This is a genomic window from Nocardia sp. NPDC005825 (assembly GCF_040630175.1).
GTDB lineage: Bacteria > Actinomycetota > Actinomycetes > Mycobacteriales > Mycobacteriaceae > Nocardia.
This window is the reverse complement of record NZ_JBEXXC010000003.1, coordinates 113,761-229,103: the sequence shown is the minus strand read 5'-3', so window position 1 is coordinate 229,103 and position 115,343 is coordinate 113,761. Positions and strand designations below refer to the sequence as shown.

95 protein-coding genes and 1 pseudogene (2 of these 96 only partly in view) are annotated in these 115,343 nt (G+C 70.0%); 59 read left to right on the top strand and 37 right to left on the bottom strand.

Annotated features, from left to right (window positions below; all coding sequences use genetic code 11):
* The 3 genes in view from ABZ382_RS09855 to ABZ382_RS09845 are tightly spaced (at most 36 nt apart) and all read left to right on the top strand, a layout consistent with a single transcriptional unit that may run on beyond the window.
* A protein-coding gene (locus ABZ382_RS09855) for a TetR/AcrR family transcriptional regulator (RefSeq protein WP_357086367.1) crosses the window boundary here: on the top strand, positions 1–131 show its end. 484 nt of this gene lie to the left of the window's left edge; the window shows 131 of its 615 coding nt (coding positions 485–615); the start codon falls outside the window, past its left edge; the stop codon is at positions 129–131.
* Between the two features lie 36 nt (positions 132–167).
* Positions 168–491, top strand: coding sequence for a nitroreductase/quinone reductase family protein (locus tag ABZ382_RS09850; RefSeq protein ID WP_357087318.1), 324 nt, complete (start codon positions 168–170; stop codon positions 489–491).
* Positions 492–500: 9 nt separating this feature from the next.
* The gene (locus ABZ382_RS09845; protein ID WP_357086365.1) at positions 501–812 is read left to right on the top strand and encodes a hypothetical protein; all 312 of its coding nucleotides are present in this window, start codon (positions 501–503) and stop codon (positions 810–812) included.
* 20 nt (positions 813–832) lie between these two features.
* Here ABZ382_RS09845 and ABZ382_RS09840 read toward each other — a convergent pair whose 3' ends face one another.
* The gene (locus ABZ382_RS09840) at positions 833–1,516 is read right to left on the bottom strand and encodes a hypothetical protein (RefSeq protein WP_357086363.1); all 684 of its coding nucleotides are present in this window, start codon (positions 1,514–1,516) and stop codon (positions 833–835) included.
* 89 nt (positions 1,517–1,605) lie between these two features.
* On the opposite strand from ABZ382_RS09840, the gene ABZ382_RS09835 reads away from it, so the two are divergent.
* The gene (locus tag ABZ382_RS09835; RefSeq protein ID WP_357086361.1) at positions 1,606–2,385 is read left to right on the top strand and encodes an MBL fold metallo-hydrolase; all 780 of its coding nucleotides are present in this window, start codon (positions 1,606–1,608) and stop codon (positions 2,383–2,385) included.
* Positions 2,386–2,510: 125 nt separating this feature from the next.
* On the top strand, positions 2,511–3,635 hold the full coding sequence (locus ABZ382_RS09830) for an alpha/beta hydrolase family protein (protein WP_357086359.1): 1,125 nt from the start codon (positions 2,511–2,513) through the stop codon (positions 3,633–3,635).
* Positions 3,636–3,699: 64 nt separating this feature from the next.
* On the opposite strand, the gene ABZ382_RS09825 is transcribed toward ABZ382_RS09830, so the two are convergent.
* The 3 genes from ABZ382_RS09825 to ABZ382_RS09815 form a co-directional block, all read right to left on the bottom strand.
* On the bottom strand, positions 3,700–4,815 hold the full coding sequence (locus ABZ382_RS09825; protein WP_357086357.1) for an esterase-like activity of phytase family protein: 1,116 nt from the start codon (positions 4,813–4,815) through the stop codon (positions 3,700–3,702).
* A gap of 114 nt (positions 4,816–4,929) precedes the next feature.
* Complete coding sequence (locus ABZ382_RS09820) at positions 4,930–5,787, bottom strand: aldo/keto reductase (RefSeq protein WP_357086355.1); 858 nt, start codon at positions 5,785–5,787, stop codon at positions 4,930–4,932.
* Positions 5,788–5,819: 32 nt separating this feature from the next.
* On the bottom strand, positions 5,820–9,509 hold the full coding sequence (locus tag ABZ382_RS09815) for an arabinosyltransferase domain-containing protein (protein WP_357086353.1): 3,690 nt from the start codon (positions 9,507–9,509) through the stop codon (positions 5,820–5,822).
* 119 nt (positions 9,510–9,628) lie between these two features.
* Between ABZ382_RS09815 and ABZ382_RS09810 the strand changes: the two genes are divergently transcribed.
* Entirely contained in the window at positions 9,629–10,669 is a 1,041-nt protein-coding gene (locus ABZ382_RS09810) for a hypothetical protein (protein WP_357086351.1), read from the top strand.
* 7 nt (positions 10,670–10,676) lie between these two features.
* Here the strand turns inward: ABZ382_RS09810 and ABZ382_RS09805 are convergent, their stop codons facing one another.
* Both ABZ382_RS09805 and ABZ382_RS09800 read right to left on the bottom strand, forming a co-directional pair.
* Entirely contained in the window at positions 10,677–11,690 is a 1,014-nt protein-coding gene (locus ABZ382_RS09805) for an alpha/beta fold hydrolase (RefSeq protein ID WP_357086349.1), read from the bottom strand.
* 39 nt (positions 11,691–11,729) lie between these two features.
* Positions 11,730–12,521 (bottom strand): SAM-dependent methyltransferase, encoded by a 792-nt coding sequence (locus ABZ382_RS09800; protein ID WP_357086347.1) that lies wholly within the window; start codon positions 12,519–12,521, stop codon positions 11,730–11,732.
* Between the two features lie 95 nt (positions 12,522–12,616).
* Here ABZ382_RS09800 and hutH point away from each other — a divergent pair, with 95 nt between their 5' ends.
* The 4 genes from hutH to hutI are packed head-to-tail and all read left to right on the top strand — an operon-like array spanning position 12,617 to position 18,276.
* Complete coding sequence (hutH, locus tag ABZ382_RS09795; protein WP_357086345.1) at positions 12,617–14,161, top strand: histidine ammonia-lyase; 1,545 nt, start codon at positions 12,617–12,619, stop codon at positions 14,159–14,161.
* Entirely contained in the window at positions 14,158–15,807 is a 1,650-nt protein-coding gene (gene hutU, locus ABZ382_RS09790; RefSeq protein WP_357086343.1) for a urocanate hydratase, read from the top strand. Before hutH ends, hutU begins: the two co-directional genes overlap by 4 nt.
* Position 15,808: 1 nt before the next feature.
* A complete protein-coding gene (locus ABZ382_RS09785; protein WP_357086341.1) occupies positions 15,809–17,104 on the top strand; it encodes a formimidoylglutamate deiminase in 1,296 nt (431 codons plus the stop codon).
* Positions 17,095–18,276 carry an imidazolonepropionase gene (gene hutI / locus ABZ382_RS09780; RefSeq protein WP_357086339.1) on the top strand — a complete coding sequence of 394 codons (1,182 nt, stop codon included), beginning with the start codon at positions 17,095–17,097 and terminating at the stop codon, positions 18,274–18,276. Before ABZ382_RS09785 ends, hutI begins: the two co-directional genes overlap by 10 nt.
* Before the next feature lie 7 nt (positions 18,277–18,283).
* Here the strand turns inward: hutI and ABZ382_RS09775 are convergent, their stop codons facing one another.
* Together ABZ382_RS09775 and ABZ382_RS09770 are read right to left on the bottom strand one after the other, a co-directional pair.
* Positions 18,284–19,441 (bottom strand): lipase family protein, encoded by a 1,158-nt coding sequence (locus tag ABZ382_RS09775; protein WP_357086337.1) that lies wholly within the window; start codon positions 19,439–19,441, stop codon positions 18,284–18,286.
* A 72-nt stretch (positions 19,442–19,513) separates the two neighbouring features.
* Positions 19,514–19,951 (bottom strand): T6SS immunity protein Tdi1 domain-containing protein, encoded by a 438-nt coding sequence (locus ABZ382_RS09770; protein ID WP_357086335.1) that lies wholly within the window; start codon positions 19,949–19,951, stop codon positions 19,514–19,516.
* Positions 19,952–20,045: 94 nt separating this feature from the next.
* Between ABZ382_RS09770 and ABZ382_RS09765 the strand changes: the two genes are divergently transcribed.
* Complete coding sequence (locus ABZ382_RS09765) at positions 20,046–21,029, top strand: cyclase family protein (RefSeq protein WP_357086333.1); 984 nt, start codon at positions 20,046–20,048, stop codon at positions 21,027–21,029.
* Between the two features lie 129 nt (positions 21,030–21,158).
* On the top strand, positions 21,159–21,905 hold the full coding sequence (locus ABZ382_RS09760; RefSeq protein WP_357086331.1) for a helix-turn-helix transcriptional regulator: 747 nt from the start codon (positions 21,159–21,161) through the stop codon (positions 21,903–21,905).
* Positions 21,906–21,929: 24 nt separating this feature from the next.
* On the opposite strand, the gene ABZ382_RS09755 is transcribed toward ABZ382_RS09760, so the two are convergent.
* From ABZ382_RS09755 to ABZ382_RS09745, 3 genes are all read right to left on the bottom strand, one after another.
* Positions 21,930–22,262: a hypothetical protein gene (locus tag ABZ382_RS09755; RefSeq protein ID WP_357086329.1), complete on the bottom strand. Its 333-nt coding sequence runs from the start codon at positions 22,260–22,262 to the stop codon at positions 21,930–21,932.
* Between the two features lie 299 nt (positions 22,263–22,561).
* Positions 22,562–23,350 (bottom strand): hypothetical protein, encoded by a 789-nt coding sequence (locus ABZ382_RS09750; protein ID WP_357086327.1) that lies wholly within the window; start codon positions 23,348–23,350, stop codon positions 22,562–22,564.
* 83 nt (positions 23,351–23,433) lie between these two features.
* Positions 23,434–23,976, bottom strand: a complete 543-nt coding sequence (locus ABZ382_RS09745; RefSeq protein WP_357086325.1) for a lipoprotein LpqH — start codon at positions 23,974–23,976, stop codon at positions 23,434–23,436.
* Positions 23,977–24,124: 148 nt separating this feature from the next.
* Between ABZ382_RS09745 and ABZ382_RS09740 the strand changes: the two genes are divergently transcribed.
* The 5 genes from ABZ382_RS09740 to ABZ382_RS09720 all read left to right on the top strand — a co-directional run bounded on the left by ABZ382_RS09740 (position 24,125) and on the right by ABZ382_RS09720 (position 30,996).
* Positions 24,125–25,549, top strand: coding sequence for a hypothetical protein (locus tag ABZ382_RS09740; RefSeq protein WP_357087316.1), 1,425 nt, complete (start codon positions 24,125–24,127; stop codon positions 25,547–25,549).
* Positions 25,546–26,736, top strand: a complete 1,191-nt coding sequence (locus tag ABZ382_RS09735) for a hypothetical protein (RefSeq protein ID WP_357086323.1) — start codon at positions 25,546–25,548, stop codon at positions 26,734–26,736. Before ABZ382_RS09740 ends, ABZ382_RS09735 begins: the two co-directional genes overlap by 4 nt.
* A 2-nt stretch (positions 26,737–26,738) precedes the next feature.
* Positions 26,739–28,253 (top strand): tetratricopeptide repeat protein, encoded by a 1,515-nt coding sequence (locus ABZ382_RS09730; RefSeq protein WP_357086321.1) that lies wholly within the window; start codon positions 26,739–26,741, stop codon positions 28,251–28,253.
* A complete protein-coding gene (locus ABZ382_RS09725) occupies positions 28,250–29,563 on the top strand; it encodes a hypothetical protein (protein ID WP_357086319.1) in 1,314 nt (437 codons plus the stop codon). Before ABZ382_RS09730 ends, ABZ382_RS09725 begins: the two co-directional genes overlap by 4 nt.
* 110 nt (positions 29,564–29,673) lie before the next feature.
* Entirely contained in the window at positions 29,674–30,996 is a 1,323-nt protein-coding gene (locus ABZ382_RS09720; RefSeq protein WP_357086317.1) for a serine hydrolase, read from the top strand.
* A gap of 18 nt (positions 30,997–31,014) precedes the next feature.
* Here the strand turns inward: ABZ382_RS09720 and ABZ382_RS09715 are convergent, their stop codons facing one another.
* Positions 31,015–31,731 (bottom strand): SDR family oxidoreductase, encoded by a 717-nt coding sequence (locus ABZ382_RS09715; RefSeq protein WP_357086315.1) that lies wholly within the window; start codon positions 31,729–31,731, stop codon positions 31,015–31,017.
* 109 nt (positions 31,732–31,840) lie between these two features.
* On the opposite strand from ABZ382_RS09715, the gene ABZ382_RS09710 reads away from it, so the two are divergent.
* The 4 genes from ABZ382_RS09710 to ABZ382_RS09695 all read left to right on the top strand — a co-directional run bounded on the left by ABZ382_RS09710 (position 31,841) and on the right by ABZ382_RS09695 (position 34,621).
* Positions 31,841–32,482: a helix-turn-helix domain-containing protein gene (locus ABZ382_RS09710; protein WP_357086313.1), complete on the top strand. Its 642-nt coding sequence runs from the start codon at positions 31,841–31,843 to the stop codon at positions 32,480–32,482.
* 92 nt (positions 32,483–32,574) lie between these two features.
* Positions 32,575–32,886 (top strand): hypothetical protein, encoded by a 312-nt coding sequence (locus ABZ382_RS09705; protein WP_357086311.1) that lies wholly within the window; start codon positions 32,575–32,577, stop codon positions 32,884–32,886.
* Positions 32,887–32,968: 82 nt separating this feature from the next.
* Positions 32,969–33,430, top strand: a complete 462-nt coding sequence (locus tag ABZ382_RS09700) for a hypothetical protein (RefSeq protein ID WP_357086309.1) — start codon at positions 32,969–32,971, stop codon at positions 33,428–33,430.
* 36 nt (positions 33,431–33,466) lie between these two features.
* Entirely contained in the window at positions 33,467–34,621 is a 1,155-nt protein-coding gene (locus ABZ382_RS09695) for a nucleotide pyrophosphatase/phosphodiesterase family protein (RefSeq protein ID WP_357086307.1), read from the top strand.
* 1 nt (position 34,622) lies between these two features.
* On the opposite strand, the gene ABZ382_RS09690 is transcribed toward ABZ382_RS09695, so the two are convergent.
* Together ABZ382_RS09690 and ABZ382_RS09685 are read right to left on the bottom strand one after the other, a co-directional pair.
* On the bottom strand, positions 34,623–35,207 hold the full coding sequence (locus ABZ382_RS09690; protein ID WP_357086305.1) for a QsdR family transcriptional regulator: 585 nt from the start codon (positions 35,205–35,207) through the stop codon (positions 34,623–34,625).
* Positions 35,204–36,151, bottom strand: a complete 948-nt coding sequence (locus ABZ382_RS09685) for a patatin family protein (RefSeq protein WP_357086303.1) — start codon at positions 36,149–36,151, stop codon at positions 35,204–35,206. The genes ABZ382_RS09690 and ABZ382_RS09685 overlap by 4 nt, the downstream gene beginning before the upstream one ends.
* Positions 36,152–36,270: 119 nt before the next feature.
* Here ABZ382_RS09685 and ABZ382_RS09680 point away from each other — a divergent pair, with 119 nt between their 5' ends.
* The gene (locus ABZ382_RS09680) at positions 36,271–37,437 is read left to right on the top strand and encodes an acyl-CoA dehydrogenase family protein (protein ID WP_357086301.1); all 1,167 of its coding nucleotides are present in this window, start codon (positions 36,271–36,273) and stop codon (positions 37,435–37,437) included.
* A 9-nt stretch (positions 37,438–37,446) separates the two neighbouring features.
* Positions 37,447–38,526 (top strand): acyl-CoA dehydrogenase family protein, encoded by a 1,080-nt coding sequence (locus ABZ382_RS09675; RefSeq protein ID WP_357086299.1) that lies wholly within the window; start codon positions 37,447–37,449, stop codon positions 38,524–38,526.
* A 379-nt stretch (positions 38,527–38,905) separates the two neighbouring features.
* Here ABZ382_RS09675 and ABZ382_RS09670 read toward each other — a convergent pair whose 3' ends face one another.
* The 5 genes from ABZ382_RS09670 to ABZ382_RS09650 form a co-directional block, all read right to left on the bottom strand.
* Positions 38,906–40,357, bottom strand: coding sequence for a DUF222 domain-containing protein (locus ABZ382_RS09670; RefSeq protein ID WP_357086297.1), 1,452 nt, complete (start codon positions 40,355–40,357; stop codon positions 38,906–38,908).
* A gap of 77 nt (positions 40,358–40,434) precedes the next feature.
* Entirely contained in the window at positions 40,435–42,462 is a 2,028-nt protein-coding gene (locus ABZ382_RS09665; protein ID WP_357087313.1) for an MMPL family transporter, read from the bottom strand.
* A gap of 65 nt (positions 42,463–42,527) precedes the next feature.
* Entirely contained in the window at positions 42,528–42,908 is a 381-nt protein-coding gene (locus tag ABZ382_RS09660) for a nuclear transport factor 2 family protein (RefSeq protein ID WP_357086295.1), read from the bottom strand.
* Positions 42,909–43,002: 94 nt separating this feature from the next.
* Positions 43,003–46,185: a BTAD domain-containing putative transcriptional regulator gene (locus ABZ382_RS09655; protein ID WP_357086293.1), complete on the bottom strand. Its 3,183-nt coding sequence runs from the start codon at positions 46,183–46,185 to the stop codon at positions 43,003–43,005.
* Between the two features lie 88 nt (positions 46,186–46,273).
* Entirely contained in the window at positions 46,274–46,642 is a 369-nt protein-coding gene (locus ABZ382_RS09650) for a hypothetical protein (protein WP_357086291.1), read from the bottom strand.
* A gap of 306 nt (positions 46,643–46,948) precedes the next feature.
* Here ABZ382_RS09650 and ABZ382_RS09645 point away from each other — a divergent pair, with 306 nt between their 5' ends.
* The 4 genes from ABZ382_RS09645 (at position 46,949) to ABZ382_RS09630 (ending at position 51,178) form a co-directional block, all read left to right on the top strand.
* Positions 46,949–48,082 (top strand): LLM class flavin-dependent oxidoreductase, encoded by a 1,134-nt coding sequence (locus tag ABZ382_RS09645; RefSeq protein ID WP_357086289.1) that lies wholly within the window; start codon positions 46,949–46,951, stop codon positions 48,080–48,082.
* A gap of 8 nt (positions 48,083–48,090) precedes the next feature.
* Entirely contained in the window at positions 48,091–48,747 is a 657-nt protein-coding gene (locus ABZ382_RS09640; RefSeq protein ID WP_357086287.1) for a CE1759 family FMN reductase, read from the top strand.
* Between the two features lie 28 nt (positions 48,748–48,775).
* A complete protein-coding gene (locus tag ABZ382_RS09635; RefSeq protein WP_357086285.1) occupies positions 48,776–49,738 on the top strand; it encodes a DUF5996 family protein in 963 nt (320 codons plus the stop codon).
* Positions 49,739–49,804: 66 nt separating this feature from the next.
* Positions 49,805–51,178 (top strand): phosphatidylglycerol lysyltransferase domain-containing protein, encoded by a 1,374-nt coding sequence (locus tag ABZ382_RS09630; RefSeq protein ID WP_357086283.1) that lies wholly within the window; start codon positions 49,805–49,807, stop codon positions 51,176–51,178.
* Between the two features lie 15 nt (positions 51,179–51,193).
* On the opposite strand, the gene ABZ382_RS09625 is transcribed toward ABZ382_RS09630, so the two are convergent.
* From ABZ382_RS09625 to ABZ382_RS09615, 3 genes are all read right to left on the bottom strand, one after another.
* The gene (locus ABZ382_RS09625; protein ID WP_357086281.1) at positions 51,194–51,946 is read right to left on the bottom strand and encodes an alpha/beta hydrolase; all 753 of its coding nucleotides are present in this window, start codon (positions 51,944–51,946) and stop codon (positions 51,194–51,196) included.
* 62 nt (positions 51,947–52,008) lie between these two features.
* Positions 52,009–52,758 carry an SDR family oxidoreductase gene (locus ABZ382_RS09620; RefSeq protein ID WP_357086279.1) on the bottom strand — a complete coding sequence of 250 codons (750 nt, stop codon included), beginning with the start codon at positions 52,756–52,758 and terminating at the stop codon, positions 52,009–52,011.
* Between the two features lie 77 nt (positions 52,759–52,835).
* Positions 52,836–53,216: a hypothetical protein gene (locus ABZ382_RS09615; protein ID WP_357086277.1), complete on the bottom strand. Its 381-nt coding sequence runs from the start codon at positions 53,214–53,216 to the stop codon at positions 52,836–52,838.
* A gap of 180 nt (positions 53,217–53,396) precedes the next feature.
* On the opposite strand from ABZ382_RS09615, the gene ABZ382_RS09610 reads away from it, so the two are divergent.
* The 7 genes from ABZ382_RS09610 (at position 53,397) to ABZ382_RS09580 (ending at position 63,612) form a co-directional block, all read left to right on the top strand.
* Positions 53,397–53,954, top strand: coding sequence for a sigma-70 family RNA polymerase sigma factor (locus ABZ382_RS09610; protein WP_357086275.1), 558 nt, complete (start codon positions 53,397–53,399; stop codon positions 53,952–53,954).
* An 86-nt stretch (positions 53,955–54,040) separates the two neighbouring features.
* A complete protein-coding gene (locus ABZ382_RS09605; protein WP_357086273.1) occupies positions 54,041–54,499 on the top strand; it encodes a Rieske (2Fe-2S) protein in 459 nt (152 codons plus the stop codon).
* 279 nt (positions 54,500–54,778) lie between these two features.
* A complete protein-coding gene (locus tag ABZ382_RS09600) occupies positions 54,779–56,551 on the top strand; it encodes an N-acetylmuramoyl-L-alanine amidase (RefSeq protein ID WP_357086271.1) in 1,773 nt (590 codons plus the stop codon).
* Positions 56,552–56,887: 336 nt separating this feature from the next.
* Positions 56,888–57,910, top strand: a complete 1,023-nt coding sequence (locus ABZ382_RS09595; RefSeq protein ID WP_357086269.1) for an Hsp70 family protein — start codon at positions 56,888–56,890, stop codon at positions 57,908–57,910.
* A gap of 176 nt (positions 57,911–58,086) precedes the next feature.
* Entirely contained in the window at positions 58,087–59,091 is a 1,005-nt protein-coding gene (locus ABZ382_RS09590; protein WP_357086267.1) for a diiron oxygenase, read from the top strand.
* 14 nt (positions 59,092–59,105) lie between these two features.
* Complete coding sequence (locus ABZ382_RS09585) at positions 59,106–60,689, top strand: FAD-dependent oxidoreductase (RefSeq protein ID WP_357086265.1); 1,584 nt, start codon at positions 59,106–59,108, stop codon at positions 60,687–60,689.
* A gap of 742 nt (positions 60,690–61,431) precedes the next feature.
* Positions 61,432–63,612, top strand: a complete 2,181-nt coding sequence (locus tag ABZ382_RS09580) for an Hsp70 family protein (RefSeq protein ID WP_357086263.1) — start codon at positions 61,432–61,434, stop codon at positions 63,610–63,612.
* A gap of 410 nt (positions 63,613–64,022) precedes the next feature.
* On the opposite strand, the gene ABZ382_RS09575 is transcribed toward ABZ382_RS09580, so the two are convergent.
* The 3 genes from ABZ382_RS09575 to ABZ382_RS09565 all read right to left on the bottom strand — a co-directional run bounded on the left by ABZ382_RS09575 (position 64,023) and on the right by ABZ382_RS09565 (position 66,136).
* Positions 64,023–64,781, bottom strand: coding sequence for a glucose 1-dehydrogenase (locus ABZ382_RS09575; RefSeq protein WP_357086261.1), 759 nt, complete (start codon positions 64,779–64,781; stop codon positions 64,023–64,025).
* 116 nt (positions 64,782–64,897) lie between these two features.
* A complete protein-coding gene (locus ABZ382_RS09570) occupies positions 64,898–65,545 on the bottom strand; it encodes an HAD family hydrolase (protein ID WP_357086259.1) in 648 nt (215 codons plus the stop codon).
* Between the two features lie 24 nt (positions 65,546–65,569).
* Positions 65,570–66,136 (bottom strand): hypothetical protein, encoded by a 567-nt coding sequence (locus tag ABZ382_RS09565; RefSeq protein WP_357086257.1) that lies wholly within the window; start codon positions 66,134–66,136, stop codon positions 65,570–65,572.
* A gap of 132 nt (positions 66,137–66,268) precedes the next feature.
* On the opposite strand from ABZ382_RS09565, the gene ABZ382_RS09560 reads away from it, so the two are divergent.
* The gene (locus ABZ382_RS09560; protein ID WP_357086255.1) at positions 66,269–66,976 is read left to right on the top strand and encodes a TIGR00266 family protein; all 708 of its coding nucleotides are present in this window, start codon (positions 66,269–66,271) and stop codon (positions 66,974–66,976) included.
* 17 nt (positions 66,977–66,993) lie between these two features.
* Positions 66,994–68,178 carry a hypothetical protein gene (locus tag ABZ382_RS09555; RefSeq protein ID WP_357086253.1) on the top strand — a complete coding sequence of 395 codons (1,185 nt, stop codon included), beginning with the start codon at positions 66,994–66,996 and terminating at the stop codon, positions 68,176–68,178.
* A gap of 22 nt (positions 68,179–68,200) precedes the next feature.
* Here the strand turns inward: ABZ382_RS09555 and ABZ382_RS09550 are convergent, their stop codons facing one another.
* The 6 genes from ABZ382_RS09550 to ABZ382_RS09525 form a co-directional block, all read right to left on the bottom strand.
* Positions 68,201–68,992 carry a sirohydrochlorin chelatase gene (locus tag ABZ382_RS09550; protein ID WP_357087311.1) on the bottom strand — a complete coding sequence of 264 codons (792 nt, stop codon included), beginning with the start codon at positions 68,990–68,992 and terminating at the stop codon, positions 68,201–68,203.
* Positions 68,993–69,104: 112 nt separating this feature from the next.
* Positions 69,105–70,394 (bottom strand): GTP-binding protein, encoded by a 1,290-nt coding sequence (locus tag ABZ382_RS09545; protein ID WP_357086251.1) that lies wholly within the window; start codon positions 70,392–70,394, stop codon positions 69,105–69,107.
* Complete coding sequence (gene cysD / locus ABZ382_RS09540; RefSeq protein ID WP_357086249.1) at positions 70,394–71,320, bottom strand: sulfate adenylyltransferase subunit CysD; 927 nt, start codon at positions 71,318–71,320, stop codon at positions 70,394–70,396. The genes ABZ382_RS09545 and cysD overlap by 1 nt, the downstream gene beginning before the upstream one ends.
* Positions 71,299–72,009: a phosphoadenylyl-sulfate reductase gene (locus tag ABZ382_RS09535; protein WP_357086247.1), complete on the bottom strand. Its 711-nt coding sequence runs from the start codon at positions 72,007–72,009 to the stop codon at positions 71,299–71,301. Before ABZ382_RS09535 ends, cysD begins: the two co-directional genes overlap by 22 nt.
* Before the next feature lie 15 nt (positions 72,010–72,024).
* Positions 72,025–73,767, bottom strand: coding sequence for a nitrite/sulfite reductase (locus ABZ382_RS09530; RefSeq protein WP_357086245.1), 1,743 nt, complete (start codon positions 73,765–73,767; stop codon positions 72,025–72,027).
* 400 nt (positions 73,768–74,167) lie between these two features.
* Complete coding sequence (locus ABZ382_RS09525; protein WP_357086243.1) at positions 74,168–75,031, bottom strand: immunity 49 family protein; 864 nt, start codon at positions 75,029–75,031, stop codon at positions 74,168–74,170.
* Positions 75,032–75,254: 223 nt separating this feature from the next.
* Between ABZ382_RS09525 and hemW the strand changes: the two genes are divergently transcribed.
* The 10 genes and pseudogenes from hemW (at position 75,255) to era (ending at position 85,112) form a co-directional block, all read left to right on the top strand.
* Positions 75,255–76,415 carry a radical SAM family heme chaperone HemW gene (hemW, locus tag ABZ382_RS09520; protein ID WP_357087310.1) on the top strand — a complete coding sequence of 387 codons (1,161 nt, stop codon included), beginning with the start codon at positions 75,255–75,257 and terminating at the stop codon, positions 76,413–76,415.
* A gap of 111 nt (positions 76,416–76,526) precedes the next feature.
* Positions 76,527–77,375 (top strand): alpha/beta hydrolase, encoded by an 849-nt coding sequence (locus ABZ382_RS09515; RefSeq protein ID WP_357086241.1) that lies wholly within the window; start codon positions 76,527–76,529, stop codon positions 77,373–77,375.
* A gap of 152 nt (positions 77,376–77,527) precedes the next feature.
* Positions 77,528–78,568, top strand: a complete 1,041-nt coding sequence (gene hrcA / locus ABZ382_RS09510; protein WP_357086239.1) for a heat-inducible transcriptional repressor HrcA — start codon at positions 77,528–77,530, stop codon at positions 78,566–78,568.
* Positions 78,569–78,602: 34 nt separating this feature from the next.
* Entirely contained in the window at positions 78,603–79,757 is a 1,155-nt protein-coding gene (gene dnaJ, locus ABZ382_RS09505; RefSeq protein WP_357086237.1) for a molecular chaperone DnaJ, read from the top strand.
* 4 nt (positions 79,758–79,761) lie between these two features.
* Positions 79,762–80,502, top strand: coding sequence for a 16S rRNA (uracil(1498)-N(3))-methyltransferase (locus ABZ382_RS09500; protein ID WP_357086235.1), 741 nt, complete (start codon positions 79,762–79,764; stop codon positions 80,500–80,502).
* Positions 80,503–80,743: 241 nt separating this feature from the next.
* Complete coding sequence (locus ABZ382_RS09495) at positions 80,744–81,802, top strand: PhoH family protein (RefSeq protein ID WP_357087308.1); 1,059 nt, start codon at positions 80,744–80,746, stop codon at positions 81,800–81,802.
* A gap of 22 nt (positions 81,803–81,824) precedes the next feature.
* Positions 81,825–82,382 (top strand): rRNA maturation RNase YbeY, encoded by a 558-nt coding sequence (gene ybeY / locus ABZ382_RS09490; protein WP_357004316.1) that lies wholly within the window; start codon positions 81,825–81,827, stop codon positions 82,380–82,382.
* Positions 82,379–83,716: a hemolysin family protein gene (locus tag ABZ382_RS09485; protein ID WP_357086233.1), complete on the top strand. Its 1,338-nt coding sequence runs from the start codon at positions 82,379–82,381 to the stop codon at positions 83,714–83,716. The genes ybeY and ABZ382_RS09485 overlap by 4 nt, the downstream gene beginning before the upstream one ends.
* Positions 83,713–84,030 (top strand): annotated as a pseudogene (locus tag ABZ382_RS09480) (cytidine deaminase); the annotation flags it as partial. The gene ABZ382_RS09485 and the pseudogene ABZ382_RS09480, both read left to right, overlap by 4 nt.
* A gap of 128 nt (positions 84,031–84,158) precedes the next feature.
* Positions 84,159–85,112 (top strand): GTPase Era, encoded by a 954-nt coding sequence (gene era / locus ABZ382_RS09475; RefSeq protein WP_357086231.1) that lies wholly within the window; start codon positions 84,159–84,161, stop codon positions 85,110–85,112.
* Positions 85,113–85,172: 60 nt separating this feature from the next.
* On the opposite strand, the gene ABZ382_RS09470 is transcribed toward era, so the two are convergent.
* Positions 85,173–86,588: an amidase gene (locus ABZ382_RS09470; protein WP_357086229.1), complete on the bottom strand. Its 1,416-nt coding sequence runs from the start codon at positions 86,586–86,588 to the stop codon at positions 85,173–85,175.
* Positions 86,589–86,989: 401 nt separating this feature from the next.
* Between ABZ382_RS09470 and recO the strand changes: the two genes are divergently transcribed.
* The 3 genes from recO to ABZ382_RS09455 all read left to right on the top strand — a co-directional run bounded on the left by recO (position 86,990) and on the right by ABZ382_RS09455 (position 89,083).
* The gene (gene recO / locus ABZ382_RS09465; protein ID WP_357086227.1) at positions 86,990–87,763 is read left to right on the top strand and encodes a DNA repair protein RecO; all 774 of its coding nucleotides are present in this window, start codon (positions 86,990–86,992) and stop codon (positions 87,761–87,763) included.
* A gap of 121 nt (positions 87,764–87,884) precedes the next feature.
* On the top strand, positions 87,885–88,679 hold the full coding sequence (locus ABZ382_RS09460; RefSeq protein ID WP_357086225.1) for an isoprenyl transferase: 795 nt from the start codon (positions 87,885–87,887) through the stop codon (positions 88,677–88,679).
* A gap of 26 nt (positions 88,680–88,705) precedes the next feature.
* The gene (locus ABZ382_RS09455) at positions 88,706–89,083 is read left to right on the top strand and encodes a hypothetical protein (protein WP_357087305.1); all 378 of its coding nucleotides are present in this window, start codon (positions 88,706–88,708) and stop codon (positions 89,081–89,083) included.
* Positions 89,084–89,107: 24 nt separating this feature from the next.
* Here ABZ382_RS09455 and ABZ382_RS09450 read toward each other — a convergent pair whose 3' ends face one another.
* The 4 genes from ABZ382_RS09450 to ABZ382_RS09435 form a co-directional block, all read right to left on the bottom strand.
* Entirely contained in the window at positions 89,108–89,737 is a 630-nt protein-coding gene (locus ABZ382_RS09450; protein ID WP_357086223.1) for a TetR/AcrR family transcriptional regulator, read from the bottom strand.
* Positions 89,738–89,842: 105 nt separating this feature from the next.
* Entirely contained in the window at positions 89,843–90,256 is a 414-nt protein-coding gene (locus tag ABZ382_RS09445; protein WP_357086221.1) for a Fur family transcriptional regulator, read from the bottom strand.
* Positions 90,257–90,259: 3 nt separating this feature from the next.
* Positions 90,260–90,655 carry a metalloregulator ArsR/SmtB family transcription factor gene (locus ABZ382_RS09440; protein WP_213560109.1) on the bottom strand — a complete coding sequence of 132 codons (396 nt, stop codon included), beginning with the start codon at positions 90,653–90,655 and terminating at the stop codon, positions 90,260–90,262.
* Positions 90,656–90,735: 80 nt separating this feature from the next.
* Positions 90,736–91,572 carry a hypothetical protein gene (locus ABZ382_RS09435; protein WP_357086219.1) on the bottom strand — a complete coding sequence of 279 codons (837 nt, stop codon included), beginning with the start codon at positions 91,570–91,572 and terminating at the stop codon, positions 90,736–90,738.
* 192 nt (positions 91,573–91,764) lie between these two features.
* On the opposite strand from ABZ382_RS09435, the gene ABZ382_RS09430 reads away from it, so the two are divergent.
* The 7 genes from ABZ382_RS09430 (at position 91,765) to ABZ382_RS09400 (ending at position 111,072) form a co-directional block, all read left to right on the top strand.
* Positions 91,765–93,156 (top strand): glycine--tRNA ligase, encoded by a 1,392-nt coding sequence (locus ABZ382_RS09430; protein ID WP_357086217.1) that lies wholly within the window; start codon positions 91,765–91,767, stop codon positions 93,154–93,156.
* A 192-nt stretch (positions 93,157–93,348) separates the two neighbouring features.
* Positions 93,349–94,059 (top strand): DUF6875 domain-containing protein, encoded by a 711-nt coding sequence (locus ABZ382_RS09425; protein ID WP_357086215.1) that lies wholly within the window; start codon positions 93,349–93,351, stop codon positions 94,057–94,059.
* Positions 94,060–94,069: 10 nt separating this feature from the next.
* A complete protein-coding gene (locus ABZ382_RS09420) occupies positions 94,070–107,542 on the top strand; it encodes an amino acid adenylation domain-containing protein (RefSeq protein WP_357086213.1) in 13,473 nt (4,490 codons plus the stop codon).
* A gap of 72 nt (positions 107,543–107,614) precedes the next feature.
* On the top strand, positions 107,615–109,057 hold the full coding sequence (locus tag ABZ382_RS09415; RefSeq protein ID WP_357086211.1) for a molybdopterin-dependent oxidoreductase: 1,443 nt from the start codon (positions 107,615–107,617) through the stop codon (positions 109,055–109,057).
* 86 nt (positions 109,058–109,143) lie between these two features.
* Entirely contained in the window at positions 109,144–109,299 is a 156-nt protein-coding gene (locus tag ABZ382_RS09410; RefSeq protein WP_357086209.1) for a hypothetical protein, read from the top strand.
* Between the two features lie 40 nt (positions 109,300–109,339).
* Positions 109,340–110,470 (top strand): sensor histidine kinase, encoded by a 1,131-nt coding sequence (locus ABZ382_RS09405; RefSeq protein ID WP_357086207.1) that lies wholly within the window; start codon positions 109,340–109,342, stop codon positions 110,468–110,470.
* The gene (locus tag ABZ382_RS09400; RefSeq protein ID WP_357086205.1) at positions 110,467–111,072 is read left to right on the top strand and encodes a response regulator transcription factor; all 606 of its coding nucleotides are present in this window, start codon (positions 110,467–110,469) and stop codon (positions 111,070–111,072) included. The genes ABZ382_RS09405 and ABZ382_RS09400 overlap by 4 nt, the downstream gene beginning before the upstream one ends.
* 277 nt (positions 111,073–111,349) lie before the next feature.
* Here the strand turns inward: ABZ382_RS09400 and ABZ382_RS09395 are convergent, their stop codons facing one another.
* On the bottom strand, positions 111,350–113,368 hold the full coding sequence (locus tag ABZ382_RS09395) for a TPM domain-containing protein (protein WP_357086203.1): 2,019 nt from the start codon (positions 113,366–113,368) through the stop codon (positions 111,350–111,352).
* A gap of 61 nt (positions 113,369–113,429) precedes the next feature.
* Here ABZ382_RS09395 and ABZ382_RS09390 point away from each other — a divergent pair, with 61 nt between their 5' ends.
* The 3 genes in view from ABZ382_RS09390 to ABZ382_RS09380 are tightly spaced (at most 44 nt apart) and all read left to right on the top strand, a layout consistent with a single transcriptional unit that may run on beyond the window.
* The gene (locus ABZ382_RS09390) at positions 113,430–114,125 is read left to right on the top strand and encodes an MBL fold metallo-hydrolase (RefSeq protein WP_357086201.1); all 696 of its coding nucleotides are present in this window, start codon (positions 113,430–113,432) and stop codon (positions 114,123–114,125) included.
* 44 nt (positions 114,126–114,169) lie between these two features.
* Entirely contained in the window at positions 114,170–114,826 is a 657-nt protein-coding gene (locus tag ABZ382_RS09385; RefSeq protein ID WP_357086199.1) for a YdcF family protein, read from the top strand.
* A gap of 3 nt (positions 114,827–114,829) precedes the next feature.
* A protein-coding gene (locus ABZ382_RS09380) for a deoxyguanosinetriphosphate triphosphohydrolase (RefSeq protein ID WP_357086197.1) crosses the window boundary here: on the top strand, positions 114,830–115,343 show its start. Its footprint extends 755 nt past the window's final position; the window shows 514 of its 1,269 coding nt (coding positions 1–514); its start codon is at positions 114,830–114,832; its stop codon lies off the right edge, out of view.

The following is a 115,343-nucleotide window of genomic DNA, read 5'->3' as shown; positions in this document are numbered from 1 at the left end:
TCCTGCTGCGCACCATGCAGTCGTTCTTCATCTCCCCGGGCGACCCGCCGCGCAGCGACGCCGAACTGCGGCGCTACCTGCGCCGCTGGATGGGATCGGCCATCATCGCCCAGTCGACCGTCATGAACTAGAAGGGCACCATCGTGAAAAATCTTGTGGCACAGCTGATGAGCGGCGTCAACGCGGGCATCGCCGCGCTGACCGAGCTACCCGTGATCGGGCCGTTCGTGGGACGCGGGCTCGTGGTCATCACCTACACCGGGCGGAAGTCGGGCAAGACCTTCTCGCTGCCGGTCGGGTACATGCGCTCCGGCAAGGACATCGTCATCGGTGTCGCCATGCCGGAGAAGAAGACGTGGTGGCGCAACTTCCTGGGCGCGGGCGGTCCGATCTCGCTGCGCCTCGGCGGCGTCGACCGCAGCGGCCACGCGGTGACCGAGCGCGACAACGGGCGGGTCAGCGTTCGCGTGACTCTCGACGACGCGGTCTAGCCTGGAGGGGTGCCGGAGCTGCGTGTGACCGTGGAATTCGCCGATGGGGCGCATCGGTCACTGCGCGTGTGCTGGTCCTCGGATACGGACTCGCCGCGCTTCGAGTCCGCGCGGGTGTTCCTGGTCGCGGTCGAATCCCCCTCGCCCCGAACCTATCTGAGCCTGGTCGATCGGCTGGACCGCGCCTCGGTCCGGCTGCCCGACGACCTGCCCCCGGGAACGTATGCGATCGAGGTCGACGCCTACGGCAGCGCGAGCTGGGGTGACGGACGGCTCGACGCGCGCGGCCGCAGCCCGGAGTTCACCCTCGAACCGGCCTGACCATCCGCCGGCGGGCCGGATCAGCGGTCCGCCGGTGCGGAGAAGTCGGTGGGACCGAGCAGGTCGGCCACCCGCAGCAATGGGCCCGCGTAGGCGAGAATCTGGTTCGGGTGCTGGAACTTTCCCGCCGTCGTGTAGGTCAGCAACTCGTTGCCCAGGAGGCTCCAGGACGGAAGCCGGCCCTCGATATGGGCAGCGATCAGGGGCGGGCCGACCAGGGTCTTCGCGGCGGAGCGGTCCGGGGCGGTGATCGCGTAGCAGGAGTCGAACAGGACATTGCCGGTCGCGGTCGGCTTGTCACCGAACAACGCCCGCTCGAACTGTGAACCGAGTCCACGCCGCTCGACGGCCACCGAGGGGTGGGGTCGATCCAGCATGATCCGGACGACGACATAGTGCTGGGTGGTTTCGGTGTCCGTGTACGTGTACTCCGCGATGGTCACCCAGCGTCCGCCGATCATCCCGGTCACCATGACGCCGAGACCCTGACGTCTGCGGCCGGGTAGCCGGTCGGTCCACGGTACGAGGGCGTGCTCCTGGATCTGCCAGCCATTGGCCCGCGCCCACTGCCACAGCCGTTCCTTGCGCTCCCGGTCGGCGTTCGACGCCTTGATTCCGTGGACGATCATCAGCAGCAACGGACCGCCGACGAAGGCAATCAGCCCCGTCGTCCAGGCGATACCCGACAAAACATCCGCAGACATACCGGACCCCCTTCCTACTTGGTCGGAGGTTAGATTTCGCGAATGATCTTCGGGTTTGCTTAACAAGAACTTTGGGGCACGATCGGGCGATGAAGGTTCATCACCTGAACTGCGGCACCTTGCGGCTGGGGTCCGCGACGTGCGTCTGTCATGTGCTGCTGATCGAGACCGCCGGCGGTCTGGTGCTGGTGGACTCCGGTTTCGGATTGGCGGATATCGCCGATCCGGCGGGGCGGCTGGGGTTTGCGCGGTTCCTCAATCGGCCGGTTCTCGATCCGGCGGAGACCGCGGTGCGCCAGCTCGCGGGTCTGGGCTATGCGCCCGAGGATGTCCGCCATATCGTCGCCACCCATCTCGACGGTGATCACATCGGCGGGATGGCCGACTTCCCGCACGCCACACTGCATATCACCGCCGCGGAGGCGCTGGGGGCGATGCACGCGCCGACCTGGCAGGAGCGCAACCGCTTCCGGCCGGGCTTCTGGGCGCACGGGCCGAAGATCGTCGAGTACGCGCCGGAAGGGGAGAGCTGGCGAGGGTTCACCGCGCGGGAACTGACCGAGATCAGTCCCGGAATCGTGTTGATCCCCATGCCCGGTCACACCCGGGGGCACGCGGCGGTCGCGGTCGACGCCGGTCACCGCTGGGTGCTGCACTGCGGCGACGCCTTCCTGCACCCGGGCCGCCTGGACGGGTCGCCGGTGCCGCGCATGCACGCGCTCGCGGAGAACCTCCTGGCCCACGATCGTGCGGTGATGCACGCCAACCAGGCGCGTCTGGCCGAGCTGTTCCGGTCGAGCGGCCCGGATCTGCTGATGGTGTGCGCGCACGACCCCGGCATGCTGGAGAACGCGGTCGCCACGGCCTGAGCCGATCCCGGCTGGGCGGCAACGGTATTCGGGGGGACCAGTGTGGGCGCACCGGATATGCTGCCTGGCGGACCGCCGCGCCGGGAACAGGGCAGCGGGGGAGGATCGAGGGGAGACAACAGGATATGCGGGGTGGATGGGCCAAACGGGGCCTGGTGGGAGCCGCGCTGGCGACCGTGGTGCCGTGGGCGGCGGTGGTGACGGCCGGACCGGTTGCGGCGGAGCCGAATCCCAAGGCATTCGACTTCTTCGTCGACTCGGGCATGGGGTCGATCAAGACCCGGATCGTGCGGGCGGCGGACGGCAATACCGATCGGGTGGTGTACCTGCTCGACGGGGAACGCGCCCAGAACGACTACAACGGCTGGGAGCTGCACACCGAGATCCCGGCCGCACTGGCCAAATTCAATATCAATGTGGTGCTGCCGGTCGGTGGCGAGTCCAGCTTCTACCAGGACTGGGACGCCCCGAGCAGCTTCGGCGGCGTGAATCCGGACGCCGGGCTGTTCCCGAGCCGCGACTCCGGATCGGCCATCGCGGGCTGGGACGAGAGCTCCGGCAAGTCCTACACCTATCAGTGGGAGACCTTCCTCACCCACGATCTCCGGGACGCGCTGCGGGATCGACTGGGGTTCAGTGACTCTCGCAACGGCATCTTCGGACTGTCCAGCGGCGGCAGCGCGGCGCTGCTGATGGCCGCCTACCATCCGGACCAGTTCGTCTACGCCGGTTCGATGTCGGGCTATCTGTCCCTGGCGGCGCCCGGCATGCGGGAGGCGCTGCGCCTGGCGCTGCTCGCCGCGGGCGGCTACAACATCGATTCCATGGCGGCCGCGGGCAGCGCCAAATGGCAGCGCATGGACCCGTACGGCTTCGCGCCCAAGCTGATCGAGAACAACACGCGGCTCTACATCGCCGCGGGCAGCGGGACCCCGGCGCAGCAGGACCTGTCCTCGCCGGACGCGATCATCCAGGGCATGCCGCTGGAGGGCATCGCCCTGGCCAACACCAAGGCGTTCCAGTCCCGCCTGCAGGCGCTCGGCTACGACAATGTCAGCTACGACTTCCCGAGCATCGGCGTCCACAACTGGGGCAACTGGGAGCAGGTCGCCACGCGCATGCTGCCGGACCTGGCCCAGCACATCGGCAAGCCGCTGCCGCCGGGCACACAGCCGGGCCCGCCGCCCGGGGACGGTCCGGGCGGTGCGCAGCCGCCGAACGGTCCCGCCGGCCCGCCGCCGCAGAACTAGCGGGTCGCGACACCCAAGATCCGCTGCCGACCGGTTTCCCGGCCGGCAGCGGATCTTTCGTTCGTCAGCGCGCGTTGTCGATGGCCAGCAGGTGGAAGGCCGTCTTGCCGGCCTGGCCGAAGTTGTTGTCCGAGACCAGGATCAGCGAGCGGCCGCCGCCGGGCAGGTCCGGGCCCCAGGTCATGCCCTCGGCGCACTGGGAGTCGAGGCCGTTGGCGGTGAAGTCGAACAGCAGGCGCTTGGACATCGGCTTGGCCGACGCCGGAGCCGTGGCGGCACCCGTCACCGGATCCGCTCCGGCGGTGGAGGTTTCGTAGATGCGGGCGGTGAAGCCCTGGTTCGGGATGAGGCTGCGTTCCAGGGTCAGGTAGCGGTCGCCGTCGATCGAGAGGATCTCGGCGACACCGGTGGCGACCGGCAGCGCGCCGGGGGCGACCTTGTCCACCGGGTAGATGTACTCGCCCAGGTCCGCGCCGGTGGTGTGGTGGATCCGCACCAGGCGGGCGCGGCTCTCCACCTCCGGTCCGGCCGCGGGACCGTCCTGGGTCAGGGCGTTCTCGCTGAGCGCGACGATGGACGAACCGGCCGCGTCCATGGCCTCGAAGCCGAGGTTGTCGCGAATGCCGGACTGCGGGACGCCCTGGGCGTCGAGCACCGGCTTGAAGGCCTCGGGCACCGGAATGTCGCGGACGTAGGAGCCGTCCAGGGTCGCCTCGCGGATGAAGCCGGGGCGGCCGACCTTCGCCTCGCCCTCGCTGGTGTAGTAGAAGCCCTTGTGATTCGGGGTCCAGCGAATGGATTCGGTGTCGGAGGTGCGCGGGCCGTACGGGTTGCCGTCGGCGTCGCGCAGCTGGATGAGGGTGTCGAACTGAGGGTCGCCCAGGCGGCCGTCCGCGCCGATCGGCAGCCGCAGCGTGTAGGCCCGCACCGGTCCCTGTTCGCCGCGGTTGTCGCTGATGGCGAGGTAGTTCTTCTTCGCGTTGTCGTAGTCGATGCCCGACAGGCCGCCCACCTTGAAGCCGCCGAACTGGGTGTCGTCCGACAGCGTCACCGAGTTGACATAGCGAATGCCGATCGCGGTGTCCGCCCGGCCCGGCGCCGTCGAATCCAGTGGTAGCAGAGGTGCGGTCAGGCCCACGGTCACGGCGCAGGCGACGGTGCTCAGGCGTGCGAACTTCATTGGCGTGAAGGCCCTTTCGTTACGGGGAAGCGCTGCTTCCCGGTAAGCGTCCGAACCCGCACGCCGGTCGGCCAGAGATCGTCCCGCTCAGCGGGTTCCGGCCGGGAATTTCGTCTAAACGTCCAATCCGTAGGTGAGGACATCCGGGTCGGGGCCGATCCGGGTGCCCTGATCCAGGGCGGTGATGCGGTGCATCTGGTCGGCGGTCAGCTCGAAACCGAAGACGTCGAAGTTCTCCCGGATGCGCGACGGCGTCACCGACTTCGGGATCACCACATTGCCCAGCTGCAGCTGCCAGCGGATGATCACCTGCGCCGGGGTACGGCCGGTCTCGTCCGCGATCTCCACCACGACCGGATCCTTCAGATCCGCGCCCCGCCCGAGCGGACTCCACGCCTCGGTCACGATGCCGTTCTCGGCGTGGAAGGCGCGCAGGTCCGCCTGGCCCAGGTGCGGGTGCAGTTCGATCTGGTTCACCGCCGGGATCTCGCCGGTCTCGGCCATCACCCGGGACAGATGGTCACGGGTGAAGTTCGAGACGCCGATCGAACCGACCCGGCCCTGCGACTTCAGTGTCTGGAAGGCCCGGAAGGTGTCGACGAACCGGTCCGCCTGAGCCACCGGCCAGTGAATGAGGTACAGGTCCAGGTAGTCCAGGCCGAGTCGGGCCATGCTCTCGTCGAAGGCGCGCAGGGTGGAGTCGTAGCCCTGCTCGGAGTTCCACAGCTTGGTGGTCACGTAGACCTCGTCGCGCGGCACTCCGGACTCGCGGATCGCGCGGCCCACCTCGACCTCGTTGCCGTAGATCGCGGCCGTGTCGATGCTGCGGTACCCCGCGCCGAGCGCGGCGGTCACGACGTCGAACGCCTCCGCGTCGGCGACCTGGAACACCCCGAAACCAAGGGCCGGAATCACGTGTCCGTCGTTCAGGACGACCGGCGGCACCGTGCTGCTCTCGCTGCGAAAGGTCATATCGACCGACTATAGGCTCCCGCGCCGCCCGGCTACGGGGTCCGGGCCGGGTCGGCGCGGATGGGATCGTCACCGGCCCAGCCCCAACGACTCTCCACCCGCACGGTGACCGGGGCGGCCGGGGCGTCGACATACGGGGTGAGGCGCTGGAGTTCGCCCCAGTCCCGGGTCCAGTCGCCGTCCAGGTAGGCGGGGACGGGCTCGGAACGCACCAGCAGATCCGACCAGCCGAGCGGGCCGCCGCCCGAATCGCCCTGCCAGGTGGTGGCGACCTGGGCATTGAGCTTGTCGGGCAGGATGCGCCAGGCCGGGAGCTGGGCGACGCCGTCGCGGTGATCGAACGGGTGCTGGCACGGGAAGGCCAGGCCGACATGGAAATCCGTCAGCACCGGGGCGTCGTGGCCGACCACCGCGTCCAGGGTGGCCAGGCGCGGGAGGCGTGGCGGCGTCAGGGCCAGCCACTGCTTGCCGGTGGGGTCGTCCGCGGTGGCGATCAGGCGAACAGCATTGGTGCCGGCCGGGATTCGGTCCAGGGGGATGGGCAGGTTGCGCCATCCGGGTGCGCCGCCGACCGTGGGCGGGGTCAGATCGCCGCGGGGCTGGAGGGCGCCGTCGTCGGCGCGATGCGCGAACTCCACACGGAGGGCGGCTCCGTCGACCCGATGGCCCTGCTGCTCGCCCGCGATGTGACCAGCGACGGTCAGGATCAGGGCCTTGAATTCCGAGTCCTGCTGTGCCGCATTCAGATCCAGGCGATACCACTGGGTTGTCAGGCGGCTCGGCCGGGGGTGATCGGTGGTGTAGTCGCCCAACACCGGAGTGCGTTTGGGATCCAGGCCGTAGGGCAGGGCGACGGTGCTGCCGTTGATGCCGGGATCGGACTTGGGTTTGTCGGCAGGGCCGCCGCCGGGCGGCGGAGTGGACGGCTTGCCGCCGCTCCCGGTGCCGCCGCCCGGGCCGCCGTCGGGAGCGAGGTCGCCGACGCCATTGGCGGTGAATCCGCTGTTGTCGGCGGCGAGTCCATCCGCCGGTGCGCCCGTGTACGGCTGGAGGACCGAGTCCGCCGTCGCGGTCTCCACCAGGACGTCGTCGGCCAGCGCGCACGGTTTGCCCTCCAGCGCGCGGATATTCGACAGCGCGACGGAGTATGCCGGGTATTGCGACCAGGCGGCGGAAGCCATGGTCGCCACTTCGAAGGCCACGAGCACGGCGGCGGCGATGGTCAGCGGCCGGACGGCGATCCGATCGAAAGGTGCGGCGGCCCGGACGTTTCCGCTCGATCGGAAGGGTTCGCGATAGTACTGCCAGGCGGCCACGGCCAGGCACAGCGCACCCAGCCCGAAGATCAGCGAAGCGATTCCGACGCCACCCGCCAGCGGTGCGCGATCGGGCCAGCGCACGCCGTAACCGGAGACGTACCACCAGCCGTTGGAGCCGGTGAAGCTGAACGCCACCAGGAACAGCACCGCCGCCGCGAACAGGGTGCGCAAGTACGGTAGTCGAATCCCGTTGCCGCCCACCGCGACGGCCGTCACCGCGGCCAGCGCCCCCGCCAGACCGGCGTAGACGCCGAAGTGGTGGGTCCATTTGGTCGGGGTGAAAGCCATCAGCAGCGGCGACATCGCGGCGATGCCGAGTAGTCGGGCGACCGGGCCGCGCGCGGTGTCCGGAATCCGGCCGCCCTTGCGCAACGCCACCGCCAGGCAGACGGCCAGGCACAGCAGCATGGCGAGCACGCCGAAGCGGCGGGACAGGGAACCGTCCGGGGTCAGCGAGAGCAGTGAGATCCAGCGGGTCGGCTCATCCGGCCAGGAGAAGTCGGGGCCCACCAGTTTTCGCACCCGGGTGGCCTCGGCCACCGACGCCAGCGTCTGATCGGCGAAGACGACCGTCAGCACCAGGGTGCCCGCCGTGAGCACCGGGGCGATGCGCGCGAGATAGCCGAGCAACCCGCCGGAGGTGGCCCGGACCTGGGCGGCCAGCACGAACAGCACCCGTCGGGAACCCGCGAACAGCGCTGCCAGGCAGATCAATCCGGACGGACCGGCCGCCAATGAGAACGCCGCGATCAGGACCGCCACCGCGGCGGGCAGCAGCCGGCGGGTCGCGACGGCGCGCTCGATGGAACACCAGGTCAGCAGCGCGCCCAGGGCGATGAACGGTTCGGGCCGCAGGCCATTGTTGTACGGCAGCCACAGGGCCAGGAACACCAGTGCCGCCGTCCAGCGCGGACCCGCCGACCGCACCCGGGAACCCAGGCGCGGCAGGACTTCCCGGCTGATCACCCACCAGCACAGCACCCCGGCCAGCAGTGCGGGCAATCGCAGCCAGACGCTCGCGTCACTGACCCGGGTCATCTGCGCCAGCAGTTCGTACGGCCACCCGAACGGCGCCTCCGCCACCCCGTACCAGCGGTAGTAGTTCGCGGTGTAGCCCGCGTGCTTCGACACCCGGGCCATGGTGAGGATGTAGCCGTCATCGGAGGTATTGGCTCCGATCACGTGCCAGACGCCCAGCGTCGCGAGCACCACGGCGTCGGCGCCGGTGAACCGCCACCAGCGCGCGGGCAGGAACCGCCGCCTGCGGCGGACGTCGGCGGCATCGAGGAAGTACAGGCAGACCAGCGCCACCAGCGTGCACAATCCCGCACCCGCCATGGCCGCCAGCTTCCAGCCGCTCGGCCGTGCCGAGAACCGCGCATCCACCTCGGCGTGCAGGGTGGCATCACCCAGACGCGCCCGATCCAGATCGGTGTACACGCCCACGATCTGCGGCCGCACATCCTCGGCCACCGTGGACCGGAAGGGCTTGCCTTCCGGGGTCCCGAGTCCGGTCAGCTCGGCGGTCGTACCACTCGCCGACGAGTGCACGACCAGGGCATCGCAACCGTTGTGCGGCACGATATTCGGAGTCGAACCGGCACCGGAACCGGGTCCGGGCTCAGTGCTGCTTCCGGAACCGGCAGGCGGCAGCGGTGCGTCGGTGGCCGGTGCGGATCCGGCTGGGGGAGTGGCGCCCGCGGGCGGAGTCGGCCCGGTCGGCGGCGTGGGTGCGGCAGGCGGGGTCGGGCCTCCCGGTGGCGTCTGCCCCGCCGGTGGTGTGGGGCCCGGCGGGGTCGATCCGGCAGGCCGCGTGGCGCCCGGGGGCGGAGTCGGCCCGTCGGACGGAGTGGGGCCGGTGGGCGTCGTCCCGCCCTGGGGCAGCTTGGCACCGGCGGGCGGAGTGCTGCCTGTGGATGGCGGGACCGCCGCCGGGGTCGAACCCGGTGCGGGCGGTACGGCTTGCGGCGTGACGCCGGAGGGTGTGGTGATCGCGGTCTCGGAAGCTGTTCCGACGCCTGTCATTTGGAACACCGACGCTGTGATCAGCGGCTTGTTGCGCAGCGTCACGGACAGGGTGCGCCCGCTGCCCGGCAGTTCCTCGATGCGCGCGATCAACCCCTTGGCGGCCCCGCCCGGGGCCTGGGTCGGCACCGTCGACAGCACCGTGCCGCTGGGCAGTTCCCGCAGCGCCGCGCACGGCACCCGGAGATCCAGCGTGAGCGGCACATAGTCCACCAATGGCGCGGTCAGCTGAATCGCCTGCGCCGGTTGCCAATCGATACTCGCCCGATCCTGCCGGACCGGCAGCAGCGGCACCAGCACCGCCAGCAGAACGCCGAGCACCCCCGCCACGAGGGCGATCAGTCGAATGTGAAAACTTCCCCCGGAAACTGAACGCACGAACGCCGATGCTAGCCATCGCCGCCGCGAATCTCATCGCGGATTTCCGCGGCCCCCGTTTCCGCCGCCGACGCGACGTACCCATTCGGGAACGTGATCGAAGATCTACGATGCACGGTATGGGCGCGCGAAATGTGCACTTCGTCGGCAGCTTTCCGGCCGAGAGCACCGGCGATGCGATGCGGGCGATCCTGGACGGTGCGGGCTCGCGGTTACGCACGCTGCCCACCGGCGAGACCCGGCGCTACGAGTACTACATCCAGCCCATCATCGACGACCTGGTCGCTCAGGGCGCGTTGGAGGTGAAGAAGCGCGGCACCTGGCTGTCCAGTCACGAACGCACCATCCACCGTGCGGCCCGGGGCGTCGAGCTGACCGGCGACATGATGGAACTGGGGTACCTGGCGGAAGCCGAGGAGGCGCTGCCGATCTTCCGGGCCCTGCGCGCGGAACGGGATCTGCCCGAGCTGTCGTTGCAGATCGGGATGCCCACCGCCCTCACGCTGGCGTTCATCGCCATGGGCCGGTGCGGGGTGCGCAAGCACCGGAAAGCATTCCTGGACGCCAGTATTCGCGATGTCGAGGCCATTCGCGCGCTGGCCGGTGACGACGTGGTCGTGCAGTTCGAGGCGACCGCCGAGATGGTGTTGACGGCCACGACCCAACCCCTGCACCGGCAGGTGGACGCGGCGGTCGGCCTGGGCCGCGGCATCGCCGAGATGGCCGCGGCGACACCGCCGGGGACCCGCATCGGTGTCCACTTGTGCCTGGGCAGCATGAACAACAAGGCGCGGACCACCTTGCGGGACACCAGACCGCTGGTGGCGCTGGCGAATTCCATCGCCCGGCAGTGGCCTTCGGGTAGAACTCTGGAATTCGTCCACGGCCCGCTGGCGGCCGGGGACATCCCGCCGTCCGCCGATCCCGCCTTCTACGCGCCTCTCGCGGGTCTGGACCTGCCTTCCGGCACCCGCTTCTACGCCGGGCTCGTCCACGAAAGCCCCACCGAGGCAGAGCAAATCGAGACGCTACGCATCGTCGAGAACGCGCTGGGTCGTCCGGTCGACGGGGTGGCCAGTGCGTGCGGCCTGGGTCGTCGACCGCGCCCGATCGCCGACATTCTGGTCACCCGCGCCGACTTCCTCTCCGCCGCAGGCTGATTCGGCCTCAGCCGACGACCGACTTCATCCAATCCACCACGACCGCGTGATAGTCGCGGGTGTTCGGGGCCAGGTTGATGGCGTGACCACTGTCCGGCAGCACGTAGGCGCGCAACTTCGCTGCCGGTGAGAAGTAGGGACTCTCGGCGGCTTGGAGGGTGGCGCTGTCGGCGCAGACACCGAAGCCCGGCCCGCAGACCATGCGGTCGCGGCTGCCGTCCACCAGCAGCACCGGGGCCGTCATCAGGCTGGACTCGCCGGGCAGGGTGGCGAGCAGGCCGTCGGGATACTCGGTGAGGGAGAAGGTCTCCTTGGTGGCCTCGTCCAGGGCGACCACGTTCGGATCCGGGTTCAGACCGTAGAAGTCGGCGGCGCGGGCCCCGGGGCGGGTGACCAGATACGTGGAATCGTAACCGCGCCCGGCGAATCCGGGATCCTCGACGGCCGGGTAGTAGCTGCTGATCACCCCGAGAACATCAGGGACGCTGAGCGTGTGCGAGTAGCCGGTGAGCACGACGCCGTCCACATCGTGATAGCCGATGGCCTCCATGATCGAGGTGCTGGAGGTGAGCGAGTGCCCGACCGTGACCACCTTGGCGAAGGGGGCATTGCCCGCCAGTCCGCCGCGCAGCGACCGCACCATGACGTGCAGGGCGTCGGCGGTGGCGGTGGCGGTCAGCGAGAGGCTGGGCGGCCGGCTGCTCGCGCCGTTGCCGAGCCGGTCGGCTACCAGCGTCGCGTACCCGGCCTTGTTCATGGCCTGCCGGAAGTTGTAGGTCTCCGGCTGGTACGGGAAATCCCAGTAGACATGGTTGTAGTTGGAGCCCGACATCAGGACCATGACGGCGTCGGTCGGCCCGTCGGGCAGGCACAGCGTCCCCGACAGCGTGCCCTGCGACACCGGGAAGCTGACGTCCTGGCACCGGCCGGCCGTCGAGTCGTCGGCGTGGGCGACGCCCGGGGTGAAGCACAACAGCGTCGCGGCGGCGCTCACGGCCAGCGCCCGGAACTTGGTGTGCACGTGGATGATTCCCTTCCAGCGATCGGGATGGGCTGCGGCTCAGTTCTTCCGGCCGATACCGCAGAGGACGACGAGACTGGTGGGCCCCGGGTCGACCGCGAGCCACTCGTTGGCGGGGACCAGGCCCGGGGACAGCATCTCCAGACCGTCGAAGAACCCCGCCACGCGTTCCGGCGGGCGGAAATCGGGCTGGGAGGGGCTGTTCGCGGCATTGACGGAGGCCGCGTTCTTGAAGAACGGGTGGGTATTGGTGGAGGCGTGCTGGATGGCGAGCAGGCTGCCCGGCGCCATGGCCTCGCGCAGCCGGGCCACCGCGTCGAACGGCTTCTCCTCGTCCATGACGAAATGCAGGACGCCGACGATGAGGAAGGCGACCGGCTGCGAGAAGTCGATTCCGGCTTCGATACGCGCCAATTCGAGAATTTTGTCCGGTTCGCGAATGTCGGCGAGGATCGGTGTCACTCCAGTCGCACCGGTCAGCAGCGCATTGCTGTGGGCATACACCACCGGATCGAAGTCGATGGACGCCACGATCGACGTGGCCTCGATCTCCTGCGCCACCTCGTGCACATTCGGCGAGATCGGAATGCCCGCGCCGATATCCACGAACTGGCGGATGCCCGCCTCGGCGGCCAGTTCGACGGCATGCAGCAGGAAACGCCGGCTGTGCCAGGCGGTCACCCGGGTATCGGGTGCTACTTCGAGCATCCGATCGCCGTATTCGCGATCGGCGTCGTAATTGTCCTTGCCGCCGAGCATGTAGTTGTACACCCGAGCAGGGTTGGGCCGGAACGGGTCCACGCCAACCGGTGCTCGATTGTTCTCAGACACCGCACCTCCCTCGACATCCACGCCGATGGTAACAATCGGCGGCGCGCGCCAGAGGGAAACGCGAAGCTTACCCGCAAGCAGCCAGAATGGTGCCCATGACGCGAATCGGAACCGAGCGGGTACCGGTGGGAGCGGGGCCCCTGACGCGGGCGGCGGTGGTGGCGGTGGCCCGTCACCACGCGTGGGTGGACGTCGACGCGCGGGCACTGGCGGACCTGGAACGCAGGCGCCGCGACATCGACCGGCTGGCGCACAGCGACCGGCCCGTCTACGGGGTGTCCACCGGATTCGGGGCCCTGGCCCTGCGGCACATTCCGGCGGATCGGCGAACCGACCTGCAGCGCTCGCTGATTCGCTCGCACGCCGCCGGGGCCGGAGCGCCCGTCGAACCCGAGGTGGTGCGCGCCATGATGCTGCTGCGGCTGCGCACCCTGTTGTCCGGGCACACCGGCGTTCGGCCCGAGACCGCTCGCGCGCTGGCCGCGCTACTGGACAGCGGACTGATTCCGGTGGTGCCGGAATACGGTTCGCTGGGCTGCTCGGGCGATCTCGCGCCGCTGGCCGCGGTCGCACTGGCGCTCATGGGGGAGGGCTCGGTGCTCGGCCCCGACGGCGCGCGACCCATCGCGCCCGCGCTGGCCGAACACGGGCTGACCCCGATCACCTTGGCGGAGAAGGAAGGTCTGGCCCTCACCAATGGCACCGACGGCATGCTCGGCATGCTGGTGCTGGCCATCGAGGACCTGCACCGGCTCTTCGACCTGGCCGACCTCACCGCCGCCATGAGCGTGGAGGCGCTGCTGGGCACCGACCGCGTCTTCGCCGCCGACCTCCAGGCCCTGCGCCCGCATCCCGGGCAGGCGGTGTCGGCCGCGCGCATGCGGACGGCACTGGCCGGATCGGAGATCGTGGCCAGCCATCGCGGGGAGGACTGCCCGCGCGTGCAGGACGCGTATTCGCTGCGGTGCGCGCCGCAGGTGCACGGCGCGGCCCGCGACACCCTCACGCACGCCGAGACCGTCGCCGAACGCGAATTGGCTTCCGCCATCGACAATCCCGTGGTACTGGCCGACGGCCGGGTGGAGTCCAACGGCAACTTCCACGGGGCGCCGGTGGGCTACGTGCTCGACTTCCTGGCCATCGCCGTCGCCGACGTGGCCGGGATCGCCGAACGGCGCACCGACCGGATGCTCGACGTGCACCGCTCGCACGGGCTGCCCGCGTTCCTGGCCGCCGATCCAGGGGTCGACTCCGGATACATGATCGCGCAGTACACGCAGGCCGGTGTGGTGTCGGAGCTGAAGCGGTGCGCGGTGCCGGCGTCCGTGGACTCCATACCCTCGAGCGCCATGCAGGAGGACCACGTGTCCATGGGGTGGACGGCGGCTCGCAAACTGCGCCGCGCGGTGGACGGGCTGACGACCGTGCTGACCATCGAACTGCTCACCGCCGCACGGGCCTTGGACTTCCGCGCGCCGCTGCGGCCCGCCCCGGTGACCGGCGCACTGCGGGACCTGGTCCGCACCCGGGTGCCCGGACCCGGACCCGATCGCCATCTCGCACCCGATATCGCCGCCGTCACCGACCTCCTGCATTCGGGAGCGATGGATCATCTGCTCGGGCAAGGGGTTTCGTCATGACCAGAACGGTCCGCGCCGCCCGCGGCAGCGCCCTCACCGCCCGCACCTGGCAGACCGAGGCCGCCTGGCGGATGCTGCACAACAACCTCGATCCCGAGGTGGCCGAACGGCCCGGCGACCTGGTCGTCTACGGCGGCACCGGCAAAGCCGCCCGCGACTGGCGCTGCTTCGACGCCATCGCCCGCACCCTCGTCGACCTGCGCGCCGACGAGACGCTGCTGGTGCAGTCCGGCAAGCCGGTCGGTGTGCTGCGCACCCACGAATGGGCGCCCCGGGTCCTCATCGCCAACTCGAATCTCGTGCCGGACTGGGCGAACTGGCCCGAATTCCGGCGGTTGGAGGCGGCCGGGCTGACCATGTACGGGCAGATGACCGCCGGCTCCTGGATCTACATCGGCACCCAGGGCATCCTGCAGGGCACCTACGAGACCTTCGCGGCGGTGGCGGCCAAACGCTTCGGCGGCACCCTCGCCGGAACCCTCACCCTCACCGCCGGTCTGGGTGGCATGGGCGGGGCGCAACCGCTGGCCGTCACCATGAACGGCGGGGTGGCGTTGTGCGTCGAATGCGACCCGCGCCATGCCCGGCGGCGGGTCGAGACCCGCTACCTCGACGAGATCGCCGACGACATCGACGACGCCCTGACCCGGGTGCTCGCCGCCAAGGCCGCGCGGCGGCCACTGTCGGTGGGGCTCATCGGCAACGCCGCCGAGGTACTGCCGGAACTGCTGCGGCGGGAGGTCCCGGTGGACATCGTCACCGACCAGACCTCGGCCCACGATCCGCTGACCTACCTGCCGATCGGCGTCACCGTGGAGGAATGGGACGACTACGCGGGCCGCAAACCCGACGAATTCACCCGCCGCGCACGGGAATCCATGGCGATCCACGTGGGGGCCATGGTCGGGTTCCTGGACCGGGGCGCGGAGGTCTTCGACTACGGCAACTCGATTCGCGGCGAGGCGAAACTCGCCGGGTACGAGCGGGCCTTCGACTTCCCCGGCTTCGTGCCCGCCTACATCCGGCCGCTGTTCTGCGAGGGCAAGGGGCCGTTCCGGTGGGTCGCGCTCTCCGGCGATCCGGCCGATATCGCCGCCACCGATCGGGCCGTCCTCGACCTGTTCCCGGAACAGGAATCGCTGGCCCGCTGGATCCGGCTGGCCCGCGACCGGGTCGCCTTCCAGGGCCTGCCCGCCCGCATCTGCTGGCTCGGCTACGGCGAACGGCAGGCCGCCGGACTGCGCTTCAACGAACTGGTCGCGGACGGGACGGTCAGCGCGCCGCTGGTGATCGGCCGCGACCACCTCGACTGCGGTTCGGTCGCCTCGCCGTACCGCGAAACCGAGGGCATGGCCGACGGTTCCGACGCCATCGCCGACTGGCCGCTGCTCAACGCCCTCGTCAATACGGCCTCCGGGGCCAGCTGGGTGTCCATCCACCACGGCGGCGGGGTCGGCATGGGCCGCTCCATTCACGCCGGACAGGTGACCGTCGCGGACGGGACACCGCTGGCCGCGCAGAAACTCGAACGGGTGCTCACCAATGACCCGGCCATGGGGGTGTGCCGGCACGTCGACGCCGGATACCCGGAGGCCGACGCCGTCGCGCGGGCGAAGGGCGTCCGGATTCCGATGGGGGAGGAGTGAATTGACCACCTACTGGTGTGAGCACGCGTGGCTCCCGTCGGGGGTGGCGACGGGGGTGCGCATCGATGTCGCGGAAGGCGTCATCGTGGCGGTGGCCAGCGGTGAGCGGGCCTGCGGGACCCGGCTGCCCGGCACGGTCGTGCCGGGGTTCGCCAATGCGCACTCGCACGCCTTCCATCGGGCCCTGCGCGGACGGGCACAGTCCGGTCGGGGCACCTTCTGGACCTGGCGGGAGCGTATGTACGCGGTGGCCGCACGGTTGGAGCCGGACTCCTACTACCGGCTGGCGCGCGCGGTGTACGCCGAGATGGTGCTCGCGGGCTACACCAGCGTCGCGGAGTTCCACTACCTGCATCACGCGGCACACGGGCAGCGGTACGCCGACTCCAACGAGTTCTCGCACGCGCTGGTCGCGGCGGCCGCCGATGCCGGGATCCGGCTGACGCTGCTCGACACGTGTTATCTGGCAGGGGGTTTCGGTCAGCCGACGACCGGCGTGCAGCAGCGGTTCGACGACGGTGATGCCGAGGCGTGGGCGCAGCGACTCGAATCATTGTCCCCGGCAGCGGGATTGGTTCGGGTCGGGGCGGCGATCCACTCGGTGCGGGCCGTCCCCGCGGATCAGCTGCCGACGGTGGTACGCGGCGCGGGGGACCGGCCCCTGCACGTCCACCTGTCGGAGCAGCCGCGCGAGAACGAGGAATGCCTCGCGGTCCACGGCTGCACGCCCACCGAACTGCTGGCGGCCGCCGGGGCGCTCGGCCCGCGCACGGTCGCCGTGCACGCCACCCACCTGACGTCCGGCGATATCACCGCACTCGGGGAGTGCTGGGCGTGCCTGTGCCCCAGTACGGAAGCCGATCTCGGCGACGGCATCGGGCCCGCCCGGGCGCTGGCCGATGCCGGGGTGCGGCTGGCGCTCGGCAGTGATGGGCAGTCGGTCATCGATCCCTGGTTCGAGGCGCGGGCCCTGGAGCTGCACGAACGGCTCGGCAGCGGCGAGCGGGGACGATTCGGGGCCGGCGAACTGCTGTCCGCCGCCACCGCGCACGCCGTCTCGGGATGGACCGGCCCGGGCGTGATCGCGCCCGGCCGGGACGCCGACCTGGTGTGTGTGGACACGGCGTCGCCGCGCACCGCGGGCGTGGCAGGGGACGGAATCCTGTTCGCGGCCACGGCATCCGACGTGACCGACGTCATGGTCGCGGGCCGTTGGGTGGTCCGCGATCGCGCTCACGGCGCCCTCGGCGATATCGCCGGGGCCCTCGACACCGAGATCGGAGCACTATGGCGATGAACCCGGCGACCACGGTCATCACCGGCATCGGCGAACTCACCACCAACACGGCGGAGTACGGGGTCCTGCGTGACGCGGCCCTGGTGATCGAGGACGACCTCGTGCGCTGGATCGGCCCCACCGCATCGGCTCCGGCTGCCGATCACCACCTGGACGCCGGCGGCCGGGCCGTGCTGCCCGGTTGGGTGGACAGCCACACCCACCTGGTGTTCGCGGGGGATCGCACCGCCGAGTTCGGGGCCCGGATGAGCGGAATCCCGTACTCCGCGGGCGGTATTCGCACCACGGTCGATGCCACCCGCGCGGCGAACGATGCCGCACTGGCCGCGAACCTGCGCCGGTTGCGGGCCGAGGCCCTGCGTCAGGGCACCACCTACCTGGAGACCAAGACCGGCTACGGGCTGACCGTCGCCGACGAACAGCGCTGCGCCATGGTGGCCGCCGACGTCGCGGACGAGGTCACCTTCCTCGGCGCGCACGTGGTCCCGCCCGAACTGTCCGCCGACGAGTACCTGGACCTGGTCTGCGGACCCATGCTCGACGCGGTCGCGCCGTATGTCCGCTGGACCGACGTCTTCTGTGAGACAGGGGCTTTCGACGCCGATCAGTCGGCGCGGGTGCTGACGGCGGGCCGCGCTCGTGGCCTCGGTCTTCGCGTCCACGGCAATCAACTGGGCCCGGGGCCGGGCGTCCGGCTGGCCGTCGAGCACGGCGCGGCCAGTGTGGACCACTGCACCCACCTGACCGACGCCGATATCGACGCGCTGGCCGAATCCACCACCGTCGCCACCCTGCTGCCCGCCTGCGACCTCTCCACTCGCCAGCCGCTCGCACCCGCCCGCCGCCTGCTGTATGCCGGGGCCCGCATCGCGCTCGCCACGAACGCCAACCCCGGCAGCTCCTATACGACCTCCATGGCGTATTGCGTGGCCACCGCCGTCCTGCAGATGAATCTGACCATCACCGAGGCGATCTGGGCCGCGACCGCGGGCGGCGCCCTGGCACTCGGCCACGATCTGTCGGCGCCCGGCGCGGTGGGAGTGCTGCGCCCGAACTCCGCGGCCGACCTCCACATTCTCGACGCCCCGTCCGTGATTCACCTCGCGTACCGCCCCGGCGTCCCGCTGACCTGGTCGGTCTGGCGGCGCGGCGAACAGCAGTGGCCCGGCTAGGCGTCGCTCACGGGAGGTGGGTTCCGAGGAAGGCCAGCGCGTCGGGCAGCGAGGCGAGGAACGCACCGCTGTGGTCCTTGCCGGGGTAGGCGGTCACGGTGACCTTGGCCCACGGGTTGTGGGCCTGCAATTTCGGGCCGTACGCGGGCGTGGCGGCCGGGGGCACGTCGATGTCGGCGGTGCCGTACCCGATCATCAGATCGGCGGGGACGATGTCCTCTTGATAGGAGACCAGGGATCGGATGGCGGATTCGAAGGTCGGGGTGGGGTTGTCGGGGTCCTCGACCAGGGCCTCCGGTCGTCGGCCTTCGGCGGTGGCCACCAGGGTCGAAAGGCATTCGGTGGCAGCCTTTTCCACGTACCGCCTGCCGAAGTCCGACAGATAGGGCGTGACGCTGCCCGGGTCGAGCTCCTCCAGCGCGGCCAGGTAGTAGCCCGCGTACCCGACCTGATTCGCCGAGCCGGTCGAGCCGCGGCGGAACATCTCCCGCAGGCTGGTCGCCGGATCCGTGCGCAGGCCGGTGGCGATGACGCCGGTGAGCCCCGGTGTGGCGGAGGAGTTCCGGGCGTAGAGGGCGGCGGCGCTCATGACGGCGTGCGCGCCCTCGGACTGGCCGACGAGGACATAGTGCCGGGACAATGGCACCGGCAGCCCGCGCAGCGCGGTCACGGCGTCGAGCAGCGAACGGCCCTCGACCGTGGAGTTGTAGTAACTGAACCGTCCGCCGGTGCCCAACCCCTGATAGTCGGGAGCCAGCACCGCGTAGCCGTGATCGAGAATCTCGTTGAAATAGGCGCGATTTCGCTCCGACTGCGGCCGGTGTGACGACGCGCAATCGTTCCCGATCCCCACCGTGCCGTGCGCCCACACCACCAGCGGCCAACCGCCCTCGGGTGGCGGCCCGGCCGGGACGTACAGCGCGGCGCTCGCGTCGGCCCGATGGTCACGCTGGTCGACGGTCGAGTACGAGAAACCCAGCGTCATCGCCGACCTCTCGAAAGACCATGCGCCGTCCAGCAATTCGATTCCGGTGACGTGACCGAGGTCGACCGTGTCGGATACCGCGGGCGCCGCCGTCACGGCGAGGGCGGCGCAGACGCTCACCGCGCCCGCGGCCAGTGCCGCCCGCCTGATCGTGACCGTGAGCCCGCGACGAATCGGCATGGCCATCACTCCCTTTCGGCGGCGCAACGACCCGACCATACCGCCCGGGCGACCCCGCGACGGGGAGCTTGCTCACGAATCCTGTTCGTGCGCTTGCGCCACCAGATCGAAGAACACCCAGACGCCGCCCTTCTGATAGGCGTCCGGTGTCTCGGAGCCGCCGAGGAAGGGGTACGGGGTGGCGATGTAGACCTCGCCGTCGTCGAGCGGGCCGAGGCGCCGGCGGATCTCGGCGACATGACCCGGCTGCAGCACGTAGGTGATGACGTTCGGATCGAACAGGACCTGGCTGACGAATTCGGTGACCTCGGTGAAGACGCCGTAGTCCTTGACGCCGGGACTGTACGGGTCGAAGATGCCGTACTCGCCGGTGCGGCTGCTCATCAGGAACGCGTGCCCCAGATCCGAGTAGCCGACCACCGTGTCGTACGGCGGATACTGCTCGGCCCACGCCGGCATCACCCGGTCCATACGCAGGTCGCCGATGAGGCGGAAGGGAACGCTGGTCACTGCGCCCATCCAACCAGACCGACCGGGACTCTCACTCGACAGGTTCCGCCGCACCGGGTAGATATCGAGCGACCGATCGACATGGAGGTGCCCGGTGACCGAGGAATGGCGCAAAGCCGCTGAGCGCGTGCGCAACTGGGGCCGTTGGGGCGAAGACGACCAGCTCGGAGCGCTGAATCACCTCACGCCGGACCGCATCGCCTACGCCGCCACCCGGGCGTTGCGAGGCCGCACCATCCAGCTCGGCATCCCCATCGACGCCTACGGCCCGCAGGGTTCCAGTGGCTATCGGCGCAACCCCATCCACCTGATGTCCGTCGACGGCGGCGACGCCGAGCTCGCGGGCTACCTCGAGGGCTGGGGCGGGCCCACCGAGGCCCAGGTCGCCGGACTGTACGGGCACGGCCCGATGCGCTTCAACGACGACTACCTGATGATGCCGTTGCAATCGTCCACGCAATGGGACGCCATCTCGCACGTGTACTACGACGGACTGCTCTACAACGGGTACCCGGCCGGTTCGGTCACCAGCTTCGGCGCCACGAAACTGGGCATCGAGCGGATCGCCGAAGGCGGCGGCGTGGTCGGCCGCGGCGTCCTGCTGGACGTGGCCCGCCACCGGAACGTGGACCGGCTCGAACCCGCCACCGTCATCAGCCCGCAGGAATTGGCCGCGGTGGCCGAGGCCCAGGATGTCGAGCTGCGGCCCGGCGACATCCTGGTGGTGCGCACCGGCTGGTGGACCCGCTTCCTCGAAACCCGCAGGCACGGCGAATGGTTCGCGGGCAGCCCCGGCCTGAGCTGGCGGTGCGCGGAATGGTTCCACGAACACGACATCGCCGCCGTCGCCGCCGACAACCCGGCCGTCGAGGTGATCCAGCCCGAGGACGGCGTCATGATGCCGCTGCACATGATCGCGCTGCGGGACATGGGCATGCCGCTGGGCGAGATCTGGGATCTCGAAGCGCTGTCCCGCGATTGCGCCGAGGACGGCGTCTACGACTTCCTGCTCTGCGCGCCCGCCTTGCGAATTCCCGGCGCGGTGGGGACCCCGATCAGCCCGATCGCCATCAAATAGGACCGGCGGCCGGTAGATTCGGCAACGCTCATGGTCGAATGCGGACAACCCAGCCGAACACCGCGGTACGCGCCGAGGGCCGGTACCCCCACCGGCCTCGAACTGCTGGACTTCGACCGGCTCCGCGGCATGTCCGTGGCGCTGGGCCGGGAGACCATTCGCGGCGACTTCCACGTGCTGGCCCGGTGCACCGCGGGCAGCGGGCGGCTGACCGTCGACTTCGCGGTACACGAGATCACCGCCGACACCATCGCCTGGATCCATCCCGGCTGGACGCATCGCTGGGACGACATCGCCGACCTGAAGGGCGATCTCGTGCTGGTGCGCTCCGACCTGGTCCCGGCCGCGGTGCTCGGACGGCTGCCGTCCACGCCCCCGATCGTGGCCGCGAATGCCCTGACCGACAGCGCCTTCGACCACCTGGCCGGGGAATACGCGGCCGATCCGCCCGACCCCGCCATCCTCGGGCACCTGCTCGGCGCGGTCACCCTGCGGCTGTCCGCGGCCCTGCCGACGCCGCCGGAACCCACCGACCTCTTCGGCCGGTTCGCGCGCCTGGTCGAACGCTGTCACGCCGACACCCGCGAAGTGTCCTGGTACGCGGCGCAACTCGGCTACTCGCCGCGCACCCTCTCCCGCGCCGTGCAGGCCGCCACCGGGGTCACCGCCAAGCAGTACGTGAACGCGCGCGTCACCTTGGAAGCGAAACGCCTGCTCGCACAGGGTCCCGCCACTACGGCCGACTGCGCCCGTCACCTCGGCTTCGACGACCCGGCCAACTTCACCAAGTTCTTCCGCGCCCACACCGCGACCACCCCCACCGGGTTCCGCATCGAACTCGGTGGGCAGGGCGCGACCCCGGCGTCCCCTGGGTGACGCCGGGGTGAACCGCCGCGGCCGTCAGGCCGGAGGCGCGGGCTGCCAGCAGCCCAACGGCGGTCCGGGCGGGGTGATCAGCGTCCAGCCGATGAGGGCGCCGATGCCGGCACCGATCAACGCGCCGGGCAGAGCACTGCCGCTGCCACCGATGACGCCGCCGACCAGCGCGCCCAGGATGGCATTGCACTGACGCATCACGTCGAAGTCGTCCACGGGCTGCACGTTCGTGTCGGCGGCCGGGGGCGTCGGGGATACCTCGTCGACCTGGACCGCGATACCCGGTCCGGGATCCGACTGCGCGGGGTCGGCCACCGCGGTGCCGACCGTCAATACCGTTGCTCCGAGTGCGAGCACGGCGGATGCGGTAAATCGCCTGATTCTCATCGCTCCTTCTTCCGTGCTGGTAGAAGTGCATTTCGAATTCAATTAGGCAACCTGGTCGCTGAGTTATAGGTACCAGAAAAAGCGACCACACAGTTCGTTTCCGAATTATTGTGATCGCCGGGCAATGGGGTTGTGACGGCTGGCCTGGTCGGGACTACCGGCCTGCGGGCGCGGGCGCGGATCGACGGGTGCTACGAACGTCCGTGACACAGCACGAGAGCCGCGGGCGGCAAGGCCTGCGGCTCTGGGGGATTCGAGGTGGTCGTTCATCATCCGGCGGCGTTGACGGGCAGGGACAGCACCACCTCCTGTTCGTTCTCCGGCAGGTAGTGGACGCCCACGATGCGGCCGACCTGGACCAGCGAGACCGCCGTCGGGGGCAGGAACTTCTCGGTGCGGGTCTCGAACGTGGTGCCGTCCGGGCGGGTGACCACCAGGACCAGGTCGAGACGGGTGTAGCCGTCGCGGATCTCGCCGGGCACCGACAGCGACCGGACCACCGCCTGCGCCGCGGTGCCGCGCCGGGCGATATCGAGCTTGGCGGGCGTGGTGAAACCCTTGCGGATCATGGCCGCGTTCATGGCGTCCTGCGCCGCCGAGGTGTCGCCGGACAGGTCCACCTCGACCTTGTCCAGGCTGTCGGGCAGGTAGCGGACCGGCAGCACCACGCCCGGCCGCAGCAGGGCCAGCTGGGTGAGCGGCACGATCAGCTTGGCGTGCGAGGCGAACACCTTGCCGTCGGCGCCCTCGACCCGGAAGTCGATGCGCACCTGCGGCTGCTCATTGAGGTAGACGCCGGTCTGGCGGACGCTCTCGACCGTGCCCAGACCCACCAGGCCGTCACGGAACTGGGAGCTGTTGGTGCCGGTGAAGGCCGACATGATGCCGTCACCGGTGAAGGCGAAGACGATCGGGATGATGGTCAGGGCGATGATCGGCAGGGCCATCTGCGGGCCCACCCAGCCGAAGACGTCATCGGCGGTGAGGCCGTGCCACAGGTAGTAGCCGATGGCCAGGACGCCGAGAGCGAGGACGCTGTAACGGATTTGGTTCTTCATGTGCTTCTCCTGATTCGAAGTCGTGGTGGTTGTCGGCCCCGCTCGCGCCCGGTGGCGCGAGCGGGGAGAACAGCGGGGCCGGGTCAGCCGACGATGGTGGAGCAGGCGAAGACGATCTCGAACTTCTCGGTCTTCGGGCCCGCCATCGGGTTCGACAGGTCCACGCCGCCGACACCCTCACCGGACACCGTGTAGGTGTTGCCGCTCTTGGTGACCTTCGCCGAACCGCCCGGCATGCCGTTGCCGAAGCCCACCGCGTACGGCTGGCCGTTGGCGCCGCCCTTGGTGCCGGTGATGCCGACCGCCTGCACGGTGTTGTCGCCGGTGATGGTGGCGCTGGCGGCGAGGGTGCCGTAGGTGGCGTTGCTCTGGTCGGCCAGCGCCAGGGCCAGGGTGCCCGCCTGCTTCACGCAGGTGGTGTCGAACTTGCCGCTGATCGCCTTGCCGTCCACCGACGCGGACGACGCGCCGCCGGCGGGAGTCGCGGAACCCGGCGCGGCGGAGGTCGCGGCGGTGGTGGGCGAACCCGACTTGGAATTGCCGGAGCTGCAACCGGTCACCAGCAGCGCGGCCGCGGCGGTGGCGGCGAGGACGGCGGTGGTGAGGCGGATCGGCTTGGTGTTCATGGTCATTCCTCGTTCTCGTGATGGTGGCTCCGGGGTGGAACCGATGTCAGAACAGTAGGAATCGGCACCCCGCCTACCGATCCCAACTTCCGAGGCGCGCGGGCCCGGGAAACTGCGATAACGTGGGCGAATGCGACGACCGCGGGCCATGGTGCTGGATGAGGTCTGGCACCGCCTCGCCGGTGTCGAACCCCTGAGCGGACCCCACGGCGGGCCCCTCCGGCGCACCGTCAAGCTGATCCTGGATCCCCTGGTGATCCGGCCCGTCCAGCACCCGGCCTGCGCCGGGGCCATGCTGAGCGCCGACGGCGCGGTGCTGCTCGCCGCCCGGGTCCACGCCGCCGCCGACGTCCTGGCCGCCACCGCCGCCTGGTTCACGCTGCTCAAGCAGACCCGGCGCGCGCTGCGCATCACCGAGGGCAATGCGCAGGACCTGTACTTCCAGCGCTGTTTCGAACTGGCCACCGTCTCGGGTCGGCCGGATCCCGTGCGGGACCGGCCCGCCGCCGAAGCGGCACTGCGCGAGATCCACGGGGTCACGGCGGGACGCACCACGCAGGCGCTGCGGGAGTACCTGTCCGAACCGGAGCGGTCCGAGGACGTGGCCGAGCTGATCGACACCGCGTGGCGGCGACGGCCGCTGACCGACGTGCCCGATCACGCGGATCTGCTCGGCGAACTCGTCGACGCCTGCGCCGCAACCCGATTCGACGATGCGGATGATCCGCCCGACCTCGATGACGCTGTCGAAGCATCCGTGGGTACGCACACGGGTATTCGGCTCTGGGACGGTGGGATCGGCAGTACCGCACAGGAACTGGGCCTCACCCTGTACCCGCTGCCGCAACCGCCCGGAGTCGGCGCGTCAGCCGCCACCGCCACGCTCGGACTACCGCTGGACCGCACCATTCACGAGCGGGTCTTCACCGTCCTCCAGGCCTCCAGCGAACGCGCCGACCTGCCCCCGATCCCGGAACTGGTCGACGCCGAGGTCGCCCGCGCGTGCGCGCCCTGGGCGCTGCTGGACGAATCTCTGCGGGTGGCAGCCGCCGCGGGCGCGACCCTGGCGGTCACCTTGCGGCCCCTCGGTGACCACCGTGGACACGGGCCGAACAGCAATGGCGGGGGCATGGTTCCGCCCGAGGCCCGAACAGGTGCGATCGGTGACGCGGCCAGTTCGCCCGGCGCCATCACCGGAGACCCCGGGGCCGCAATCGATTCGGGGGATCCCACCGGTGGCGCGGCCGCGCGGCTGATCAACGGGCGGTGGCAACGCGAGGCCTACGTATTGCAGGCTCGGCGGATGGCGGTCCACGTGGGTGCCGCCGACGGGCCGCTGGGCGCCATTGCCGCCGACCTGAGGGTGCCGTGGCGTCCCTACCTACGCAGGCTGTGGCCGCGGCTGCACGGACGCGATGTGCGGGAATTTCCGGTGTACGCCGCCGACGAACTGTGGGACCTGCTCGACGGAGTCGCCCGATCGGTCATCCTCGACCACCGCATGCGGGTGCGGAAGGCCCTGGCCGCCACCGCGACCGCCGAGCACGAGGATCTGGAATCGAGGGCGGGATGACGAACTCGACTGTCATCATCGACCGCCGCCCCGGCGCGGTGCGTGGCATCGTCCCGGTCGGATCCCCGGCCGTCTCGCCCGCCGGACCCGACACCATGGTGCTGGAAGTAGTCGGCGGCCTCCTGACCTGGAATGTCCTTGCCGCACAGGAACTCCCCGTCGCGATCATCGACGACGTCGACGCCGCCCAGGAGTGGGTGTGGGCCCTGTACGGCGAGCCGGTCGCCACCGCGCTCGACGCCGTGCGGCCGCGAGCCCGCGAACTCTCGGGGGATCTTGTCGAATTCGGCACCACCGCAGCCGGTCCGGATGCTCCCAGCGACGAGCCGACCGGCATGGACGACGGGTTGCCCGGTGCGGATACGTTCGATCGCGCGGCCCGGCGCGCCTCGGTGGACCCCCGCGGCCACCGCCTGACCGAAGCGGCGGCGGCGCCCGGGCTCCCCGCGCTGGTGGTCAGTGCCCGCAGACTCGCCTACGCGCACTGGGCGTCCCGCTGGTGGCCCGCCTCCGTCCTCGACGGCATCGCCGCCCTCGATCCGGTGCTGCTCGACCGCGATATCGCGCTGCTCACCGAGGAGTGCGAGTCCGTGGTGGACGGGGCGGACGCCGTGGCGCCCAGTATCCGCGTATCCGTGGAGAGCTCCTCGCGTGCCTCGGATTACGCGCTGGCGGCCGGCGACGCGGACCGGTCCGGAGGCGCTCTGGTGCTGGCGCGCGGCACCGGCGGCTGGGACTGGCGGCACTGCCCGCCCGGCCTGGTCGACGCCTCCGAGTCCGCGGTGTCCTGGCAGGTCCTGCGGGAGGCGGGGGCCACCACCGTCGTCATTGCCGTAGCCGCTCACCCGGAGCTGCCCGCGGCCGTGCCCGAGCACCTGCGGCCGTGGGCCCGCGTCGACACCGGGCGTGGTGAACTGCTGACCGAACTGCGTCCGGGCGGCGACAGCTGGATCGGCGAATCCGAGTTGCCCGCACCGGCTTCCACTGTGGCTGTCTCCATCGGAGTCCCTGGCTTCGGGCCCGACATCGACGCTGACCCGCAGGCGGCGCAGGACGCGGTGCGTCAGCGAATTCGCGACTTCGCGGCCGAACGGCTCCGGACGGCGTCGACCCGGGTCGGTGACGACGGTCCGTTCGCGCCCTTGCTCGCCGAAATCGACGCCGCCGCAGGTGAATCGGACTTCTGAACATGAGTGCGGGTATCGACGAGAACGCGGGGGAGAGTCCGCTGCTGCGGTCCGGGGCGGAGGCCGTGGCCCGCGGTGAACTGCTGGAGGGGCTGCGGATATTCGAGCGGGCGGCCTCGGTCGAGCAGGGGGACCTGCGGCTGTGCGCGCTGGTGGACGTCGCGGTGGTGACCGACCGGCTGGGGGATCATGCCGGGGCTGCGGCGCGGTTCCGGGAAGCGCTCGCGCAGATGCCGGAGGACGCGCCCAGGATGTATCCCGGCGCGCTGATCGGGTTGTCGCAGGCGTTGCAGAACCTCGGAGATCTGGACGGGGCGCAGTCGGCCCTCGAACAGGCTCGGGAGGTGCTCGGGTACGAGGGCGCGCCGGGCGATCTGCGGCTGGCGTGTCTGGTGTCCGCCACGGCGATCGCCCTGCACCGGCAGCAGTGGTGGCGGGCACTGGAGCTGGCCGGTGAATCACTGGACGCGGCACGGCGGTTCGGGCCCGAGCAGGCCGGGCATCCGCTGATGAACCTGGCCGCCGCGCACTTCGAGACCGGGCGCTGGGAGCTGGCCCAGGATTTCGCCGGGCAGGCGCTGGCCGCCTTCGAAGCCGTCGCCGACCCCGGCGGGGTCGCCGAGACACGGCAGAACCTGGCGTTGATGCACACGCGCACAGGCGCTTTCGACGAGGCCGAACCGCTGCTGGCCGCCTCCCAGGAGTATTTCGAGGCGGCCGGGATGGCGCATCGCGCGGGCATCGGGCTCAAGGTCATGGGGTTCATCGCCGAGCGGCGCGGCCGGACGGGGACGGCGGACGATCGGTACCGTGCGGCGCTGCATCGGTTCGAAGAGTCGCACGCCGTGGTCGAGGCGGCAGACGTACGACTTCGTTTGGCCACCAATGCTTTCGCGGCGGCACGCTACGAGGACGGTGAATCCGAGCTGGCGGCGGCGCGCGCCACCTACGCCGCGCGCGGCCTCGGGCTGCACTGCGCCCAGCTCGACTACTGGCACGCGGGACTCCTGGAGCCGCTCGTCGCGCACGTGCCGGGCCTGCTGGCGCGCGCGGTGGATCTGGCGGTCCCGGCCGCACTGGCCTTGGACGCCGTCCGCTACGAACTGCCCGACGGCACCCAACGCGACAGCTGGAACCGTCGCATCGTGAATCCCGCCCTGCGGCTGGCCTTCCGATACGCCTACTTGGCCGGAGACGCCCGGCTGGTCGCCGACCTCATCGAAAATCAGTGCGCGGGCACGAACCTGGACATTGACCGGCTCGCCACGGACCCGCCCGCACCGCTGGACCTGTTCGAACCCTTCGATCCGCCCTCGGACTCGGCGGCCGCCGTCCAGGACGCGCTGCAACTCGGCACCGCCCTCGCGGCCGTGGCGGCGGGGGCGGGACTGCCCGTGACGCCACCGCCTCGGATCGCGGTGCGACCGGACGGCCATATCGCCCTGTCCGCCTGGCTCGACGCCGCCGAACAACGCTACGGCCGCCGCGTCCGCACCGACCGCGTGATCCCCGCATGACGCCCACCGTGCTGGTCCGGATGGCGGACGCGGGCGACCTCTACCTGACCTGGCGCTGGATCGACGACAGCGCGCCCGCCGGAGTCGGGGTGGTTCCGGAAGACCAGGTCGAAGCGGCCATGAGGCGGTTCACCGCCGCCCTGCCCGCACCGGGAACCGCCGGTGGGCTCGAAAATGCGCTCACCACTGGTGAACTGGCGACGGCTGAGGCGGAAAACGGTCTGGTGCAGTACCTCTCGTCGGTTTTGCTGCCCTACAACCTGGCCGTTTCACTGCACGAGTTCTACGTGCGGGGTATTCGACCGCACGTCCGGATTCAGCCGTCGCCGCGTACCGCGCAACTGCCCTGGGAACTGATCGCCCCCGACTCGGATGTGCGCCTGCTGGATATCGCCGATGTGAGCGTCCTCGCCCCGACTGGCATCGTTCACGCACCAGCCCGCATCGCGCGATCATGGACCGAAACCCGTGACCTGCCCGTCGTCGCGGTGCTCGACCCGCGCGTGCCGGGCTTCCGCGCCGACTCCGCCCTCGGCTCCGTCCTCGGCCGGATGGATTCCGCCGCAGCCCCGCTGGCCACGCTGGTCGCCGACCACGCGGCCGCCGGCCGCCTCACCCCGCCCGTCGCCGAACCGGTGGAGGCGTTCCGCCGCACCGATGTCGACCGCGCCTGGCTGAGCCGCGCCCTGCACGCCGGGGCGGCCCGCCTGCTCTACGTCGGCCACGTCACCGCCGCCGCCCCCGAATCCGGCCGCAGCGAATCGGCCACCCTGCACCTGTCCTGCACCGCCGCCAGCCCGGGCTGCGCGCCCGCCTACCGCGACCATCGGCCGCTCTCGGCACGGGATCTGCTGCTGGGCACCCACGCGCTCACCGCGGGCTCGCGGTCGAACAACCTCGGCGCTGCGGGCGACGGCGTTGGCGGGGAAGCGGTTCCGCGAACCGGGCCCGAGATCTGGCCGATCCCGAGCCGGGTCGCCCTCATCGCCTGCGAGAGCGGCGGCGACCTCCGGTTCGCCGAACCACTGGGTCTGGTGGCGGCCATGCTCACCGGCGGCGCGGAACTGGTGACGGCGGGCCGCTGGCCGCTGCCCACCGATCTGGCGTTCCGCCGGTTCTCCGGCATCCCCGACACCGTGCACCCGTTCCAGGAAGCCGTGTGCGCCATCGACTCCGCGCACGAGACCGCCGATCCGGTCGCCGCCCTCAATGCCTGGCAACGCACCCATCTGGCCGCCTGGCGCGCGACCGGGGCGATCGAGCATTCCCCGCTGATCTGGGCGGCGTTCGCCACCGTCGACACCCGCTGATCGGCTGCCCCGAAAACCTGCGCCCCCGAAAGTCACGGGCCGGGAAGAGCTAATCGCGCCCGCCGATTCTCCGATGAGCCAAGCGGATTCATCGGAGAACGGAGGATCGAGTGGCGCGCTTCCTGACAGGCATCCTGGCGGTGGTGATGGCGGCCGCCCTGACCTCGTTCGCGGCGCCCGTCGCCGGAGCGGAGCCGGACGGTCTGCGGCACTGTGAAGTCATCGACGGCAGGCAGCCCGAAACCGCGACCGCCGAAGACGTGGGACTGGATTCGGACGCGCTGCGGCGCGCGGTGGACTTCGCCTCCGACCCGACCCGCTTCACCGTCCAGGTCTTCCGCAACAACTGCCTGATCGCGGCCGGACCCACCAATCAGCGGGCGGGCGGCGTCCCGTGGAACCTGTGGAGCGGCACCAAGAGCGTCGTGTCCATGGTCGCGGGGATCGCGGCCGGCGAAGGCCTGCTGCGCGTGGACGATCCGATCGGGGGCTACCTGCCCGCCGGGCTCGGTGACGCCGAGCATCGCGCGATCACCGTGCGCAGCCTGCTGACCGAAACCTCCGGCATGGAGATCGCCATCGCCTCCGAAGGCATCACCGGGGTGGCGCGGCTCGACCCGAACGTGGTCGCGCAGGCCCTCGCCATGCCCATCCTGCATCCGCAAGGGGAGACCTGGCAGTACAGTCAACGCGCCGTCGACCTGCTCGTATACGTGATCCAGCGGGCTGTCGGCGAGGACTTCCAGGCCTACGCGCAACGAAACCTCTTCGACCCCTTGGGCATCCGGCAATCCGACTACCTGTGGGCGCGGGACCGCAGTGGCAACACCTACGGGCACGCCCACCTGGTGCTCCCGCCCGACGACTACGCCAAACTCGGCCTGCTGCTCGTCAATCGCGGCACTTGGCGCGGCCGCCAAGTGATCCCGGCCGCCTACCTCGCCGAGGCCACCACCTCCCAAGGCGTCAACCCCTGCTACGGCTTCCTGATCACCGTCAACGGCCCCGACTGCGAGGACCTCTTCCCCGGCCTCCCCAAGGACGCCCTCCAGATGGCCGGCATGATGCGCCAGGACAACTTCATCGTCCCCAGCCTCGGCCTCCTGGTCAGCTGGACCGGCGTCACGGTTCCCGGTGGCGCGGTGAGCTTTCCCCACGACGTCCTGCGCGGCCTCACCACGGCCTTCCGCACCCCCACCCTCCCCGACCCCGGCCCCTACATCCAGCGCCCGGAAGCCGCCATCACCGACCCCATGTTCATGAACCCGGACGCCACCCTCGCCGCCCTGGGCCTGGGCCCGATGGCCTACCCGGGCTGCGGCCTGCTGGAATGCCTCGGCAAACCGCTGTACCCGCCGTTCGGTGACTGGCCGCCGGGCTGCTTCATCCTCGGCTGCACCGGGGTCGACCCCGCGACCCCGGGCATCCGCTGACCTGTTGAGGGCGTCGGATCAGAAGCCGATCTCCACTTCGGTTCGATCCCGGCGGGTGTACAGGTCCCAATAGTGTTCGCCCAGTTCGCTACTGGTCATGCGCGGGATGCTGACGCCGGGCGGCGCCACCTCGGGGTGCTCGTCGACCATGCGCTCCGCCTCGCTGTCGCCGATCAGCACGCCGATGTTCATCAGCCCGACGTGCACGCCGGTGCCGTGCAATTCCTCGGCCAGTTGCAGCACGTAGGCCCGCTGCGCGGCCAGGGCCACACCGAAATTGGCCAGATAGGGCAGTACGCCGTGCGCGGGCGAGCCCGAGGAGAACAGCAGGGCGCCGGTGCCCCGCTCGAGCATGGCGGGCAGTAGGGCGCGGGTCATCAGGATGGGGGAGTGCAGCTTCAGGGTCATGGGAACGCGCAGGGCCGCGAGGTCCACGGCGCGGGTGGAGGGTGAGCGGTCGGTCATTCCGGCGGCCGCGCCGTGCAGTGCGACGTCGATGTCGCCGAAGGTCCGCCGAATGGTGGCGATGGCCGCGTCGAGCTGGTCCGCGGCGGTGACGTCGGCGGGGAAGGCCTGAGCCTCGATGCCCTCGGCTTTCAGGTCGGTCACGTGCCGATCGGCCTTGTCGGGGCCGCGGCCGATCACGGCCACCCGGAACCCCTCTCGCCCGAAGCGCCGCGCGACGCCCATGCCGAGGCCGGGGCCGAAACCGAAGATCGCGATGGTCTTGCTCATGCTCGCTCCTCGCTAAGTTGAGCAATGGTTCAAGTTACAGCGACGATGCTAGCATTAAGTTGAACCCATGCTCAACATAAATCGTGACCCCGATTTGTAGGATCGGCGCATGCCCGCCCAGAAACCGCTCCGCCTCGACGCCCGCCGCAATCGCGACGCGCTGGTGACCGCGGCGCGTGAGGTTTTCGCCGAACGCGGGCTCGACGCGCCCCTCAAGGAGATCGCCGCCCGCGCGGGCGTGGCCATCGGCACCCTCTACAACCGCTTCCCCGCGCGCGACGACCTGATCGCGGCCGCGGTCGAGGACCGCATCGAGGCGGGCGGGCGCATCGCGGAAACCGCTCTGGCCGTGGATGATCCGTGGGATTCGTTCGTGTACCTGGTCGAGAAGATCTGTGAGCTACAGGCTCACGACCGCTTGCTCAACGAGCTCGCGCTGCGTGCCGCGCCCAGTCCGGAGATCGCCGCCCAGCGCGATCGCGGCCACGCCGTCATGCGTGAAATCATCACGCGCGCACAGGATGCCGGGGTGCTGCGGGCGGACTGGGCGCTCGAGGACATCGCCTTCATCACCTGGTCGCACACGCGGGTGGTCGAGCAGACCGCGGGCATCGCCCCCGAGGCGTGGCGGCGCAATCTGGCGCTGATCCTGGACGGACTACGGGCGGAAGCCGCTCACCCGCTGCCGGTTCCGCCGATCAGCGAGGACCAGTTGAACCGCTCACTGCTCGCAGACCCGGACCGCGACTGAGGGGCGAACACCGCCCCGGAGAAACGGTGGAATCGGCTCCGGTTACCGTCGGAGTGGTAGTCGTTCGCTCGTATCTGTTGGAGGTTGTGAAAATGGCTGGGATTCCCGCGGTACCGACGTCGCTGCTCGCGGCCGGTGGACTCACCGGCGGCTTCGCGCTCGCCCAGGCCACCAAGAAGCGGCAACTCGGCGGGGCGGTGTTCGCGGCAGGAACCGCGGCCGCGTTCCCGCGGTGGCGCAAGACCGTCGGCACCGGTGGCGCGGCCGCGCTGACCGGGCTCGCCATCGGCGCGATGGGCGCCTCGCACCCGCTGGCCAAGAAGATCGGCGCGTGGCCGTCGGTGGCCGTGGTGTCGAGTGTGGTCGCCGTGGCCGCGTGGGCCGCGGTGGATCGTCGCGCCTGATTCATCCGCCGGTCCTCCGGTGTGTTTCGGACCGTAAGGTTCGATCGCGTGCCGGGGGACCGTCCGCGCAATACCGTGGAGTATGCGCACTTTCGTTCACTTACTGCTGTTCGCCGCCGCCGTCGCGGTGGCGGTCGGGGTCTTCGGTCCGCTCATCGGCACGGTCGACGCGCGGAATGTTCAGTTCACCGACCTGCGTAACGGCTTCGAGCAAGGTCGGACCATGGGTCAGATCGGGGCGCAGTCGGGGAGCTTCGTCACCTCGCTGGCCATCGGACTGCTCGGGGTGGCGGCGGTGGTGCTGGTGGCCGCGCTGACCGGGTCCCGCATCGTGGGCTGGATCGGCGTGCTGGCCGGACTGGCCGGACTCGGCGTCCTGGGCTGGCGGCTCGACCAGCGCTTCGACCACGAACTCCGCACCGACTACCGGCATCTGCTCTCCGGCACCTGGGGGCTGTACCTGGTCGCCGGGGGACTGCTGCTGTCCCTGCTGCTCCTGCTCGTCCCGCGCGAACGCCGGCTGCCGCCGCCGCCGGGATTCTGAGCTCGAGATCCACCATTGGCCCAATAGAGTCGATTCATGCCCGGTACACCCGCGGGGGCCAGTCCGCACACGCTCGCCGACATCCTGCCCTCCGTCGCCGCCTCCTTCGGACTCGATCAGCCGAATCCGCTGGCCATCGCACCCAATCGGGACGTCGTGGTCCTGCTCATCGACGGCCTCGGCGCGGAACTGCTGGCCCGCCACCGCGACCTCGCGCCCACCCTCGCCGCCCACGTCCGCACCACGCTCACCGCGGGCTTTCCGGCCACCACCTCGACCAGCCTGACCAGCCTCGCGCTCGGCGCGCCCTGCGCCACCCACGGCATCATCGGTTACAGCTTCGCGCTGCCCGACGGCGACGGAGTGCGGCTGTTGAACTCGCTGCGCTGGACCCTCGACAGCGCCACCGGCGACACCGCCGTCGAGGCCTACCCGCCGGAATCGGTGCAGCCGCAGGCCAGCCGGCTCGAGGACCTGGCCGCCCACGGGATCGAACCGCACTACGTGATTCCCGGCTACCAGCGCGCCTCGGGACTGACCCGCGCCGCCTTCCGCGCCCCGGGCACCCTGCACCCGGCCTCGAACCTCGACGATCTGCGCGCCGGAATCCTCACTGTCGCACAACATTCCGGGACGGCGTCGCGGTTCGCGTACGCCTACTTCGCCGACCTCGACGCCAACGGGCACCTGTACGGCCCCGAATCGCCGCAGTGGCTGGCGGTGCTGGCCGAGATCGACGCCGCGGTCGCCGACCTGCTCGCGGACCTGCCGTCCAGCTGCACACTGCTGATCACCGGCGATCACGGAATGATCCACGTGGACAATGCCATCGACCTCGACGCGCTCCCCGCCCTGCACCGGGGCGTCCGCCTGATCGGCGGCGAGGCGCGGGTGCGGCACGTCTATCTCGAACACCCCCATGCCCTCGCCGATGTCCGCGCGGCCTGGACCGGGGAACTGTCGCCGCACGCCACCGTCGTCTCCCGCGAACAAGCCCTCGACGAGCACTGGTTCGGGCCGACCCCGCCGACACCTGTGATCGCCCACCGCATCGGCGATCTCATCGCCGTGGCCGAGAATCAGGCGGCACTGATCCGGCCCGCCCTCGAACCCCTGGAATCCGCTCTACTGGGCCACCACGGGGCCCGCACCTCCGCCGAACAGCTCGTCCCGCTGATCGCGAACCTCTGAATCAGGTTCGCAGCAGCGCGTTCTGGACCTTGCGCAGGCGGTCCACGTCACCGCGGAAACCGGCCACGGCGTCGTTGTAGAGGAACGCCTCCCACAGCCGGACCAGGGCGTAGGCGAGGGTGTCCGGTTCGATCGGCGGCTGGTAGCCCTCCGATTGCGCGCGCTCGATGTGCCGCTCGACGATGCTCACCGCGCTCTGGTGCACGGTCCCGTCACCGCGCGTGATCAAGCGCAGGGCGGCGGTGGACTCGTTGTCGAAGTAGGCGCGCAGCGCGTCATTGGCGACCAGCAGGTCGATGGTCCGGTCCAGCACGGCGGCGAGCCGCTCGCCGCCGGTGCCGCGGGTGCGGCGGTCGGCCAGAGCCACCACCTTCTCCAGTTGCCGCGCCACGGCCGCGCCGAGCAGGCCGTCGCGGGAGCCGAACCAGCGGTAGATACTCGCGCGCCCCACCCCGAGCTGCGCGGCAATGGCATTGACGTCCAGCCGTTTTCCCTCCAGGAACACGGCGATGGACGCCTCGAGCACATCGTCCCGACTCGCCGACGCCGGTCGGCCCGGCGCTCTCGTTCCCTCCGCTCGTGTCACGCGGACAGCTTAGGAGCCAGGAACTCCGACAGCGTGCGCGCGGTCGCCGCGCGTCCCAGGATGAGCGCCGTCCGCAGCACCTCGGGGTCACGATCGATGCGGCCGATATCGGGTGCGTCGCGCGGCGGGCGGATCTGCAGCACGGCCGGGTCGGAGGCGAAATCGCGCTCGTCGCTGTGATGTCGCTCGACCCGTGCCAGCCACGGCTCGACGGTCCCGGGCGCGTGCCGCGACAGGAAACGCGCCACCACCCGCGACTCCACCGTCGACGGGGGCCGCATGGCCTCGTCGTCCCGGCGTGTACGCAGCACCAGCACCCGGGTCGCGCCCTGCGCCAACGCCGTTCGCACCGGCACGGATTCCGACAGCCCCGCGTCCACGAAACGCCGCGCTCCGATCCGCACCGGCCGCCCCGCCAGGATCGGCAGGCAGGTCGAGGCCCGCAACGCCGTCTGCACCGAGCGCACATCGCTGAGTTCCGGATGCAGGTCGACGGCCGCGCCGGTGTCGGCGTCGGTGGCGATGGGGTGGAAGGTGATGGCATTGGCCAGGATCGCCGGGAAATCCATGGGCACGATCCGCTCGTACACGGTGTGCACCAGATAGTCGGTGTCCACCACCTTGCCGCCGCGCAGCGCCCGCGCCGGACTGATCACACGGTTGATCACCTCGGGATTCCAGGCCCGCCTCGAATCCACCGCCCGCCCGCACAGCAGCCAGGCCGCGTTCAACGCGCCCGCCGAAGCCCCGTACACCGCGTCGAAGCAGGACAGCACACCCAATTCCTCGATGGCCATGGCCATTCCGTGCGAGTAGGCCCCGCGCGAGGAGCCGCCCTCGATGACGAGGGCGAGGCGATGGCGATCCGTACGGCGACCGGGGGCGCTGTCCTCGCGGTGCCGGCGTGCGATGAGTTCGCCGACACCGAGGTCGTGATCGGACAAGGGTGCTCCTTTCGAGGGGCCGGTCGACCGTCGAGTATACGACCCTATTTGAGACACGGCTATCTCTGTGTATCATTTCCGCCGATGGCGTGGGTAACCACGAAACTGGAGGTCAACGCATGCAACTAGCGCTCACCGACGACGAGCTCGCCTTCCGCGACGAGCTGCGCACGTTCTTTCGGAGCGAAATCCCGGCCGACATCCGCAACCGGCATCGGCACGGACAGGAACTGTCCAAGGACGACCTCGTCACCACCCAGCGCATCCTCAACGCGCACGGGCTCGCCACCCCGAACTGGCCGGTGGCCTGGGGCGGCAAGGACTGGTCCCCGATCCAGCGGCACCTGTGGCACGAGGAGATGCAGCTCGCCTCGGTGCCGGAACCGCTCACCTTCAACACCAATATGATCGGGCCGGTCATCGCGCACTTCGGCTCCGAGGAACTCAAGGCGCGGTTCCTGCCCGCCACCGCCAACCTCGACATCTGGTGGTGCCAAGGGTTCTCCGAACCCGAAGCCGGCTCCGACCTCGCCTCCCTGCGCACAGTCGCCGTGCGCGACGGCGACAGCTACGTGATCAACGGCCAGAAGACCTGGACCACCGGCGCGCAGTTCGCCGACTGGATCTTCTGCCTGGCCCGCACCGACCCCGACGCCCCCAAGAAGCAGGCGGGCATCTCCATGTTCCTGTTCCCGCTCGACACCCCGGGCGTGACCGTGCGGCCCATCAAGCTCATCGACGGCGGCCACGAGGTCAACGAGGTGTTCCTGGAGAACGTCCGGGTGCCGGCCGACCAGCTCGTCGGCGAGGAGAACCAGGGCTGGACCTACGCCAAATTCCTGCTCGGCAACGAACGCACCGGCATCGCCGCCGTCGGCCAGACGAAGGTCCGGCTGTGGCTCGCCAAGGAACACGCCAAGCAGACCCGCCTCGGCGACCGCACCCTGCTCGACGATCCGCTGTTCGCCACCCGCCTCGCCGAACTCGAAAACGAGCTGCTGGCACTGGAACTCGTGCAACTGCGCGTCGCGGCCGGATCCGCCGACGGCAAACCGAACCCGGTGTCGTCCATTCTCAAACTGCGTGGCACCGAGCTCCAGCAGGCCGTCACCGAACTCCTCGTCGACATCGCCGGACCGGATTCGATTGCCCGCGAGGACGAGTCGAACGCCGACTGGGCGCGCCGCAGCACCGCCACCTATCTGAACTATCGCAAGACATCGATCTACGGAGGATCCAACGAGGTGCAGCGCGGCATCATCGCCTCGACGATCCTCGGACTGTGAGGCAGCACCATGGATTTCGATCTCACCCCCGAACAGGAAATGCTGCGCGACACCGTGCGGGACCTGCTCTCCCGCGGACGCGACACCGAACAATGGGCCACCTTCGCCGAAATCGGTCTGCTCGGCCTGACCTTCGATGAGGCAGACGGCGGCATGGGCGCCGGACCCATCGAAGCCATGCTGGTCATGACCGAGATCGGGCGCGCCCTGGCCACCGAACCGATCCTCGACTGCGCGCTGCTGCCCGGCGCGCTCATCTCGGCCGTCGGCAGCGACATCCAGCGCAAGGATCTGCTGCCCCGCGTTGCCGAAGGACAGCTGAAACTTGCTTTCGCCCATGGTGAGCCGGGTCTGCGCTGGCCAGCCACCGATACCGACACTCGCGCGGTTCCCGAAGGCGACGGGTGGCGTGTCACCGGACGCAAGCACCCGGTCACCTACGGTGACCAGGCGGACGTTCTGCTCGTCAGCGCTGCGCATGAAGACGGTGTCGGGCTGTTCCTGGTGACGCCCTCCGACCCGGGGGTGCGGTTGCGGCCGTACACCACCCACGACGGGCGGCACGGTGCGGACATCGAATTCGAGGGAGCTGGTGCGGAACTGCTCGGCGACGTGGCCGATGCCTCCGACGCCATTGGTGCCGCCATCGCCGCTGCCCAGGCCGTGTTGTGTGCCGAAGCGATCGGGGCGATGGAGGAGTCGCTGCGGCTGACGGCCGAGTATCTGAAGACTCGTAAGCAGTTCGGGGTGCCGCTGCGTACGTTCCAGACGCTGACTCAGCGGGCTGCCGACATGTATGTGTCGCTGGAGTTGGCGCGTGGGATGAGCATGTATGCGTCCATGTCGCTGGCCGATGGGGTGGTCGATCCGATGGTTGTTTCCCGGGCCAAGTTGCGAATCGGGCGGTCTGCCAAGCACATCGGGCAGGAGGCGATTCAGATGCACGGTGGGATCGGGATGACTGACGAGTATCCGGTTGGGCACTACACCGCGCGGTTGAACGCTATCGAGCACACGCTTGGGGATTCCTCCGACCACCTGCGGTTCCTCGGCGGTCATGTGGCTGACTATCAGATGGTCGAGATCTAGGGCTTGAAAGCCAAGAGATAAGAGATCAAAAGATAAAAGACGCCTGGAGAAGGAAGAGAGGTGGCCGAGCTTGCGAGGCCCCTCACCTACCAGCCTCCTCGGGTTGGGACAGGAGAAGGAAGGAGGGGTGGCCGAGTTTACGAGGCCCCTCACCTTTCGGGGCCGAATACGGCTCGGCCGTGCAGCATCCCGTCATAGGGGAGATGCGCGGGGAGGTCTCTGTCGTGTTGTCTCGAGAAGGTGATGCGTGCGGTCCCTGGGCTGGGATCGGCGGGTTACGGATCCCAGCCCGGCGTCAGCCCCAGTGCGGCAGGGCAGGCGAGGCGACCACGCTCCATGTAGTTTTGCGCACGCCAGCAGGACACGAGCAGCACGGGTTTCACGCTGCCCGTGAGCGCCACGTTCGGCAACTGGAATCGATGGCAGCCGCGATCGCCTGCCCCACGTGATGACGATCATTCACCCGCGGGGTGCCGGTCGGGTCAACACTCTTCGGCGCGATCCACCCGGTCCGGCCGGGGTGGGGTGAGTGTTTACCCATCACAACGGTTTTCCACCCATCGGGCCCATCGTTGATCAACGCGTGGCAGTGATCGCACGCCAACGTGAGGTTGTGGATGTCGGTGGGTCCGCCCTTGGCCCAGTCGGTGATGTGGTGGGCGGCGCACATATTGGCGGGTTGTTCACACCCGGGGCGGGTGCATCCCTTGTCACGAGCGAGGAGCGCCAATCGCTGGGCGCGGTTGGCGGTGCGGCGGGAACGGCGCAAGTACAGCGGCATCCCGTTCCCGTCGAGGACCGCGATCACCGGGCGGGTGCCTTCGGCCATCTTCAGGGCCTCGTTGATGGAGATCTGCGTGCCGGAGGCGGTGGTGGCGACCCCGGTCCCGTTCTCGAGGTCGGTCAGGCTCATGGTGAGCACGACCTCGACCGGCAGGCCACGGTGCATGCCCAGGGTCCGCATGTTCACACCGGGCTGCACCAGGGCGAGCAGCGCGTCGTGGGTCCGCTGCCCGGCATCGCGACGGTCACGACGCGCAGCAGCATCGAGCACGCTGTCGGCAATGAACCCACCGGTGGCGGAGGGGCTTTCCGGGTCCTCGACATTGCACATGCCGGGCCGGGCGAGCTTGGCGAACACCGCATCCAGGCAGGCACGCAGCTCGGGGGTGATCCACCCCTCGATCCGGGTCATCCCGTCCACACCCGGGCGGCACAGCGTGATGCCACGACGGCGACGACGGTCAGCGTCGGAGACAACCTTCCCATCGGGATCCAACCGGGCGAGGATGTCGCGCCCGATCTTCAACAGATCATCGGGCCACCCGCTACGGGAGTAGTCGACAAGGATCTGTTCGGCCTCGGCCCGCGCCTCGGCGGGTACGTCGAGGGGCAGGTGGTTCATCACATCCATGATGTGACGCACGTGATCACGCGAGATCTCTCCTGCAGCAAACGCTTCGGCAGTCACCGGCAAAACCGGCGGAGCCACGTGCCCGGTCTGTTGCACGAATTCCCCGCAGTGGTGGGTGATCTTCACCCGCACCGACGCGTCGTAACGGGAGAGCCCGAGGGTGTGGCGCAGGAAAGGCACCATCCTCCCCGCACCGCTACGTGAATGCAGCGAACGCTCTCCCGCTTCGATGATCAGGTTCGTATCCAACGCAGCGAGCTGACGCTTGCAGGTTTCAATCTTCTGCATCAACGTCACGATGTCTTCGTCGGAGAACCCCGACATATTTCCGCCTTGCATAGATTCCGATAGGGTCGAAACCGCGGCCGCCAGTTCAGCGATACCGCAGTCGTCGAGTGTCACCCCATTCGAATCCATACCTCAATTTTACGCCTGCGAGATTGCGTAGGGAACCCGAAATGTCCAGTATCACTACGTATTTCAGAATATGTTGATCAAATAGTTTGCCTCACAATCGTATTAGAGTCTGCATTCTCTTGGCGGGAATTACGCCGCGTGCGTCGAGGCCACCACATGCGTTCACCCAGATCGATCACAAGCGCCGGCACCAACACCGTCCGCACCACGAAGGTGTCCAGCAGCACGCCGAATGCGACCGCGAACCCGATCTCCGCCGCGAAAACCAAAGGCAGCGTGAGCAATGCCGCGAACGTCCCGGCCAGCACGACACCTGCCGCGGTGATCGTCCCACTGGTGGTGCGCACCGCGATCACCGTTGCCATGGCGGTGTCATGGTTCGCGGTCTCCTCGCGGATCCTGGCCATCAAGAAGATGCTGTAGTCGATTCCCAGGCTGATGAGAAACACGAAGGCCCACAGCGGGAATGACGGATCAGCTCCCGCGAAACCGAGCACCTTGTCGAACACCAGCGCGCTGACGCCGAGAGCTGCGGCCAGCGACAGGACGACCGTGGCCAGAACCACCGCGGGGGCCACCAAGGCTCGGAGCAGCAGCGCCATGATCACCAAGACGACGGACAACACCAGGGGCACAACCAGATTGCGATCGTGGCGTGCGGATTCGAGGGTATCGAGCGCGACGGCGCTACTGCCGCCGACCATGGCATCAGGCACCGCGTGCACCGAGGAACGGAGACGTTCGACGGTCGCGAACGCCGCGTCGCTACCGGTGACATCAGCCGTCGTCACCTCCAAGTAGGCGAGGCCATCCGCGCGTACGGGAGCCGACACCGACACGACACCGGGAACCCCCGAAGCCAGGTCCCGCAAGCGAGCCGCATCCGTTGCCGGTCCGATGATCTGCACCGGGTCGCCCGATCCGCCCGGGAAATGTTCGAGCAGAACCTGTTCGCCGACCACGGCGTCAGGGCGGTTTCGAAAGGTGTCCTGCGCCTGCAGTCCGGAGGCGTGCAGTCCGAATAACCCCAAGGAGAGGAATGCCAGCACCACTGCGGTGACCTGCCAGACCCTTCGCGGGCGGGAGGTGATCAAGCGTTCGAGGCGATTCCCTCGACGGCTTCCGGCCGGTTCGGTATCGCCGAAACGCGGTGCGGCGGGCCAGAATATCCACCGTCCGCACAGCACGAGCAGGGCCGGGTACAGGGTGGTGAGCACCGCGAAGCTGACCAGAACACCCGTCGCCATCACCGGGCCCAGGCTCTTCGTCGAGTTCAGGTCGGCCACCACCAGGCACAACAGGCTCAGGGCGACGGTGATCGCACTCGCGGCGATCGCGGGCCCGGCGCGACGGATGGCCGTGGCCATGGCCGCGTGACGATTCTCCGTGCGCCGCAACTCCTCTCGATAGCGCGCCGTGAGCAGCAGCGCGTAGTCCGTGCCAGCGCCGAAGACCAGGACGGTCAGCAGGAATTCCGTGTCACTGTTGACCGTCAGACCCGCGTGCGCCGCCAGGAGGTAGATCAGCCCCTGCGCGACCGTCAGGGCCACGCCCACGCACACCAGCGGCAGCAGCCACAGCACCGGACTGCGGTAGGTGACCAGCAAGATCGCAATGACGATCGCGATGGTCACGTACAACAGTGTCGAGTTCACCGCGGAGAACGCGTCCGCCGAATCGGCCCCGTAACCCGCCGGCCCGGTGACGTGCACGCTCATCCCCGCATCGGCGACGATGTCGCGGATCGATCGCACCGTCGGCAGGGCGTCCGTGACCCCCTTGACGCCCACCGAGATCGGAACCACGACTTGGATCGCCTTGCCGTCCTCCGACTCCACCGGCTCCGGGACCGGACCATGCACCTGTGGCAGCGTCGCGAACCGCCGAGCGTCCGACTCCGCTCGCGCCCGCGCAGTCGAGTTCGACACCGCGTCGCCCCGCTCGTAGACCACCACCGCCGGGTACACATCGGACCCGATGAACTTCCCGGTCAGCTCGGAAACCTTCGTCGACTCGGCACTCGTCGGCAGCCAGGTGGTGGCGTCGTTCTTCTCCGCCCCGCCGAGCTTGCCCGCAAGGCCACCGGTGGCGACGAGCGCGGCCACCCAGAAGACGATGGCGGCCAGTGCAATTCGCCGCAAGAGCGGAGCAGACAGGAGGGATCGCACGGTTACTCGCCCTCCACCGGAACGTCACGGGTGAGCTGATCGATCCGCTCGATGCGTCCGTCGGGGGACAGGCGGCCGATCATGCACACTTCGGTGGCGGTCGGGCCGGTCGTGCGCAGGGTCGCGAACATCGTGTAATGGGCCGCGATGCTGTCACCGGACAGCAAGGCTCGATGGATGCGGACCCGGACGGATTCGGCGTTCTTGCGAGCCGGGCGGGCGTGGGCGATCAAGGACTGACGGTTCAGATGGAGGCCGTCATTGCGATAGTCGATCTCGGGGGCGAACCAGCGGTCGACCACCGTGGACGGGTCGTCGGCGCTGAACGCCATGTCGTGCGGATAGGTGGTGAGGAACTCGTGCAGATCGGTGTCGTTTCGCATGCGGCCCACACTGCGGGGCGGCGCTCACAGCGAGTTCACATCGCGCTCACACGCATTCACTCGGAACTCACATCAATCGTGCTGCGTGTGAACATCAGGGGTTCGAGCTGATCTCGCTCGCCGTCCGGAGACAGGCTTCGACCGCAGCGAGCGCCTCGTCGCGCGTGAGCACCCGGGCCCGTTCGTAAGCGGCAGTCGCGCGATCCTCGCCGAGGGCGGCTGCCAATTCCGTTCGGAGCGCCACGATGTCGGGATAGCGGGCATCCGGGGCACCGCGCAAGGCGTGCCCGGCGCCCAGCGCCTCGGCCGATGCTGCGGCGGCCCCGGCCGCGAAGCACACCCGCGCGACGCCGACCGCCACCTCGGCGGCCAACGGCAGGTCGCGGACGGCCACGGCATTTGCCCACGCGTCGGCGCAGTGGGTGGCGGCGGCCGCCGTCCGGCCCTCGGCCGCACGCAGCAAGCCCATTCGCAGCCCGAACATCGCACGGTACGAACGGTCCTCGCTCACGGCCCGCCCGAGATCGGACTCGACCCGCCGCATGCAGCGCGCCGATTCGGCCAGATCCCCATCGAAGCGGGCGACATCCGCCGCGAGCAGCTGGGTCATGACGGTGTCCCCGGCGGACAAGGATTCCGCGGCCAGCGCACCCAGATCGGTCCGCGCGGCCTCCACTTCGCCCGAATGCAAACGGATCATCACCAGCCACACCCGCAGTGCGACCGGCCTGCCCAGCTCCTCCGCCGCGACCAGCGCCGACGCCATCGCCTCCTCGGCCCCGCCGAAATCCCCGAGCGCGGCCCGCGTGAACGCCAGATACGTCAACGCGGTGGACCAGCCCCACCGCTCCCCGGCCTCCTCGAAACACTCCGCCGCCATCCGCAGATCCGCATCCAACCGCGCCACCCCGGACTCGTTCGCGTGCAGGAACGACCGCACCAACCAGAACATCCCCCGAGTCCACGCATCGGAATGTCCCAGCCACGGCTCCACCACCTCCAGCCCCACCTCGACTCGTTCGCCCGCCAACTCCACCAGCGCCCGAGCCAACTCCGCGGCCCCGTCCCCTGCCACCGAACCGGCCGAGCCCGAAGCTGATTCGCCTGTCCAGCGGCGGACGTGGTCGGCGGCCGCGGTGAGCTCGGTGGCTCGAGCGGCGAGCAGGGAATGCAGGGCGAAGGCCGCGGCCAGCGGGGGATGCGGGTGGGTGGTCGGGAGTTCGAGGATCGGGCGGAGGAGGCGGACCGCGTCGGTGTGATCGGCGTGGAGAGCCCAATACATGCCGAGGGCCGAGCCCAGGCGGGACGCGGTGTCGGTGTCGGCCGACTCCTGGGCGAAGCGGAGGGCGGCGATCAGGTGATCGTGGTGGGCGTCGAGGAGCCGGAGCCAGGGGAGTTGGGTGCGGCCGCGCAGGTGCGGGTGGGCGGCTTCGGCGAGGGCCAGGTGGTAGGCGGCGTGGGCGGATCTGGTCGCGTCCAGTTCGCCTCGGGCCGCGAGGTGCTCGCGACCGTAGGCGCGGACCGACTCGAGCATTCGGTAGCGCGGTTGCGGCGTGGGGAGGGCAGGGTCGGCGACCAGGACATCGACGAGTTGCACCAGTGATTTGTCCAGCAGCGCTTCGATGTCGGCCGTGGCCACACCGAGCCCCTCGGCGGCAGCCGGGGTGAAGGGCGCGGGAAAGACCGACAGGCGGGCGAGGGCGGTGCGCTCCTCCTCGATGAGCAGCTCCCAATCCCAATCCAATACGGCCCGCAGCGTGCGGTGGCGGGGGAGCGCGGTGCGGCTTCCGCTCGCCAGCACGGTGAATCGATCATCCAGCCGGTCACGAAGCACCGGCAGCGGCATGACCCGCAGCTTCGCGGCCGCGAGCTCCAACGCCAGCGGCAACCCGTCCAGGTGACGACAGATCTCGGCGACCGCCGCGAGCACACCCTCCGTCGGCGCGAGATCAGCGCGGACCGCGACAGCGCGATCCAGGAACAGCCGAACTGACGGAAAATCCGCGACATCAACCGAATCAGCCGGCGGCACCGCCAATGGCGCGGTCTCCCACAGCGTTTCCCCACCGATCCCCAGCGGCTGACGACTCGTCGCGAGGATCCGCAGCCCCGGCACCCGCCCGAGCAGGTCCTCCACGAAGCAGGCCACCCCGTCGACGAGATGCTCGCAGTTGTCCAGCACCAGCAGCATCGGCGCGGTCGGCAACCCCTCGGCCAGCAGCCCCACCGGATCACCCCCGGAAGGCTCCGCCGTCCGCGACAACACCACCCCCAGCGCCCCCGCCACCGCCTGCGGCAGATCCGAGGAATCACTCACCGCCGCCAATTCCACCAACCCGACGCCGCCCGCGATTTGCCCGCCCAGTTCCGTCGCCACGGCCACCGCGAGCCGCGTCTTCCCGGCGCCACCCGGCCCCACCAATGTGACCAGCCGCGAATCTCCGACCCGCTTCACCACCTCGGTCAGGTCGTGCTCTCGCCCGATGAAGCTCGTCAGCGGAACCCGGAGCCGCGCAGCCGGACTCGCGACAGTGGTGTGGGTCGGCAGTTCACCTCGGAGGAGTTTCAGGTGCAGGTCCGCAAGCTCGGGGCTGGGGTCCACGCCGAGCTCGGTGGCGAGCAGGGTTCGGTAGTGGTCGTACGAAGTCAGGGCATCGGGTGTGCGGCCGGCGGCGTGGAGGGCCTGAATGTGGAGCAGACGGGGGCGTTCGCGGAGGGGGTGGGCGGTGAGGAGGCCGGTCAGCTCGGTGATGAGGAGGGGATCGCCGGGACGGATGGAGAGTTCGGCGGCCAGCGCTGATTCGGTGGCGGTCAGGCGGAGCTCGTCGAGGTGGGTGGCGGCCGCGGCGGCGAAGGGCAGGGTCGAGACGTCGGAGAGAGCGGGGCCGCGCCAGAGGGAGAGGGCTTCACGCAGTTGGGGAATGGCGGCCCGGTCGCCGCGGTCGAGACCCAGAATGCCGCCGCGGACCAGGCGCTCGAAACGGTAGGCGTCGACCGAGAGGGCCGCGATGTCGAGGACGTAGCCGCCCGCGGCCGCGCGGAGCGGGACGTCGGCGGGCAGGGTGCGGCGGAGGCGGGAAACCAGCTCGTGCAGTGCGTGTTCGGGGCGCTTGGGCGCCGCTTCGGGCCACAGGTCGTCGACCAGGGTGAGGACGCTCACCGGGCGGCCAGGGTCGAGGGCGAGGCGAATCAGCAGGGCGCGCAGGCGGGTTCCCGGGATGGGGACGGGCCGGGCGTCGTCCAGTACTTCCAGCGGGCCCAGGATGGCGATGCGCACTCCGCGAGTGTGGCACGGCGGCACGTTCGGCTCGGATATTCGCTCGACCCCCCGAGCGGTCCGGTGGCGTGCGCCGGCAGCGGTGTGATCAGCCGCAGTTGGCGCTGGACAGGACGCGGGTTCGCTGGCGGCCTTCCTCCTCGGCGCAGGCGGTGGCGAGGGCACGACGGCGGTTGCTGCGGACCGCGGCGCTGAAGAGCTGGTATTCGGCCGAGGGGACGCACACCTCCCGGTACGGATGTCGCTGGCCGACGCGGCGCTGTGGGCCGGGGATGACCACGCCGCGGCGTGGGTCGGGCCCGGCCTCCTGATCTCGCACCCACGACTTCAGGATGTGCGAATCGATACTGGGCAGGAATTCCACCGCACGATCCCATTCCAGGCCCTCCACCTGCATCGGATCGGCGACCGCGGTGACGACGACAGCGTATGCCGCACCGACGGAGTTGTCCGCCATTGGATCTACCCCCTTGTTCATGCTCGAGATCTCCGGCGTTGCGCGGGGAATGTTCAGGATACTTCGAAAGATCTTGCACTACTGAGTGTTTCGCTGTACCCGCAAGTGGATTGCGGGTACTGGCCAGTCCTCGGCTCCGGAACAGGGCAGGTGTCGCCGGAATTCGGGACCCGTGGCGGGGGTGACCGCGAGGCGTTCGCAGTGGCACGAATCACGCCTCCGTCGCGCCCAGGAATACCCCATCCACCCGCTATGTTCAACTGGTTGCCATATCCACCAAATGTGGACGCGACCCGAGGAGGACCCGTGCAGTTCGGAATTTTCAGCGTCGGCGACGTGACGATGGACCCCACCACCGGCCGGACGCCCAGCGAGGCCGAGCGCATCCAGGCCATGGTCCAGATCGCCCTGAAGGCCGAGGAGGTCGGACTCGACGTGTTCGCCACCGGCGAGCACCACAACCCGCCCTTCGTGCCCTCCTCGCCGACCACCATGCTCGGCTATGTCGCCGCCAAGACCGACAAGCTGGTGCTGTCCACCGCGACCACCCTGATCACCACCAACGATCCGGTGAAGATCGCCGAGGACTTCGCCATGCTGCAGCACCTGGCCGGCGGCCGCGTCGACCTCATGATGGGCCGCGGCAACACCGGACCCGTCTACCCGTGGTTCGGCAAGGACATCCGCGACGGGCTGCCGCTCGCCATCGAGAACTACCACCTGCTGCGCCGCCTGTGGCGCGAACAGCGCGTGGACTGGGAAGGCAAGTTCCGCACCCCGCTGCAGGGCTACACCTCCACCCCCGCGCCCCTGGACGGCACCCCGCCGTTCGTGTGGCACGGCTCCATCCGTTCGCCCGAGATCGCCGAGCAGGCCGCCTATTACGGTGACGGCTTCTTCCACAACAACATCTTCTGGGACATGCAGCACACCAAGCAGATGGTGACCCTGTACCGCCGCCGCTTCGAGCACTACGGCCACGGCGCGGCCGAACAGGCCATCGTCGGACTCGGCGGCCAGGTGTTCATGGCCGAGACCGAGGCCGAGGCCAAGAAGATCTTCCGGCCCTACTTCGACAACGCGCCCGTCTACGGACACGGCCCGTCGCTGGAGGACTTCACCGAACTGACCCCGCTCACCGTCGGCACCCCCGAACAGGTCATCGAACGCACCCTGGGCTTCGCCGACAATGTCGGCGACTACCAGCGCCAGCTGTTCCTGATGGACCACGCCGGCCTGCCGTTGGACATGGTGCTGCAGCAGATCGAGATCCTCGGCAAGGAGGTGGTCCCGGTGCTGCGCAAGGAGTTCGAGGCCCGCCGCCCCGCCGGCGTGCCCAGCGATCCGCCCACCCACGCGTCGCTGGTCGCCGCCGGCCCCGACGCCCCGCACCACCTGGTCGAGCCCGCCCGCGAGCACGTGCTCGCCGAAAAGAACTGAGGCCGAGCATGAGTCGCACACTGGTAGTCCTGACCGCCGGGCTCTCGCAGCCCTCCTCCACCCGGCTGCTCGCCGACCAGCTCGCCGCCGCGGTCGCCGCGGCGGTGGGCGGGCGCGGGGAGAGCCTCGACATCGAGGTGATCGAACTACGGGAACTGGCAGGCGATCTCGCCACCACCCTGACCACCGGCGGGCTGCCCACGCCCGCCGTGGCCGCGGCCCGGCAGAAAGTCTCCGACGCCGACGGGATCATCGCGGTCACCCCGGTGTTCACCGCCAGCTACAGCGGGCTGTTCAAGATGTTCATCGACGTCCTGGACACCGACTCGCTCAACGGCATGCCGGTGCTGATCGCCGCCACCGCGGGCACCGCCCGGCATTCGCTGGTGCTCGATCACGCACTGCGGCCGCTGTTCAGCTACCTGCGGGCCGTGGTCGTCCCCACCGGCGTCTTCGCCGCCACCGAGGACTTCGGTTCCACCGGACTCGCCGAGCGGGTGCACCGGGCGGCGTCCGAACTCGCCCAGCAGATCGTCGCCGCACCCACCGCGGTGCAGGGCTTCCTGCAGGACGAGCCGGTCCGGCACCGCAGCTCCGGCAATGGCGTCGGCGCGGTCCGGCCGTTCGCCGAACTGCTCGCCGGGCACACCGGCGACGGGCGGTAACGCACTGATAGCTGAGTAGCATGAGCGGATGGCCCAGGACATACTTCCCGCCATCCCGCTCGACTCATGGCGGCCCACCAAGGAAACCCTGCACCGCTACGCCCAGATCGTCGGCAAGGTTGCCTTGGCCAAGGGCATTCGCCGCAACCACTGGTGGCACATGACCTACCGGCTCACCGCCCGCGGCTGGACCACCGTCCCCCTGGGCAGCGCCACCGACGGTCCGGTCTTCACCTGCTCCTTCGACTTCTTCGACCACGTGCTGCGGATCTGCAACGACCGCGGCACGCAGGAGGAGGTGCCGCTCACCGGCCAATCGGTGGCCAGCTTCTACGTCGAGACCCTGAACGCGCTGCGTAACCTCGACATCGACGTGGTGATCGCCCACCCCACCCCCTTCGACCTGCCCGACCACGGCCGCCCCTTCGACCAGGACGACCAGCACCACACCTACAACCCCGCCGCCGCGCAACGCGCCTTCCACGTGCAGAGCCAGGTCGGACGCATTCTGGAACAGTTCAGCGCCACGTACTCCGGCAAGATCAGCCCCGTCCAGATCTTCTGGCACACCTTCGATCTGGCCGTGCAGCGCTTCTCCGACCGCAAGATCCTCATGCCCGACACCGTCGACCCGGTCACCCGCGAGGCCTACTCGCGCGAGGTGATCAGCGCCGGATTCTGGTTCGGCGACGACAAGGTCCCGGCCCCCACCTTCTACTCCTACACCGCGCCCGAACCCACCGGGCTCAGCGACAAACCACTGCGACCCGACCAGGCCCGCTGGGTGGCGTCCGGCTCCGGGCACAGCGCCTACCTGTCCTACGACGACGTCCGCGCCACCGCCGACCCCGTCGCCACCGCGCTGGACTTCTTCCAATCCGCATATGAGTCCGGATCGAGTCTCGCGGGCTGGGACGCTGTCGGTCTGGCCTGCAACAATGGCATCACCGATCCGGTGCTCACCACGCCGCGGCTGGGTTGGCCGGAATAACCCGATGCCTCGAACCGTCTCTCACACATAGTGTCGAGTGGGAGACGCGGGAGAAAAGGGGTCCAGATGCGTGAGGAACGCGTACCGAATCCGACGCTGACCGCATACCGGGAAACCACCTTTGTCGCCGGGCCCAGCACCCGCGTCGGGCTGATGGGCGCCCTGGTCCTGGGCAGCGTGATTCTGGTCTGGGCCGCCGAACGAGCCTCCCGCGAGGGCGACGACCACGGCTGGTTCATCGCCGTCTCGGTCGCCGGGCTGTTCGTGGCGCGCGGGCTCTACCTGCGCCGGCCCATCACGCTGCCCCACCTCACCGGCGCGGCCATGACCCTGGTCGTCTCCAACTTCGCCTACCGCACCGAGCACCCCGGGGTCGGATTCGTGTTCCTCGCGGTCAGCGGCGCGATCATGGTGCTGCCGCAGGGCAGCAAGCCGCAACCCGAACAGCTACCCAGGGTGGCCGAACTGGTTCGGCGCAGCTCCCGGGACCCGCTCGCCCCGTTCGCGCTGCACTCGTCCAAGACCTACTTCTTCGACGACGCGGGCTCCGCGGCGCTGGCCTATCGGGCCCGGCTCGGCATCGCCGTCGTCTCCGGCGACCCGCTCGGCGATCCCGGGCGGTTCCCGGACCTGGTCACCGAGTTCTCGCTGTTCGCGGGCAGCCACGGCTGGCGCATCGCGGTGCTCGGGGCCAGTCCCGAGGTCAGCGAGCTGTGGCAGCGGCGGGCCGTCGACCACCGCGGGCTGCGCGCCATCTCGGTGGGCCGCGACGTGGTCATCGACGTCGACCACTTCGACCTGGTGGGCCGTAAGTTCCGCAATCTGCGCCAAGCCGTGAGCCGCACCAAGAACTACGGCGTCACCACCGAGATCCTGCCCGAGGTCGCGCTCACCGAACCGCAGCGCGAAACCCTGCTGTCCATCGTCGACGAATGGGGGACCGGCCGGCAGACCCGCGGCTTCTCCATGATCCTCGACCACCTGCTCGACGGACGGCACCCGGGCATGCTGGTGGTGATGGCCCGCGACGCCGACGGCCAGGTGGTCGGATTCCAGCGCTACGGGACCTCCGGCAATGGCCAGGACCTCAGCCTGGACGTGCCGTGGCGGCGGCGCGACGCACCCAACGGGCTCGACGAACGCATGATCGTGGACCTGGCGGACTACGCGCGCGACCGCGGGATCAAGCGAATCTCGCTGGCGTTCGCGGCGTTTCCGGAGATCTTCGCCGACAAGCACCGGTCGCGGACCATGCAGGCGGTGTATCTGGCGGTGCGCCTGGGGGATCCGCTGATCCGGCTGGAATCGTTGTACCGATTCCTGCGCAAGTTCAACGCTTTCGGCGATCAGCGGTACGTGCTGATCCGGTGGCGTGAGGTGTTGATCGCGGCGCTGGCACTGCTCTCCCTGGAGTTCGTGCCGCACCGCAAGCAGTACTGAGGGCCCCGGCCGTTCTCAGCTCAAGAAGTCGACCAGTGTCTTCGAGAACGCCGGGTCGGCGACGGCGGCGAGGTGGTCGCCCTTGACCACCACGCACTCCGCGTTCGGGAGTGCGGCCGCCAGGCGTTCGGGTTCGGCGGCCAGCGGGTCCGCATCGCCCGCCAGCACCAGCGCCGGAACGGTGATGCCGGAGAGGGATTGGATCGGGGCCTCGTTCAGGGAGGCGGCCACGGCCGCGATGGCCTCGCGGTCCGCGCCCAGCGCGTCGGCCAGCACGCGGAACATGCCCGGCAGCCCCTTGACCGCGGTGGCGTCGCCGGACATGGCGGACACGATGTCCTGCGCCGCGATCACCCGCCAGTCGATGCCGCCGCAGTCCACCACGCCCGACCCGATACCGCCGATCGCGAGCCGCTCCACCCGCTCGTCGGCGCCGGCCACCAGCAGCGCGATGATCCCGCCCATCGAGTAGCCGACCACCGCGACCCGCTCCAGGCCCAGGTGATCGAACAGCGCGCGCATGTCGTCGGCCATGGCCTGCCAGGAGTAGCGGGCCGGGTCGTGCGGCTTGTCCGAACGCCCGTGGCCGCGCGCGTCCAGCGAGATCACGTGGTGGCCGGCCCGTTCCAGCGCCGCGACCACGCCCAGGCTCATCCAGTTGGCATTGGTGTCGGCCACGATGCCGTGCTGCAGCACCACCGGGACGCCCTTGCCCTCCCACACGCGGTAGTTGAGTTCGAGCCCGTCCCAGGTGGTGAATTTCGCCATGGCCGCGATGCTAGCGGCCGGGTCACGACCTCCGATCGGCATTCCCGGCCACGAACCCGGCGTCAGCCCATCCGGGCCATGATCGCGCGCGGCAGCACCGGCAGCACCAGACCCAGTGCCCGCCACGGCCATTCGGGCACCGAGGCTCGCACGGTCTCCCGCTCGATGGCGGCGACCATCGAATGCACGCCCTTGTCCAGCGGCACAACCAGTTTCGCGTCCCCGGCCTTGTCGGACATGTCGGTGGCGATGAACCCCGGCTGCACGGTGGTGACCTTGATCGGGGTGCCGCGCAGCTCGATGGCCAGCCCCTCGCCCAGCGCGGTGACTCCCGCCTTGCTGGCCGCGTAGGCCGCCTTCTTGCCGGGCAGCCCGCGCACCGCGCTCATCGACGAGATGAGCACCAGGTGACCGGCGTTCTCGCGGCGGAAGATGCTCATGGCGGCTTCGGCCTGGGCCAGGGCGCTCACGAAATTCGTGGTGGCGGTGGCCAGATTGGCGTCGGCGCGGCCGGTGCCCAGGCGCGCGCCCTTGCCGATGCCGGCATTGACGATGATCCGGTCCAGCCCGCCGAGCTCCTCGCGCAACTCCTCGAACACCTTCGGGACGGCCGCGTGGTCGTCCACGTCCAGGCCGCGCACGGCGACCGTGATGCCCGGGTGCGCGGCCAGCAGCTCCGCGCGCAGCGCCTCCAGATTCGAGACCCGCCGGGCGCACAGCGCCAGATCGCGCCCGCGGCTCGCGAACTCGCGGGCCATGCCCGCGCCCAGTCCGGAGCTCGCGCCGGTGATGAGAATCCTCTGCCTGGTCATGCGCCCACCCTAGTGATCCGGCCGCACCCCGTGCGGGGTACCGGGACGAGCCGATACCCCGCACGAGCGTGCGCCGACTATCCGAACGACCCGGTGTTGGGTCGTGCGGGCGCCAGGTGCCAGGCCCCGCAGTTCTGCGTCGAGAAGGCCACGTCGGTCGCCTTGATCTCCACCGTGATCGACCGCAGCCGGGTGAAGTCGCTGGCGATGATGTAGAAGTTCGGGTCCGCGTAGTCCTCGGGCGTCTGGACCTTCCACAGCCGCCGCCAGAAGCAGCCCGCGGGGGCCGGATCCATCGTCCCGTCGCCGATATAGGTGCCCGGCTTGATATCCACATTGACCAAATAGGTGCCGTCGACGGTGATATCGGTGGCCGGTTCGGCCGCCGCAATTCCCGACGCCGCCATTGTCAGCGCGGAAGCGAATGCTCCCGTCGCTACGAGCGCGCCTGCACGCACGATGTTCCTCCCTGAACAGTTCACTGCACCGCACGGTTCCCGTCGTACGGTGTCGGGCGATCCCCGCAACTCCCGGGGAGGGGTTTATCAGAAATTCCGGTCTGTTTTCGGGATATCGGACGATTTCGGGTAATTCACAAACATGCGATGCTCTTTCGGCCTCCGGTGCGATATTCAGTCATGGGAAGCCTTCGCCCGGTCATGACCGGATGCGCCGGACACTGCGCCCGGCTGTGTACCGACTCCGGACTGGCGGCCGTCCTCGCCGCCGATCGCGGCCTGCTGCACTGGCGGGCCATGAGTCGCCTCGGCGATCCGGGTCTGGCCGAACACGCCGTGCAGGAGACCCTGCTACGGGCGTGGCGGGCCTGCGCCAGCTATGACCCCGACCGGGGCAGCGTGCGCACCTGGCTACTGACCATCGAACGCAATGTGCTCACCGACATCGCCCGCTTCCGGGCCGCGCGCCCCGGTGACACCTGCTGGGACGAGATCGGCGAACAGGCCGAGAACCGATGCGCCCGGCCCGACTTCAGCGAGGCCCTCACCGACGGCCTGCTGGTCGCCGACCTGCTCGCGCAGCTGCCCGCCCCGCAGCGCGACGCCGTCGTCCAGGTCATCCTGTGCGACCGCGCCTACCAGGATGTGGCCGCCGACCTGGGTATTCCGGTCGGCACCGTGAAGACCCGGGTGCACTACGCGCTGCGATCGCTGCGGCGGGTACCGCTCAGTGCGTGAGAACGGGTGAACCAAACCCCCCTTCCCGCACGTCGAACAAGCAGCGGCCGAATCGCATCGGTCCGGCCCTGAGCGAGGAGTTTCCGATGACCGACACCACCGCCGGCCCCGGCGGATTCCGCCTGGACCGCCGCACCGCGCTGGCCACCACCGCCGTCGCCGCCACCGCGCTCGCCGTGGTGGGCTGCGGCACCACATCCGACGGGCCCGCCGCCGCGGCGCCCAGAGCCGAGCCGGGCGGGCCGGACGCGAAGCCCGCGAAGAAACTGGACGTATTGGCCAATACCTCCGACGTGCCGGTCGGCGGGGGTCTCATCACCGGCGGCACCGTCATCACCCAGCCGTCCGCGGGGTCGTTCCTGGGCTTCTCGTCGGTCTGTACGCACCTGGGCTGCAACGTGAACTCGGTGTCCGGCGGCCTGATCCGATGCCCGTGCCACGGCAGCACCTTCAATCTGGACGGATCGGTCGCGGGCGGGCCCGCGCCGCGGGCGCTGGACGCTCGGGGCATTCGGGTCGACGGGGACCAGATCGTGTCGGCCTGATCAGCCGTTTTCGTTCCTGCGGTTCGACGCCGAGGGGTTGCGTCGAACCGCTCAGGCGCGTTGTCCGGGCGGGACACGCGGGGTGGGGGATAGTTGGCGCTGTGGTCGCTTGCCATTGCGCCCGGTAGTGCTCTGGATCAGGGCATTTCGGTCGTTTGACCACTGGTAACGGTTCCGTCACGACGCTTGCCAGGTAGTAACTGGTGTTGCAAGAGTGAACTGCTGGGTCTGGTGTTACTAGTGGGAAGGGAGGGGCGCTCCGCCCGAGCGCCGCCGCTTATGAAACGAAGCATCACCAAGTCCGGAATTTGCACGGTCGTCACCGCGGCGGCCATCACCACCGTGGCCGGGATAGTTCCCGTGGCCGCGCTGGCCGCGCCGGCGCTGCCCGAACTACCGCAGAAATTGGCCGGGAAGACCATCTTCCTGGACCCGGGCCATCAGGGGCCCAATCACAGTCAGGACACCAACAAACAGGTCAGTGACGGTCGTGGCGGCACCAAGGCGTGCCAGACGACCGGCATGGCCACGCTGCACGGCATCGCCGAGCACACCATCACCTGGAACGTCGCGCAGCTGGTCCGCACCTCGCTCGAGGGCCTGGGCGCGCACGTGGTCCTGAGCCGTCCGGACGATACCGGCTGGGGCGGCTGCATCGACGAACGGGCCCAGGCCGCCAACGCCTCCGGCGCGGACGTCGCCGTCAGCATCCACGCCGACAGCGGGCCCGCCGACGGCAAGGGCTTCCACCTCATCGTGCCGCAGCTGCCGGTCCCCGACGCCAAGGTCAACGAGGTGCAGTCCGGTGCGGGCCTGGCCGCCAGCAAGGCCATGCGCGACACCTACCTGCAGAGCGGGTACCAGGCGGCCACCTACAACGGCGCGGTCGAGGGACTCCAAACCCGTTCCGACATCGCGGGTCCCGCGCTGACCCTGGTGCCGGACGTCTTCCTCGAAATGGGCAACGGCGCCAACGCCGAGGACGCCCAGCAGCTGGAAAGCCCGGAGGGACAGCTCAAGCACGCGGTCACCATCACCACCGGGATCGCCTCCTACCTGCTCGGCGTGCCGGTGCCCGCAGCCACCGACAAGCCGGCGGAGAAGGCGGCCGAGCCGGGAATCCCGTCGGCGCAACAGCTTCCGGCACAGGCTCCGGCTCCCGAGGCCGCGCTGGTCCCGCAGGCCGCGGTTCCGGTTCCCGAGGCCGTGGCTCCGCAGGCCCCGGCAGCGGTTCCGGAACCGACTCCGGAAGTCGTTGCGCCGCAAGCGCCCGCGGCGGTGGCTCCGCAGGCTCCGGCGTTCATCGTGCCGGCGCATGCCCCGAAGTCCCCGGCGATCATCGTTCCGGCGCAGGCTCCGCAGTCGACGGCTCCGGCGGCTCCGGCCCCGGCGCAGCCCGGAACCAGTCAGGCTCAGCCCGGAACCAGTCAGGCCCAGCCCGGGACGAGCCAGGCCCAGCCGGGGCAGACTCCGGCGCTTCCGGCCCAGAACCCCGGGACACCGGGTACCGGTCCGGCGCAACAGAATCCGGCGCAGCAGCCGGGTGCGGCGGTGCTCGAGGACGGGTTCCAGGTCTTCCAGCAGCTCGCCGACCAGTTCCTGAACAACTGGCAGCACGCGCAGACTCCGCCGCAGCCGGGCATCCAGCGGACTGTGCCGCAGCCGGGAACTACCCAGCCGCAGAACGGAACTCAGCCGCCGGCCGCGCAGGCCAAGCCCGCCACCCCGGCGGTGCGGGCGATCGCGGATCTGCGCGCACCGGTGCGGCAATCGCCGAGCACCCCTGGCGGTCAGGGGAATTCGGCGGCGCCGGGCGGCGTCGGAACACAGTCGACCCCGGGCGCGCAGGCTCCCGGGACCGACAAGAACTCCAAGTCCGACAGCCTGGGCGCGGGTGGTGTGAGTTCGCTGGTGCAGATGGCCGTGAAGTTCTTCGGCCCGCTGGCCAAGATGCTCACCGGTGACTCGGGTCTGGGTGCGGACCTGATCAACCTGGCCTACAGCGTGGTCTCGGTGCTCAGCAATACGCTGTTCAGCTCGAGCGCCAAGTAGTCGCCTCGATCGACGCGGAATCGCCCTCGCTCCGGATTCTCCGGTGCGGGGGCGATTCTCGTCGGTGCGGAGACCGGCCGTACCGGGTGGCCTCGGCTGTCGCGTTTCCGGCGAATGGGGGAGTTCGGGCAAACATCTCGCGATCGGACTGTGCGGGGCGGGTTTTCGCGGTCACCTGCCTGGACAACACGGCTGTCGACGGTCGGCGGCGCACGTGCGGACAATCGCGTGTCCGGTGGTTGGCAAGCATCCGGCGCAGGAGTTGCATGAATTCGGGTCGAGTTCGACGGCCGGTGCGAACGCTCGGCCCGATGGACTCGTCGATCGAGGTGGATGATGGCGTTCGGTGTGGGTTTGAGTATCGGCACGGTCAACACGGTCTGCTCCACGGCGGCCGATCGAACCGGAAAGCTGCCGCCCGGCCGTCGAGGCATTCCTCCGGCCACCTGGCGCACCACCCTCACCTTCGACAGTTCCGGGACCGCCCGCGTCGGGCGCATCCCCCGGCACGGTCGCGTCATCACCGATTTCGCCGATCTCGGCCAGCGCGGCGCGCCGATGGCGCGGGTCGGGCACCGAGCGCTGTCGGCCGCGGATCTGGTGGCGACCGTGGCCTACAGCGTGGTCGCGGAGGTGCTGGGCAAACCCCCGGCGGGGGTGCTGGACCACGGGGAGACCGGTATCGCGGTGACCCATCCGGCCGGTTACTCCGCGACTCTGATCGCCGATCTGCGCACCGCGCTGGACGGCGTGGGCCTGGACCGGGCGACCCTGGTGGCCGAGCCGATCGCGGCCGCGTCCTGGCTGGCCGCCGAACGCGGGCCGCTCACACCGGGATTGGCGCTGGTCTACGACCTCGGCGGGGCCGGGTTGGACGTCACGCTGCTGCGCGTCGGCATGGGCGCGCCCAGCAATCCGGTCGTCGGCATGCCGCTGCACTCGGCCGACTACGGCGGCCGGGCCTTCGGCGACATGGTGGCGCGCACGCTGCGGCGCACCGCGGGCTCGCCGGTGGTGCCGCGCGGGCTGTCGGACGCGGACTCCGGGGAACTGCGTGCCGACCACATTCGCCGTTCGCTCGCCCTGGTCTACCAGTGCCTGCGGATCGCCGACGTCACCATGGCCGACGTGGATCGGATCCTGGTGGTCGGCGGGGCCGCGCGGCCGCCCCAGGTGGCGCAGGTGCTGGCCAAGGAGCTGGCGCGTCCGGTGGTGGTCTCCGTGGACCCGGAACGGACCATCGCCGACGGCGCGGCCATCGCGGCCCGGCAAGCACTCCTGGCCCGGGAGTCGGCGAGCCACCGGCCGCATTCGCTGACCGGACTCTTCCGGCGTGTCACGCGGGTGGCCGCGCTCTGACGGGGTCTCCGGCCCGCTGAAGTGATCATTTGTCCTGCTACTCGCGGGTTTGCTCGAGAGCCGCGTGTGCAGCACTGCTAACTCGTGCAAGCATCTTGCGAACTGTTGTTGACGCCCCTCCAGTTTGGTGTAACTATTGGGTACACATAACGCCACTGACTGGAGAGGTGACGACGATGTCTCCGACCACGACCCCCCTTGACGACCCCGTGGTTGCCGAAGCTCAGGAGTACGCCAACAAGCTGCTGCTGCTCTCGGAAGGGTCGGTGAACAAGCACTTCGACCCCTACGAGGACATCGACTGGGACAACCCGGACTTCGATTCCAACGCCCGCCCCGAGCGCTGGATCCTGCCGGAGTCCGCGGACCCGCTGGGCCGCCACGACTGGTACCAGTCGCTGACGGTGGAGCAGCAGATCGCGGTCGGCAAGTACCGCCAGGCCAATATCGCCAAGGTCGGCCTGCAGTTCGAGTCCATCCTGATCAGCGGCATGGTCAACCACACCTTCTCGCTGCCCAACGGTGACGCGGAGTTCCGCTATTGCACCCACGAGATGGCCGAGGAACTCAACCACACCCTGATGTTCCAGGAGATGGTGAACCGCATCGGCGTGGACGTCCCGGGCATGGGCCCGCTCGTCCGCCAGCTGCGCCTGCTCGGCGTGCCCGTCGCGGTCGCCTTCCCGAACCTGTTCTTCATGGCCGTGCTCGCCGGCGAGGAGCCGATCGACCACATCCAGAAGCAGATCCTGCGCTCGGGCGAGGAAGTCCACCCGATCATGCGCGGCGTGATGAGCATCCACGTCGCCGAGGAAGCCCGCCACATCTCCTTCGCGCACGAGTTCCTCAAGCACCACGTGCCGGAGCGCAACGCGGCCGAGCGCTTCATCCTCTCGATCGCCATGCCCGTCATCATGTTCATTCTGGGCCGGTCCATCGCGACCCCGCCGAAGAAGTTCTTCCAGGAGTTCGACATTCCGGAGAAGGTCCGCAAGGAACTGTTCTACGGCTCCAAGGAGGCCAAGCAGGTCTTCGCCGACTACTTCATCGATGTGCGCGCCCTCGCCGACGAGATCGGCCTGATGAACCCGATCTCCAAGCGGGTCTGGAAGCTGCTCGGCATCTCCGGCCCGGCGTCGCGCTACCGCTCGGAGCCCATCCGCTCCGGCAAGGTCGCGTAGGAAGGGGACGTACAGTGCCGTACGTTGTCACTCAATCCTGTTGCAGCGACGCCTCGTGCGTCTACGCCTGCCCGGTCAACTGCATCCATCCGACTCCCGACGAGCCGGACTTCCTGACCGCGGAAATGCTCTACGTCGACCCGCAGGCCTGTGTGGACTGCGGGGCGTGCGCGACCGCCTGCCCGGTGGACGCCATCACCTCGTCGAAGAAGCTGACGGCAGAGCAGCTGCCGTTCATCGAGATCAACGCCGACTTCTATCGGCAGGAACGGCCGCGGCCGCTGCTGGCCATGCCGATTCCCGCGGCCGAGGTCAAGCCCGGCCGGGAACCCTTGCGGGTGGCCGTCATCGGCTCCGGCCCCTCGGCCATGTACGCCGCCGATGAGCTGCTCACCCAGCCGGGCGTGTCGGTGACCGTGTTCGACAAGGTGACCACGCCCTACGGTCTGGCTCGCTTCGGCGTCGCGCCCGACCACACCAAGACCCGCCAGGTCGGCGAGCTGTTCGACGTGATCTCCGCGCAGCCCGGCTTCGGCTCGTACCTGAACGTGAATGTGGGCGAGCATGTTTCGCACGAGGAACTGCTGGCGCACCACCACGCGGTGATCTACGCCGTCGGCGCGTCCTCGGACCGCAAGCTCGGGATCCCGGGTGAGGGGCTGCCCGGCAGCGCCTCCGCCACCGACTTCGTGGCCTGGTACAACGGCCACCCCGACCAGGCGGGCCGGTTCTTCGACCTGTCGGCGCGGCGCGCGGTGATCGTGGGCAACGGCAATGTGGCGCTGGACGTGGCGCGCATCCTGACCACCGATCCGGAACTGCTGGCCGGCACCGACGTGTCGCAGCGGGCGCTGAACGCGCTGCGGCGCAGCAATATCGAAGAGGTCGTGATCCTCGGGCGGCGCGGTCCGGCCGAATCCGCCTTCACCGTGCCGGAATTCGTGGGTCTGCTGGGCGCCGATGTCGACATCGTGGTCGAGGGCGAGCTGCCGCCGATCGTCGAGGGAATGTCGCAGAAGGTCGAGCACAAGCTGAAGCTGCTGCACGGGTTGGCCGATCGACCCGTGGGTGGGCGCAAGCGAATCGTGTTCCGGTACCTGTCGGCGCCGGTGACCATCGGGGGCGTGGATCGGGTGACCGGGGTCGAGGTGGTGCGCAACGAGCTCGTCACCGGCGACAACGGTGCGGTGCACGCGGTTCCGACCGAGGACGTCGAGACCCTCGACACCGGCCTGGTGCTGACCTCGGTGGGCTACCGCGGTGTGGCGCTGCCCGGCGTGCCGTTCGACGAGCGAGCCGGGATCATCCCGAACCTGGACGGACGGGTGCTCGAGGAGTCCGGCGGCGCGGTGGTGTCCGGCGCGTACGTGACCGGCTGGATCAAGCGCGGCCCGACCGGGTTCATCGGGACCAACAAGTCCTGCGCGCAGCAGACGGTCCGTCAGCTGGTGGACGACTTCAATGCCGGGCGGCTGACCCGGCCCGCCCGCAGCGCGGGCGATTTCGACCGGCTCGTCGGTGAGCGGCAGCCGCACGCCATCCGTGGCGGCGCGGTCAACCGTCCCCGGCGCAAGCTGTCCCTGATGGTGCGTCGCTGACCCCACCCCTGTCGGCGTCGTCCTCGGAAGGCCGCTGCACGCAACCCCTGTGCGTGCGGCGGCCTTCGTCATGTCCGGGCCACGCCGGTCGGGCCACCGTGAGTTTTTGTGCCGGGCAACGTATCCGGCGTCGCCACGGCTGCGAATATCGGGGGTCTGTGCGAACGCCGGCCGAGGCCGGAGAGTTCGCTGTACCGATGGTGTTGTGCGAGTTGTAATACTGCGTTTGCTCGCAGCGACATCTCCGGTAGTAGAGAAGATTTCGTCGCGAATCACGGACGGTAGGGCGGCCAGCGTGGGGTGTTCCGGGGTAGCTACCGACCAGTGATCGGTAATCTGCACGTCCGTACTGACGATGCGGTTTTGTTTTTCGGACACTACTCGCCTACCGGTCGGTATGAATTTAATGTTCGCTGCGGTGTAGCCATAGCTAAAGACTGTGCGGTTGCCTTTGTGGGGTAGTTGGATTCGATCTTGCTACGGCGGTTGCCTGACCAGTAGATTCGCCAACTTCGCTACTGGACGCGAAATCTTTTCTCCCGATTCGATATTCAATGCCCGCAAACGCCAGCTAACCTGAACGCGCTGTTTGGAAAACGACCGCGACCACATGGTTGGTACGCATGACGGGCCGTGGTCTCGGTGCGTTGACGGGATAGCAATGACAGTTGGCTTTGGCATGAGCATCGGCACAGTGAACTCTGTATGGGCCACCACGGCCGGTGAAAGGAACCGACCAGCCGTGCGGGTTCGTCGGACCGCTGTGACCTTCGACAGCGCCGGCGGCCCGCAGATCGGGGGGATTCCCCGGTTCGCGCCGGTGGTCACCGACTTCGCGGACCTCACGGCCGATCCCGACCCGGTGGTCATCGGGGGCCGCATCTGGTCGCCCGCGGACCTCATCGCGGCGGTGGTGAACGGGCTGATCGAATCCCATGCGCCCGAAGCGCCCGCCGTAACCACGTATCCCGCTTGCTATTCGGACAAACTCGTCACCCGTATTCGGCGGGCGCTGGACTGGTCCGGCGCGGCGGACGTCACCCTGATGCCCGAACCGGTCGCCGCCGTCGAATGGCTCGACGAGGAATACGGCCTCTCCGAGAACGGGATCACCCTGGTCTACGACCTCGGCGGCAACAGCCTCGACCTGGCCGTGGTGCGCACCGAATCCGAGGTGGAGGAGCGCGGCATCCTCGGCCGCGCCGAACGCTCGTACGACTTCGGCGGTCGGCCGCTGGGCGCGCTGCTGGCCAAGTACGCGCGCAGCATCGCGCCCGGCGCGACCCAGCCCGTCTCGGCCGTGGTGCCCGCCTCCGACACGAACCGGCTGCGCAGCTGGCATATTCGCAATTCGCTACGCCTGGTCCGGTCCGTCGTGCACCGGGCCGGGCTGCACATGGAGGAGATCGACCGGGTGCTGCTGATCGGCGGCGCGGCCCGGCCCCCCGAGGTGGCACGCGTGCTGGCCGATCTGGGCCGCCCGGTCGTCATGTCGCCCGATCCCGCGCACACCGCCGCCGTCGGCGCGGCCATCGCCGCCTTTCGCAGCGTCGATACCGGTTCCGCCATCGGGCGCTACGCCCCTCGCGCCGCCGTGATCTCCGGCGCGGCAGTCGCTTCCGCGCTCGCCATGTCCGCCGCCACCGTGCTCGGCGGACCCGTCGCCGGGCCGCCCGGACTGCAGGCCGCCCCCGAACCCGCCGACCCGCCCGCCGGCACCTCGGCCCTCGGCGGCGGGGACGTCATGGTCCTCGACGACGTCACCGCCCCCGCGGGCACCCGCTCCCACGCCGTCACCACCGTGGCCGCCGTGCGCAGCTACGCGCCGCAGGCCCCGACGGTCACCTCCACCTGGTACAACGGCCGCCCCGTCGACACCACCGGCGGTGGCAGCCACTGCGAGACCCGCGCCCTGACTCTGGCCAATCCGGCTGTCACCTACGCGAACCCGGCCCAGTTCACCAACCCGCTCCCGTTCCAGAACCCCGTCCTCGCGGGCTGGACCATCGGCGGCTACGTCGGCAAGACCCCCAAGGTCAGCGTCCCCGGCGCCCCGTCCGCCACCCTGCCCGGCGGAACCACCCCTGGCGCAACCCAACCGGGCACCGGTCAGCCCGGGACGACGCAGCCGGGCACGACACAACCCGGCGGAACCCAGCCCGGCGCAGGTCAACCGGGCGGTGGCCAGCCCGGTTCGGGCCAGCCCGGCGGCACGACTCCCGGCGGCGCCACGGGCGGAACCGGTGGCGGCACCGGAACCCCCGGTACTTCGACCCCCGGCGGCACGGGCGGAACCACCACGGGTGGTACGACTTCCGGCGGCGGCGCCTCGAACCCAGGCGGCGGTACCTCGGCAGGGGGCGGTGCGACCGGCGACCCCGCTGGTGCCAACACCGACGGCGCCTCACCCGGTTCCAACGGCGGAGGCTCCAATCCCGGTGGCTCGAATCCGGGCGGTTCCAACCCTGGTGGTTCCAGCCCCGGTGGCTCCAACGTGGGCGGCTCGAACCCAGGTGGTTCCAGCCCTGGCGGCTCGAACCCGGGTGGCTCCAACCCTGATGGGTCGAATCCGGGTGGTTCCAGCCCTGGCGGTTCCAATGCGGGTGGTTCCAACCCCGGCGGTTCCAACCAGGGCGGTTCGAAGCCCGGCGGGGCCACTGGCGGCGTCGGAACCGGCGGCGGCGCAGCATCTCCCGGCGGCTCGAAGCCCGGCGGCTCCCAAGGCGGCGCGCTCGGTGGCGGTTCTCAGGGCGGTGCGACCGGTGGCGGCTCCCCGGGCGGCGCGTCCAAAGGCGGAGCGGGCGGTTCTTCCACCGGCGGCAGCCACGGCGGCGGCATGGGCGGTGGAGCCGGTGGCGGTATGGGCGGCGGCGGGATGGGCGGTGGCGGCGGCAAGGGTGGTGGTGGCGGTGGCAAACACTGACCCCTTGCGGCAGTGCGCTTCCCGACCGCTCGGGCAGGGCTCGGCGCGGGCGTCGGATCGGTCGCGGGCTTCGGGCCCGGGAGGTCCGGCACGGCCCGCCGGATCGCTGTCGTTGGCGGCTTTGGCTTTCGGTCTGGCTCTCACCAGGCGCGTTGTCCCGCGCGCCGGTGAGGGTGGCGGGGGAGATCGGGCGGTGGCGTCCCACCATCCGCCGGCTTCCCACGGCGACGCAGGCGGTGGCGGGACCGACCAGCCCGCCCCGCCTCGTCCCGTCGAGTGAGGGGATTCCCTCGCGTGGACCGGTGTCAGGGAGCGGGGATCTGCGGCTCCGCGGCCTGACGCCAGAGTGACCGGCCCACCCCGCGTCCAGTGCCCGGGCGCGGTGGTGGGCCTGTCGCGTGTGCGACGGGTCAGCGGGCGGTGAAGCCGCCGTCGACGGCGAGAGCCGCGCCGGTGATGAACGACGCCTCGTCGCTGAGGAGATAGGCGCAGAAGGCGGCGATCTCGTCGGGGCGGGCGATGCGGCCCAGCGGGTGCAGGGCGGCGATGGCGGCCTCGCCTTCGGGGGTGGCGCCCATGGAGTTCCGGAAGGCGGGGGTGTCGACCGCGCCCGACACCAGGGCATTGACCCGGATGGACTGTTCCGCCCCTTCCAGGGCGACGGCGCGGGTCAGGCCCACCACACCGTGTTTGGCGGCGACGTACGGCGCGACCTGAGCCATGCCGACCACACCCAGGTTGGAGGCGTTGTTGAGGATCGCGCCCCCACCGGTGGCGGCGAGCGCCGGAACCTGGTGGCGCAGGCCGTAATAGACGGCGGTCAGGTTCAGTTCGAGGTCGGCGCGCCAGCCCGCCTCGTCGATGTCCTGGACCGCGCCGAAGGCGCTGACCGCGCCCGCGTTGTTGAAAGCCCCGTCCAGACGGCCGAATTCGGTGATCGCCGCGGCGGTCAGCCGTTCCACGTCGGCTTCGAGGGTGACGTCGGTGGGGACGAACAGCGCCCGTCCGCCCGCGGCGCGGATCTCCCCGGCCATGCGGTCACCGGCTTCCTTACCGCGCGCGCCGAGCACGACGGCCCCGCCCTCGGCGGCGATCCGCCGGGCCACGGCCGCGCCGACTCCCGAGGTGGCACCGGTGATCAGGACGACCTTGGCTTCGAACCGGGTCATGACTGCGTCTCCTTGCGGTAGAGCGGATTTCGTTGACATGTCATAGTCAACGCCGCGCGGAGACCGGCCGCTGGCGGAAAACGGCCGTCACGCTTGATGTGTCATGTATTGGGATATCAGGCGGGCGCGAGCAGGTCGGGCAGCTCGTCGAGGCTGTCGATGACCGTCGCCCGGGCCGCGTCCGGCAGCTCGGCGGTCAGATAGCCCCACGGCCCGCGGCGGATCAGCACCGGCCGCATGCCCGCCTCCAGCACCGGCAGCACATCGTTGTCGACGCGGTCGCCGACGTAGCAGATCTCGCCGGGCTCGACGCCCGCCACCTCGGCGACCTTGGCGAAGAACTTGGGATCCGGCTTCTCCAGCTCCCATTCGGCCGAGGTGTAGACCGCGTCCACCGGCAGGTCCATCCGCTCGAGCGCCGACTTCGCCTGCGGCGGCTGGTTTCCCGCGATGATCACGGTGATCCCGCGCCGCTGCAGTTCGCGCAGCGCGCGGCGCACATCCGGGTAGAGGTCGTCGGCGTCGAAGTTGTTGCGCAGGCTGGCGGGTTCCGCGGTGGCCCAGGCCACTTGCTCGGCCTCGAGGTCGAGGTCGGGCCGGAACAGGGCGAAGGCGTCGGTGAGGGGACGTCCGGTGGCCGCCATGCCGCCGATGACGCCGAGGAACGCGAAGCGGGGCACGCCGAGCCGGTCGGCCCAGCGGCACCAGATGCGCGTCTCGTCGATCAGCGTCTCGCCCACATCGAATACCGCAGCCTTGATCATTCGCCCAGCGTATCGGGCGGGCGTTCAGCGCTGGGCGTTGAGGAAGCCGATGGCGGTCGCGCCCCACCAGCAGACCTGCGACGCCATCCCGGTGGCCGCACCCCACGCCAGCAGCCGCGGGGTCAGGGGGGCGTCGCCGCGCGCGGTGAGTCGGCGGTTGAGCGAGTAGGCCTGAATTCCATTGAGCGTCAGCACCAGGACCAGCGCCAGCTTGGTGCGGGTCATGGTGGAGGAGAGGTCGGGTTCCAGCACGCAGCCGCTGGCCACCAGTCCGGCCAGGCCCAGCCAGATGGGGACATGCAGCCGGCTCACCGCGCGCAGCGCCGACGCGAGGTCGAGACGGCCCGCGGCCCAACGCAGTACGAACGAGTCGGCGGTGAGGACGCCGCCGAATCCCACCACCAGCGAGGCGAGGTGGACGAACACGCCGCCGTGGTGGACGGCCGGGCTCGCGGTGATGTGGGCGGCGATCCAGAGGGCGGCGGTCAGCGCGCCGGTGGCCAGCAGCGCGTACGCGGCCGTGATGCCCCAGGAATCCCGCGGGATGCCCGCCGTCCCGGTGTGTTGCCGGGCGCCGCTGATCTGGAGCATGTCGAGCCTTCTATTAGGTAAGGAAAGCCTAATTTACTGATTCCGTCGGCGTGGTGGCAAGTCGACAACGATCGCGCCACGATCGGCGTCGGGCACACTGGGGTGAGTTGTGCACACGGGAGGGGAAGCCTGATGGACGCCAGAATCCGGGGGACGGTCATGCCGGTGCTCGAGGTCGCCCTCGACCCCGGCGACAGCCTCGTCGCCGAAGCGGGCCAGCTGTCGTGGATGACCGAGAGCATCCGCCTCAACACCTCCACCCGGGCCGCGGCCGGCGGCGTCTTCGGCGCGGTCCGCCGGGCCATGGCCGGGGCGGGCCTGTTCATGACCGAATACACGGCCCACCGGCAGTCGGGCAGCGTGTCCTTCGCGGCGAAACTCCCCGGCCAGATCCTGCCCGTACAGATCGCCAAGGACCGCGAATACCTGGTCCACCGGCACGGATTCCTCTGCGCCGCAGGCGATGTCCGGGTGGCCCTGAGCTTCCAGCGCCGCCTGGGCGCGGGCATCTTCGGCGGCAGCGGCTTCACCCTGCAGCGGCTCAGCGGCGAGGGCTACGCCTGGGTGGAGCTCTCCGGCGAGGTCATCACCTACGACCTGGCCCCGGGCGAGACCTTGCGCGTCCACCCCGGCCACGTCGGATTGTTCGACGCCTCGGTCGATTTCGACATCACCATGATGAAGGGCGTCCGCAATGTCCTCTTCGGCGGAGACGGCCTGTTCCTCGCCGCACTCACCGGCCCCGGACGGGTCTGGCTGCAATCCCTGACCATCACCAACCTCGCCCACACCCTCATCCCGTACCTGCCGTTCCCCGACCCCGGCACCCAGTCCCGTTGAGCAGAAAGCAGGTTCGAGTGAAGGCGTGGGGCAAGGTGCTGGCGTGCGCGGTGCTCGGGGCGGCGCTGGCTGTACCCGTCGCATGCGACACGGTGCGCGACGAAATCTCCGCAGCGGTCTTCGGGCCCCCTTTCGAACCGGGCGCGGTCACCTTCGTCTCCGATACCGAGGGATGGCTGAGCGGTGCGGAGGGCTACTGCGGCACCACCTGCCGAAGGCTCTTCCACACGGTGGACGGAGGCCGGAGTTGGCAGCAGGTGACGGCGCCGACCGTCGCAAACGAGTGGTTCGGCATCGCCGATTCCCGTAACTGGTTCGCGCTGCGCCGGCCCGCGAAGTTCGAATCCCCGGAGCTGGAGCTGTGGTCGACACATGACGGCGGAAGTCATTGGTCGCCGGTGCGACTACCCGCGGACGTGGAGCTGCCCGAATTCGGTGTGCGAGCGGTGATCTCCGATGGCACGGTGCGGGTGACGGCCTTCGACGGGCACACCGGCGAGGTGCGGATGATCAGCAGCCCGGTGGGGGCGGACGATTTCACCGCGACGCCGCCTTTCCGGGTCGTCGAGGGACGTCGCGGGGATTCGTCGGTCTCGGTCGATTTCGGTGTGGTGCAGGGAGGAGCGACGAGCTGGTTCGTGGGGTGGATCGGCTCGACCGAGCGCGGTCAGTCGAACTGGGTGGGGGCTCGGGTGGTCGATGGCCGATGGTCGTCCTTCCCGCTGCCGTGTGTCGGGACCATCCGGCCGGAGGTGGCGGCGATCTCGTCCACCGAACTGGCGATCTCCTGTGACCCGACGGGTGTCGTGGACCATCGGATGGGGGAGTACCACCTGTACGTGTCCACCGATGCCGGTGACACCTTCACCGAACTCGGCGTTCTCGCTCCCCGGGGCCGGAACGCGAAGCTGATCGGAGCGGGCACCACCAGGGACCTGGTCGTCGCGGTGCCGACCGGCGATGCCGACTCGCCGACCGCCCTGCGCACCTCCCACGACGGCGGCCGCACCTGGAAGCAAACGCTGAACCCGCGCGCCCCGCGGGGGATGTCGGTCAGCGGTAATCCCGCCCAGGGCGAGTTCTTCACGCCCACCACCGGTTACGCCCGACTGAGCTATGTCGGAGAAGCCCCGGACGGCAAGGACATCCTGTACCTGACCTTCGACGGCGGAGACACGTGGGAACAAGTCACCGTTGGCTGACGGCCGGCGGCACCGAATCCGGTCAGGCGGTGAGTTCGAGCGGCAGCGCGGCGGTGGCGTAGCGGTCCAGCGCCACCTCGGCCAGTAGCGGGTGCGCGCCGATCGTGTCGGCGTGCCGGACCAGCGGCAGGGTGTCGCGCAGGCGGTCGGTCAGCAGGCCCGGGGCCAGGAACCAGGGCGCGACCAGGATGCGTTCGGCCCCGCGCGCCCGCAGCCGGGCGAACGCCTTGTCGACCGTGGGTTGCGTGGTGGCGAAACAGATTTCGGTGTCCCACCCGGTCATGGCGGTGAGCAGTCGCGCCACGTCACCGGTGCGGGTGTTGGCGGCCGCGGACGTCGAGCCCACGGCGGCGACGGCGATGCCCCAGCGCGGACCGGTCGTCCGGCGCAGCCGCCCGGTGGAGGCCTCGCTGACGGCGGCGGGCCGGAAGTCGGTGCCCGCGGCCATGGCCGCCGCGATGCGATCGCGCAGGGCGATGATCAGATGCGGATCGGGACCGAGCACCTCGGCCTGGGTCAGCCGCAGCCGCGGATGCCGAGCGCGCGCGGCGTCCAGCATCCCGGGCAGATCCACCCGCGCGTGGAACGCGTTGCCCAGCAGCAACGGCACCACCACGGCGTGCGAATGCCCGTCGGCGGCAACGGCGTCGATGACCTGGTCCACCGAAGGGGTGCTCAGGTCCAGGAACGCCAGCCGCACATCGAGATCCGGCCGCTGCTCCGCGATCTGCGCGACCACCTCGCGCATGGTCGCCGCCGACCGTGGGTCGCGGCTGCCGTGCGCGACGGCGATGAGCGCGGGCGCGTGCTCGATACGGAACGGGGAGGCCGCTCCGCCCCGCACGGTCGCCACACTGCCGAGCGCGGGGAAGGCCGAACCGCCCGGCGAGACGGCCGGAACTGCGCCGTTGCCGGGCGGATTCACATCAGGCTCCGACTTCGACCGCGGTCAGCGCGTCGCCGACCAGGCCCGCGGCCAGGGTGTTGCCGCCGGCGGGGTCGATCAGCAGGAACGAACCGGTGTGGCGGTTGACGCTGTAGTCGTCGGCCACGATCGGGTCGGCCACGCGCACCGAGATGCGGCCGATGTCGTTGAGCGACAGCGACTCCGGGTTCGGGTCGGCGGCCAGGTGCTGTTCGTCGAACCGCTCGATGAGCGCGCCGACGATGGCCTGGGTGGTGCGGGTGCCGTGCTTGAGCAGCAGGCGCGCGCCCGGGCGCAGCGGCTTGTCGCCGAGCCAGCAGACGGTGGCGTCGAAGGCGTCGATCGGCTCGGGAGCGCCCTCGGCGGCGGCGATCACGTCACCGCGCGAGACGTCGACGTCGTCGGCCAGCACCAGGGTGACGCTGCGACCCGGCTGCGCCGAGGCGAGTTCACCGTTGGGGGTGTCGATGCGCTCGACCGTGGTGCGGGTGCCCGACGGCAGCACCACGACCTCGTCGCCCTTGGACACCAGGCCCGCCGCGACCTGACCCGCGTAGCCGCGGTAGTCGGGGTATTCGGCGGTGCGGGGCCGGATCACGTACTGCACGGGGAAGCGCAGCCCGATCTCGTGGCGGCCGTGCACGTCCGCGTCCACCGGCACCGACTCCAGGTGCTCGATGAGCGAGGGACCGGTGTAGTACGGGGTGTTCTCCGACCGCGAGGCGACATTGTCGCCGTGCAGCGCCGAGACCGGGATCTCCTGGATGTCCTCGGGAGCCCAGCCGAGTTTGGCGGTCAGCTCACCGAATTCGGAGGTGATCTTCTCGAAGACGCCGGCCGGATCGTCCACCAGGTCGATCTTGTTGACGGCCAGCACCAGCTTCGGCACGCCCAGCAGCGCCATGACGGCGGCGTGGCGGCGGGTCTGCTCGATGACACCCTTGCGGGCGTCGACCAGCAGGATCACCAGCTGCGCCGTCGACGCGCCCGACACCGTGTTGCGGGTGTACTGGACGTGGCCCGGGGTGTCGGCGAGCACGAAAGACCGCTGGGGCGTGGCGAAGTAGCGGTACGCCACGTCGATGGTGATGCCCTGCTCGCGCTCGGCGCGCAGGCCGTCCACCAGCAGCGACAGGTCCGGAGTCGACAGACCCTTGTCGACCGACGCGCGGGTGACGGCGTCGATCTGGTCCGCGAGCACGGACTTCGTGTCGTACAGCAGCCGGCCGACCAGGGTGGACTTGCCGTCGTCGACCGATCCGGCGGTGGCCAGTCTCAACAGGTCGGACATCAGAAGTAACCCTCTCGCTTGCGGTCTTCCATGGCGGCCTCGGAGACACGGTCGTCGCCGCGGGTCGCGCCACGTTCGGTGAGCCGGGACGCGGCGACCTCGGCGAGGATCGCGTCGTTGTCGGCGGCGTCGGAAATGATGGCGCCGGTGGTGGATCCGTCGCCGACGGTGCGGTAGCGCACCGACTTGACCAGCAGCTCCTCACCTTCGGCCGGGCCGCCCCACACGCCGGGGGTCATCCACATGCCGTCGCGCTGGTACACCGGGCGCTCGTGGGCGTAGTAGATGCTGGCCAGCTCCACGTCCTCGCGGGCGATGTAGCGCCAGATGTCGAGCTCGGTCCAGTTGGAGATGGGGAACACGCGCACGTGCTCACCCGGAGCGTGGCGGCCGTTGTACAGGTTCCACAGCTCGGGACGCTGACGCTTGGGGTCCCAGCGGCCGAAGGCGTCGCGCAGCGAGAAGATGCGCTCCTTGGCGCGCGAACGCTCCTCGTCGCGGCGGCCGCCGCCGAACACCGCGTCGAAGCGGTTCTCGTTGATGGCGTCCAGCAACGGCACCGTCTGCAACGGGTTGCGGATGCCGTCGGGGCGCTCGGTCAGGCGGCCATCGGCGAGGTAGTCCTCGACCGAGGCGACATGCAGTCGCAGGCCGTACTTCTCGACCACCTTGTCGCGGAACGCGAGGACCTCGGGCAGGTTGTGCCCGGTGTCGACGTGCAGCAGCGCGAACGGCAGCGGCGCCGGCCAGAAGGCCTTGATCGCCAGGTGCAGCAGGACGGTGGAGTCCTTGCCGCCGGAGAAGAGGATCACCGGCCGCTCGAATTCGCCCGCCACCTCACGGAAGATGTGGATGGACTCGGATTCGAGCGCGGCCAGGGTGTCGAATTCAGTCTCGAGTGAGGTCATGAGGCGTGCAACCCGCATTCGGTCTTGGCGAGCCCGGCCCAGCGGCCGGATCGCGCGTCGGATCCCGGTTCCGGCTTCCGCGTGCACGGAGCGCAACCGATGGAGGGATAGCCCTCTTCCACAAGGGGATTGACGAGAATGCCGTTGGCCTCGATGTAGGCCGCCATCTCGTCATCGGACCAGGCGGCGATCGGATTGATCTTCACCAGGCCGAAGCCCTCGTCGTAGGAGATGAGGGGTGCGTTGGCGCGAGTCGGCGCCTCCACTCGACGGATGCCGGTCACCCAGGCGTTGTATCCGACGAGGGAATTCTTCAGGGGGACCACCTTGCGCAGGCGGCAGCATTCGGCGGCGTCCCGCGCGAACAGGTCCTTGCCGAGCAGCTGATCCTGTTCGGCGACAGTGGTTTCCGGCTGCACGTTGACGATGTTCACGCCGTACACCAGCTCGACCGCGTCACGGGTGCCGATGGTCTCGGCGAAGTGGTAGCCGGTGTCGAGGAACAGCACGTCCACCCCGGCGCGGACCTGCGCGGCCAGCTGCACCAGCACCGCGTCCTGCATGTTCGAGGCCACGATGTAGTTGGTGCCGAAGTTGTCCTCGGTCCACTGCAGCAGTTCCTGCGCGGTCGCGTTCGGGCCCAGCTCGGCATTGCCCTTCTCGACCAGGGCGCGCAGCTCGGACTCGGCGAGTTTCGTGGTGGTCATTGATGTTTCTCCCAACTACCGCAGGTCTGCTTCATCGGCACGGACAGCCCAGACGGCGAAACGCTCACCCTCGTCACGGTTCTTGACGAAGTTGCGCACCACGCGCTCGATGTAGTCGCCCAGTTCCTCGCTGGTGACCTTGTGCTGGCGCAACTTCCGGCCGAAGCCGGAGTCGAGTCCCAGGCTGCCTCCGAGGTGAACCTGGAAGCCCTCGATCTGATTCCCGTCACCGTCGTCGACGAGCTGGCCCTTGAAGCCGATGTCGGCGATCTGGGACCGGCCGCAGGAGTTGGGGCAGCCGTTGATGTTGATCGTGATCGGCACGTCGAGCTGCGCGTTGATGTCCGCGAGCCGCTGCTCCAGCTCCGGCGCCAGCACCTGCGAGCGCTTGCGGGTCTCGGTGAACGACAGCTTGCAGAACTCGATGCCACTGCACGCCAGCAGATTCCGCCGCCAGATGGACGGACGGCCGTGCAGGCCCAGCGGTTCCAGCGCGTCGATCAGCTGCTCGACCTTGTCGTCGGGCACGTCGAGGACGATGAGCTTCTGGTAGGGGGTGAAACGCACCCGGTCCGAACCGACCGCCTCGACGGCGTCGGCGACCTGGGTCAGGATGGTGCCCGACACGCGACCGGCGATGGGAGAGAAGCCGATGGCGTTGAGGCCGTTGCGCAGTTTCTGCACACCGATGTGGTCGATCGGGCGCTCCGGCTGCACCGGCGCGGGGCCGTCGATCAGCTTGCGCTTCAGGTACTCGTCCTCGAGCACCTGACGGAACTTCTCCACACCCCAGTCCTTGACCAGGAACTTGAGGCGGGCCTTGGTGCGCAGGCGGCGGTAGCCGTAGTCGCGGAACAGCGAGACGACCGCTTCCCACACGTCCGGAACCTCGTCGAGCGGCACCCACGCGCCGAGGCGCTGGGCCAGCATCGGGTTGGTGGACAGGCCGCCGCCGACCCACAGGTCCAGGCCGGGCCCGTGCTCGGGGTGAACGACGCCCACGAAGGCGACGTCGTTGATCTCGTGCACCACGTCCTGCTGGCCGGAGATGGCGGTCTTGAACTTGCGCGGCAGGTTGGAGTATTCCTTCTTGCCGATGTAGCGCTTGACGATCTCGTCGATGGCCGGGGTCGGGTCGAGGATCTCGGTGAGCGACTCACCGGCCAGCGGCGAACCCAGCACGACACGCGGGCAGTCGCCGCACGCCTCGGTGGTCTGCAGGCCGACCGCCTCGAGGCGACGCCAGATCTCCGGCACGTTCTCGATCTCGATCCAGTGGTACTGGACGTTCTCCCGGTCGGACAGGTCGGCGGTGTCGCGGCCGAACTCGGTGGAGATGCCCGCGAGGGTGCGCAGCTGGGCGAGGTTCAGCGCGCCCGCGTCGCACCGCACCCGCATCATGAAGTAGCGGGCCTCGAGCAGGTCGATGTTCTCGTCGCCGGTGTAGGTGCCGTCGAAGCCCTGCTCGCGCTGGGTGTAGAGACCCCACCAGCGCATGCGGCCGCGCAGGTCGCTCTTGTCGATCGAGTCGAAACCCTGCTTCGAGTAGATGTTCTCGATGCGGGCGCGCACGTTGAGCGGGTTGTCGTCCTTCTTGGACTGCTCGTTGGCGTTGAGCGGCTCGCGGTAGCCGAGCGCCCACTGGCCCTCCGACTTGCGCTTCACCGGACGGGCCGTGCGCTCACGCCGGACGGGCTGCGCCGAATCGGGCACAGTCTGCGGCGTATCGGAACTGGTGGCGTCGGTGCTCGACGTCATGGGGGTCGCTCCTGAAGGTCTTGCGGGCAGGCGGGAGGGGCTGGCTCACGCCTCCGATATCAGAGAACCGGCTCTATACGGCGTCAGGGAGACGCCGGATTCCGGGAGAATGGGAGCCGATCTACCGGAGGCTTCCGGACAGACAGCTCGCGCTGCAGACACGCTTGAAGTCGACATGGCGACGCGCCACGAGTCGTACTCCGAGTCCAGTCATGTGGCTTATTGTGCCACGTCAGAAGGGTCGTTCCGACTGCCGGATCGAATTTTCCGCAGTTTTCCGGGAAATCCCCTGGATACCTTGTCCGATTTGTGACGGGCATCATAGATCAACGCCGGGCGAACCACTTGGACGGTTGACCTGAACGATTCGGTGTGCGTGCCTCGACGATTCGGGGCGAGTCTAGGACGCGCGATCGGCGTCGGCCTCGGTCAGGCGGGCCTTCGCGGCGGCGAGGCGGGCGAGCTCGTCACCCAGTTCCGGGGAGAACATCCAATCCGGCCGATCGATGAATCCGGCCGGTAGGTACTCCGAGCGGACGGCGGTCCGATAGCCCAGGTCCCGGGCCCAGCAGGCCAGGCCCAGCAGCGGCAGCGAGAACACGCCCTCGGGATCGTTGCGCCACACGTCGTTGTCGAAGAACGCCCGATGCCGCCGCAGCGCGTGGGTCAGCTCGCGGTCGAAGCCCTCCGAATCGCCGTCGGCCAGCCGGATGAACACCTCCACGGCCGGGCGGAACAGCAGGTCGGTGACGCCCTGCGCGCCCACCCGGCTGGTGGTGTCCAGTGCCCAGGCCGCCTCGTAGACGCTCTTGGGCCCGTACCGCCACGCGGTCTGGAGCAGCCGCACCCACTCGTACTGGAAGTCGTCGAAGGCGTCGTCGCCGAACTCGCGCAGGCGGTCGATCGGATAGTCGACCAGTTCGGTCATGGCCTCGGCGTCGCGGGCGATGAGCGTCCACCAGAACGCGGCCCGCCAGCCCGCCACCTTGTCGTGCCGGTCGAAGCCGGATTCGATGCCGTCCGCGCGGAACCGGCGGGTCACCGTCTGTTCGGTCGAATGGGCGAAGTACCAGGTCCGCGACCGCAACGCCGCCGGATCCGGTAGCAGCATGGTGGCCAGCAGCACCCCGTCCATGGACCGCGAGAAGTTCGGCCCGTCCGGCCGCACCGGCCGCCGTGCCCGGTAGACCACCGGGGCCACCGACCCCTCGTCCACTTCCCTGATCGACTTGGCGTCGATCTCGTGCCGCGGCACCTCGATCATCGGCTCGTCCCCGTCCGCACCCGGACCAGCTCGCACCCGGCCCGCCGAAATCCCTTGGAATGTACCCGGATTCGGTACCCGCCGCCGGATGGGCCGGGCGTCGGACGCGGCGGCTGCCACCGGGTGCGTTGTGATGCGGGCAACCGGTCACACTGGGAGGGTGACCTCGACAGCTCCCGAACAGACCACCGGCCCGGCCGTCGCGGACGACTCCGCCGCGCCCGTGCTGCGCGACTTCGGGGGCGGGCCGTTCGGGATCTACGTCCACGTGCCGTTCTGCGCCACCCGCTGCGGATACTGCGACTTCAACACCTACACGGCGGGGGAGCTGGGCTCCTCGTCCTCGCCGCAGTCCTGGTTCGAGGCGCTGCGCGGCGAGCTGGCCACGGCGGCACGGGAATTCGACGCGCTGCCCTCGGCGACTCCCGCGGTCGAGACGGTGTTCGTGGGCGGCGGCACGCCGTCGCTGCTCGGCGGTGACGGCCTGGCCGGGGTGCTCGACGCGATCCGCGACAACTTCACCCTCGCGCCCGGCGCGGAGGTGACCACCGAGTCCAATCCGGAATCCACCTCGCCGGAGTTCTTCGAGCGGCTGCGCGCGGCCGGGTACACCCGGATCTCGCTGGGCATGCAGTCGGCGGCCCAGCACGTGCTGAAGATCCTGGACCGCACCCACACGCCGGGCCGGGCGGTGGCGGCCGCGCAGGAAGCCCGCGCGGCGGGCTTCGACCACGTCAACCTGGACCTCATCTACGGCACCCCCGGCGAATCCGACGCCGATCTGGACGCCAGCCTCGACGCCGTGCTGTCCGCGGGCGTGGACCACGTCTCGGCCTACTCGCTGATCGTGGAGGACGGCACCGCGCTGGCCCGCCGCGTCCGCCGCGGCGAACTGCCCGCCCCCGACGACGACGTGCTGGCCGCCCGCTACGAACGCATCGACACCCGCCTGACCGCGGCGGGCCTGCACTGGTACGAGGTCTCCAACTGGGCCGCCTCCGACGCGGGCCGCTGCCGTCACAACCTCGGCTACTGGGACGGCGGCGACTGGCTCGGCGCGGGCCCGGGCGCGCACAGCCACGTCGGCGGCACCCGCTGGTGGAACGTGAAACACCCTGCGCGCTACGCGGATCGCGTCACCACGGGTGCGCTGCCCGCCGCGGGCTGGGAGTCGCTCACCGACGAGGAGCGCTACACCGAACGCGTCATGCTGACCGTGCGCCTGCGCACCGGCCTGCCGCTGGCCGATCTCGACGCGGACGGCCGGGCCGCCGCCCAGCGCGTGATCGCGGACGGCCTGGCCGAGCGGGCCGGCGACCACCTGATCCTCACCGACCGCGGTCGCCTGCTCGCCGACGGCGTCGTCCGCACCTTGCTGACCTGACCAGCCGGAATCGGCCAACCGCGGGTGAAACCGGGCGGTCCGGACTAGATTGTTCAGCGGAGATTTCGTAGCACCGGTCTGGATCGACACCCTTCGGCCCGAGGACATCTCATGGTGAAGTCACTGATGCGACCCGTCGAGCTCCTGAACAGCCTCCGTACCCGGCGCGTCACTCGCGCGACTTTCGGTGCGGCCACGGCTCTGGCGCTCGCCGCGAGCCCGCTCGCCGCCGGCTCGGCCACCGCCGCCGACCTGCCCACCGTGGTGCTGGTGCACGGCGCCTTCGCGGACTCCTCCAGCTGGGACGGCGTCGCCGCGCGGCTGCGCGCGGACGGCTACCCCGTCGTGACGCCGGACAATCCCCTGCGCGGTCCCGCGTACGACGCGGCCGCGATCCAGCGCACCCTCGACGGCATCGCCGGTCCGATCGTGCTGGTGGGGCACTCCTACGGCGGCACCGTGATCAGCAATGTGCACGACCCCAAGGTCGAATCCCTGGTCTACATCTCCGCTTTCGCGCCCGTGCAGGGCGAAGCCGCACTGCTGGAACTGAATCCGATCCAGTACCCGGGCTCGCAGCTCACCCTCGCGCTACGGCTGAAGGCCGTCGACGACGCGCAGGGCATCGCGGGCAGGAACCTGGACGCCTATGTCGACCCGGCCCGCTTCCCCGAGGTCTTCGCCCAGGACGTCGATCCGGCGATCGCCGCCGACATGGCCGCCCGCCAGCATTCGCTCGCCCTGTCCGCCAACCTCGAGGCCTCGGGCGCACCGTCGTGGGCCTCGACGCCGAGCTGGTACCTGGTGTCCACCGCCGACCGGGTGATTCCGCCCGCCTCCCAATGGGATATGGCCAAGCGCATGAACGCCCGTGTCTCCTCGATCGACGCCTCGCACGCCGGGCTGGTCTCGCACCCGGCCGACGTGGCGGCCATGGTGGAGGCCGCCGCCGGGCGGTGAGCGTGCGGGCGGTCATAGGGCGAGCTGCGCGACGCCCACTATCCTGGAGTGGATAATCCGGGAATTCCGTATGGCCGGTGCCGAGTGTCCCGCCGCGGAAGGCTCGGGGACGCGCCAGGCGTGCCCGAGGCGAGCGAGGAGGTGGGGCCATCATGTCGAGCACTGAACAGCGACGGCTCGAGGTCCTGCGGGCCATCGTCGCGGACTACATCGCGACCAAGGAGCCGATCGGGTCCAAGACCCTGGTGGAGCGCCACAATCTCGGCGTGTCCAGCGCGACCGTCCGCAACGACATGGCGGTGCTCGAGGCCGAGGGCTACATCGCCCAGCCGCACACCTCCTCCGGCCGCATCCCGACCGACAAGGGCTACCGGCAGTTCGTCGATCACATCTCCGAGGTGAAGCCGCTGTCCGGCCCGGAACGCCGGGCCATCATGGAATTCCTGGAGAGCGGCGTCGATCTCGACGACGTGCTGCGCCGCGGGGTCCGGCTGCTCGCGCAGCTGACCCGCCAGGTCGCCATGGTCCAGTACCCGACGGTGTCGGCGTCGACCGTGCGGCACATCGAGGTGGTCGCGCTCAATCCCGCGCGTCTGCTGCTGGTGGTGATCACCGACACCGGCCGGGTCGATCAGCGTCTGGTCGATCTGGGCAATCTGATCAGCGACGAGGATCTGGCCGCGCTGCGCGGCATGCTCGGCAAGGCGATGGAGGGCAAGCGCCTGGCCGCGGCCTCCGCGGCGGTGGCCGAGCTGCCCGAGCACTCCCCGGGCAAGCTGCGCGACGTGCTGGTCCGGGTGTCCACCGTGCTGGTCGAGACCCTGGTCGAGCACGCGGAGGAACGCCTCGTGCTGGGCGGCACCGCCAACCTCACCCGCAATGCCTCCGACTTCCCCGGCAACGGTTTCCCGGGCTCCCTGCGCACCGTCCTGGAGGCGCTCGAGGAGCAGGTGATCGTGTTGAAGCTGCTGGCCGCGGCGCAGCAGCCGGGTACCGTGACGGTGCAGATCGGTGAGGAGACCAAGGTCGAGCAGATGCGCGGGACGGCCGTGGTGTCCACCGGTTACGGGCTGACCGGTACGGTGCTCGGAGGTATGGGGGTGCTGGGGCCGACCCGCATGGACTATCCGGGGACCATTGCCTCGGTGGCGGCCGTCGCCCGGTACATCGGTGAGGTGCTCGCCGAACGGTGAGCAAGCACGAGACGAAACAGGACTAGAGACGCACGTGGCACGGGACTATTACGCACTGCTCGGAGTCGCACGGGGTGCGACCGACCAGGAGATCAAGCGCGCCTATCGGAAGCTGGCCCGCGAACTGCATCCCGACGTGAATCCGGAGCCGGAGGCCCAGGAGAAGTTCCGCGAGGTCTCCACGGCCTACGAGGTGCTGTCGGATCCGGAGAAGCGGCGCATCGTCGACCTCGGCGGCGACCCGATGGAATCCGGCGGCGGTATGGGAGGCGGCTTCTCGGGCGCGGGCTTCGGCGGCCTCGGCGACGTCTTCGAGGCGTTCTTCGGCGGCATGAACGCCTCCGGCGGGACCCGCAAGCCGCGCGGTCGCGTGCAGCCGGGCGCGGATTCGCTGTTGCGGACCCGGCTTTCGCTGCAGGAGTGCGCGGTCGGCGTCACCAAGCACCTGACCGTCGACACCGCCATCCTCTGCGACCTGTGCCAGGGTTCGGGCACCAACGGCAACTCCAAGCCGGTGCGCTGTGAGACCTGTGGCGGCGCGGGCGAGGTGCAGACCGTGCAGCGGTCCTTCCTCGGCCAGGTCATGACCTCGCGTCCGTGCCCCACCTGCCGGGGCGCGGGCGAGACGATTCCGGACCCCTGCCGCAAGTGCGGCGGCGACGGCCGCGTGCGCTCGCGCCGCGAGATCGCCGCGCCGATCCCGGCCGGTGTGGCCAACGGCATGCGGGTGCGTCTCGCGGCCCAGGGCGAGGTCGGCCCGGGCGGCGGTCCCGCGGGCGACCTGTACGTGGAGATCGTGGAGCAGCCGCACGACACCTTCGTGCGCGACGGCGACGACCTGCACTGCACCATCCGGGTTCCCATGGTGGACGCGGCGCTGGGCACCACGGTCGTCATCGACACCATCCTCGACGGCCCGGTCGAGCTGACCATCCCGGCGGGCACCCAGCCCGGCGAGGCGTCGGTGCTGCGCGGCCACGGAATGCCCAAGCTGCGCGCCAACTCCCGGGGCGACCTGATCGCGCACCTCGACATCGTGGTGCCGACCAAGCTCGACGCCAAGCAGTCGGACCTGCTGCGCAAGTACAAGGGCATGCGGGCCAACGAGCACACCGAGGTGCTGTCGGCGCAGTCCGAGCACAACTCGGGCCTGTTCGCCCGCCTGCGCGCCTCCTTCAGCGGACGCTGATCCCTTGGCCGCCACCGTCTTCTACCTCGACGAGATCCCCGAACCGGGCGCGACCGCGGTGCTGGACGGCCCCGAGGGCCGCCACGCCGCCACGGTGCGTCGCATCCGGGTGGGGGAGCCGATCACGCTGTCCGACGGGCACGGGATCCTCGCCGATTCGGAAGTGGTTGCGGCCCAGAAGGATCGCCTCGAGCTGAAAGTCCTGTCCAAGCGCGCGGCCGCGCCCTGGACCCCGCAGGTGACGGTGGTCCAGGCGCTGCCCAAGTCCGACCGTTCGGAGCTGGCGGTCGAGCTGATGACCGAGGCGGGCGCCGACGCCATCGTCCCGTGGCAGGCGCTGCGCTGTGTCTCCAACTGGGAGTCCAAGGCCCGCAAGGGCGTCGAGAAGTGGCGCGCCGCCGCCAAGCAGGCGGCCCGCCAGTCGCGGCGCGCCTACATCCCGGATGTGGCGGAGCTGCACGGCACCAAGGACCTGCTGGAACTGGTGCGCTCGGCCAAGGCTCAGGGCGCGCTGGTGGCCGCCCTGCACGAGTCCGGCGAATCCCGTTTGACCGAAATGTCTTTCGACGGGGTGCCCGAGATCATCCTCATCGTCGGTCCCGAGGGCGGCCTGGACGACTCCGAGCTGAAGGCCCTCGCCGAGGCGGGCGCCGACATCGTGCTGCTCGGCCCCACGGTGCTGCGCACCTCCACCGCCGCGGCCGTCGCCCTGGGCGCGCTGGGCGCTCTCACCCCGCGCTGGTAGCGCTCGCCCCGGGTGCCGGCGCATCGATCCCGGCGGGTTCGCCACGGAATGGATTCGGCGCAGCGGCAGTTGCGTGTCAGCGGTGCGTTATGCCTGCTGGTAGCCGCTTATTCACTGGGCGGTGTCGGTGGGCGGCGGTAAACTTCTGTCAACGACGACGGCTTCGAGACCGGAAAGCAGGCCATAGCCACTTTTGAGAACACCAGGCGAAATCGGCGATCAGAGCACTTCCACTGCCCGCATCGGCGGTGTCGACGGTTCCGGACCGGCGGGGCGGACCGTTCGTTCGAGCATCGAATTGGCACCGGAATCGGTGTTCGGATTCCTGGGTTCGGCTGATGAGAACCTGCGTGAACTCGAGCGCCTCCTCGATGCCGACATCCACGTCCGTGGCAACTCCGTCACCCTGACCGGTAAACCGGCCGATGTGGCGCTGGCCGAGCGCGTGGTGGCCCAGCTGGTCGCGTTGACCGCACGCAACCGGGTGGTCACGCCCGAAGCGGTGCGGCACACCTACTCCATGCTCACCGAGGGTTCCTCGGACTCCCCGGCCGAGGTGCTCAGCCTGGACATTCTGTCCCGGCGCGGCAGGACCATCCGGCCCAAGACGCTGAACCAGAAGCGCTACGTCGACGCGATCGACGCGCACACCATCGTCTTCGGCGTCGGCCCGGCCGGTACCGGCAAGACCTACCTCGCCATGGCCAAGGCCGTGCAGGCGTTGCAGACCAAGCAGGTCAACCGCATCATCCTGACCCGGCCCGCGGTCGAGGCGGGCGAGCGGCTGGGCTTCCTGCCGGGCACGCTCAACGAGAAGATCGACCCGTACCTACGTCCGCTCTACGACGCCCTGCACGACATGATGGATCCCGAGGCGATCCCGAAGCTCATGCAGGCCGGGGTCATCGAGGTCGCGCCGCTGGCCTACATGCGCGGTCGCACGCTCAACGACTCGTTCATCATTCTGGACGAGGCGCAGAACACGACGGCCGAGCAGATGAAGATGTTCCTCACCCGTCTGGGCTTCGGTTCCAAGATCGTGGTGACCGGTGACATCACCCAGGTCGACCTGCCGAACAACGCGCGGTCGGGTCTGCGCGCGGCCACGGAGATCCTGCACGGCATCGACGACATCCACATCGCCGAGCTCACCAGCGCCGATGTGGTCCGGCACCGCCTGGTCGGGGCGATCGTGGACGCCTACGACCGCTACGAGTCGGACACGCGCCCGCCGGCGGCGGTGCACTATCCGGGCAATCGGGCGCAGCGACGTGCCGCGAGCCGGGGAGACCGGCACTGAACTCGACCACTACGCTGATCGGGTGAGTATCGAGATCGCCAACGAATCGGGTATCGAGGTATCCGAAGAAGAACTGGTCAGTGTCGCGCGGTTCGTCATCGGTCAGATGGACGTCCATCCGGCGGCCGAGCTGTCGATGGTGCTGGTCGATCTCGACACCATGGCGGATCTGCACATGCGCTGGATGGACCTACCGGGTCCGACCGACGTCATGTCGTTCCCCATGGACGAGCTGGAGCCGGGCGGGCGGCCCGATGCCGCCGAGCCCGGCCCCTCCATGCTCGGTGACATCGTGCTCTGCCCGGAGTTCGCGGCCCAGCAGGCCGAGAAGGCCGGGCACTCCATGGATCACGAGCTGGCGCTGCTGACCGTGCACGGCGTCCTGCACCTCCTCGGCTACGACCACGCCGAGCCCGAGGAGGAGAAGGAGATGTTCGCGTTGCAGGCCTCCCTGCTGGAGGGCTGGTACGAGAACGTGCGCCAGGAGATGCGCCGCGCCGAGCTGGCCGAGCGCGACCAGCGGCTGCTGGGCAAGACCGGATTCACCGACACCACCGGTGATCCGCTGGGCCCGGCGTGAATTCATTCGTTCTGCTGCTGCTGGCGATCGTCCTGGTCCCGGCCGGCGGGGTGTTCGCGGCGCTGGACTCGGCGCTGAACACCATTTCGCCCGCGCGCGTCGAGGATCTGGTGCGCGCCGAGCGGACCGGGGCGGCGCGGCTGGCGCGCATCATCGCGGATCGGCCGCGTTATGTGAATCTCATGGTGCTGCTGCGCCTTACGTGCGAGATCACGGCAACGGTGTTGCTGGCGGCCGTGCTGCTGGACTGGCTGGGCGAGGCGCCCGCACTGCTGATCACCGCGGCGGTCATGGTGCTGGTCGACTACGTGGTGATCGGTGTCGGCCCGCGCACGCTGGGCCGTCAGCACGCCTATTCGCTGGCGCTGGGCGCGTCGTTGCCGTTGCAGGCCATCGGCTCGCTGCTGGGCCCGATCAGCCGCCTGCTCATCCTGATCGGTAATGCGATCACCCCCGGTAAGGGATTCCGCAACGGCCCCTTCGCCTCCGAGATCGAACTGCGCGAAGTGGTGGACCTGGCGGGCGAGCGCGGCGTGGTGGACGCCGACGAGGCGCGCATGATCCAGTCGGTGTTCGAACTCGACTCCACCCCGGCGCGCGAGGTCATGGTGCCGCGTACCGAGATGGTGTGGATCGAGGCGGACAAGACCGCGGCGCAGGCCATGTCGCTGGCGGTGCGGTCGGGGCATTCGCGGATTCCGGTGATCGGGGAGAACGTCGACGACGTTCTCGGCGTCGTCTACCTGAAAGACCTTGTCCCGTACGCGGATCGGAGCCGGAAGGTGAAGGTGCGCCAGGTCATGCGGCCCGCCGTCTTCATTCCCGACTCCAAGCCGCTGGACGCGCTGCTCGACGAGATGCAGCGCCATCGCAACCACATGGCGGTGCTGGTCGACGAGTACGGCGGCATCGCGGGCCTGGTCACCATCGAGGACATTCTCGAGGAGATCGTGGGCGAGATCGCCGACGAGTACGACAAGGACGAGATCGCGCCGATCGAGCAGATCGGCGCCGGCAAGTTCCGGGTCTCGGCCCGGCTGCCCGTCGATGACCTGGGCGAACTGTTCGACATCGAGATCGAGGAGGAGGACGTCGACACCGTCGGCGGCCTGCTCGCGCATGCTCTGGGCCGCGTCCCGCTGCCCGGCTCCAAGGCCGTCGTCCAGGGCTTGCAACTGAAGGGGGAGGGCGGGGCCGACGCGCGCGGCCGCATGCGGATCCACACGGTGGTGGTGCGCAGGGCCCAGGAGAAGGCGAGAACCGAACCGGCGGAACAGGAACCGGGCGGCGCACACGACGATGGAGAGGCCGATGACCGAGATGAACGCCGATGATTGAGCTCGACGCCGAGGACGGCAAGCTGCGGGTGCTCGCCCGCGGCGCGATGGGCCGCACCGGCGGCCGCGGCGGCGCGGCCGTGCGCGACACCGACGGCCGCACCTACGCGGCCGGGACGGTGGAGCTGACCGCGCTCCCGCTGACCGCCCTGCAGGCCGCGGTGGCGGCCGCGATCTCCAGTGGCGCTACCGGTTTCGAGGCCGCCGTGGTGGTGGCGGGCAAGCTGTCCGATCCCGGTGTCGCGGCGGTGCGTGAGGTATCGCCCACGGCGCGAATCATTTTCAGCGACGTCAAGGGCGCGGTGTTCGACGTGCTGGACGCCGACGACCACTACGGCGTGGAGAACCCCATCGCGGCGCAACGCCCCGAGGACAATGTCGCGGGCGCGCGTCAGGTTCCGGCGGGTTTCGACCTGGACACCGAATCGGAGGTCTTCGAATGAGCGGCAAGGGCGATGGCAAGGGCGAATTCCGTTCCGGCTTCGTGTGTTTCGTGGGGCGGCCGAACACCGGCAAGTCCACGCTGACCAATGCCATGGTGGGGCAGAAGATCGCCATCACCTCCTCGCGGCCGCAGACCACCCGGCACACCATCCGCGGCATCGTGCACCGCGACCACGCGCAGCTGATCCTGGTCGACACCCCCGGTCTGCACCGGCCGCGCACCCTGCTCGGGCAGCGGCTCAACGACCTGGTGCGCGATACGTATTCGGAAGTCGACGTGATCGCGGTCTGCATTCCGGCCGACGAGAAGATCGGTCCCGGTGACCGCTGGATCGTCGAGCAGATCAAGACCATGGCGCCCAAGACCACGCTGCTGGGCGTGGTCACCAAGATCGACAAGGTGAGCCGCGACCAGGTCGCGCACCAGTTGATGGCGGTCTCCCAGCTGCTCGGCCCCGAGGCCGAGGTGGTTCCGGTGTCCGCGGTCAAGGGCGAGCAGGTCGAGGTGCTCATCGACGTCATCGCCTCGCAGATGCCCGAGGGCCCGGCCTTCTACCCGGACGGCGAGCTCACCGACGAGCCCGAGGAAGTCCTGATGGCCGAGCTCATTCGCGAGGCCGCCCTGGAGGGCGTGCGCGACGAGCTCCCGCACTCGCTCGCGGTGGTCATCGAGGAGGTCCTCGAACGCGAGGAGAACGACGACACCGAGACCGACGGCCGTCGCTCCGCCGAGGGCATGCTCGACGTGCACGCCCTGCTCTACGTGGAGCGTCCCAGCCAGAAGGCCATCATCATCGGCAAGGGCGGCGCCCGCCTCAAGGAGGTCGGCACCAACGCCCGCAAGCAGATCGAGCACATCCTCGGCACCCGCATCTATCTGCATCTGCACGTGAAGGTGGCCAAGGACTGGCAGCGCGACCCGAAGCAGCTGGGCAAGCTCGGCTTCTGACCCGCGTCATCGCATGGCACGCCGCGAGGAATCTCCCTCGCGGCGTGCCATGCGGCCTTTCTAGGGCTGCGGCCACCAGGGCGTCGGACGGGCCTTGTGCCACTGGAGTTCCGATTCCAGCTGGGCCGCGACCGAAACCAGCAGCGCCTCGGAGTTGGCGGGCCCCATCAGCTGCGAGCCGACCGGGAGTCCGGCGGCGGTGAAACCCGAGGGGATGTTCACAGCGGGCCAGCCCAGCACGTTCCACGGCCAGGTGTAGGGGCAGGCGGCGGTGATGAGTTCGTCGGTGGCCCAGGAGCCGATGCCGTCGATGTCGTGGACGCCGGGTGGCGGCGTGGCGGTGGTGGGGGCCAGGACCAGGTCGAAGTCGTCGAAGATGCGACCGGTTTGCTTGCGCAGCAAGGGTTCCGCGGCCCGGGCGGCGGAGAGCAGAGGCGAGAGCACGCGGCCGACGGTGGCGTTGTGGTGGGTGCGGGGGTCGACCGTGGCCCCGGGCAGGCGGTCGAGGGCCTCGCGGATGCCGACCATGGAGCGGGGGAGGAAGGTCGCGCCCATCAGGACGCCGTAGTGGACGTCGGCGATGGAGACCTCGTGGCCGAGGCGGCGCAGGGTGCCGGCGGTGGCGTGGACGCGGGCCTCGACCTCGCGATCGAGCGCGGTCCTGGTGGCGGTGAACGGAATTCGCAGCGACAGCGCGATGCGCAGGCGGCCCGGATCGCGGCCGACGGCGTCGGAGACGGTCAGGGCGGGCGGGGTGTGCAGGTCGCCGGGGTGCGGTCCGGCGGCGGCGTCGAGCAGCAGCGCGGCGTCGGCGACGGTGCGGGCGAGGGGGCCGTTCACGGTGAGGCCGAAGAAGGCCTCCGGCAGCGGCCAGGTGGAGATGCGGCCGCGCTGGGGCTTGATGCCGACCAGGTTGTTCCAGGCGGCGGGGATGCGGACCGAGCCCGCGCCGTCGGAACCCAGTGCGGCGGGGACCAATCCGGCCGCGACCGCCGCGCCCGAGCCGCCGGACGAGCCGCCCGGGGTGTGGCCCGAGCCCCACGGATTGGTGGTGTGGCCGAAGGCCTCGGCGCTGGTGAACGGCAGCTGGCCGAGCTCGCAGGTATTGGTCTTGCCGACGATGACCGCGCCCGCCGCGCGCAGCCGCCGCACCGCCTCGGCGTCCTCGGTCTTGGCGGGGAAGTCGCCACCGCACCCGAAAGCGGTTGGCGTACCGGCCAAGTCGGTGTCGTCCTTGATGGCGAGGGGGACGCCGAGCAGTGGATCCCGTTGTCCGGCGGCCAGTTTGCGATCCGCCTCGGCGGCTTCGGCGAGGGCTTCGGCCCGCCGCACGATCCGGAAGGCGTTCAACGCCCCCTGGCTGGCTTCGATCCGATCGAGGACGGCGCCGGTCGCCTCCACCGAGGTGATCGTGCCTGCCGCCAGTGCCGCCGCGAGTTCCGTCAGCCCGAGTTCGCCGACTGCCGCCAGTGCCATGTGAGTCCCGTCTCTCCGTACCGGGGAGTAACATAGCGCGACTTTGGTCACAGGTCCAACAGTGTTATCGATCCCCGGGCCGCTCGCCCGAAGGTGGTGTACCGCCGTCCGGCCCACCCCTCCGGGGCCGGACGGCGGTACACGTGCGGGTCGCCTCGCCCACCGGACGAGCGATGCGCAGCGAGCGCGGTGCGGACGGTACCGCCGCCCAGCGGGATCCGGCGGCGGGAGTCTGGCGCGTCATGGAGTCCTCCGATGGGTGCGTCCGAATGCTCTGCCCTGCGGGTTTCAGCCTGGTTTCAGTCGCCAATCGCGGGCCAACGAACTTCTAACCGCGCCCCGCCGCGATACACGCCGCGACTCGTCACCGCCCGGTCGGTCCCGCGTGCGAGACTGTTGCGGTGCGGTTGTATCGGGATCATGCGGTGGTGTTGCGCCAGCACAAGCTGGGCGAGGCGGACCGTATCGTCACGCTCCTGACCCGCCAGCACGGTCTGGTGCGCGCGGTAGCCCGGGGTGTGCGGCGCACGCGCTCCAAGTTCGGCGCCCGCCTGGAACCGTTCGCCTACGTCGACATCCAGCTCCATCCCGGCCGCAATCTCGACACCGTCACCCAGGTGCACACGGTCGAGACCTTCGCCGCCGACATCGTCGCCGACTACGGCCGCTACACCACCGCCTGCGCGGTCCTCGAAACCGCCGAACGCCTCGCGGGCGAGGAAGGCGCACCCGCCGCCCGCCTGCACACCCTCACCGCGGGCGCCCTGCGCGCCATCGCCCTGGGGCACCGCCCGCACGAACTGATCCTCGACGCGTTCCTGCTGCGCGCCATGGGTTTCGCGGGCTGGGCTCCGGCCCTCGACGACTGCGCCCGCTGCGCCACCCCCGGCCCGCACCGCGCTTTTCACGTCGCCGCCGGCGGCGCGGTCTGCGTGCACTGCCGCCCGCCCGGCGCGGCCACCCCGATGCTCGGCGTCCTCGACCACATGAGCGCTCTCAATCGCGGCGACTGGTCCGGCGTCGACGCCGTCCCCGACGCCATGCGCCGCCAGGCCAGCGGCCTCATCGCCGCCCACCTGCAATGGCATCTGGAACGCCAGCTCCGCACCCTCCCGCTCATCGAGCGCACCCGTCCCCACGAGGCCGTCGACCGCACCGAAGCCGCCATCGGCTGACCGGCCGGACACCCGCCGGTCCGGCGCCGGAATTCGGAGAACGAGTGTCGGCGGTGTGGAGGTCCGGTGTGAATCCAGTGGGCGGCGTCCGGCGCTGTGGCGCGTCGGGCAGGATGGGGGCGTGATCGGGAACCGGAAGTCATCGACTGAGCAGCGTGTTGTGCGGCCGCCGTCACCGCATCCGTCGGGGGCGAAGCCGCCGGCGATTCCGGCGGAGTTCGTGCCCAGGCATGTGGCGCTGGTGATGGACGGGAACGGCCGCTGGGCCCAGGAGCGCGGGCTGCCGCGCACCGCGGGACACGAGCGCGGCGAGGCGGTGCTCATGGACACCGTCGAGGGCTGCATCGAGATGGGTGTGAAGTGGCTGTCGGCGTACGCGTTCTCCACCGAGAACTGGCGGCGCAGCCCCGACGAGGTCCGCTTCCTGATGGGCTTCAACCGCGATGTGATCCGCCGCCGCCGCGACGAGATGCACGAGATGGGTGTGCGGGTGCGCTGGGCCGGGCGGCGACCGCGCCTGTGGCGCAGCGTGATCAAGGAATTGGAAGTCGCGCAGGAGCTCACCAAGGACAATACGGTGATGACCCTGACCATGTGCGTCAACTACGGTGGCCGCGCCGAGATCGCCGACGCCGCACGGGAAATCGCGCGCCGAGTGGCCGCGGGTGAGCTGGATCCGGAGAAGGTCACCGAGGCCACCGTCGCCCAGTACCTGGACGAGCCCGATATGCCGGACGTGGACCTGTTCCTGCGTCCGTCCGGTGAGCTGCGCAGCTCCAACTTCCTGATCTGGCAGGCCGCGTACGCCGAATTCGTGTTCCAGGAAACGCTTTTCCCCGATTTCGATCGCCGTAATCTCTGGGACGCCTGCCTGGAGTACGCCAAGCGTGACCGCCGTTTCGGAGGTGTGAAGTGACCGATCAGCTCACTCCCGCGGAGGTATTGCAGGACCGCGCCCGCGCGCTGCTGCTGCGCTACGGCGTGGAGGTGCGCGAGGAGGAGGGCGCCCTCGGTTTCGAATACGAGGGCGCGCTGTGCTCGCTGCGCGGGGTGAACCTGTCGCCGGGCCTGGATGTGCTGGCGCTCATGTGCATTCTGGCCTGGGACCGCCCGGTGAAGCCGCAGCTGCACAAGCGGGTCGCCGAGCGCAATGCCGCGCTCCAGTTCGGCACGCTGACCGTGGTGTCGCGCGACAAGCTGGCGGATGTGATCCTGCGCTACACCTTCCCGGCCGCCGGGCTGGAGGACGAGCCGCTGGCCACCCTGCTGCTGTTGACGCTCTCCGGTGCGGGCCGTGCCCGCCAGGGCCTGCTGCCCTGACGGGGGTCGCCGTCCGGGATCGGTTCAGGCCCGGGCGGTTTCGGGTTCCCCGGCGGCGTCGCGGTAGCCGGGCAGCATCTCGGTGATGCCGCGCGCGAAGGTGTCGGGATCGGCGTCGCCGAGAATGAGGTGCTGCAGGATGATCCCGGGCAGCAGCCCGAGGAAGATCTTGGCGATGGCGTCGGTGTCGGCGTCCGGGGGCAACCAGCCCGCGTCGCGCATGCGATTGGCGTAGTCGAACCACAGGCGGCGGAAGCCGAGGATATTGGTGCGCACGTAATCGGCGATATTGGCGTTGGTGAGGGCCAGCGCCCAGGCCTGGGGGATGACGCGCACGGGCCCGCCGGGTGCGCTGAGCTTGACGATGTCCTCGCTCATCAGCCGGACCAGTGCGGGCGGCGTGGGTAGCGGTTCGCTGTAGACGGCTTCGCTGAGGGTGGCGCGCAGGTCGACGGTGGCTTCGGTGGCGAGGGCCTCGATGATGTCGTTCTTGGATTTGAAGTAGCGGTAGACCGCTCCGGCGGAGAGCCCGGATTCGGCGAAGACGTCCTGCATGGTGGTGGCGTGCAGGCCTTTGCGGGCGAAGCAGGTCTGTGCGGCGTCGAGAATCTGTTGTCTGCGGCGTTCCAGGTGTGCATCGCTGACTCTGGGCATGCGCCCAAATTAAAACGAATATCCGTTCTCAACAAGCTGACAATGCCATGTCAGCCCTGTCCCATCCGTTGCGAATTTGTGTGGGCCGGACGGGATTCCGGCTGGTCAGCCCTTCGCGGCGCCGCATTCGCGGCAGGTGCCGAAGATTTCCATGGTGTGGCTGATATCGGTGAATCCGTGCTCGGCGGCGATCGAGTCGGCCCACGCTTCCACGGTAGGGCCCTCCACCTCGACGGTGCTGCCGCAGCGGCGGCAGACCAGGTGGTGGTGGTGTCCGCTCGAGCACTGCCGGTACACCGATTCGCCGGTGTCGGTGCGCAGCACGTCGACCATTCCGGCGTCGGCCAGCGATTGCAGGGTCCGGTAGACCGTGGTCAGGCCGATGCCCTCACCGCGTTTGCGGAGTTCGTCGTGCAGTTCCTGCGCGGAGCGGAATTCGTCGATGTCGGCCAGCAGGGCCGCGATGGCGCTGCGCTGACGGGTGCTGCGAACCCCGACCGTCTTCTCGGTTGTTCCCACGGTTCACCCTTCCTCGGCGTGCGCGACCGCGTCGATGACGATGTGCGCGAGATGCTCGTCGACCAGCTCGTAGATGACCTCGCGCCCGGTGCGCTCACCGCGCACCACCCCCGCGGATTTCAGGATCCGCAGGTGCTGACTGATCAGCGGCTGGGTCACTCCGAGGGTATCGACGAGCTCGTGCACACAGCGCGGCGACTCCCGCAGTTGCAGCACGATGGCGATGCGCACCGGCGCCGCGAGGGCGCGCAACAGTTCCCCGGCGGAGTCGAGAATGGTGCGCGACGGCACCACCGGCGGCTGCGGCGACCGGTACGGATACTCGTCGTGGGGGATCGCGGCCGGAGCCTCGGTCGCGACGTGCGAGCGCCGCAGAGGCGCACCGCTGTCCGTGGTCATCGAACCAACTCCTTATTGGAAACCGATGCCATTCTTATATGCACGGGTACGCATGTCAAACATGAAGTCGGCGCGTCGCCTCAGCAATTGCCGTCCTGCGGCATCGGCATCGACCGATCGAAGTAGTACTCGGGCCGATGCTGGTCCGGCGTGCCGCCGAAGGACGGCGGATTGCCGTAGTTGGGGGCCAGATAGCCCTTCTTCCCCAGGAAGCAGTTGACCGGATACGCGAAGCCCTGGACATCGCCGATCCACATCCCCTGCGATCCGCCGTCGTAGGTCGGGTCCTCGACCCAGTCGTACTCGACCACCCGTCGCACCATCGCGACGATGTCGTATGCCCCGTACCCGGTGTGGTCCGGCGGCGTGAACGCGTACGCCACCGAGTAATCGGTGCGAATCGCCAACTCGCCCTTGTCGTTCAGCCCCACCGTCATGGACCCTTCGACCCGCGGCGAGACCGGCAGCAGCCGATACCCGGGCGCCAGCTTCTCGGTCAGCCACCAGGTGTCCGCCGCGTTCCCGGACTTCAGCTTCGGCCGGATGTCCTCGACCTGGTGGGTGGCCAGCAGGGCCAGCACCGGTTCGGCGTCCTGGGTTTCGAGCACGTGCTGATCCAGCCGGGCGGTGACGATCAGCTGTTTGACGCGGTCGGTGGCCGCGGTCACGGTCGCGGCCGAGTAGCGCCCGACCGGCGCGGCGGCGGGCGGCTGGATTCCGGCCGCGCCTTCGGGCCAGGTGGCGGTCGGGGTGTTGGCGAACGGGTGGCCCAGGTCCACGGGCGCGGTCGTGGCGATCGTCGAACCCGAATCATCCGCTGGCCGGGCTTGGAGACGATTGAGCAGAACGGCGCTGCCGAGCAGCGTCACCGCCACGATCGCGAGCGCCACCGTGTACTTGCTCCCGTACGTTCGCATGGCCCCACCCCTGTGCTGTTGTGGATCGCGCACCCCCGCGTGCCGACCGGTGTCCTCGTTCCAATATGGCCGGTTGTGATCAGGGCTGCATCCCCTGCTTGTGGGGGCAGTGGGTGCAAAGTGGCTTGCTCGCGGCAGATAGTCTGGACCTAATCCTTTGCAATCTTCCGGATACGGATGGAGAACTGTTCAGTGGCACCCAAGTCGAAGGTGGACACCGTCGCCAATCTCGCCAAGCGTCGGGGTCTCGTGTACCCGAGCGGTGAGATCTACGGCGGAACGAGGTCGGCCTGGGATTACGGTCCGCTGGGCGTGGAGCTCAAGGAGAACATCAAGCGGCAGTGGTGGCGGTCCATGGTGACCAGCCGCGACGACGTGGTCGGTCTGGACTCCTCGATCATCCTGCCGCGTCAGGTGTGGGTGGCCTCGGGTCACGTCGCGGTGTTCAACGACCCGCTGGTGGAATGCCTCAACTGTCACAAGCGGCACCGGCAGGACCACCTGCAGGAGGCGTACGCCGAGAAGAACAAGCTCGACGATCCGGACGCGGTGTCCATGGAGCTCATCGTGTGCCCGGATTGCGGCACTGTGGGCAAGTGGACCGAGCCCAAGGACTTCAACATGATGCTGAAGACCTACCTGGGCCCGGTCGAGTCCGAAGAGGGCATGCACTACCTGCGTCCGGAGACCGCGCAGGGCATCTTCGTCAACTACGACAATGTCGCCACCACCGCGCGCAAGAAGCCGCCGTTCGGCATCGCGCAGATCGGCAAGTCGTTCCGCAACGAGATCACCCCGGGCAACTTCATCTTCCGCACCCGCGAGTTCGAGCAGATGGAGATGGAGTTCTTCGTCAAGCCGGGCGAGGACGAGCAGTGGCACCAGTACTGGATCGACACCCGCATGGCCTGGTACACCGACCTCGGTATCGACCCGGAGAACCTGCGGCTGTACGAGCACCCGAAGGAGAAGCTGTCCCACTACTCCACCCGCACGGTGGACATCGAGTACCGCTTCCGCTTCGCGGGCAGCGAGTGGGGCGAGCTCGAGGGTGTCGCCAACCGCACCGACTTCGACCTGAAGACGCACTCGGAGCACTCGGGCAAGGAGCTGGTCTACTTCGACCAGCAGAGCGGTGAGCGCTACACCCCGTTCGTCATCGAGCCCGCGGCCGGTCTGACCCGTTCGCTGATGGCGTTCCTGGTCGACGCCTACCACGTGGAGCAGGTGCCGACCGCCAAGGGCGGCGTGGAGGATCGCACCACGCTGCGCCTGGACCCGCGGCTGGCTCCCGTCAAGGCGGCCGTACTGCCGTTGTCGCGCAACGCGGATCTCTCGCCGAAGGCCAAGGACCTGGCCGCGCAGCTGCGCCGGAACTGGAACGTGGACTTCGACGACGCCGGCGCCATCGGCCGTCGCTACCGTCGTCAGGACGAGATCGGCACCCCGTTCTGCATCACGGTCGACTTCGACACGCTCGAGGACCACGCCGTCACGGTGCGTGAGCGCGACTCGATGGCCCAGGAGCGGGTGGCCCTGGATCAGGTAGAGGGCTACCTGGCCGCGCGCCTCATCGGCGCCTGAACCCAGTCCCACTGAAAAGACCGGTCAATACCTGACCGGTCTTTTCTTTATTTCCTCGCTGTTGAAATTCGGAGTGTCATAGATAAATTGGGTAACCCACTACTCGTGTTAACGACCCATGACCGGGCCACTATTTGAGTATGTGGGCAACGGCGCCTTCTCCTGCCGAAGCTCGATCAGCCGAGGTGAGTCATGAGCGAGCGTGTTATCGGCCCCCGCTCGGGGCTGCAATGGGTCCCGTTGGGGGACATCGGATCAACCTGCCCGGCCGCCCGGCCGACGGTGGCGGCGTTCCGGTCCTGGGCGGATTCCATTCTGACCCAACCCAGTGACGAACTGGGCCGTGACGGGCCGGTTTGCCCGTACGTCCGGCCGTCGATGCGGCGGGATCTGCTGTGGCTGGCGCAGGTGCCGGCGGCGGAACCGCGGCCGATGTGGATGCGCGCGATCGTCCGCGACGCCCTGGAGCTGTATCCGGAACTGCCCACGGGGAACGGTAGTTCCACATCGGTGCTGCGCGGATTGATCACGGTATTCCCGAATTTGACCGACTATTCCTTGATCGACGAGATCCACGAGGAATTCAAGACCAAATTCGTGGAGCGCGGCTCGATGCTCGGGCAATTCTATCCGGGCTGTGATCAACCGGGCCTGTGGAACAAGGAGTATCGGCCCTTGGACGCGCCGATGCCGATGTTGGTGGTGCGCACCATGATGACCACCGACTTCCCGTTCCTGCTCGACGACCCCGAATGGGCGGACGCCTACGTGCGCAAGTTCGCGCCGACCCTGCCCGCGCACGTGCGCTCGGTCATGGTGCGGCGCTTGACCTCCCGGCCCGCTTCCCGCGTGCCCGCCTACCAGGTGGCGCCGGCCGACGAATCCTGTTCCACCAGCAGTTAGGCGGTAATCGATGACGCGCGTTTCCGGACACACCTTCCCGCTATCCCCCGCGCAGCTGGGGATGTTCTACGCCCAGCAGCTGGATCCGGCCGTGCCGTTGTCGGAGGCCCAGTACATCGAGATGCGCGGGCCGCTGGAGATCGAGACGCTGCGGCGGGTGGCGGTGCGGGCGGGGCGTGAGTTCGGTTCGGGCGTCCTGCGGTTCGTCGAGGCCGGGGGTCGGCCGGGTCAGGTGGTCGACGCCGGGATGGAGCGCGAGATCGGGTTCCTGGATCTCACCGATCGCACCGATCCGGTCGCCGAGGCGCTGGAGTGGATGCGCGCCGACGTGGCGCGGCCGATCGACCTGTTCGGCGTGAACGCCGGGGTATCAACGGTGATCCGGGTCGGGGAGTCCCATCACCTGTGGTACACCAGAGCTCACCACCTTCTCATCGATGGATTCGGTTCGGTGACCATGCTGTATCGGGTCGCCGAGCTGTACAACGCCGCGGTGCGCGGGCAATCGGCGCCTCCCGGCACCGCGGCCTCGCTGCTGGAAGTGCACGAGGCGGAGATGGCGTACCGGGAGTCCTCCCGGTACGTCACCGACGAGCACTACTGGCGCGAGGCCACCGCGGGCATGCCCGACCGTTGCAGCCTGGTCGCGGCCACCGCCCCGGCGTGCGCGCTGGGGCGCGAGGCCCGCGCCCAGCTGGGTGACGGCACCGCCGCCCGGCTGGAAGCCGCCGCCCGCCGTTTCGACACCAGTTCGGCGACCGTGGTCATGGCGGCGGTCGCGCTCTACTACGCCCGCCTGACCGCGACCGAGGACGTGGTCCTGAGCCTGCCGGTCTCCGGCCGCACCACGGCGGTGCTGCGGCGTTCGGGCGGCATGATCGCCAATGTGGTGCCGCTGCGCGTGCCGGTGCCGCGCACCGGGCGGGTCGGCGAGGTCCTGGACGCGGTCCGGGTCGCGGCGTCGGGAGCCCTACGCCACCAACGCTTCCGCCACGAGGACATGCGCCAGGACGGCTCGCGGGACGATGACGGCGGCCGGGCCGGGGATGACGGGGAACGGCGGGCCGAGTTCGGGCGGGGGATGACCGGTCCGGTCATCAACATCATGTTGTTTCCGGCCGGGATCGATTTCGAGGGCGTCGAATCGAGCCTGCACGTGGTGACGTCGGGGCCGATCGAGGATCTGTTCGTCAACTTCTACCAGCACGGGGCGGGCGCGCCGATCCATGTCGACTTCGCGGCGAATCCGCGGCTGTACGACGAGGATTCGCTGGCCCGGCATCACCGCCGGTTCCTCGCGCTGCTCGATTCGCTGCTGTCGGCGGACGCCGGGACCCCCGTGGCCGAACTGGATTACACGGTGGCGGACGAGAAGCCGCTGCTGGCGGGCGCGCACGGGATGACCGCACCCGAACCGCGCCTGCTGCCGGAGATCCTGGCCGCAGGTCTGCACCGCGCGGGTCCCGACGCGATCGCGGTCATGGCCGCCGACCGGCGACTGACCTACGGCGAGTTGGACGCGCTCTCGAATCGGCTGGCGCGCCGGATATTGCGCGCCGCCGAGTCCGGCCCGGACGCGCCCGTCCTGGGACCGGAGTCGACGGTCCTGCTGGCCCTGCCGCGCTCGATCGAGGCGGTGGTCGCCTTGTGGGCGGTGGCCAGGACCGGTGCGGCGTTCGTGCCCGTGGGCACGGCCCTGCCCGCGGCCCGGCTGGCCGACATCGCGGCGGAGGCGGGCGCGACGGTCGGTCTCGCCTTCTCGGAATCGTCTGCGAAACTGCCGGATTCGATGCCGTGGATCGTTCTGGATGATCTCCTGCGAGGCGGCGGCGCGGCCTCCGGCGACGCGGTGGTGTCGGATCTGCCGTTGACCGCCGATGAGCTTCGTGGCCACCCTCGGGTCGGGAATCCGGCCTATGTGGTCTTCACCTCCGGGTCGACGGGCGTGCCGAAGGGCGTGGTGGTGACCCATTCCGGTCTGGCCGGTCTGGCCGCCGCGATCGTGTCCGCGTACCGGGTGGATCCGGGTTCCCGTGTCCTGCAATGCCTGAACCCGAGTTTCGACGCGGCGGTGCTGGAGTGGCTGATGGCGTTCGCCGCGGGCGCGACGCTGGTGGTGGCCGAACCGGATCCGGTGCTCGGCGCCGAATTGGCCGGGCTGGTCCGCGATTACGGCATCACCCAGGTGTGTTCCACCCCGGCGGTGCTGTCCACGCTGGAGTCGAACGCGCTCGACGGCGTGCGCGCGGTGTCCTCGGGTGGTGAGCCGACGCCGCCGGATATCGTGGCGCGCTTCGGGACCGGGCGGGACCTGCTGAATTCGTACGGCCCCAGCGAGACCACAGTGGCGGTCACCTACACGGGCGGTCTGGTCGCGGGCGTCGAGTCCGGGCTCGGCGATCCGATTCCGGGCGCGGGGATGCTGGTGCTGGACCGCTGGCTGCGCCCGGTGCCGATCGGTGTGGCGGGGGAGCTGTACGTGAGCGGTCCGGGGGTGGCGCGCGGGTACGCGGGCCGTCCCGGTCTCACCGCCGAACGGTTCCTGCCCGCGCCGGACGGTGCGGCCGGGGCGCGGATGTACCGCACCGGGGATCTGGTGCGCTGGACCGAGCGCGGCGTGCTCGAGTATGTGGGTCGCGGTGATTTCCAGGTCAAGCTGCGCGGTATGCGGGTGGAGCTGGGGGAGATCGACGCCGCGCTGAACGCGCACGCCGGGGTGGAGATCGCAGTGACCGTGGCGCGTCCGAGCCCCGGTGGCGGCACGGTGCTGGCGGCGTACGTGGTGCCGCACGCCGGGCACGCGATCACCGAGGCCGAGCTGCTGGATCACGCCACGCACCGGCTGCCGCCGTACATGGTGCCCGCGACCGTCACCGTGCTGGGCGCGCTGCCGCTCACCGCGAACGGCAAGGTGGATCGGCGGGCGCTCCCGGAACCCGTTGTGGCGCAACCGGTCGACGCCGGGGTGGCGGCCACCGAGACCGAACGGGCGCTGTGCACGCTGTTCGCCGAGGTCCTCGGCATCCCCGAGGTCGGCCCGGGCACCTCGTTCTTCGCCCTGGGCGGCGACTCGATCATGGCCATCACCCTGGTCTCGCGCGCCCGCGCGGCGGGCCTGGTCTTCTCGGCCCGCGAGGTGTTCGAGCATCGCACCCCGGCGGGTCTGGCCGCCGTGGTCACCCATCTGGAGGATCGCCACGAGCGCCTTGCCGAACTCCCCGGCGGTGGCGTCGGCCGGATGCCGCTGACACCGGTCGCGTCCTGGCTCACGAGCCGTCCCGGCTGGCGGCATTTCGCCCAGTCGATGGTGGTCCAGGTCCCGGTCGGGGCCGAACCCGCGATGGTGCTCGCCGCCGTGCAAGCGGTGCTCGACCGCCACGACATGCTGCGGGCCCGCGTCGTCCCCACCGATGGCGGGCTGCGACTGGATGTCGCCCCACCGGAGACCGTCGACGCCGCGACCGTGCTGACCCGAATCGACTGCGCCGCGGTGCAACGCATCGCGGGCGACGGGAACGGCGAGCCGGCATCCGAGGTCGTGATCACCGCCGCCGCGATCGACCGCGCCTTGGCGGCGGCGGTCAACCGGCTGGATCCGCGCTCGGGGTCGATGCTCGCCCTGACCTGGCTGGACGCGGGTGCGGGCCGCTCGGGACGGCTGGCGATCGCCGTCCACCACTTGGCCTGTGACGCGGTGTCGTGGCGAATCCTGCTGCCCGACTTGATGTCCGCCTGGGCGCAAGCCGTCTCCGGTACCCGCCCGGAACTGCGCGAGACGGGGACGTCGATGCGCACGTGGTCGTACGCGCTGGCCGCCGTGGCGAACGCCGACGTCTCTGGCGCGGACGACGCGGTGGTGGACTTGCCGTGGCCGAGGCGAGAACTCGGATACTGGCGCGACGTACTGGCCGAGGGCGCTCCGATCGGACTGCGCGCGCTGGACCCGGTGGTGGACACGCACCGCACCGCCGCTCGCGTCGATCTCGACGTGCCGGAGGACGTCTCGTCGATTCTGGTCACACGGCTCGCCGGAACCTATCGCTGTGGCGTCGAGGACGCCCTGCTGGCCGCCTTGACCATGGCGCTCGCCCGCTGGCGCGCCGGGCGCGGCGAAACCGAGGCCGCGAGCACCGTGGTCACGGTGGAGCGGCACGGTCGTGACGAGACCGCCGTCCCGGGAGCGGACCTGTCGCGGACTGTCGGCTGGTTCACCGCCCAGGTGCCGGTCCGGCTGGGACACGGTGCCATGAACGGTGATTCGGGCCCCGACCCGGTGGAATCGGTGCTGAAGAATGTCAAGGAGCAGCTGCGCGCCGTGCCGCGCAGTGGCCTCGGCTACGGACTGCTGCGCTATCTGAACCCCGAGACGGCGCCCGAGCTCGCCGCCTTCCCGGAGCCGCAGCTCGGCTTCAACTACCTGGGCCAGATCCCCGATATCGAGATCGAGGGCGACTGGCTGCCGATCGCGGTCGGCGACCGCTTGGGCGGACACGCCGACCCGGCCATGCCGCTGGCGGCGGTGCTGTCGGTGGACGCCGTCACCCTGGAGTCGGCGGCCGGGCCGCGGATTCGCGCGATGTGGCAGTACGCCTCCGGTGCGATCGCCGCCGAGGACGTGGAAACACTGTCCCGCGCCTGGCTTTCGGCTCTCGGCGAGATCGCCGAGCTGCTCCAGCGACCCGATGCCGGTGGCCTGACCCCCGCCGATCTGCCCCTGCTGAAGATCTCGCAGCCCGAAATCGACAACTGGGAACGGACTCTCGGCCGGCTCGCCGACGCCTGGCCGCTGACGCCGTTGCAGCGTGGCCTCCTGTTCCAGGCCCAATTGGCCGAGGGCCGTTCGGACGGCTATTCGGTCCAGGCGATCATCGACGTGGAAGCCGACCTCGATCCGGACCGGCTGCGGGCCGCCGCCGAAGCCCTGGTCCGCCGTCACGACGTGCTCCGTGCGGGCTTCATCGCCTCGGATGCCGGTGCCGTGCAGGTGATTCCGGCCGAGGTGGCGGTCCCGTGTGAGTATCGGGAGGCGATCGGCGCGACCCCCGAGGAGCTCGACGCCCTCGCCGCGGCCGAACTGCGCGTCCCCTTCGCGGTGGACCGCCCGCCCCTCATCCGCTTCCTGTGCATCGCGGCGGGCGAGCGCCGTTTCCGGCTGGTCATCACCAACCACCACCTGATCCTCGACGGCTGGTCCATGCCGCTGCTCTTCGCGGAACTCATCGGCCTCTACGAAACCTCCGGTGACGACACCGGTTTCGCGACCCCGGTCCCGTTCCGCACCCACCTCGAATGGCTGGCCGCCCGTCCCGCCGAACCGGCGCGCACCGCGTGGACCCAAGCCTTGGCGGGTCTCGACGGCCCCACCCTGATCGCACCGACCGCTCCGCGCGCCGCCGCAGCGACCGCTCCGCGCGCCGCCGCAGCGACCGCTCCGCGCGCCGCCGCAGCGACCGCGCCGGTCGCCCACGAGGTTCCGCTCCCCGGGGGCCTGCCCGACGCCCTGCGCCGCACCGCCGCGGCCTGCCAGGTCACCGTCAATACGCTGGTTCAGGCCGCTTGGGCGCTGTTGCTGGCCGAGCGGACCGGGACCACGGACATCGTCTTCGGCGCCACGGTGTCCGGCCGTCCGCCCGAGCTCCCCGGCTCCGACCGCATGGTCGGCATGCTGGTGAACACCGTCCCGGTCCGGATCACCCTGAACCCGGCTGAATCCATCGCCGACCTGCTCACCCGCGTCCAGCACGAGCAGGCCGCCCTGGCCGAACACCAGCACCTGGGCCTGGACGAGATCCACGCCGTCACCGGCCGCGGCCAGCTCTTCGATACGGCAACGGTCTTCGAGTCCTACCCGGTGGACGCGGCCACCCTGGCCGCCGCCACCCGGCACGCCGACCTCGCCGTCACCAACCTGCGCGCCCAGGACGGCACCCACTACCCGCTCTCGCTGGCCGCCTACGCCAATGACGGCCTCCGTCTCGAACTCACCCGCTCACCCCGCTATTTCGATGCCGCCCAGGCCGATTCGCTCGCCGAGTCCCTGTCCCGCCTCCTCGTCGCGCTGACCGGACCGTCGACCCACCGCGTCGCGACGCTCACCGGCGCGGCCCCGGACGCCGATGCCGCGATCCGCCACGGACTGCCCGCGAGCGCGCCTCGCCTGCTACCGGATCTCCTGGGTTCCAGCGCGTCCCCGGACACGGTCGCGATCCGCGCTGCCTCCTCGCCGGCCGCCGTGGTGGACCTTCGCGAACTCACCTACGGGCAACTGGACGCTGCGGCGAATCAGTTGGCGCGCAGGCTGATCGCCGGGGGAGCGGGACCGGAGCGGACCGTACTGGTCGCCCTGCCGCGGTCGATCGAGTCCATGGTCGCCGTGTGGGCCATCGCGAAGACCGGCGCGGCCTTCGTCCCGGTCGACATCACCCAGCCCGCCGCCCGGACCAGTGTCGTCGCCACGGAATGCGGTGCGGTGCTGGGCATCACCGGCACCGAGCAGACCGATCTGCCCGACGAGGTCTCGTGGCTGCGGCTCGATGACGAACAGTTCGCCGCCGAGTGTGCCACGCTGTCCGCCGAGCCCGTCACCGACGCGGATCGCACCGCACACCTACTCCCGGAGCACGCGGCCTATGTCGTGTTCACCTCCGGATCCACCGGTACGCCGAAGGGCGTCGTGGTGTCGCACGCCGGTCTCGCGGACATGGTGGCCGAGACCCGGCGACGCGGCGGGATCGATCGTGACGCGCGCGTCCTGCACTGCCTGAATCCGGCTTTCGACGCCGCGATGCTGGTGTGGATGTCCACGTTCACCGCCGGGGCGACGCTGCTCGTCGCCCCGCAGGAAGCGAGCGCCGGGGCCGAACTGGCCGCGGCGATCAGGGCGGGAGTCGCCACCCATCTGGTCAGCACGCCGAGCATGCTCGGCACCCTCGACCACGCCGACCTGATGGGTGTCGGCACCGTCATCATGGGCGGCGAGGTCTGCCCGCCCGCCCTGGTGACCCGCTTCGGCGCCGACTGCGCGCTGGTGAACTCCTACGGTCCGGCCGAAACCACCATCGCCGCGAGCTTCGGCGACCCGATGACACCCGACACCACGACGCTCATCGGCGCACCCGTCCCCGGCACGACCATGCAGGTCCTCGACAGCTGGCTGCGACCGGTGCCGCTCGGCGCGATCGGTGAACTGTACGTGAGCGGACCGGGCCTGGCCCGCGGCTACGCGAGCCGCGCGGCGCTGTCCGCGAGCCGCTTCGTCGCCGATCCCTTCGACGCCGGTCGGCGCATGTACCGCACCGGCGACCTGATGCGCTGCACCGCAGCGGGTTTCGAGTACCTGGGCCGCACCGACTACCAGGTCAAGATCCGCGGCATCCGGGTGGAGCCGGAAGAGGTCGACGCCGTCCTGCTCACCCATCCGCGCGTCGACGCCGCGGTGACGGTGGCCCGCCGGAACCCGGCCGGGGCGATGTCGCTGTGCTCGTACGTCACCGTCGACGCTCCGATCCCGGTGCCGGACCTGCTGGCCTGGGCATCGGATCGGCTGCCGCGCTACCTGATCCCCTCGAGCCTGCAGATCCTGCCGGAGCTGCCCCGCACCCAGACGGGCAAGCTGGACCTGCGCGCCCTCCCGGAACCCGCACTGGCACAGGCGGACTACCTCGAGCCCACCGGCCTCGCGCTCACCGTCGCCGAAACCTACGCCGAGGTACTGGGCCTGGATCGCGTCGGCGCCCGTGACGACTTCTTCGCCCTCGGCGGTGATTCCCTCATCGCGACCCGCGTCGCCGCCCGCCTGGCCGCGCATCTCGACCGCACGGTCCCGGTCCGCCTGTTGTTCGAGGCTCCGATCGTCGCCGAACTGGCCGACCGCCTGACCGCCACCGAATCCGACACCGCCGCACCGGCGCTGACCCGAACCGAGCGCCCCGCCCTGGTTCCGCTCTCCCCGGCGCAGCAACGCATGTGGTTCGTGAACCGCTTCGACCCGGCATCCCCGGCCTACAACGTGCCGGTGGCCCTGCGCCTGACAGGCCACCTGGACCATGCCGCCCTGCGCGCCGCACTCCGCGACGTCCTGAACCGCCACGAAACTCTGCGCACCGTCTACCCCGACATCGACGGCGTCGGCATGCAGCGCGTCCTCGATGCCGACGAGGTCCCCCTCGACCTCGCGCCGATTCCGGTGACCCCCGGCGCGCTGCCCACGGTGGTCGCGGAAACCATCGGTGACGGCTTCGACGTCACGGCCGCTGTCCCACTGCGTGTTCGCGTCTTCCGGATCGACGCCTCCGCCGATGCGGTGAACGACCACGTCGTCGTCCTCGTCGCGCATCACATCGCGACCGACGGATTCTCCATGGCCCCGCTGACCCGGGATGTGGCCGCCGCCTACGCGACCCGCGCGGCCGGCGAGGTCCCCACCTGGGAGCCGCTGCCCGTGCAGTACGCGGATTACACCCTGTGGCAGCGGGATCGGCTGGGCGAGGAAGAGGATGCCCGCTCGATGGCCGCCCGGCAGGTCGCCTACTGGTCGGACACGCTGGCCGGGGCGCCGGATCATCTGGAGCTGCCGACCGACCGTCCGCGTCCGGCCCGCGCCTCGCATCAGGCGGCCGAATGCACCGCGCGCGTGGACCGCACCGTGAGCGACGCGATCGACCGGTTCGCCCGCGAGCATCGGGCGACGCCGTTCATGGTGGTGCACGCCGCCCTGGCCGTGCTGCTGGCCCGGCTCGGCGGGACCGGCGATGTCGTGGTCGGCACCCCGGTCGCGGGCCGCGGCGTGCGTGAACTCGACGACCTGGTCGGCATGTTCGTGAACACCCTGGTCCTGCGCACCGACGTGCGGTCCGGCGAGGGATTCGGGGCACTGCTGGATCGTGTGCGCGACACCGATCTGGCGGCTTTCGAGCACGCGGACGTGCCGTTCGAGCGGCTGGTCGAGGTGCTGTCCCCGGCCCGCTCGGAGGCCCGCCACCCGTTGGTCCAGGTCATGCTGGTGTTCCAGAACCTGCCCATGCCGGAACTGCGCCTGCCCGAACTGACCGTGGCCCCGCTCGAATTGCCGCAGACCAACAGCCGATTCGACCTGAGCCTCACCGTAATCGGCGATGCCGACGGCCTGGAGCTGCGCTGCTGCTACGCCACGGACCTGTTCGACGCCGCCACCATGACCGACTTCACCGACCGGTTGGTTCACCTGCTGGGTGAGATCACGACCGAATCCGCGCGCCCGGTCGGCGATCTGGACCTGCTCACCCCGGTAGAGCGGGACCGCCTCGCCGGCGGCCGCGCCCCGGTGACACCCCCGCGCACCCTGGCCGACATCATGGCCGACGCCGTCGCCGCCAACCCGGACGGCATCGCCGTGGTCTGCGGCGATCGGAGCCTGAGCTACCGCGAACTCGATGCCCGCGCCGACCGGGTGGCCCGCCGCCTCGCGGCCGCGGGTGCCCGCCCGGAAACCCTGGTGGCCGTGGGCATTCCGCGCTCCATCGAATCGGTGGTGGCGGTCTGGGCCGTCGCGCGCACCGGCGCGGCCTTCGTCCCCGTGGACCCGGCCTACCCGCCCGACCGCATCGCGCGCATCATCGACGTGTCCGGCGTGCGGCTCGGTCTCACCGTCACCGACCAGCGTCACCGCCTGCCCGACACCGTGCACTGGTGGTGCCTGGACGAGCCCGACGCCGACGACAACCCGCCCGCACTCGCCGAAATCCACAGGAACACGGCCAATCCCGCGTACGTGATCTTCACCTCGGGATCCACGGGCGCACCCAAGGGCGTGGTGGTGTCCCACGCGGGTCTCGCGAATCTGGCCGCCGCCCAGCGGGAGCGGGACGAGATCACCCCGGACTCCCGTGTCCTGCACGTCGCGTCACCCAGTTTCGACGCCTCGGTGGTGGAACTGCTCATGGCCGTCGGCGCGGCCGCCACCCTGGTCGTGGCGCCGCCCACCGTCTTCGCCGGACTCGAACTCGGGGAACTGCTGTCCCGGGAACGCGTCTCGCACATCGCCCTCACCCCGTCGGCGCTGGCCACCGTGGACCCCACCGGCCTGGACGATCTGCGCCTGATCGTCACCGGCGGCGAGCCCTGCCCGCCCGAACTGGTGACGGCGTGGGCCGCCGAGGGCCGCGACCACTTCAACGACTACGGCCCGACCGAGGCGACCGTGTGGGCCGTCGGCGGGCCGGTGCGCTCCGGCGAATCGATCACCATCGGCGTCCCCGCGCCCGGCGTGCGCGCCCTCGTCCTGGACGAGCGGCTGCGCCCGGTCCCCGACGGCGTGGTCGGTGAGCTGTATCTGGCCGGAATCCCGCTGGCCCGCGGCTATTTCGGCCGCTACGACCTGACCGCCGCCCGCTTCGTCGCCGACCCGCACGGCGTCGCGGGGGAGCGGATGTACCGCACCGGCGACCTGGTTCGCCGCCGCGCCGGGAACCTGGAGTACCTGGGCCGCACCGACACCCAGGTCAAATTGCGCGGCCTGCGCATCGAACTCGGCGATGTCGAGGCGGCCATGACCGCCGACCCGTCCGTCGCGCGGGCGGTCGCGGTGGTCCGCGACGACGGCCACGGCGGCCTGCTGGTCGCCTACGTGGTCGCCGCACCCGGGGCCGAGCCGGAACCGGCCGTGCTGAAGAAGGCCGCCGCGCAACGACTCCCGTCCTACATGGTGCCCACCGCGGTCATGGTGCTACCCGAGCTGCCGCGCACCGCCAACGGCAAACTGGACCTGGACGCCCTGCCCGCCCCGCAGCAGGAGGCCCGCGCTCACCAGGCGCCCGAGGGACCGGTGGAGACCGCGGTGGCGGCGGCCTTCGCCGAGGTGCTCGGCATCGATCGGGTGTGGCGCGACGACGATTTCTTCGCGCTCGGCGGCAATTCGCTGATCGCCACCCGGGTCGTGGCCCGGGTCGGCGCCGCCCTGGACGCGGCCGTGCCGGTGCGGGCGCTCTTCGACGCCCCGACCGTGGCCGAGCTGGCCGCCTTCGTGGCGGCGGGCGCCGCGTCCGACCGCCCCCGGCCCGGACCACGGCCACGCCCGGCGCGGATCCCGCTCTCGGCGGCACAACAGCGCATGTGGTTCCTCAATCGATACGACCCGGGCTCGCCGCTCTACAACATCCCCGGCGCCTTCGAGATCGACGGCGCGCTCGATGTCTCGGCCCTCCGCGCCGCGATCGACGATGTGGTGGCCCGGCACGAGACGCTGCGCACGATCTACCCCGCCGGGCCCGACGGCTTGCCGGACCAGCGGATTCTGCCGCCGACACCGGGTTCCACGCCGATCACCGAACTCGACGTCACCGCCGACGGCATCCACGCCGCGCTGATCGCCCAGCTGTCGCGGGGCTTCGACATCACCCGCGAAACCCCGCTGCGGGTGTGCGTGCTCCACGTCGGGCAGGAACGCACGGTGCTGGCGCTGGCGGTGCACCACATCGCGGCCGACGGCTGGTCGATGGCGCCCTTGGCGCGAGATGTCGTGTACGCGTTCGCCGCTCGCACCGCCGGCGTCGCGCCCGCCTGGACGCCGCTGCCGCTGCAGTACGCCGACTATGCCCTGTGGCAGCACGAATTGCTGGGCGCGGAGGCCGATCCCGACAGTCTCGCGAGTCGTCAGCTGGAGTTCTGGCGCACCACCCTGGCCGGCCTGCCCGAGGTCCACGCGCTGCCCACCGACCGCCCCCGCCCGCCCCTGCCGTCCGGTGCCGGCGATCGCATCGAATTCACCGTTCCAGCAACCGTTCAAGACCGCGTGCAGCAGCTGTCCCGCGCCCACGGAGCTACCCCGTTCATGGTGGTGCACGCCGCCCTCACGGTGCTGCTGGCGCGGATGTCGGGTCACCCGGACATCGCCCTCGGCTCGGTGGTCGCCGGTCGCGGCGACGGCGAATTCGACGACCTCGTAGGCATGTTCGTCAATACGGTGGTTTTGCGCTCGCACGTCGATCCCGCCGCCGGATTCGCCGCCACCCTCGACGCGGTCCGCCGCGCCGACCTGGCCGTCTACGGCAATCTGGACCTGCCGTTCGAGCGACTGGTGGAGGCGCTGGCCCCGGTCCGCTCCACCGACCGTCACCCGTTGTTCCAGGTGCTGCTGGCCTTCCAGAACGTACAGACCGAGCGCACCGAGCTGCCGGGCCTGGCGGTCCGCCCGCTCGACGCGCCCGCGCCCGGTTCCAAGTTCGATCTCGAATGGATGCTGGCCGAACAGTTCGGGACCGAGGGGGAGCCCGCGGGTATGACCGCCTCCCTCACCTTCGCCACCGACCTGTTCGACCGGTCCACCGCCGCCGCCATGGCGGACGGCTTCCTCGCCATCCTCGACGCCATGACGGCCGATCCCCTGGCAGCGGTCGGCGCCATCGAGGTCGCCGGGGCCGGATTGCCGGTGCTGACGGCGACTCCCCACGAGGAGCCGAGGCCGGCGGCGCAGGCTCCGGTCCATCGCGGGTATCGCGCCGCGCGCACCGAGGAGGAACGCATCCTCGTCGCGGCCTTCGAAGCCGTGCTGGAGTCTCCGCGAGTCGGGGTGGACGACAACTTCTTCGATATCGGCGGCACCTCGATGGGCGCGGTCCGCATCGTCACCCAGGTGCGCGAGGCGACCGGCATCCCGATGGCGCTGCAATGGATGTTCCTCGATCCCACTCCCGCCGCGCTGGCGCGACGACTCGGCGAAGCCGCCGCGCAACCGGGCGTGGAACAGTCGATGCGGGTCCTGCTGCCCATGCGCCCGCAGGGCGAGGGGCCCGCCCTGTTCTGTGTGCATCCGGCCATCGGATTGGCCTGGTGCTACGGCGGATTGGTGCGCCACATCGACGGGGTGAACCCCATCTACGGCATCCAGTCCCCGGGCGTGACCGACGGCGGGACGGCCGACCGCACCGTGCGCGACCTGGCCGTGCGCTACGCCGAGGAGATCCTTCGCGTGCAGCCCGAGGGCCCCTACCAGCTGCTCGGCTACTCGGCGGGCGGTCCGCTGGCGCACGCCACGGCCGTCGAACTGCGCCGCCGGGGCGCGGAGGTGCCCGCGCTGATCATGCTCGACTCCCGCGCCGACGTCGCCGTACAGGAGGACACCGCCATTCCGCCGCTGTCGTTGCTGCTGGCCGAATTCGGCGGCATCGACGTCCCGTCCGGACTCGACGACCTCACCGCCGACCGTGCGGCCGAACTGCTGGAGTCGGCCGGAATCAGTTTCTCCGCAACCGAACTGGAGAACGTCTACCGGGACATGTGTCATCTGCTGCGTCAGATCGCCGCCCACGAGCACGAGGTCTTCGACGGCGACCTGCTGTTCATCGCCGCCACGGGCAACCCCGACCCCATCCCGAATGTCAGCACCTGGCGGCCCTACATCGCGGGCCGGATCGACGACCGCCCCGTCGAGTTCGGGCACAACCGGCTCACCACCCCGGAGGCGTGGGAGGTGATCGGCCCGATGGTCGCGGCCTATCTGGCCCGCTGATCCTGGCCGCGAGCGGGTCGGCTGGGGAACAATGGGCCCGGAAACCCGGTCGGCTACGGAAGGTTCGGACAAGTGTCGGTGAAGGGGACGGCGGACGAGAAGGGGCTGCTGCACGCGGTCGCGGTGGGGGTGGGCGCGCTCGGCGCGGGCGAGCTGCTCGCCGCGGCGCGCGGCGGCTCCATGCTCGACGGAATCGGTCGGCTGGCCGCGGATTACGCGCCCGTGCAGGTGGTCGAGACCATGGTGGCGCAGGCCGGGGACCACGACAAGGAGATGACCCGGCTCGGTGTCGCGCTCTGGGGTGTGGGCGCGGCCGTCGGCACGGCACTGCTCCCGCCGCGACTGCGCACCCCCGCGGCCGCCGTGTTCGGGGCCGCCACGGCGGCCGCGGCCCTGCGCAGCACCGACCGCTCGGTGCCCGGCGCGCTCGGCGCGGTGGCCGCCGCGGCCGTGCTGCGGGCCGGACTGCGCAAGCCCACCGGACACGGATTGCTGTGGGCCGCAGCGGGAACCGGCATGATCGCCGCCGCCGAGACCCTGGTGCGGCGCGAGGATCAGCGGCACCGGGAACGGGCCCGCCGGGTCGGCCCGATGGGCGCGCACGTCCCGGTCCCCGAAGACGGCATCGGCAGCGAACCGGGCCTGACCCCGCTCATCACCCCCGCGAGCAAATTCTATGTGGCGGACGTGAATTCGCGGGCCCCGCGCATCGATCCCGCCGACTGGCGGCTGTCCATCGGCGGCCGGGTCGCCCACAAGCTGCGGCTGTCGCTGGCCGATCTGGCCGAGCAGGCCGTCGAATTCGACGCCGTCATGGTGTGCGTGCACAACACCGTCGGCTCCGGCCGGTGCGCCAATGCCCGCTGGCTCGGCGTCCCGCTGACCGCCCTGCTCGACCACGCGGTCCCCGAATCCGGCGCGACCCGCCTGGTCACCCGGGCCGTCGACGGCTACACCATCTCCCTGCCGCTGGAACCGCTGCGCACCGGCGAATGGCCCGGCTACCTGGTCATCGGCATGAACGGGGAACCGCTGCCGCCCGAACACGGCTTCCCCGCACGGGTTTTCGTGCCCGGCATCTACGGCCAGTACTCGGGCGCGAAGTGGGTCGGCGAACTCGAGCTCACCGACGACAGCCACGTCGACTACTGGTGGAAGCGCGGCTGGCCCGCCGAACCGCTGTGGGTGCGGCCGCAGGCCCGCATCGACGTCGCCTCCGGCGGCGGCGCGGGCGGCGGCAAATTCACCGTCGCGGGCGTGGCCTGGGCCCCGCCGCACGGGGTCGCCGGGGTGGAGATCCGGATCGGCGAAACCGATTGGCTGCCGGTGGAACTCGGCTCCGAACTGGCCCCCGCGGCCTGGCGGCGCTGGCGCACGATCGTCGACGTGCCGCCGGGCACCCACACCATTCAGGCCCGCGCCATCAGCCGTTCCGGCGAGGTCCAGGACGCCGAGGAGCGCCCGCCGTTCCCGATCGGCCCGGGCGGTCTGCACAGCGTCACCGTCACGGCCTGATCGCCGCGGGATCCGTGACGTCTGTCATGGCCCGGAGGTGACGAATCGGGGAGGCGTCGCGGGTTCGGATCGGTGACGGTGGACATATGAACGTTCCCGCTACCGGCACCGGTCCCGGCATCGCAACGGGCCGGTCCTGGGCTGCGGCGATCGTGGCTGACGCGGCCGCCGCCGTCGGCCGCGGTGGTTCCACGGCCGACCGCTTCGACGCCACTCCCAGTCTCTGTGACACCGCGCGCTGACCGGGTCCGATCGGTGTGGGCTCGGGTAGCGTCCGGCGGTGTGGACGCGGAAGAGGCGGGTATCCGGCGGCGGCGTCGGTTCGGGACGCTGCTCGCGGCCGTGTGGGCGGTGTACCTGTTCGACCCGCTGCGGCAGGGCTGGCAGCTCGAGGATCCGGTGGCCCGCACGTACACGATCGCGGTGATCGTCGCCTTCGGCATCGCCTATGTCGCGTCCTATTGGCTGCTGGTGCGCGGCCCGTCCGACCAGGGCTGGCCGCCTCGCCCGCCCTGGCTGCTGGTCGTCGGATCGCTGGCCGTGCAGGCGGCGCTGATCGCGGCCGCGGCGGTCACCCTGCATTCGCAGATGCTCGGGCTGGGCGTCTACATGGCCTCCTACATCGCGTTCACGCTGCCGGTGCGGCGGGCGGTCCCGCTCGAACTGGCGTTGATCGTGGTGTTCGCGGTGCTGCCGCAACTGCTCACCGGACAGCCGCCCGCGTACTCGCTGATGCAGTCGATCGGGTTGGCGGCCTTCGCGGTCGGCGGAATCCGGGTGATCCTGCAACGCAATCACGAACTGCACATCGCCCGGCAGCAGCTCGCCGAACTGGCGGTGGCGGAGGAGCGGCTGCGGGTCGGGCGCGACGTGCACGACATCCTCGGCCACTCGCTCACCGTCATCACCGTGAAAACCGAACTGGCGCAACGGCTCATCGACATCGCCCCCGAGCGCGCGAGGACGGAGATGGCCGATGTGGAACAGCTGGCGCGGGAAGCGCTGGCCGGGGTGCGCTCGACCGTCGGTGGGCTGCGGGCGGTTTCGCTCGCCGGCGAGCTGACCAATGCCCGCACCGCGCTCGACGCCGCCGAGATCGAGGGCGTGCTCCCGGATCCCGGCGACCTGCCGTCGCGGCACAGCGTCGTGTTCGGCTGGGTGCTGCGCGAGGCCGTCACCAATGTGGTGCGGCACAGCGGCGCGGCGCACTGCTGGGTGCGGGTGACCCCGAACAGCATCGAGATTGCCGATGACGGTGTGGGACCGCGTGACTCGGCCCGCACCGGATCCGGCCTGTCCGGACTGCGTGAGCGGGTGCGGGCGACCGGCGGTGAACTCACCCTGGGCGCGCGCCCGGACGGCGGCTTCCGGGTGCTGGCAAGCTTCCCGGAGACGATCAAGGAGCCGGAATGATCAAACTGCTGCTCGCCGACGACCAGGCTCTGGTCCGCGGCGCCCTCGCGGCCCTGCTGAGCCTGGAACCCGACCTCGACGTCGTCGCCGAGGTCGGCCGCGGCGACGAGGTGCTCGCCGCCGTCGAGCGCACCACACCCGACGTGGCCCTACTGGACGTGGAAATGCCCGGCCTGGACGGCATCTCGGCCGCCGCCCAGCTGCACGCCGCCCACCCGGACGTGCGCATCCTGATGGTCACCACGTTCGGCCGCCCCGGCTACCTGCGCCGCGCCATCGACGCCGGCGCCTCCGGCTTCGTCGTCAAGGACACCCCCGCCCGGGAACTCGCCGACGCCGTCCGCCGCGTCCACATGGGCCTGCGCGTCGTCGACCCGGCCCTGGCCACCGAAACCCTCACGGCCGGAACCTCACCCCTCACCGCCCGCGAACGCGAGGTCCTCACCGCGGCCGCCGACGGCGCGACCGCGGGCGCCATCGCCAAACTCCTGCACCTGTCCGAGGGCACGGTCCGCAACCATCTGTCCGCCGCCATCGGCAAAACGGGCACCCGCACGCGCGCCGAAGCCGTCCGGGCGGCCGAGCGTCTCGGCTGGCTCTAGCGCCCCGGGGCAGTAGCTGAATCATGACCACGGGTGCCGCCCAGTGGGAAATGTTCTGAAATAAGCCACTTTCTCAAGTTTGCTGGGCTAGGTTCACCGCTACACCGGACAGTCGGTGAGGAAAGCGGAAGTCGGAGGACACCATGGGAATTCTCAGCCTGATCGCGGGGCTCGCGCAGATGGTCATCGGCACCATCGTGGCCAACACGGGTTCGGGTGGGACCGGCTCCGGCTGGTGAGCGCGCCGGGTTCGGCTCGCCTCCGGTGAGCCGAACCCTCAGAACCGGCCGCCCCGGCTGATCCGCCGGGAGCCGTCGGAACCGCCGAAGGAGCCGGGGCCGTAGCTGCGGCCACCGCCCCCGCCGCCGAAACCGCCGCCGAATCCGCCACCGCCGCGGCGGTATTCATTGCCCATCCCGCGCAGCATCCCGTCGATGAGGATTCCACCCAGGATGGCCCCGGTCTGGGAGCCCCCGGAAGACACGCGTTGCTGCTGCTGAGCCTGCCATTCCTGCACCGCGGCCTGCGCGGTGTGCAACGCGCGAGCGCCGAGTTCGACGGCGCGCTGGGCGGATTGAAGAGCCTGCTCGGGATTCGAGGCGGCCAGCTGATCGGCCTGCTCCAGACTGCGCTGAGCCTCCGCGAGCCGGGTGCGCGGTTCGGCGTCGACCCCGCCGCGCCGGGTACTGATGTAGTCGGCGGCCGCGTTGACCTGGCTGCGGGCCGCGGTCAGCGTCTGATCGAGACGGCGACGCAGGTCCTCGGCCGCCCGCTTGCGATCACCGGCCGCGGCGATCGCCTGATCCAGCGCGGCATCGGCGGTGACGGCCTGCCGGAAGACCCCCAGCGGATTGGTGGCCCCGTCGGCGATGGCCTGATCGAGAGCCGTGCGCGCGGCGGCCGTCGCGGCGGGCAGATCGGTGCCGCCGTGCTCCGACAGCCCGTCGGCGGTGGCCAGATCGCCGCGCAGTTCCTCGATCATGGCCGACAGTCCGGCCCGCGCCTGCTCGATATCGGTGGCGGCCGAATCGACCGCGTCCAACAGCGTGCGGGCCGCGTCCACCGCCGATTCGGCGGCGCGAATATCGGACACCGCCGCGCCCTGCTGCCCGACCGGTTTGGCCGCCGCGGCGCGCCCGTCCGTGATCGTCTTCTCCGCGAACCCGATTCGTTCGCTCGCCATGCTCACGTTGTCGTGGATGGGCGCGAGCACCGACGCGGGATGCGCGGCCACCAGCGCCGCGAGCGTGGCCCGCGAACCGGGCACCCGCGCGGTCAGCTCGATCAGGTCGCGGGTCAGCGCGTCCAGCCGCTCCCCGGCATTGATGAGCAGATTGCGCATGGCGTCGAATTCGCCGACCTTGGCGTCGAGGTCCCGATTCGCGCTGCCGCAGCTGCTGACCAGGTCGATCAGCATGCGTTGCTGCTGATCCGGGGTCTCGGGGATGTCGTCGTCGAGCTGCTGGCGGATCGAGAACGCCTTGGCCAGCGCCCGTTTCGCGCCCTCCAGGGCGGCGGTGAAGGGGGCGGTGGCGGTGGCCCCGAATTCGTCGGTGGCCAGCCGCAATTCCTCGGTGCTGGTGCGAATGGCGTTGTCGGTGTCGACCAGCGTCTCCTTGGACAGGGCGTCCAGGACGACCAGCGGCAGGGCCTCCAGCGCCCGGGTGTCGGTCGGATCGGTCTTGCGCGCCGAATCCATGACCGAGCGTTCCCGCCGCGTCTTGCGCCGCTTCGACCACCACCAGATCGCCAGCACCGCCAGCGCCACCAGCAGCGCGATGATCAGTATCGGGAACAGCCCGATGCCGCCGGACCCACTCATGGCGTCCGAGAGTCCGGTCGCCGTGGCCAGCCCGGCCCCGGCCCAGTTCCCGTCGCGCAGCTTCGGCTCCACCTGGTCGGTGAGCAGCCGGTCGAGTTCCTTGTCGCTGACCGACTGCGGCACCGTCCCGGTGAACGCGTACGCCCGATCGTCGACGGCCACCGACAGCAGCACGTCGCGATCCCCGAACCCGGACAGTTTCGCGGTCTGCTCACCCCAGGCGTGCGAGTCCATCCCGCTGAAGTCGCGCACGTAGACGACCCACAGCCGCTCGTGGTCGCGCGAGTACAGCGCGTCGATGGCCTGCTGCAGCTCCGCGGTCTGCCCGCGATCCAGCGCCCCGGCCTTGTCGGTGACATAACCGGGCAGACGCAGGGGCGTCTCGGCCACGGCCGGCGCGGCGTGCCCGCCGAGCAGGGCCATGGCCGCGAGCAGACCGGTCACGAGGAGGGACAGCTGCTTCGATGGCCGCATGCGTCGAATCTAACTGTGGAACGCGGAGGGTCGGTTTCTTCTGCACACTGTGTCGGAAGCCATGACTACGATCGGTGACGTGATCACCATCGATTCGCCCTACACGGGCCACGTCTCGCCCGGCTCCAATCCGCAGCAGCGTGAGGTTCCGGGCGCGCGCATCGTGAAGATGTCGGTCGGTGGCATGGACAACAACACCTATCTGGTGCAGTGCGCCGCCACCGGCGCGACCCTGCTGATCGACGCCGCCAACGAGGCCGAGCGGATCCTCGAGCTCATCGGCCAGGAGGCGCCGGGCCGGGTGGAGCTCATCGTCACCACCCACCAGCACCAGGACCACTGGTTCGCGCTCCCGGATGTGGTGTCGGCCACCGACGTTCCGACCGCCGCGCACGAGCTGGACGCCGCGCCGCTGCCGGTGCCCCCGGCCCGGCTGCTGGCCGACGGCGACAAGGTCCACGTGGGCGATCTCGTCCTGGAGGCCATCCACCTGCGCGGGCACACCCCCGGCTCGGTCGCGCTGGCGCTGACCGACAACGCGGGCGGCGTCCACCTGTTCACCGGTGACTCGCTGTTCCCGGGCGGCGTGGGCCGGACCCAGTCGCCGGAGCAGTTCACCTCGCTGCTCGGCGACGTCGAGACGAAACTGTTCGACCGCTATCCGGACGACGCCGCGGTGTATCCGGGCCACGGCGACGACACCACCCTCGGCGCCGAGCGCCCGCAGCTGCCCGAATGGCGGCAACGCGGTTGGTGAGACTCCGCAACCACCGAGCCGATCCGGACTGGCCGGCACCGGACATGGCCGCATCCACCGCCTCCGAACGCGGTGGCGGCACGCTGCGCTGGGTACGCCGGCTGCTGGCCGGCGGGGTGCTGATGGGCCTGGTCGTGGTGGGCGGCACCGCGCTGCACGTGTGGCAGGTGGCCCGCATCGACGACTACGCCCGCGCCGACGCCATCGTGGTGCTGGGCGCGGCCCAGTACGACGGCACCCCGTCGTCGGTGTTCGAGGCGCGACTGGACCAGGCGCACAAGCTGTTCCGCAAGCAGGTCGCCCCCATGATCGTGACGGTGGGCGGCAAACGGGTCGGCGACAACTACACCGAGGCGGCCTCGGGCAAGAACTACCTGAAGGACCAGGGCGTCCCGGAGGACCGGATCCTGGCCGTCGAAACCGGCTCCGACACCCTGCAGAGCGTGGAAGCGGTGTCGAAAGCGCTGCTGGCGCGCGGAAAATCGTCGGTGGTGCTGGTCAGCGACCCCTGGCATTCGCTGCGCACCCGCACGATGGCGCGCGACGCCGGGCTGTCGGCCTGGACCGCGCCCACCAGAACCGGGCCCGCGGTGTACACGCGGGAATCGCAGGCGCACGGGATCTTCCGGGAGACCTTCGCATTGCTCTGGTATCAGCTGACCCATTTCTCGGCGGACTTCAAATACACGGCGGATCAGTGAGCAATGAACGCACGCATCGACTATGACCGGGTCTACACCGACGCCGACCGGGAACGCATGGTTCCCGAGACCGAGCACACGGCCGGACTGAGCTGGTCGCCGTGCCCGGCCCGGCGCAGCGAATTCGCGCGCGACCGGGCTCGCGTCCTGCACTCGGCCGCCCTGCGGCGGCTCGCCGACAAGACCCAGGTCATGGGCCCGCGCGACGGCGACACCCCGCGTACCCGGCTCACCCATTCGCTGGAGGTCGCCCAGATCGGCCGCAGCATCGCCGACAGCCTGGGCTGCGATCCCGACCTGGTGGACCTGGCCGGACTCGCCCACGACATCGGGCACCCGCCCTACGGGCACAATGGCGAGAAGGCCCTCGACCAATTCGCCGACGCGCACGGCGGTTTCGAGGGCAACGCGCAGAACCTGCGCATTCTCACCCGGCTCGAACCCAAGGTGTTCGACGATCAGGGCGTCAGTTACGGACTCAACCCGACCCGGGCCGCCCTGGACGCCGTCATCAAAT

Bases quoted from the DNA above. Each gene is read 5' to 3' on its own strand.
- era (WP_357086231.1), top strand. From the start codon at position 84,159: ATGAGCGGCAAGGGCGATGGCAAGGGCGAATTCCGTTCCGGCTTCGTG.
- ABZ382_RS09575 (WP_357086261.1), bottom strand. From the start codon at position 64,781: ATGACCCGGTTCGAAGCCAAGGTCGTCCTGATCACCGGTGCCACCTCG.
- ABZ382_RS09630 (WP_357086283.1), top strand. From the start codon at position 49,805: ATGCGTGAGGAACGCGTACCGAATCCGACGCTGACCGCATACCGGGAA.
- ABZ382_RS09390 (WP_357086201.1), top strand. From the start codon at position 113,430: ATGACTACGATCGGTGACGTGATCACCATCGATTCGCCCTACACGGGC.
- ABZ382_RS09600 (WP_357086271.1), top strand. From the start codon at position 54,779: ATGAAACGAAGCATCACCAAGTCCGGAATTTGCACGGTCGTCACCGCG.
- ABZ382_RS09745 (WP_357086325.1), bottom strand. From the start codon at position 23,976: ATGAACACCAAGCCGATCCGCCTCACCACCGCCGTCCTCGCCGCCACC.
- ABZ382_RS09840 (WP_357086363.1), bottom strand. From the start codon at position 1,516: ATGTCTGCGGATGTTTTGTCGGGTATCGCCTGGACGACGGGGCTGATT.
- ABZ382_RS09750 (WP_357086327.1), bottom strand. From the start codon at position 23,350: ATGAAGAACCAAATCCGTTACAGCGTCCTCGCTCTCGGCGTCCTGGCC.
- ABZ382_RS09565 (WP_357086257.1), bottom strand. From the start codon at position 66,136: ATGCTCCAGATCAGCGGCGCCCGGCAACACACCGGGACGGCGGGCATC.
- ABZ382_RS09775 (WP_357086337.1), bottom strand. From the start codon at position 19,441: ATGCCGATTCGTCGCGGGCTCACGGTCACGATCAGGCGGGCGGCACTG.
- ABZ382_RS09410 (WP_357086209.1), top strand. From the start codon at position 109,144: ATGAACGTTCCCGCTACCGGCACCGGTCCCGGCATCGCAACGGGCCGG.
- hutU (WP_357086343.1), top strand. From the start codon at position 14,158: ATGACCAGAACGGTCCGCGCCGCCCGCGGCAGCGCCCTCACCGCCCGC.
- ABZ382_RS09715 (WP_357086315.1), bottom strand. From the start codon at position 31,731: ATGAGCAAGACCATCGCGATCTTCGGTTTCGGCCCCGGCCTCGGCATG.
- ABZ382_RS09385 (WP_357086199.1), top strand. From the start codon at position 114,170: ATGGCCGCATCCACCGCCTCCGAACGCGGTGGCGGCACGCTGCGCTGG.
- ABZ382_RS09525 (WP_357086243.1), bottom strand. From the start codon at position 75,031: ATGATCGAGGTGCCGCGGCACGAGATCGACGCCAAGTCGATCAGGGAA.
- ABZ382_RS09635 (WP_357086285.1), top strand. From the start codon at position 48,776: ATGGCCCAGGACATACTTCCCGCCATCCCGCTCGACTCATGGCGGCCC.
- ABZ382_RS09530 (WP_357086245.1), bottom strand. From the start codon at position 73,767: ATGACGTCGAGCACCGACGCCACCAGTTCCGATACGCCGCAGACTGTG.
- ABZ382_RS09400 (WP_357086205.1), top strand. From the start codon at position 110,467: ATGATCAAACTGCTGCTCGCCGACGACCAGGCTCTGGTCCGCGGCGCC.
- ABZ382_RS09425 (WP_357086215.1), top strand. From the start codon at position 93,349: ATGAGCGAGCGTGTTATCGGCCCCCGCTCGGGGCTGCAATGGGTCCCG.
- ABZ382_RS09395 (WP_357086203.1), bottom strand. From the start codon at position 113,368: ATGCGGCCATCGAAGCAGCTGTCCCTCCTCGTGACCGGTCTGCTCGCG.
- ABZ382_RS09535 (WP_357086247.1), bottom strand. From the start codon at position 72,009: ATGACCACCACGAAACTCGCCGAGTCCGAGCTGCGCGCCCTGGTCGAG.
- ABZ382_RS09620 (WP_357086279.1), bottom strand. From the start codon at position 52,758: ATGACCAGGCAGAGGATTCTCATCACCGGCGCGAGCTCCGGACTGGGC.
- ABZ382_RS09515 (WP_357086241.1), top strand. From the start codon at position 76,527: ATGGTGAAGTCACTGATGCGACCCGTCGAGCTCCTGAACAGCCTCCGT.
- hrcA (WP_357086239.1), top strand. From the start codon at position 77,528: ATGTCGAGCACTGAACAGCGACGGCTCGAGGTCCTGCGGGCCATCGTC.
- ABZ382_RS09570 (WP_357086259.1), bottom strand. From the start codon at position 65,545: ATGATCAAGGCTGCGGTATTCGATGTGGGCGAGACGCTGATCGACGAG.
- ABZ382_RS09725 (WP_357086319.1), top strand. From the start codon at position 28,250: ATGACGCCCACCGTGCTGGTCCGGATGGCGGACGCGGGCGACCTCTAC.
- ABZ382_RS09435 (WP_357086219.1), bottom strand. From the start codon at position 91,572: ATGCGAACGTACGGGAGCAAGTACACGGTGGCGCTCGCGATCGTGGCG.
- ABZ382_RS09670 (WP_357086297.1), bottom strand. From the start codon at position 40,357: ATGGATTCGAATGGGGTGACACTCGACGACTGCGGTATCGCTGAACTG.
- ABZ382_RS09735 (WP_357086323.1), top strand. From the start codon at position 25,546: ATGACGAACTCGACTGTCATCATCGACCGCCGCCCCGGCGCGGTGCGT.
- ABZ382_RS09825 (WP_357086357.1), bottom strand. From the start codon at position 4,815: ATGAAGTTCGCACGCCTGAGCACCGTCGCCTGCGCCGTGACCGTGGGC.
- hutH (WP_357086345.1), top strand. From the start codon at position 12,617: ATGACGCGAATCGGAACCGAGCGGGTACCGGTGGGAGCGGGGCCCCTG.
- ABZ382_RS09675 (WP_357086299.1), top strand. From the start codon at position 37,447: ATGGATTTCGATCTCACCCCCGAACAGGAAATGCTGCGCGACACCGTG.
- ABZ382_RS09450 (WP_357086223.1), bottom strand. From the start codon at position 89,737: ATGCCCAGAGTCAGCGATGCACACCTGGAACGCCGCAGACAACAGATT.
- ABZ382_RS09610 (WP_357086275.1), top strand. From the start codon at position 53,397: ATGGGAAGCCTTCGCCCGGTCATGACCGGATGCGCCGGACACTGCGCC.
- ABZ382_RS09545 (WP_357086251.1), bottom strand. From the start codon at position 70,394: ATGTCCGACCTGTTGAGACTGGCCACCGCCGGATCGGTCGACGACGGC.
- ABZ382_RS09440 (WP_213560109.1), bottom strand. From the start codon at position 90,655: ATGACCACGGACAGCGGTGCGCCTCTGCGGCGCTCGCACGTCGCGACC.
- cysD (WP_357086249.1), bottom strand. From the start codon at position 71,320: ATGCGGGTTGCACGCCTCATGACCTCACTCGAGACTGAATTCGACACC.
- ABZ382_RS09680 (WP_357086301.1), top strand. From the start codon at position 36,271: ATGCAACTAGCGCTCACCGACGACGAGCTCGCCTTCCGCGACGAGCTG.
- ABZ382_RS09740 (WP_357087316.1), top strand. From the start codon at position 24,125: ATGGTGCTGGATGAGGTCTGGCACCGCCTCGCCGGTGTCGAACCCCTG.
- hutI (WP_357086339.1), top strand. From the start codon at position 17,095: ATGGCGATGAACCCGGCGACCACGGTCATCACCGGCATCGGCGAACTC.
- ABZ382_RS09760 (WP_357086331.1), top strand. From the start codon at position 21,159: ATGTCCGTGGCGCTGGGCCGGGAGACCATTCGCGGCGACTTCCACGTG.
- ABZ382_RS09820 (WP_357086355.1), bottom strand. From the start codon at position 5,787: ATGACCTTTCGCAGCGAGAGCAGCACGGTGCCGCCGGTCGTCCTGAAC.
- ABZ382_RS09850 (WP_357087318.1), top strand. From the start codon at position 168: ATGAGCGGCGTCAACGCGGGCATCGCCGCGCTGACCGAGCTACCCGTG.
- ABZ382_RS09470 (WP_357086229.1), bottom strand. From the start codon at position 86,588: ATGGCACTGGCGGCAGTCGGCGAACTCGGGCTGACGGAACTCGCGGCG.
- ABZ382_RS09625 (WP_357086281.1), bottom strand. From the start codon at position 51,946: ATGGCGAAATTCACCACCTGGGACGGGCTCGAACTCAACTACCGCGTG.
- ABZ382_RS09835 (WP_357086361.1), top strand. From the start codon at position 1,606: ATGAAGGTTCATCACCTGAACTGCGGCACCTTGCGGCTGGGGTCCGCG.
- ABZ382_RS09695 (WP_357086307.1), top strand. From the start codon at position 33,467: ATGCCCGGTACACCCGCGGGGGCCAGTCCGCACACGCTCGCCGACATC.
- ABZ382_RS09640 (WP_357086287.1), top strand. From the start codon at position 48,091: ATGAGTCGCACACTGGTAGTCCTGACCGCCGGGCTCTCGCAGCCCTCC.
- ABZ382_RS09420 (WP_357086213.1), top strand. From the start codon at position 94,070: ATGACGCGCGTTTCCGGACACACCTTCCCGCTATCCCCCGCGCAGCTG.
- ABZ382_RS09590 (WP_357086267.1), top strand. From the start codon at position 58,087: ATGTCTCCGACCACGACCCCCCTTGACGACCCCGTGGTTGCCGAAGCT.
- ABZ382_RS09810 (WP_357086351.1), top strand. From the start codon at position 9,629: ATGGGCGCGCGAAATGTGCACTTCGTCGGCAGCTTTCCGGCCGAGAGC.
- ABZ382_RS09730 (WP_357086321.1), top strand. From the start codon at position 26,739: ATGAGTGCGGGTATCGACGAGAACGCGGGGGAGAGTCCGCTGCTGCGG.
- ABZ382_RS09595 (WP_357086269.1), top strand. From the start codon at position 56,888: ATGGCGTTCGGTGTGGGTTTGAGTATCGGCACGGTCAACACGGTCTGC.
- ABZ382_RS09605 (WP_357086273.1), top strand. From the start codon at position 54,041: ATGACCGACACCACCGCCGGCCCCGGCGGATTCCGCCTGGACCGCCGC.
- ABZ382_RS09660 (WP_357086295.1), bottom strand. From the start codon at position 42,908: ATGCGAAACGACACCGATCTGCACGAGTTCCTCACCACCTATCCGCAC.
- ABZ382_RS09560 (WP_357086255.1), top strand. From the start codon at position 66,269: ATGGACGCCAGAATCCGGGGGACGGTCATGCCGGTGCTCGAGGTCGCC.
- ABZ382_RS09705 (WP_357086311.1), top strand. From the start codon at position 32,575: ATGGCTGGGATTCCCGCGGTACCGACGTCGCTGCTCGCGGCCGGTGGA.
- ABZ382_RS09650 (WP_357086291.1), bottom strand. From the start codon at position 46,642: ATGGCGGACAACTCCGTCGGTGCGGCATACGCTGTCGTCGTCACCGCG.
- ABZ382_RS09710 (WP_357086313.1), top strand. From the start codon at position 31,841: ATGCCCGCCCAGAAACCGCTCCGCCTCGACGCCCGCCGCAATCGCGAC.
- ABZ382_RS09700 (WP_357086309.1), top strand. From the start codon at position 32,969: ATGCGCACTTTCGTTCACTTACTGCTGTTCGCCGCCGCCGTCGCGGTG.
- ABZ382_RS09830 (WP_357086359.1), top strand. From the start codon at position 2,511: ATGCGGGGTGGATGGGCCAAACGGGGCCTGGTGGGAGCCGCGCTGGCG.